General features: G+C 50.4%; 105 protein-coding genes, 1 tRNA gene and 9 pseudogenes (2 of these 115 only partly in view). 71 read left to right on the top strand and 44 right to left on the bottom strand.

All coding sequences use genetic code 11. The features are described from left to right. A protein-coding gene (gene fadE / locus C1192_RS11610; protein WP_038355528.1) for an acyl-CoA dehydrogenase FadE crosses the window boundary here: on the bottom strand, positions 1-1,110 show its 5' end (the start). The gene continues 1,335 nt to the left of window position 1, outside the view; the window shows 1,110 of its 2,445 coding nt (coding positions 1-1,110); its start codon is at positions 1,108-1,110; the stop codon falls past the left edge of the window. A 239-nt stretch (positions 1,111-1,349) separates the two neighbouring features. Here fadE and lpcA point away from each other — a divergent pair, with 239 nt between their 5' ends. Together lpcA and C1192_RS11600 are read left to right on the top strand one after the other, a co-directional pair. Continuing rightward, positions 1,350-1,928, top strand: a complete 579-nt coding sequence (gene lpcA, locus C1192_RS11605) for a D-sedoheptulose 7-phosphate isomerase (protein ID WP_000284053.1) — start codon at positions 1,350-1,352, stop codon at positions 1,926-1,928. Between the two features lie 202 nt (positions 1,929-2,130). Beyond that, positions 2,131-2,898, top strand: coding sequence for a class II glutamine amidotransferase (locus C1192_RS11600; RefSeq protein WP_001515775.1), 768 nt, complete (start codon positions 2,131-2,133; stop codon positions 2,896-2,898). Here C1192_RS11600 and dpaA read toward each other — a convergent pair. After that, positions 2,869-3,609: a peptidoglycan meso-diaminopimelic acid protein amidase gene (gene dpaA / locus C1192_RS11595; RefSeq protein ID WP_001225687.1), complete on the bottom strand. Its 741-nt coding sequence runs from the start codon at positions 3,607-3,609 to the stop codon at positions 2,869-2,871. The genes C1192_RS11600 and dpaA overlap by 30 nt on opposite strands. A 312-nt stretch (positions 3,610-3,921) precedes the next feature. On the opposite strand from dpaA, the gene C1192_RS11590 reads away from it, so the two are divergent. Further along, positions 3,922-4,674: a C40 family peptidase gene (locus C1192_RS11590; RefSeq protein WP_063266445.1), complete on the top strand. Its 753-nt coding sequence runs from the start codon at positions 3,922-3,924 to the stop codon at positions 4,672-4,674. A gap of 53 nt (positions 4,675-4,727) precedes the next feature. Here the strand turns inward: C1192_RS11590 and C1192_RS11585 are convergent. The 7 genes and pseudogenes from C1192_RS11585 to C1192_RS11550 form a co-directional block, all read right to left on the bottom strand. Beyond that, positions 4,728-6,819, bottom strand: a pseudogene (locus tag C1192_RS11585) (flagellar biosynthesis protein FlhA). Then, a pseudogene (gene flhB / locus C1192_RS11575) lies at positions 6,803-7,941 on the bottom strand (flagellar type III secretion system protein FlhB). The pseudogenes C1192_RS11585 and flhB overlap by 17 nt, the downstream one beginning before the upstream one ends. Next, a complete protein-coding gene (fliR, locus tag C1192_RS11570; RefSeq protein ID WP_038355525.1) occupies positions 7,931-8,713 on the bottom strand; it encodes a flagellar biosynthetic protein FliR in 783 nt (260 codons plus the stop codon). The pseudogene flhB and the gene fliR overlap by 11 nt, the downstream one beginning before the upstream one ends. 1 nt (position 8,714) lies before the next feature. Further along, the gene (locus tag C1192_RS11565) at positions 8,715-8,987 is read right to left on the bottom strand and encodes a flagellar biosynthetic protein FliQ (RefSeq protein WP_000958541.1); all 273 of its coding nucleotides are present in this window, start codon (positions 8,985-8,987) and stop codon (positions 8,715-8,717) included. Positions 8,988-8,989: 2 nt separating this feature from the next. Beyond that, entirely contained in the window at positions 8,990-9,742 is a 753-nt protein-coding gene (gene fliP, locus C1192_RS11560) for a flagellar type III secretion system pore protein FliP (RefSeq protein WP_038355524.1), read from the bottom strand. Next, positions 9,739-10,110 (bottom strand): FliM/FliN family flagellar motor switch protein, encoded by a 372-nt coding sequence (locus C1192_RS11555; RefSeq protein ID WP_038355523.1) that lies wholly within the window; start codon positions 10,108-10,110, stop codon positions 9,739-9,741. Before C1192_RS11555 ends, fliP begins: the two co-directional genes overlap by 4 nt. Next, entirely contained in the window at positions 10,103-10,954 is an 852-nt protein-coding gene (locus C1192_RS11550) for a FliM/FliN family flagellar motor switch protein (RefSeq protein ID WP_038355522.1), read from the bottom strand. Before C1192_RS11550 ends, C1192_RS11555 begins: the two co-directional genes overlap by 8 nt. A 911-nt stretch (positions 10,955-11,865) precedes the next feature. On the opposite strand from C1192_RS11550, the gene C1192_RS11545 reads away from it, so the two are divergent. From C1192_RS11545 to C1192_RS11510, 8 genes and pseudogenes are all read left to right on the top strand, one after another. Continuing rightward, on the top strand, positions 11,866-12,852 hold the full coding sequence (locus C1192_RS11545; protein ID WP_038355521.1) for a sigma-54 interaction domain-containing protein: 987 nt from the start codon (positions 11,866-11,868) through the stop codon (positions 12,850-12,852). A 14-nt stretch (positions 12,853-12,866) separates the two neighbouring features. Further along, positions 12,867-13,208, top strand: coding sequence for a flagellar hook-basal body complex protein FliE (gene fliE / locus C1192_RS11540; protein ID WP_038355520.1), 342 nt, complete (start codon positions 12,867-12,869; stop codon positions 13,206-13,208). A 4-nt stretch (positions 13,209-13,212) separates the two neighbouring features. Beyond that, positions 13,213-14,859 carry a flagellar basal-body MS-ring/collar protein FliF gene (gene fliF, locus C1192_RS11535; RefSeq protein ID WP_038355519.1) on the top strand — a complete coding sequence of 549 codons (1,647 nt, stop codon included), beginning with the start codon at positions 13,213-13,215 and terminating at the stop codon, positions 14,857-14,859. Next, positions 14,837-15,847 carry a flagellar motor switch protein FliG gene (locus C1192_RS11530; protein ID WP_038355518.1) on the top strand — a complete coding sequence of 337 codons (1,011 nt, stop codon included), beginning with the start codon at positions 14,837-14,839 and terminating at the stop codon, positions 15,845-15,847. Before fliF ends, C1192_RS11530 begins: the two co-directional genes overlap by 23 nt. A 3-nt stretch (positions 15,848-15,850) precedes the next feature. Next, positions 15,851-16,529, top strand: a pseudogene (gene fliH / locus C1192_RS11525) (flagellar assembly protein FliH). Further along, complete coding sequence (gene fliI / locus C1192_RS11520; protein ID WP_038355517.1) at positions 16,522-17,859, top strand: flagellar protein export ATPase FliI; 1,338 nt, start codon at positions 16,522-16,524, stop codon at positions 17,857-17,859. Before fliH ends, fliI begins: the two are co-directional and overlap by 8 nt. Before the next feature lie 2 nt (positions 17,860-17,861). After that, a pseudogene (gene fliJ, locus C1192_RS11515) lies at positions 17,862-18,296 on the top strand (flagellar export protein FliJ). 2 nt (positions 18,297-18,298) lie between these two features. After that, positions 18,299-18,703, top strand: a complete 405-nt coding sequence (locus tag C1192_RS11510; protein WP_021563996.1) for an FAD synthase family protein — start codon at positions 18,299-18,301, stop codon at positions 18,701-18,703. On the opposite strand, the gene fic is transcribed toward C1192_RS11510, so the two are convergent. The 6 genes from fic to flgA all read right to left on the bottom strand — a co-directional run bounded on the left by fic (position 18,697) and on the right by flgA (position 25,044). Beyond that, a complete protein-coding gene (fic, locus tag C1192_RS11505; protein ID WP_038355516.1) occupies positions 18,697-19,773 on the bottom strand; it encodes a protein adenylyltransferase Fic in 1,077 nt (358 codons plus the stop codon). The genes C1192_RS11510 and fic overlap by 7 nt on opposite strands. Positions 19,774-19,932: 159 nt before the next feature. Next, positions 19,933-22,398 (bottom strand): glycosyltransferase, encoded by a 2,466-nt coding sequence (locus C1192_RS11500; protein WP_038355515.1) that lies wholly within the window; start codon positions 22,396-22,398, stop codon positions 19,933-19,935. 48 nt (positions 22,399-22,446) lie between these two features. Then, on the bottom strand, positions 22,447-23,379 hold the full coding sequence (locus C1192_RS11495; RefSeq protein WP_038355514.1) for a hypothetical protein: 933 nt from the start codon (positions 23,377-23,379) through the stop codon (positions 22,447-22,449). A 127-nt stretch (positions 23,380-23,506) separates the two neighbouring features. Beyond that, complete coding sequence (locus C1192_RS11490) at positions 23,507-23,935, bottom strand: flagellar protein FlgN (RefSeq protein WP_038355513.1); 429 nt, start codon at positions 23,933-23,935, stop codon at positions 23,507-23,509. A 12-nt stretch (positions 23,936-23,947) separates the two neighbouring features. Then, positions 23,948-24,226 carry a flagellar biosynthesis anti-sigma factor FlgM gene (gene flgM / locus C1192_RS11485; protein ID WP_038355512.1) on the bottom strand — a complete coding sequence of 93 codons (279 nt, stop codon included), beginning with the start codon at positions 24,224-24,226 and terminating at the stop codon, positions 23,948-23,950. Between the two features lie 80 nt (positions 24,227-24,306). Further along, on the bottom strand, positions 24,307-25,044 hold the full coding sequence (gene flgA / locus C1192_RS11480) for a flagellar basal body P-ring formation chaperone FlgA (RefSeq protein WP_038355511.1): 738 nt from the start codon (positions 25,042-25,044) through the stop codon (positions 24,307-24,309). 81 nt (positions 25,045-25,125) lie between these two features. On the opposite strand from flgA, the gene C1192_RS11475 reads away from it, so the two are divergent. From C1192_RS11475 to C1192_RS11415, 12 genes and pseudogenes are all read left to right on the top strand, one after another. Next, entirely contained in the window at positions 25,126-25,461 is a 336-nt protein-coding gene (locus C1192_RS11475) for a flagellar basal body protein (protein ID WP_038355510.1), read from the top strand. Between the two features lie 2 nt (positions 25,462-25,463). Further along, complete coding sequence (gene flgC / locus C1192_RS11470) at positions 25,464-25,895, top strand: flagellar basal body rod protein FlgC (protein ID WP_038355509.1); 432 nt, start codon at positions 25,464-25,466, stop codon at positions 25,893-25,895. Continuing rightward, positions 25,895-26,608 (top strand): annotated as a pseudogene (locus tag C1192_RS11465) (flagellar hook capping FlgD N-terminal domain-containing protein). The gene flgC and the pseudogene C1192_RS11465 overlap by 1 nt, the downstream one beginning before the upstream one ends. 278 nt (positions 26,609-26,886) lie before the next feature. Further along, the gene (gene flgE / locus C1192_RS11455) at positions 26,887-28,089 is read left to right on the top strand and encodes a flagellar hook protein FlgE (RefSeq protein ID WP_038355508.1); all 1,203 of its coding nucleotides are present in this window, start codon (positions 26,887-26,889) and stop codon (positions 28,087-28,089) included. Beyond that, positions 28,089-28,826, top strand: coding sequence for a flagellar basal body rod protein FlgF (locus C1192_RS11450; protein WP_038355507.1), 738 nt, complete (start codon positions 28,089-28,091; stop codon positions 28,824-28,826). Before flgE ends, C1192_RS11450 begins: the two co-directional genes overlap by 1 nt. A gap of 375 nt (positions 28,827-29,201) precedes the next feature. After that, positions 29,202-29,987 (top strand): flagellar basal-body rod protein FlgG, encoded by a 786-nt coding sequence (gene flgG / locus C1192_RS11445; RefSeq protein ID WP_000990540.1) that lies wholly within the window; start codon positions 29,202-29,204, stop codon positions 29,985-29,987. An 82-nt stretch (positions 29,988-30,069) separates the two neighbouring features. After that, entirely contained in the window at positions 30,070-30,735 is a 666-nt protein-coding gene (gene flgH, locus C1192_RS11440) for a flagellar basal body L-ring protein FlgH (protein ID WP_038355506.1), read from the top strand. A 14-nt stretch (positions 30,736-30,749) separates the two neighbouring features. Further along, positions 30,750-31,850, top strand: a complete 1,101-nt coding sequence (locus tag C1192_RS11435; RefSeq protein WP_038355505.1) for a flagellar basal body P-ring protein FlgI — start codon at positions 30,750-30,752, stop codon at positions 31,848-31,850. Then, a complete protein-coding gene (locus C1192_RS11430; protein ID WP_038355504.1) occupies positions 31,850-32,149 on the top strand; it encodes a rod-binding protein in 300 nt (99 codons plus the stop codon). The genes C1192_RS11435 and C1192_RS11430 overlap by 1 nt, the downstream gene beginning before the upstream one ends. A gap of 185 nt (positions 32,150-32,334) precedes the next feature. Further along, positions 32,335-33,711: a flagellar hook-associated protein FlgK gene (gene flgK, locus C1192_RS11425; protein WP_038355503.1), complete on the top strand. Its 1,377-nt coding sequence runs from the start codon at positions 32,335-32,337 to the stop codon at positions 33,709-33,711. 14 nt (positions 33,712-33,725) lie between these two features. Beyond that, positions 33,726-34,655 (top strand): flagellar hook-associated protein FlgL, encoded by a 930-nt coding sequence (flgL, locus tag C1192_RS11420; RefSeq protein ID WP_038355502.1) that lies wholly within the window; start codon positions 33,726-33,728, stop codon positions 34,653-34,655. A gap of 16 nt (positions 34,656-34,671) precedes the next feature. Next, complete coding sequence (locus C1192_RS11415) at positions 34,672-35,649, top strand: hypothetical protein (RefSeq protein WP_038355501.1); 978 nt, start codon at positions 34,672-34,674, stop codon at positions 35,647-35,649. A gap of 58 nt (positions 35,650-35,707) precedes the next feature. Here C1192_RS11415 and C1192_RS11410 read toward each other — a convergent pair whose 3' ends face one another. Next, positions 35,708-36,562 (bottom strand): winged helix-turn-helix domain-containing protein, encoded by an 855-nt coding sequence (locus C1192_RS11410; RefSeq protein WP_038355500.1) that lies wholly within the window; start codon positions 36,560-36,562, stop codon positions 35,708-35,710. Between the two features lie 485 nt (positions 36,563-37,047). Between C1192_RS11410 and lafA the strand changes: the two genes are divergently transcribed. From lafA to C1192_RS11340, 14 genes are all read left to right on the top strand, one after another. Then, entirely contained in the window at positions 37,048-37,962 is a 915-nt protein-coding gene (gene lafA / locus C1192_RS11405; RefSeq protein ID WP_038355499.1) for a lateral flagellin LafA, read from the top strand. Between the two features lie 289 nt (positions 37,963-38,251). Next, on the top strand, positions 38,252-39,568 hold the full coding sequence (fliD, locus tag C1192_RS11400) for a flagellar filament capping protein FliD (RefSeq protein WP_038355498.1): 1,317 nt from the start codon (positions 38,252-38,254) through the stop codon (positions 39,566-39,568). Positions 39,569-39,590: 22 nt separating this feature from the next. Next, positions 39,591-39,983, top strand: a complete 393-nt coding sequence (fliS, locus tag C1192_RS11395; RefSeq protein WP_038355497.1) for a flagellar export chaperone FliS — start codon at positions 39,591-39,593, stop codon at positions 39,981-39,983. Positions 39,984-39,987: 4 nt separating this feature from the next. After that, positions 39,988-40,299: a hypothetical protein gene (locus tag C1192_RS11390; protein ID WP_038355496.1), complete on the top strand. Its 312-nt coding sequence runs from the start codon at positions 39,988-39,990 to the stop codon at positions 40,297-40,299. Further along, positions 40,296-41,354: a flagellar hook-length control protein FliK gene (locus C1192_RS11385; RefSeq protein ID WP_038355495.1), complete on the top strand. Its 1,059-nt coding sequence runs from the start codon at positions 40,296-40,298 to the stop codon at positions 41,352-41,354. The genes C1192_RS11390 and C1192_RS11385 overlap by 4 nt, the downstream gene beginning before the upstream one ends. A gap of 7 nt (positions 41,355-41,361) precedes the next feature. Next, positions 41,362-41,829, top strand: coding sequence for a flagellar basal body-associated FliL family protein (locus C1192_RS11380; protein ID WP_038355494.1), 468 nt, complete (start codon positions 41,362-41,364; stop codon positions 41,827-41,829). A 19-nt stretch (positions 41,830-41,848) separates the two neighbouring features. Next, entirely contained in the window at positions 41,849-42,565 is a 717-nt protein-coding gene (locus C1192_RS11375; RefSeq protein ID WP_038355493.1) for a FliA/WhiG family RNA polymerase sigma factor, read from the top strand. Positions 42,566-42,577: 12 nt separating this feature from the next. Continuing rightward, positions 42,578-43,441, top strand: a complete 864-nt coding sequence (motA, locus tag C1192_RS11370) for a flagellar motor stator protein MotA (RefSeq protein ID WP_038355492.1) — start codon at positions 42,578-42,580, stop codon at positions 43,439-43,441. A 2-nt stretch (positions 43,442-43,443) separates the two neighbouring features. After that, complete coding sequence (gene lafU / locus C1192_RS11365) at positions 43,444-44,349, top strand: putative lateral flagellar export/assembly protein LafU (protein WP_038355491.1); 906 nt, start codon at positions 43,444-43,446, stop codon at positions 44,347-44,349. A 135-nt stretch (positions 44,350-44,484) separates the two neighbouring features. Further along, entirely contained in the window at positions 44,485-45,540 is a 1,056-nt protein-coding gene (gene dinB, locus C1192_RS11360) for a DNA polymerase IV (RefSeq protein WP_001226159.1), read from the top strand. After that, on the top strand, positions 45,537-45,989 hold the full coding sequence (locus C1192_RS11355) for a GNAT family N-acetyltransferase (RefSeq protein WP_061090638.1): 453 nt from the start codon (positions 45,537-45,539) through the stop codon (positions 45,987-45,989). Before dinB ends, C1192_RS11355 begins: the two co-directional genes overlap by 4 nt. Positions 45,990-46,230: 241 nt before the next feature. Continuing rightward, the gene (locus C1192_RS11350; protein WP_038355490.1) at positions 46,231-47,370 is read left to right on the top strand and encodes an RNA ligase RtcB family protein; all 1,140 of its coding nucleotides are present in this window, start codon (positions 46,231-46,233) and stop codon (positions 47,368-47,370) included. Then, the gene (gene prfH / locus C1192_RS11345) at positions 47,367-47,981 is read left to right on the top strand and encodes a peptide chain release factor H (RefSeq protein ID WP_000602119.1); all 615 of its coding nucleotides are present in this window, start codon (positions 47,367-47,369) and stop codon (positions 47,979-47,981) included. The genes C1192_RS11350 and prfH overlap by 4 nt, the downstream gene beginning before the upstream one ends. 62 nt (positions 47,982-48,043) lie before the next feature. After that, entirely contained in the window at positions 48,044-48,574 is a 531-nt protein-coding gene (locus C1192_RS11340; protein ID WP_016262919.1) for a metal-dependent hydrolase, read from the top strand. A 2-nt stretch (positions 48,575-48,576) separates the two neighbouring features. Here C1192_RS11340 and C1192_RS11335 read toward each other — a convergent pair whose 3' ends face one another. Continuing rightward, complete coding sequence (locus C1192_RS11335) at positions 48,577-48,819, bottom strand: hypothetical protein (protein ID WP_038355489.1); 243 nt, start codon at positions 48,817-48,819, stop codon at positions 48,577-48,579. A 58-nt stretch (positions 48,820-48,877) separates the two neighbouring features. Further along, positions 48,878-50,335 (bottom strand): cytosol nonspecific dipeptidase, encoded by a 1,458-nt coding sequence (pepD, locus tag C1192_RS11330; protein ID WP_038355488.1) that lies wholly within the window; start codon positions 50,333-50,335, stop codon positions 48,878-48,880. Between the two features lie 260 nt (positions 50,336-50,595). Between pepD and gpt the strand changes: the two genes are divergently transcribed. The 3 genes from gpt (at position 50,596) to crl (ending at position 52,850) form a co-directional block, all read left to right on the top strand. After that, on the top strand, positions 50,596-51,054 hold the full coding sequence (gpt, locus tag C1192_RS11325; RefSeq protein WP_001291991.1) for a xanthine phosphoribosyltransferase: 459 nt from the start codon (positions 50,596-50,598) through the stop codon (positions 51,052-51,054). A gap of 92 nt (positions 51,055-51,146) precedes the next feature. Further along, on the top strand, positions 51,147-52,391 hold the full coding sequence (gene frsA, locus C1192_RS11320; RefSeq protein WP_001515787.1) for an esterase FrsA: 1,245 nt from the start codon (positions 51,147-51,149) through the stop codon (positions 52,389-52,391). Positions 52,392-52,448: 57 nt separating this feature from the next. Beyond that, on the top strand, positions 52,449-52,850 hold the full coding sequence (crl, locus tag C1192_RS11315) for a sigma factor-binding protein Crl (protein ID WP_038355487.1): 402 nt from the start codon (positions 52,449-52,451) through the stop codon (positions 52,848-52,850). A gap of 38 nt (positions 52,851-52,888) precedes the next feature. On the opposite strand, the gene phoE is transcribed toward crl, so the two are convergent. Beyond that, positions 52,889-53,944, bottom strand: coding sequence for a phosphoporin PhoE (gene phoE, locus C1192_RS11310; protein WP_038355486.1), 1,056 nt, complete (start codon positions 53,942-53,944; stop codon positions 52,889-52,891). Between the two features lie 287 nt (positions 53,945-54,231). Here phoE and proB point away from each other — a divergent pair, with 287 nt between their 5' ends. The 3 genes from proB to C1192_RS11295 all read left to right on the top strand — a co-directional run bounded on the left by proB (position 54,232) and on the right by C1192_RS11295 (position 56,791). Continuing rightward, positions 54,232-55,335: a glutamate 5-kinase gene (gene proB, locus C1192_RS11305; RefSeq protein WP_001285282.1), complete on the top strand. Its 1,104-nt coding sequence runs from the start codon at positions 54,232-54,234 to the stop codon at positions 55,333-55,335. 11 nt (positions 55,336-55,346) lie between these two features. Further along, a complete protein-coding gene (gene proA / locus C1192_RS11300) occupies positions 55,347-56,600 on the top strand; it encodes a glutamate-5-semialdehyde dehydrogenase (RefSeq protein WP_000893291.1) in 1,254 nt (417 codons plus the stop codon). Positions 56,601-56,715: 115 nt separating this feature from the next. Continuing rightward, a tRNA-Thr gene (locus tag C1192_RS11295) sits at positions 56,716-56,791 on the top strand. 1 nt (position 56,792) lies between these two features. Here C1192_RS11295 and C1192_RS25310 read toward each other — a convergent pair. Beyond that, positions 56,793-56,969 (bottom strand): annotated as a pseudogene (locus tag C1192_RS25310) (integrase); the annotation flags it as partial. Positions 56,970-57,647: 678 nt separating this feature from the next. Between C1192_RS25310 and C1192_RS11285 the strand changes: the two are divergent. Next, on the top strand, positions 57,648-58,262 hold the full coding sequence (locus C1192_RS11285) for a YagU family protein (protein ID WP_001019913.1): 615 nt from the start codon (positions 57,648-57,650) through the stop codon (positions 58,260-58,262). A 257-nt stretch (positions 58,263-58,519) separates the two neighbouring features. Here the strand turns inward: C1192_RS11285 and C1192_RS11280 are convergent, their stop codons facing one another. Then, entirely contained in the window at positions 58,520-59,212 is a 693-nt protein-coding gene (locus C1192_RS11280) for a substrate-binding domain-containing protein (RefSeq protein WP_038355485.1), read from the bottom strand. A gap of 2 nt (positions 59,213-59,214) precedes the next feature. Beyond that, positions 59,215-60,264, bottom strand: coding sequence for an ABC transporter substrate-binding protein (locus C1192_RS11275; RefSeq protein ID WP_000700644.1), 1,050 nt, complete (start codon positions 60,262-60,264; stop codon positions 59,215-59,217). 209 nt (positions 60,265-60,473) lie between these two features. On the opposite strand from C1192_RS11275, the gene C1192_RS11270 reads away from it, so the two are divergent. Both C1192_RS11270 and C1192_RS11265 read left to right on the top strand, forming a co-directional pair. After that, positions 60,474-61,541 (top strand): FecCD family ABC transporter permease, encoded by a 1,068-nt coding sequence (locus tag C1192_RS11270; RefSeq protein WP_001146466.1) that lies wholly within the window; start codon positions 60,474-60,476, stop codon positions 61,539-61,541. Further along, a complete protein-coding gene (locus C1192_RS11265; RefSeq protein WP_016248374.1) occupies positions 61,538-62,311 on the top strand; it encodes an ABC transporter ATP-binding protein in 774 nt (257 codons plus the stop codon). The genes C1192_RS11270 and C1192_RS11265 overlap by 4 nt, the downstream gene beginning before the upstream one ends. A gap of 157 nt (positions 62,312-62,468) precedes the next feature. Here the strand turns inward: C1192_RS11265 and C1192_RS11260 are convergent, their stop codons facing one another. After that, positions 62,469-63,146: a TetR/AcrR family transcriptional regulator gene (locus C1192_RS11260; protein WP_010377142.1), complete on the bottom strand. Its 678-nt coding sequence runs from the start codon at positions 63,144-63,146 to the stop codon at positions 62,469-62,471. 145 nt (positions 63,147-63,291) lie between these two features. On the opposite strand from C1192_RS11260, the gene C1192_RS11255 reads away from it, so the two are divergent. The 3 genes from C1192_RS11255 to C1192_RS11245 all read left to right on the top strand — a co-directional run bounded on the left by C1192_RS11255 (position 63,292) and on the right by C1192_RS11245 (position 66,060). Further along, positions 63,292-63,939 (top strand): O-methyltransferase, encoded by a 648-nt coding sequence (locus C1192_RS11255; RefSeq protein WP_038355484.1) that lies wholly within the window; start codon positions 63,292-63,294, stop codon positions 63,937-63,939. Positions 63,940-64,027: 88 nt separating this feature from the next. Next, positions 64,028-65,323 (top strand): prolyl oligopeptidase family serine peptidase, encoded by a 1,296-nt coding sequence (locus tag C1192_RS11250; RefSeq protein WP_038355483.1) that lies wholly within the window; start codon positions 64,028-64,030, stop codon positions 65,321-65,323. A 59-nt stretch (positions 65,324-65,382) separates the two neighbouring features. Next, entirely contained in the window at positions 65,383-66,060 is a 678-nt protein-coding gene (locus C1192_RS11245) for a tetratricopeptide repeat protein (protein WP_001515804.1), read from the top strand. A gap of 94 nt (positions 66,061-66,154) precedes the next feature. Here C1192_RS11245 and ykgO read toward each other — a convergent pair whose 3' ends face one another. The 5 genes from ykgO to C1192_RS11220 all read right to left on the bottom strand — a co-directional run bounded on the left by ykgO (position 66,155) and on the right by C1192_RS11220 (position 68,610). Beyond that, positions 66,155-66,295, bottom strand: a complete 141-nt coding sequence (ykgO, locus tag C1192_RS11240; protein WP_000866436.1) for a type B 50S ribosomal protein L36 — start codon at positions 66,293-66,295, stop codon at positions 66,155-66,157. Beyond that, positions 66,295-66,558, bottom strand: coding sequence for a type B 50S ribosomal protein L31 (locus C1192_RS11235; protein ID WP_000812360.1), 264 nt, complete (start codon positions 66,556-66,558; stop codon positions 66,295-66,297). Before C1192_RS11235 ends, ykgO begins: the two co-directional genes overlap by 1 nt. A gap of 473 nt (positions 66,559-67,031) precedes the next feature. Then, positions 67,032-67,133: a small membrane protein YkgR gene (gene ykgR, locus C1192_RS11230; RefSeq protein ID WP_000662202.1), complete on the bottom strand. Its 102-nt coding sequence runs from the start codon at positions 67,131-67,133 to the stop codon at positions 67,032-67,034. A 317-nt stretch (positions 67,134-67,450) separates the two neighbouring features. Beyond that, a complete protein-coding gene (locus C1192_RS11225; protein WP_000645741.1) occupies positions 67,451-67,702 on the bottom strand; it encodes a YdgH/BhsA/McbA family protein in 252 nt (83 codons plus the stop codon). Positions 67,703-67,827: 125 nt separating this feature from the next. Continuing rightward, positions 67,828-68,610, bottom strand: coding sequence for an SDR family oxidoreductase (locus C1192_RS11220; RefSeq protein WP_000699099.1), 783 nt, complete (start codon positions 68,608-68,610; stop codon positions 67,828-67,830). A 148-nt stretch (positions 68,611-68,758) separates the two neighbouring features. On the opposite strand from C1192_RS11220, the gene C1192_RS11215 reads away from it, so the two are divergent. Then, positions 68,759-69,652, top strand: coding sequence for a LysR family transcriptional regulator (locus tag C1192_RS11215; RefSeq protein ID WP_000910707.1), 894 nt, complete (start codon positions 68,759-68,761; stop codon positions 69,650-69,652). A 34-nt stretch (positions 69,653-69,686) separates the two neighbouring features. On the opposite strand, the gene C1192_RS11210 is transcribed toward C1192_RS11215, so the two are convergent. Next, a complete protein-coding gene (locus C1192_RS11210) occupies positions 69,687-70,676 on the bottom strand; it encodes an aldo/keto reductase (protein ID WP_038355482.1) in 990 nt (329 codons plus the stop codon). A gap of 26 nt (positions 70,677-70,702) precedes the next feature. After that, complete coding sequence (locus C1192_RS11205; protein ID WP_001195264.1) at positions 70,703-71,554, bottom strand: aldo/keto reductase; 852 nt, start codon at positions 71,552-71,554, stop codon at positions 70,703-70,705. 230 nt (positions 71,555-71,784) lie between these two features. Here C1192_RS11205 and tnpA point away from each other — a divergent pair, with 230 nt between their 5' ends. The 5 genes from tnpA to C1192_RS11180 all read left to right on the top strand — a co-directional run bounded on the left by tnpA (position 71,785) and on the right by C1192_RS11180 (position 76,590). Continuing rightward, a complete protein-coding gene (gene tnpA / locus C1192_RS11200) occupies positions 71,785-72,462 on the top strand; it encodes an IS66-like element accessory protein TnpA (RefSeq protein WP_001339397.1) in 678 nt (225 codons plus the stop codon). Then, a complete protein-coding gene (tnpB, locus tag C1192_RS11195) occupies positions 72,462-72,809 on the top strand; it encodes an IS66 family insertion sequence element accessory protein TnpB (protein ID WP_069906977.1) in 348 nt (115 codons plus the stop codon). The genes tnpA and tnpB overlap by 1 nt, the downstream gene beginning before the upstream one ends. 19 nt (positions 72,810-72,828) lie before the next feature. Continuing rightward, positions 72,829-74,400 carry an IS66-like element ISCro1 family transposase gene (locus tag C1192_RS11190; RefSeq protein ID WP_103194799.1) on the top strand — a complete coding sequence of 524 codons (1,572 nt, stop codon included), beginning with the start codon at positions 72,829-72,831 and terminating at the stop codon, positions 74,398-74,400. 111 nt (positions 74,401-74,511) lie between these two features. Next, positions 74,512-75,381, top strand: a complete 870-nt coding sequence (locus C1192_RS11185; protein WP_001515806.1) for an aldo/keto reductase — start codon at positions 74,512-74,514, stop codon at positions 75,379-75,381. Between the two features lie 162 nt (positions 75,382-75,543). After that, the gene (locus C1192_RS11180) at positions 75,544-76,590 is read left to right on the top strand and encodes an NAD(P)-dependent alcohol dehydrogenase (RefSeq protein WP_038355737.1); all 1,047 of its coding nucleotides are present in this window, start codon (positions 75,544-75,546) and stop codon (positions 76,588-76,590) included. 233 nt (positions 76,591-76,823) lie between these two features. On the opposite strand, the pseudogene C1192_RS11175 reads toward C1192_RS11180, so the two are convergent. The 7 genes and pseudogenes from C1192_RS11175 to C1192_RS11145 form a co-directional block, all read right to left on the bottom strand. Next, positions 76,824-77,887, bottom strand: a pseudogene (locus tag C1192_RS11175) (alpha/beta hydrolase). A gap of 158 nt (positions 77,888-78,045) precedes the next feature. Then, positions 78,046-78,807: a carboxymuconolactone decarboxylase family protein gene (locus tag C1192_RS11170; RefSeq protein WP_001066619.1), complete on the bottom strand. Its 762-nt coding sequence runs from the start codon at positions 78,805-78,807 to the stop codon at positions 78,046-78,048. Then, on the bottom strand, positions 78,785-79,264 hold the full coding sequence (locus C1192_RS11165; protein WP_001515808.1) for a (R)-mandelonitrile lyase: 480 nt from the start codon (positions 79,262-79,264) through the stop codon (positions 78,785-78,787). Before C1192_RS11165 ends, C1192_RS11170 begins: the two co-directional genes overlap by 23 nt. 63 nt (positions 79,265-79,327) lie before the next feature. Then, positions 79,328-80,785 (bottom strand): heavy metal sensor histidine kinase, encoded by a 1,458-nt coding sequence (locus C1192_RS11160; RefSeq protein ID WP_038355736.1) that lies wholly within the window; start codon positions 80,783-80,785, stop codon positions 79,328-79,330. Positions 80,786-80,800: 15 nt separating this feature from the next. Beyond that, the gene (locus C1192_RS11155; RefSeq protein WP_001237983.1) at positions 80,801-81,481 is read right to left on the bottom strand and encodes a heavy metal response regulator transcription factor; all 681 of its coding nucleotides are present in this window, start codon (positions 81,479-81,481) and stop codon (positions 80,801-80,803) included. A gap of 40 nt (positions 81,482-81,521) precedes the next feature. Beyond that, entirely contained in the window at positions 81,522-82,655 is a 1,134-nt protein-coding gene (locus tag C1192_RS11150; protein ID WP_072041614.1) for an alpha/beta hydrolase, read from the bottom strand. A 47-nt stretch (positions 82,656-82,702) separates the two neighbouring features. Then, positions 82,703-83,635 carry an AEC family transporter gene (locus C1192_RS11145; protein WP_000212231.1) on the bottom strand — a complete coding sequence of 311 codons (933 nt, stop codon included), beginning with the start codon at positions 83,633-83,635 and terminating at the stop codon, positions 82,703-82,705. A gap of 404 nt (positions 83,636-84,039) precedes the next feature. Between C1192_RS11145 and C1192_RS11140 the strand changes: the two genes are divergently transcribed. Next, positions 84,040-85,065, top strand: a complete 1,026-nt coding sequence (locus tag C1192_RS11140) for an alpha/beta hydrolase (protein ID WP_370567165.1) — start codon at positions 84,040-84,042, stop codon at positions 85,063-85,065. A gap of 242 nt (positions 85,066-85,307) precedes the next feature. On the opposite strand, the pseudogene rclC reads toward C1192_RS11140, so the two are convergent. From rclC to rclA, 3 genes and pseudogenes are all read right to left on the bottom strand, one after another. Then, positions 85,308-85,895 (bottom strand): annotated as a pseudogene (rclC, locus tag C1192_RS11135) (reactive chlorine resistance membrane protein RclC). Positions 85,896-85,906: 11 nt separating this feature from the next. Continuing rightward, complete coding sequence (gene rclB / locus C1192_RS11130) at positions 85,907-86,143, bottom strand: reactive chlorine resistance periplasmic protein RclB (protein WP_000475158.1); 237 nt, start codon at positions 86,141-86,143, stop codon at positions 85,907-85,909. 108 nt (positions 86,144-86,251) lie between these two features. Beyond that, positions 86,252-87,577: a reactive chlorine resistance oxidoreductase RclA gene (rclA, locus tag C1192_RS11125; protein WP_038355735.1), complete on the bottom strand. Its 1,326-nt coding sequence runs from the start codon at positions 87,575-87,577 to the stop codon at positions 86,252-86,254. Positions 87,578-87,802: 225 nt separating this feature from the next. Here rclA and rclR point away from each other — a divergent pair, with 225 nt between their 5' ends. Beyond that, a complete protein-coding gene (gene rclR, locus C1192_RS11120) occupies positions 87,803-88,666 on the top strand; it encodes a reactive chlorine-specific transcriptional regulator RclR (protein ID WP_038355734.1) in 864 nt (287 codons plus the stop codon). A gap of 168 nt (positions 88,667-88,834) precedes the next feature. Here rclR and C1192_RS11115 read toward each other — a convergent pair whose 3' ends face one another. After that, positions 88,835-90,388, bottom strand: coding sequence for an L-lactate permease (locus tag C1192_RS11115; protein WP_038355733.1), 1,554 nt, complete (start codon positions 90,386-90,388; stop codon positions 88,835-88,837). A gap of 493 nt (positions 90,389-90,881) precedes the next feature. Here C1192_RS11115 and C1192_RS11110 point away from each other — a divergent pair, with 493 nt between their 5' ends. From C1192_RS11110 to C1192_RS11090, 5 genes and pseudogenes are all read left to right on the top strand, one after another. Then, positions 90,882-91,601, top strand: coding sequence for a (Fe-S)-binding protein (locus C1192_RS11110; RefSeq protein ID WP_001102096.1), 720 nt, complete (start codon positions 90,882-90,884; stop codon positions 91,599-91,601). A gap of 10 nt (positions 91,602-91,611) precedes the next feature. Continuing rightward, the gene (locus tag C1192_RS11105) at positions 91,612-93,039 is read left to right on the top strand and encodes a LutB/LldF family L-lactate oxidation iron-sulfur protein (protein ID WP_000023937.1); all 1,428 of its coding nucleotides are present in this window, start codon (positions 91,612-91,614) and stop codon (positions 93,037-93,039) included. Further along, positions 93,032-93,727: a LutC/YkgG family protein gene (locus C1192_RS11100; protein WP_000370394.1), complete on the top strand. Its 696-nt coding sequence runs from the start codon at positions 93,032-93,034 to the stop codon at positions 93,725-93,727. Before C1192_RS11105 ends, C1192_RS11100 begins: the two co-directional genes overlap by 8 nt. Positions 93,728-94,447: 720 nt before the next feature. After that, positions 94,448-98,461, top strand: a pseudogene (locus tag C1192_RS11095) (autotransporter outer membrane beta-barrel domain-containing protein). Positions 98,462-98,602: 141 nt separating this feature from the next. Continuing rightward, positions 98,603-99,691 (top strand): EAL domain-containing protein, encoded by a 1,089-nt coding sequence (locus C1192_RS11090; protein WP_038355732.1) that lies wholly within the window; start codon positions 98,603-98,605, stop codon positions 99,689-99,691. A 41-nt stretch (positions 99,692-99,732) separates the two neighbouring features. Here C1192_RS11090 and C1192_RS11085 read toward each other — a convergent pair whose 3' ends face one another. Further along, the gene (locus C1192_RS11085) at positions 99,733-100,665 is read right to left on the bottom strand and encodes a LysR substrate-binding domain-containing protein (RefSeq protein WP_001084382.1); all 933 of its coding nucleotides are present in this window, start codon (positions 100,663-100,665) and stop codon (positions 99,733-99,735) included. A gap of 91 nt (positions 100,666-100,756) precedes the next feature. Next, the gene (locus C1192_RS11080) at positions 100,757-101,254 is read right to left on the bottom strand and encodes a DUF1097 domain-containing protein (protein WP_001515819.1); all 498 of its coding nucleotides are present in this window, start codon (positions 101,252-101,254) and stop codon (positions 100,757-100,759) included. A gap of 257 nt (positions 101,255-101,511) precedes the next feature. Here C1192_RS11080 and C1192_RS11070 point away from each other — a divergent pair, with 257 nt between their 5' ends. The 6 genes from C1192_RS11070 (at position 101,512) to C1192_RS11045 (ending at position 109,560) form a co-directional block, all read left to right on the top strand. Beyond that, complete coding sequence (locus C1192_RS11070) at positions 101,512-102,117, top strand: ankyrin repeat domain-containing protein (RefSeq protein ID WP_038355731.1); 606 nt, start codon at positions 101,512-101,514, stop codon at positions 102,115-102,117. Positions 102,118-102,156: 39 nt separating this feature from the next. Further along, positions 102,157-103,020: an oxamate carbamoyltransferase subunit AllH family protein gene (locus tag C1192_RS11065; RefSeq protein WP_038355730.1), complete on the top strand. Its 864-nt coding sequence runs from the start codon at positions 102,157-102,159 to the stop codon at positions 103,018-103,020. Then, positions 103,010-104,557, top strand: a complete 1,548-nt coding sequence (gene fdrA, locus C1192_RS11060) for an acyl-CoA synthetase FdrA (RefSeq protein WP_016248390.1) — start codon at positions 103,010-103,012, stop codon at positions 104,555-104,557. The genes C1192_RS11065 and fdrA overlap by 11 nt, the downstream gene beginning before the upstream one ends. Next, positions 104,557-105,975: a YlbE family protein gene (locus C1192_RS11055; RefSeq protein ID WP_038355729.1), complete on the top strand. Its 1,419-nt coding sequence runs from the start codon at positions 104,557-104,559 to the stop codon at positions 105,973-105,975. The genes fdrA and C1192_RS11055 overlap by 1 nt, the downstream gene beginning before the upstream one ends. Positions 105,976-107,217: 1,242 nt before the next feature. After that, a complete protein-coding gene (locus tag C1192_RS11050; RefSeq protein WP_000661655.1) occupies positions 107,218-108,168 on the top strand; it encodes a carbamate kinase family protein in 951 nt (316 codons plus the stop codon). 9 nt (positions 108,169-108,177) lie between these two features. Continuing rightward, a complete protein-coding gene (locus tag C1192_RS11045) occupies positions 108,178-109,560 on the top strand; it encodes an amidohydrolase family protein (RefSeq protein ID WP_038355728.1) in 1,383 nt (460 codons plus the stop codon). A 142-nt stretch (positions 109,561-109,702) separates the two neighbouring features. Here the strand turns inward: C1192_RS11045 and C1192_RS11040 are convergent, their stop codons facing one another. After that, entirely contained in the window at positions 109,703-109,870 is a 168-nt protein-coding gene (locus C1192_RS11040) for a hypothetical protein (protein ID WP_010377087.1), read from the bottom strand. A 411-nt stretch (positions 109,871-110,281) separates the two neighbouring features. Between C1192_RS11040 and zorA1 the strand changes: the two genes are divergently transcribed. The 3 genes in view from zorA1 to zorC are tightly spaced (at most 11 nt apart) and all read left to right on the top strand, a layout consistent with a single transcriptional unit that may run on beyond the window. Then, positions 110,282-112,837, top strand: coding sequence for a type I Zorya anti-phage system protein ZorA1 (zorA1, locus tag C1192_RS11035; RefSeq protein ID WP_038355727.1), 2,556 nt, complete (start codon positions 110,282-110,284; stop codon positions 112,835-112,837). Positions 112,838-112,848: 11 nt separating this feature from the next. After that, positions 112,849-113,586, top strand: coding sequence for a type I Zorya anti-phage system protein ZorB1 (zorB1, locus tag C1192_RS11030; protein ID WP_000483326.1), 738 nt, complete (start codon positions 112,849-112,851; stop codon positions 113,584-113,586). Then, positions 113,583-115,343, top strand: partial view of a type I Zorya anti-phage system protein ZorC gene (gene zorC / locus C1192_RS11025; protein WP_038355726.1) — the 5' portion only. It continues 27 nt past the right edge of the window; only the first 1,761 of its 1,788 coding nucleotides appear in the window; it begins with the start codon at positions 113,583-113,585; the stop codon falls past the right edge of the window. Before zorB1 ends, zorC begins: the two co-directional genes overlap by 4 nt.

Raw genomic sequence — 115,343 nt, 5'->3', positions numbered from 1 at the left:
GAGACACTCCACCAGCATCCGCCAGCCTTGCCCGGCCATTTTCGGGCCGCCGATAATGTAATCGATCGGTACGAAAACATCTTTGCCGCGTGTCGGTCCGTTCTGAAATGGCACGTTCAGCGGGAAGTGGCGACGACCAATTTCCACGCCCGGCGTGGTGGTTGGGATTAGTGCACAGGTAATACCTAAATCTTCATCACCGCCGAGCAGTTTTTCTGGATCAGAGAGCTTAAACGCCAGTCCGAGCACGGTCGCAATCGGTGCCAGCGTAATGTAGCGTTTGTTCCAGGTCAGACGCATTCCCAGCACCTGCTGACCCTGCCATTCCCCCATGCAGACAATCCCGGTATCTGGAATCGCACCCGCATCGGAACCCGCTTCCGGGCTGGTCAGTGCAAAGCAAGGGATCTCCTGACCACGCGCCAGACGTGGCAGATAGTGATTTTTCTGCTCGTCAGTACCGTAATGTTGCAGCAGTTCGCCCGGACCTAATGAGTTCGGCACGCCGACGGTAATCGCCAGGATCCCGCTCACGCCAGAGAGCTTTTGCAGCACGCGAGACTGGGCATAAGCCGAGAACTCCAGCCCGCCGTACTCTTTTTTGATGATCATCGCAAAGAAACGATGCTCTTTCAGATATGCCCACAGCTCTGGCGGCAGATCCGCCAGCTCATGCGTAATCTGGAAATCATTTGCCATCCGGCAGGCTTCTTCTACCGGACCGTCGATAAACGCTTGCTCTTCAGCAGTCAGGCGTGGTTGTGGATAGTTATGCAGCTTTTTCCAGTCCGGTTTACCCTGGAACAAGTCACCTTCCCACCAGGTGGTGCCTGCATCAATCGCTTCTTTCTCGGTGCGCGACATCGGCGGCATCACCTTACGGAAACCACGAAACACAGGCGCAGAAATCATCGATTTACGCATAGGTGCAAAGTTAAACGGCACGAGGATAATGGCCAGAGGCACCAGTACCCACGCCGACCACAGACCTGCGACGCCGAGGGCGGCTGTCCAGGCGAGCAAAAGCAGACTGCTGAAAAATAAGCTCACGCGGTGATAAAACAACGCGCCGAGCAGGACAACCGTAGAGAGAATACTCAAAATCATCATAACGAAAAGCCCCTTACTTGTAGGAGGTCTGACCACTTGTGATGATATGGTTGTAGTAGATGTAAAAATATTTAGCAATGTATTTACAATATAATTACAACAAAGCTCGCATTGTTGCTGTTTTTATCCCCACTTCAGGTCAAAAAGTCCTGGCCATTGCGCTGCCCTGGACTTCTCGCTTCTGGCGGTATCCGGTACACTGCATTTTGTCTATTTAATTTATGCTGAAGGATATCCTCATGTACCAGGATCTTATTCGTAACGAACTGAACGAAGCGGCGGAAACGCTGGCTAACTTTTTAAAAGATGACGCCAATATTCACGCCATTCAGCGCGCGGCGGTCCTGTTAGCAGACAGCTTTAAAGCCGGTGGTAAGGTGCTTTCCTGCGGCAACGGCGGCTCCCATTGCGATGCTATGCACTTTGCAGAAGAGTTGACCGGTCGTTACCGTGAAAACCGTCCGGGCTATCCGGCGATTGCCATTTCTGATGTCAGCCACATCACCTGCGTCGGTAACGATTTTGGATTTAACGATATTTTCTCCCGCTACGTTGAAGCGGTAGGTCGCGAAGGTGACGTGCTGCTGGGGATCTCCACTTCCGGTAACTCTGCAAACGTGATCAAAGCGATCGCGGCGGCGCGTGAGAAGGGGATGAAAGTGATCACCCTGACCGGTAAAGACGGCGGCAAAATGGCTGGCACAGCGGATATTGAAATTCGCGTTCCGCACTTTGGCTATGCCGACCGTATTCAGGAAATTCACATTAAAGTGATCCATATTCTAATCCAGTTAATCGAAAAAGAGATGGCTAAGTAAGTCTGGCGTAGGCCGGATAAGGCGTTTACGCCGCATCCGGCATTTGTGCGCTGATGCCTGATGCGACGCTGACGCGTCTTATCATGCCTACAAATCTGTACCCGAACTGTAGGCCGGATAAAACGTTTACGCCGCGTCCGGCCAGAAAATCCTTAAACCAATCTTCGCCGGGGGCATTTCCCTGCTGTTGTGGAGGTTACCAATGTGCGAACTGCTCGGGATGAGCGCCAACGTCCCAACCGATATCTGCTTTAGTTTCACTGGGCTTGTGCAGCGAGGTGGTGGAACCGGGCCGCATAAAGATGGCTGGGGGATCACTTTTTACGAAGGAAAAGGTTGTCGCACATTTAAAGATCCACAACCCAGCTTTAATTCCCCCATCGCCAAACTGGTTCAGGACTATCCGATAAAATCCTGCTCGGTAATCGCTCATATTCGCCAGGCGAATCGGGGCGAGGTGGCGCTGGAAAATACTCACCCGTTTACCCGTGAACTGTGGGGACGCAACTGGACGTATGCGCATAATGGGCAACTGACGGGCTATAAATCACTGGAAACCGGCAACTTTCGCCCGGTGGGCGAAACCGACAGCGAAAAAGCCTTCTGCTGGTTGTTGTATAAATTGACGCAGCGTTATCCGCGCACACCGGGCAACATGGTGGCGGTATTTAAATATATCGCCTCACTGGCGGATGAACTGCGGCAGAAGGGCGTCTTCAACATGCTGCTTTCGGACGGACGTTACGTGATGGCGTATTGTTCAACCAATCTGCACTGGATCACCCGCCGCGCGCCGTTTGGCGTGGCAACGTTGCTGGATCAGGATGTGGAAATCGACTTCAGCTCGCAGACCACACCGAATGATGTGGTCACGGTGATTGCAACTCAGCCGCTGACGGGCAATGAAACCTGGCAAAAGATTATGCCAGGCGAATGGCGCTTATTTTGCCTCGGGGAGCGTGTAGTTTGATGCCAGTTGTGGTTGCACCACTTCGTGGCTCAACGGCTTGCTGACCACGTAACGGCCATTGACGACAGAAACCGTCGGTGGCTTACGAGTCTGTTCAAAGTAGTCGTAGCCCGGCTTCAGTTGTTCCCAGAAGTCCTTAAAGTTGGAATACTTATGGCGCTTCATATTGGCGTCGGTCATGCGGAAAGGATAAATGCTCACCTGCACACTCGGCTGACCAAACACCAGTGCGCCAGTAACGAACTGGAAAATCTCATCAATACCCTGATTGGTCATCGCGTAGCAACCGATAGAAACACAATCGCCGTGAATCATCAGGTATTTCCCTTCGTAACCATGCGCGCGGTCATAGGCGTTGGGGAAACCAATATTAATTGCTTTGTAGTAACGGCTGTCTGGTTTTAATTGATTACGCTGAACGCTATAAAACCCTTCCGGACTTTTGAAATCGCCCTGACGCTGTTTGGGGCCTAACCCGCCGGAATATTTACAAATTTTGTAGCTGTCGAGTAATTGATATTGCTCGCCCATTTTGACGTAGAGATCGAGCGTGCGCTCTTCCTTGAAGATTTGGATGTAGACAGGGGATCCCATCAACTGCTGCTTATACTCTTTGCTCACTGGCGTGGTGGAACTACCGCTGCCCAGCAAACTGGCAAACGAAACGCACGGGATCAACAACATCGCAAGAATTAATGCGATTTTACGCATACTGCTTATTCCTTGATAAAACGGTTACACACGCCAGGGCGGCAAAATAGATCCCAAATCGGAATAGTCTGGATTTGGAAGGCTCACATTAGCACCAAAAGAGTTTTACGCAAGCCTGTCGGTGCTGGGTTTACAAATTTAGCATAAGGGGCGATTTTCAAAAGTCCGAAAAGCGGCTGTATAGCGGATTTATTAATTATTTCCTAAGGTTATGAAACTGCAATAGTAATATGCAAATAAGCGATTAATAATCCTATTTACCCACCCGCTCCTTTAAAATTATCACCTTCATTCAGCCAGTTTATATCCTTCATGTATTCGTTCTCTCACGGCAGATTTCTGCGCCTGGGCGTGTTTTCTTTGTCCCTTTGGCTTCCTATATTTGCCAACGCCACTCCCACATCACACACCTCCTTCAGTTACGCCGCCCGCCAGCGGATGCAAAACCGTGCGCGATTGCTAAAGCGATACCACGCGCATCTGAAAAAACAGGCCAGCTACATTGTAGAAGGGAACGCACAAAGCAGAAGGGCGCTGCGCCAGCACAACCGCGAGCAGATAAAACAGCATCCAGAATGGTTTCCTGCGCCGCTCAAGTCGAGTGACAGACGCTGGCAGGCGTTGGCAGAAAACCCCCATTTCTTAAGCAGCGACCACCTGCACAATATCACCGAAGTGGCGATTCACCGCCTGGAGCAACAGCTTGGTAAGCCTTACGTCTGGGGCGGCACGCGGCCTGATAAAGGCTTCGACTGCAGCGGGTTGGTTTTTTATGCCTACAACAAGATTCTCGAGGCGAAGCTCCCGCGCACGGCCAATGAGATGTATCACTACCATCGGGCAACGATTGTGGCGAATAACGACCTGCGCCGGGGAGATTTGCTGTTTTTCCATATCCACAGCCGCGAGATAGCCGATCATATGGGCGTGTATCTGGGCGATGGGCAATTTATCGAGTCGCCACGTACCGGCGAAACCATTCGGATAAGCCGGTTAGCCGAACCTTTCTGGCAGGACCATTTTTTAGGTGCTCGGCGGATTTTGACGGAAGAGACGATTTTGTAGGACGGATAAGGCGTTTACGCCGCATCCGGCAATTGTGCACTGGTGCCGGATGCTTACATCAACGCCCCCATAATCTTCAACTCCAGCTCATCCGGCACTTCGTTATACGACAGCACATGCAGCCCCGGCGCAAACAACCTTGCGTAGCGCGCCAGCAAAGGGCGTAACTGCGGCGGCACCAGCAGCACCGGGTCTTTCCCCGCCGCTTTCATCTGTTCCTTCACCTGCGGCATCGTACTCTGGAACTGGTTGAGCATATTCGGGTCAACCGGCACGCTGTCGAGCATCACTTTGCCGCCCTGTTGCGCCTGATTCACCACGTTGGTCAGCAGATTTTCCAGCTCATTATTCAGCGTATACACCGTCAGCTCCTGCTTGCGAACGAACGGATGGGTAATACTGCGCCGCAGCGCCAGGCGCACATCGGCCGCCAGCAGAATATGATCCTTGGTCACCGTGCTACTGGCGACCAGCACGGTGGCGATGGTGACGATATCGCGCAGGGAAACGCCTTCGGTCAACAGAGCCCGGTACACCTTCAGCAACTGGCTGTAGTTCAGCGCCGCGCTCAAATCTTCCGCCAGTCGCGGAGCCATCGACGACAGGCGGTTATGCAACTGCGTGATGTCATCATAGTTAAACAAATCAGGAATATAGCTGCGCACAATCTTGTTCACATGGGTGGCAATCACGCTGGCGCTGTCGATCACCTGATACCCCATATTCAGCGCCTTCGCTTTCTGCGCAGGCTGTATCCAGGTCACCGGCATCCCATACGCCGGGTCGTTACCCAGAACGCCATCAATCTCGCCGTAGGTTTCGCTGGAGGGCAGGGCCATCAGTTTATCCGCCGGAATATCCGCTTCATCAGCCTTAATGCCGTTGATGAAAATGGCGTACTGACTGGGCTTGAGGCGGAAGTTTTCCCGAATGCGGATCTCCGGCAATAGCACGCCGTTGCCGTCGGAAATCACCTGCCGGACGCCGCGAATCCGCTGGGTGAGCGGGTTGCCCTGCGCTTTGTCCACCAGCGCCACCAGCTTGTAGCCGAGGCTTAAACTGATGGGCTCAATCAGCGGAATGGTTTCCCAACTGACCTATTGCTCGCTGGTTTCAGTGATGGTGCGGGTCAGCGTTTCGAGGCTTTTCTCTTCCGCCTCTGCTGCCTGCGGGCGTTTGCTCATTCGCCAGCCGGTATAGCCAAGCAGGGCGCTGAACATCAGGAACGGCAGGTGCGGCATTCCCGGCACCACCGCCAGCACAAACATAATTCCGGTGGCGGTGTAGAGCACCGACGGGCTTGCCAGGAGCTGGTTACGCACGTCATGGGCGATATCGCCGTTATCGCTGACGCGGGTGACGATAATCGCCGCCGCCGTGGAGAGCAGCAGGGAAGGGATCTGCGCCACCAGCCCGTCACCGATGGTCATCAGCACATACTGCTGGAAAGCGGCATCGGCGCTCAGGTTATATTTGAAAATCCCGATACAGACACTGCCGATCAGGTTGATCGCCAGAATCATCATCCCGGCGATGGCATCGCCACGCACAAACTTCGACGCCCCGTCCATCGCGCCGTAGAAATCGGCCTCGCTGGCAACGTCTTTACGCCGGGTTTGCGCCTGTGCCTGGTTGATCAATCCGGCGTTAAGATCGGCGTCAATCGCCATCTGCTTGCCGGGCATCGCGTCCAGGGTAAAGCGGGCAGAAACCTCGGAAATACGCTCGGCTCCTTTGGTGACGACGATAAAGTTGATGATCATCAGGATGATAAACACCACAAAGCCGACGACAAAGTTGCCGCCAATCACCACCTGACCAAACGACTCAATCACCTTACCCGCCGCACCTGCGCCGAGATGCCCGTGCAGCAGCACCACGCGCGTAGAGGCGACGTTGAGCGTCAGGCGCTAAAGTGGTGATTAGCAAAATGGTCGGGAACAGGCTGAATTCCAGCGGTCTTTTTGCCGACACCGCCACCAGTAGCACCATCACCGCCAGCACAATGTTGAAGGTGAACAGAATATCCAGCAGCGCAGGCGGTAGCGGCAAAATAATCATCGCCAGAATACACAGGATCACCAGCGGCACGCCGAGATTGCCGCCGCGCAGCAGCGCGAGGAACGATTTAGTTGTTTTCGCCATCCAGTTTAAGCACCTCTTTGGGAATGGAAATATGTCTGTTCAGCGCCGGGCGCGGCTGTGCGCCGTCGCGCCAGTGTTTCATTTGCAGGACGTAGGTCAGAACGTGGGCGATGGCCCGGTAAAGCTGAAACGGAATTTGCTGGTTAACCTGGGTGGTGTAGTAAACCGAGCGCGCCAGTCGCGGAAACTCCACCACTTCCACCTGATTTTCAGCAGCGACCTGGCGAATATAGAGCGCAATTTCATCAGTGCCTTTCGCCACCACAAACGGCGCGGCGGCGCGTGACTGGTCATACTGCAACGCAACGGCGTAGTGGGTCGGGTTGGTGATCACCACGTTGGCTTTCGGCACCACTTTGCGGATTTGCCCCATCGCCAGTTGCCGTTGCAGCCGCCGCACGCGCGCTTTTACTTCAGGCTTGCCTTCCTGATTTTTGTACTCTTCTTTTAGCTCCTGTTTGGTCATCTTCAGCCCTTTGGTGAACAGAGCTTTCGCCAGCGGCACGTCGATCAGCGCAAAGAAAATAAACAGGATGACAAAGTTGCGCATCACGCTGGCGTAGAGCGATAAACCCTCATTCATCGCCAGTTTGAACGGCAGCGACTGCAGGCCGAGAAAGGCGGCAAAGTTATTGCGCAGGCTAATCCACAGCATTACCAGCACCACCACCGATTTCACCGTCATCTTCCCTGTTTCCGCCAGATGTTCACTGGAAAACAGCCGCCCAATGCCTTTTAACGGGCTGATTTTGTTGAAGTCCGGGAGGATTTTTTTCGGCAAGAACAGCCAGCCGCCAGGCACCAGCGAAGAGAGTAGCGCGGCGGCGGGCATCGGCAGCAAGGTGAGGATAAACTTGCCGAGGATCAGCAGGTGATGGCGCAGAAACTGGCCGATCACCTGTGGGTTATTAATCTCCTGCGCATACTGATGCACGCTGATAAAACTCTCGCGCACAAAATCGGCATACCACGGAAACTGCTGGAGATCACCACAAACGCCGCAAACAGGCTCGCCGCCAGCCCCATATCCTTCGAGCGCGGCAGTTGCCCCTCTTCGCGCGCTTTACGCAGCTTTTGCGCCGAGGGTTTCTCTGTTTTTTCTTCGCTGCTGCTATCCGCCATAGTGACCTTTCAGCGCGTCGAGTTGCTGCAACACAAAATTCGCCAGATGCAGATAGTGATCCGGCAGGTTGTAGAGCAGGGTGGCAAAGCAGACCAGCCCCGCCAGCATGTTGATGGGAAAGCCGAGCGAAAAAAGGTTCAGCGGCGGCGCAATGCGGTTGAGCAGGCCAAAGCAGCCCTGCACAATCAGCATGATGAAAGTGGTCGGCAGCGCCAGCAGCGATGCCGACGCCAGCACCCAGCTAAAGGCCAGCGCGATGGTGCGCAGGGTTTGCGGATGCAGTGCGTTGCCAATCGGCCAGTAGGTGAAGCCCTTGTACAACACGCTCACCAGCAGCAGATGCCCATCCATGGCAAAAAACAGCAGGATCGCGTAGACGTTGATAAGCTCCGCCAGCACAGTGGTTGATGCGCCGCTGCTCGGGTCGTTCATCACCGCCATGCTCATCCCCATATTGAACGAGAGAATTTGCCCGGCGAGTTGCAGCGCGAGAAACAGAAACTGAAACATCAGCCCGAACAACATCCCCCATAAAATTTGCTCCACCGTCAGGATCAGACTGTTGAGCGATAGCAAATCATGGGGAATGGGATGCGGGATCAGCGGCGTGATGATGATTGCCAGCGCCAGCGACAAAATAATCCGCACGCGCATGGTCAGGGCGCTGTTATCGAGCACCGGCACATAGCGCAGAAACGCCATAATGCGCACGAAGGGAAACCATAGCCCCAGCGCCAGATCCGTCAGTTGTGTAACGTCGCTTGTGCGCATCTCAATGAACCAGCAACGCGGCCTGGCTAAACAGGTGAATGCACAGATCATGCAACTGGATAATCATCCATTTGCCGCACACCCCCAGCACCACCAGCGTGACAATAAGCCTCGGCAAAAAGCTCAGGGTCTGTTCATTAATCTGCGTCACCGCCTGGAACACGCTCACCAGCAGGCCGACCAGCAGACTTGGCACCACCAGTACCGAAACCAGTAAAATCACCACTTTTATGCCGCTGGCGACAATGTCGGCGGCTACGTCTACGGTCAACATAATCAGCCCAGCCCCAGCCCGCGAATGCTGGTGGTGAGCGTGCCGATGGTCAGCGACCAGCCGTCGATCAGCACAAACAGCATCAGTTTAAACGGCAGTGAAACAATCAGCGGCGACAGCATCATCATCCCCATCGCCATCAATACGCTGGCGACAATCAGGTCGATAACCAGAAACGGGATGTAAATCATAAAGCCAATCTGGAAAGCGGTTTTCAGCTCGCTCAACACATAGGCGGGCACCACGATCGTGAGATCCTGGTCGGCGGCATTGCCCTTCGCGCCGCCGATGGTCATGATTTGCGCCATCGCTTTTTTGTCGGTTTGCGCCAGCATAAAGCGTTTCAGCGGCGTCGCGGCGGTGCTTAAGGCATCGGTCAGGGTAATCTGATCGTTTTCGAACGGCACCACCGCGTGGTCGTAAATATTGAGCCAGATAGGGCGCATCACCAGCAGGGTGAGGGAGAGCGCAATGCCAATCAGAATGCGGTTTGGCGGCGTTTGTTGCAGCCCCAGCGCCTGGCGCAGCAGCGACAGCACGATAATAAAGCGCGTAAAGCAGGTCATCATCAGCACCCTCGTCGGCAGCAAACCGACGAGGGTCATCAGAATCAGCACCTGAATTTTGACGCTGTACTCCTGAGTGTTGCCGTGAGTGACCACGTTAAGCAGCGCAATATCGCCGCCCTGGGCGATTGCCAGCGGCGCGAGCGCCAGCAGCGCCAGGCCCAGTGTCAGTTGAGTGCGGCGTTTCATGGCGCCAGTTCGTTGATGTCGCGGGTGTTGAACTCCAGCACGCGCAGGCCATACTTCTCGTTGACCACCACCACTTCCGCTTTGCCCAGCAGGATATTGTTTACTTTGATATCCAGCGGCTCCCCGGCGAGTTTATCCAGCTCAATCACCGTGTCGTCGTCGATGTTAAGCAGGTCGGCTAACATGATTTCCACCGACGATACTTCCAGCGTTAAGGTCACCGGAATGCGTTTCAGCAGCGTCATCGAGTCGGAAAAGCGATCTTCCTGGCGGGTGACCCGCGTTGCGGCGTCGGCGGATTTCACGACAGGCGCAACGTCATCCGTCAGGCCAAAATCCTCAGCTAAAATATCTTCTTGCTTACTCATGGCTATTCTCATTTTTGCCTGCCAGCTCCGACAAAAACAGTTTGTCTTTGTCTTCCACAATCAGGGCACTAAATAATTCAGATTGCCCAATCGCCACCGGGAATGTTTCTCCCAGAGAAATGGGTAAAATATCCCCGGCTTTTATCTGCGAGAGAGCCGCAACATTCATCGACAGCTCGGCAATTTTGACGTTCAGGGTCAGCGGCAGGGAGCGGATGATTTCTTTAATCAATGCCGGTTTATTAACGGATTTCGCCACCTGCTGCGGTTTACTGTGCTCGCTGTGGCGAATCAGATTTAAAATAAAATCGGTGTGGGCGTCGTCGAGCAAAATACGAAAACTGCTCTCTTCATCGCCCGCCAGGGTGAAGGTTAATTGGTACGTCCAGTGGGTAATTACCGTGCTGCTGTCCAGTTTTAATTTCAGCGCAATACCGGAGGTTTGCAGATTAAATATCAGTGTGCAGATATCCAGCGCGAGTCGGTTTTTTAATCGCGTTTCGGTTTTAGTCGGTAGCCCGTGATGGGGTTTCGTCTCTTTGAGAGATGACTCCAGACCATAAAAATTGCCCAACAGCATTAACAATAAGGAGCGATCAATATCAAACGCCAGATGCCCGACCTGGGAAACCATCAGCTCAGCGTTTTTATTTATAATATCCATTTCGCAGCCAATCTTTTTTAAGGTGATATTGCTGCGATGCTTTTTAAGAAAGTAGCTGCCAAGATGTGAATCAATCACGTCAAAATTCCCTGTAAACAGGGTCGGCAGGCGATGGTAGGGGCGTCCGAGCCGATTACCTTCTAATTTAAAGATGCCTGGCGTTTTACTGTACTTCAGCATGGCTTACTTTCTCTGCTGTAATGGTAAGGGCGTTTTTGTGCACGCAATTCCGGCAGTGACACAGGGTGAGGTATTAAATAGAGGGGGCGTGAAAGGGGCAAATTATTAATAGGATGAAAAAATAATTAAATTATTAATAGGTGAGATATCAGGCATCGTCATAAAACATTGCACGAACTGTAGGCCTGATAAGACGCGTCAGCGTCGTATCAGGCGTCGGCGCACAACTGCCGGATGCGGCGTAACCGCCTTATCCGGCCTACCGTTCAGGTGCAGGCTGTAGGCCTGATAAGACGCGCAGCGTCGCATCAGGCGTCGGTGCACAATTGCCGGATGCGGCGTAACCGCCTTATCCGGCCTACCGTTCGGGCGCGGGCTTGTAGGCCTGATAAGACGCGTAGCGTCGCATCAGGCATCGGTGCACAATTGCCGGATGCGGCGTAACCGCCTTATCCGGCCTACCGTTCGGGCGCGGGCTTGTAGGCCTGATAAGACGCGTCAGCGTCGTATCAGGCGTCGGTGCACAACTGCCGGATGCGGCGTAAACGCCTTATCCGGTCTACCGTTCGGGCGCGGGCTTGTAGGCCTGATAAGACGCGTAGCGTCGCATCAGGCGTCGGCGCACAATTGCCGGATGCGGCGTAACCGCCTTATCCGGTCTACCGTTCGGGCGCGGGCTTGTAGGCCTGATAAGACGCGTCAGCGTCGCATCAGGCGTCGGCGCACAACTGCCGGATGCGACGTAACCGCCTTATCCGGCCTACCGTTCGGGTGCAGGCATGGTGTTACATGTAACTCATTGTTGATCAACAAATAATATTTTTATTATCGTTTAATTCGAACTTGTTAATCCCGCCGGTGATACGCTTCAGAACATCCTGTTTTCTGTCGCTACTTATATCGTTCACCCTATGTCTGAACTTATTGCAACTGCCGCTTCCAACATTAACGCTTTTACACTGGCAAAGCGTGTCGCCGCCTTTAACGTGCCGGTGCTCATTCAGGGCGAAACCGGCGCGGGCAAAGAATGCGTGGCGAAATATATTCACACCGTAGCCTTTGGTGAAAATGAAAACGCGCCCTATATCGGCGTGAATTGCGCGGCGATCCCGGAAAATATGCTGGAATCCACCTTATTTGGCTACGACAAAGGCGCATTTACCGGCGCAATTGCCAGCATGCCAGGAAAAATGGAACTGGCGAATAACGGCACCTTATTACTCGATGAAATTGGTGAAATGCCGCTGGCGCTACAGGCCAAAATATTACGCGTATTACAGGAACAACAGGTTGAGCGATTAGGCAGCAACCGACAAATTAAACTCAATTTTCGCCTGATTGCCTGCACCAATAAAAACCTTGAACAGGAAGTGGCTGCCGGACGTTTTCGTGAAGATCTCTATTACCGTCTGGCGGTCATTCCTATTACCATGCCGCCGCTACGTGAACGTCTGAACGATATTATTCCGCTGGCAGAGTCATTTATTAAAAAATACGCCACGGTACTGGTGAAAAATATCACCCTGTCGGAGTCCACCCGCCGCGCGCTGCTGAATTACCGCTGGCCCGGTAACGTTCGTCAACTGGAAAACGCCATTCAGCGGGGAATGATTTTAAATCGCGACGGCGTGATTTTCCCGGACGCACTAGGTCTGCCAGAAACAGACGTAACCGAAAATACAGAACTGCAATGGCCTGTTCAGCCCACCGTCCACATTGCCGAAACCCGCGATTTAGGCCAGCACGGACGTAGCGCGCAATATCAATATATCGCTGACCTGATGCGTAAATATCAGGGCAACCGCAGCAAGATTGCCGACCTGTTAGGTATTACCCCGCGCGCACTGCGCTATCGACTGGCCTCTATGCGTAAGCACGGTATCGAAGTTTTCTCCTGACCCGGAAGTTAAAAATGAGCATTACTAATATCAACAGCACCATGCAGGCGCAAATCATGCAGGACGTGCAGCGGATGCAGGCCAACGCCCAGGCACCGGTGCTGCCCGCCATGACCTTCAGTTCCACCGACCCGGACGTATCGTTTAACCGCATTATGTCCGGTGCGCTCGGTCATGTTGACCAGTTCCAGCAGGTGGCGGAGCAGCAGCAAACGGCTGTCGACACGGGCAAAAGTGATGACCTCGCAGGGGCGATGATCGCCAGCCAGCAGGCGTCGCTCTCTTTTTCCGCGCTGGTGCAGGTGCGCAACAAAATCGCCACCGGATTTAACGATCTGATGAGTATGTCGATCTAACACTATGAATGAACTGATCAAAAAGTTGACCCAGGCGTTTCCGGCGTTTCGACTGCGTCTTGCAGATAACAAACGCTGGGCGTTGATGGCGGGCGTGGGGCTTGCCGTTGCGGTGACGGCGATTATTGTCAGCGTGCTGTGGACCGGTAATCGCGGCTACGTCTCGCTCTACGGACGTCAGGAAAATCTGCCCGTGTCGCAGATTGTCACCGTGCTGGACGGCGAAAAGCTCAGCTACCGCATCGACCCGCAGAGCGGGCAGATTCTGGTGCCGGAAGATGAACTGTCGAAAACGCGCATGACCCTTGCCGCCAAAGGCGTGCAGGCGATATTGCCCAGCGGCTACGAGCTGATGGACAAAGACGAAGTGCTCGGCAGCAGCCAGTTCGTGCAGAACGTGCGCTACAAACGCAGTCTCGAAGGGGAACTGGCACAGAGCATTATGTCGCTGGATGCGGTGGAGAGCGCGCGGGTGCATCTGGCGCTCAACGAAGAAAGCTCGTTTGTGGTCAGCGATGAGCCGCAAAACAGCGCCTCGGTGGTGGTGCGCCTGCACTACGGCGCGAAGCTGAATATGGACCAGGTGAACGCCATCGTGCATCTGGTGTCCGGCAGCATTCCGGGGCTGCACGCCAGCAAAGTTAGCGTCGTCGATCAGGCGGGAAATCTGCTGACCGACGGCATTGGTGCAGGCGAGGCGGTCTCTGCTGCCACCCGTAAACGCGATCAGATCCTCAAAGACATTCAGGACAAAACCCGCGCCAGCGTGGCGAATGTGCTGGATTCGCTGGTCGGTAGCGGGAATTACCGCGTCAGCGTGATGCCGGCTCTCGATCTCAGCACCATCGACGAAACCCAGGAACACTACGGCGACGCGCCGAAAATCAACCGCGAAGAGAGCGTGCTGGACAGCGACGCCAATCAGGTAGCGATGGGCGTGCCCGGTTCGCTCAGCAACCGTCCGCCGATTGCGGCGAATCAGATGACCAACGGCGCGGAAGAAAATCGCTCGCCGGAAGCGTTATCCAAACACAGCGAAAGCAAGCGCGATTACTCTTACGACCGCAGCGTCCAGCATATCCAGCATCCCGGCTTTGCGGTGAAACGCCTTAAGGTGGCGGTGGTGCTCAATCAAAACGCCCCGGCGCTGAAAAACTGGAAGCTGGAGCAGACCACGCAGCTTACCGCGTTGCTGAACAATGCCGCCGGTATTGACGCGCAACGTGGGGATAACCTGACGCTTTCACTGCTCAACTTTGTCCCGCAGGCGGTGCCGGTCGAACCAGTGATCCCGCTGTGGAAAGATGACAGCGTGCTGGCCTGGGGGCGTCTGATTGGCTGCGGTCTGCTGGCGCTGTTGTTGCTGTTCTTCGTGGTGCGCCCGTTGATGAAACGCCTGACGGCGGTGCGAGCACCGGTTATCACACCAGAACCGGAAGCCGTCAGCGAACCGTGGATCGCCACGCCGGAAGAAGAACGCAAAAACGTCGACCTGCCGTCGCTGCCCGGTGATGACAGCCTGCCTCCGCAGAGTTCCGGCCTCGAAGTGAAACTCGAGTTCCTGCAAAAACTGGCCATGAGCGACACCGATCGCGTTGCCGAAGTTCTCAGACAATGGATTACCAGCAATGAGCGAATTGACAATAAATAAGAGCAACAGCTACCTGGAGCAGGCGGCGATCCTGCTGCTGTGTCTGGGCGAAGAGGCGGCGGCGACGGTGATGCAAAAGCTTAGCCGCGAAGAAGTGGTGCGCCTGAGCGAAAACATGGCGCGGCTTTCTGGCGTTAAAACCAGCATGGCGCGCAAAGTGATCAATAACTTCTTTGATGAGTTCCGCGAACAGAGCGGGATCAACGGTGCATCACGAGCCATGTTGCAGGGCATTCTTAACAAAGCGCTTGGCACCGAGATTGCCAGCAGCGTGATCAACGGTATCTATGGCGATGAGATCCGCTCGCGGATGGCGCGCCTGCAATGGGTGGAACCGCGCCAGTTGGCGATGCTGATCTCCGAAGAACATCTGCAATTGCAGGCGGTGTTCCTCGCATTTCTGACGCCGGAAATCTCGGCAGCGGTGCTTTCATATCTCAACGAATCGGTGCAAAACGAAATTCTCTACCGGGTGGCGAAACTCAACGACGTCAACCGCGACGTGGTGGATGAACTGGACCGCCTGATCGAACGCGGTCTGTCGGTACTTTCGGAGCACGGCTCGAAGGTGAAAGGTATTAAACAGGCGGCGGATATCGTCAACCGCTTCCAGGGCAACCAGCAGGTGATCCTCGACCAGATGCGCGAGCGTGACGAAAACGTGCTGGAGCAGCTCCAGGATGAGATGTACGACTTCTTTATCCTCAGCCGCCAGAACGAAGAGGTGCGCCGACGTCTGCTCGATGAAGTGCCGATGGAGGACTGGGCGGTGGCGCTGAAAGGCACCGAAGCCCTGCTGCGTCGCTCAATTTACGCGGTAATGCCAAAACGTCAGGTGCAGCAACTGGAAGCGATCACCGCACGTCTGGGGCCGGTGCCGGTCAGCCGTATCGAACAGATCCGTCGCGAAATCATGGGCATTGCCCGTGAACTGGAAGAGGCTGGAGAGTTTCAGCTACAGCTCTTTGCGGAACAGACGGCGGAGTAACCCATGACCATTGAAACACTGCGCGGGCGCTATCGTCTGCACCGTTTCCCGCCGCGCCAGCATTAGCGCCGCCGATTACCAGCGCCAGTTGATGGACGGTTTTCAGGAAGGGCTGCAAAAAGGGTTTGCGCAGGGAATGACCGAAGGCCAGGAGCAGGGCTTTAGCGAAGGTCATCAGCAAGGTTTTGCCGAGGGGCGACGCCAGGGCTACACCGAAGGCAGCCTTGCGGGGCAGCAGGAAGGGCGCAAACAGTTTGTGGAGGCGGCGCAGCCGCTGGAAGCCATCAGCGGTAAAGTGAACGACTTCCTCGCCCATATCGAACGTAAACAGCGGGAAGATTTGCTGCAACTGGTGGAAAAAGTCACCCGCCAGGTGATCCGCTGTGAACTGGCGCTGCAACCCACGCAGTTGCTGGCGCTGGTGGAAGAGGCGCTGGCGGCCTTCCCGGCAATGCCGGAAACATTACAGGTGATGCTGAGCACGGAAGAGTTTAACCGCCTGCGCGACGCGGTGCCGGAAAAGGTCAGCGAATGGGGGCTGATGCCTTCGCCGGATCTGCCGCCGGGGGAATGCCGGGTGATCACCGATAAATCCGAACTGGATATCGGCTGCGAACACCGCCTGGAACAGTGCATGACGGCGCTGCAAGAAACACTCACGCCGGAGTCGCAAAGTGAGTGATTTTTCCGCTTTCGATAACGCCCTGCGCTCGCTGGAATCGATTCCATTAGCCCGCGTCGCCGGGAGGCTGGTGCGCCTTAACGGCATCCTGCTGGAGAGCGTCGGCTGCCCGCTAATGACCGGGCAATTGTGCCGCATCGAAAGCGCCAATCACACGCTTATCGACGCGCAGGCCGTGGGCTTTAATCGCGACATCACCTACTTAATGCCGTTTAAACAGCCGGTCGGCCTGATGGCGGGCGCGCGCGTCTTCCCGGAAGAAAAAGCTCACGATATTTTGATTGGCGAAAGCTGGTTAGGCCGCGTGGTGAATGGCCTCGGTGAGCCGCTGGATGGCAAAGGCCGCCTGAACGGCAACGATCTTCTGCCACCGCTGCCGCCGTCGGTCAATCCCTTAACCCGCCGTTCGGTGGACGAACCGTTAGACGTGGGCGTGAAAGCGATCAACGGCCTGCTGACCATTGGCAAAGGCCAGCGCGTCGGGCTGATGGCGGGCAGCGGCGTCGGGAAAAGCGTACTGCTGGGAATGATCACCCGCCAGACCAAAGCCGACATTGTGGTGGTGGGGTTGATTGGCGAGCGTGGGCGCGAAGTGAAAGAGTTTATCGACCACTCACTGGGCGCGGACGGGCTGGCAAAGTCGATCGTTGTTGTCGCGCCCGCCGATGAATCGCCGTTGATGCGCCTGAAAGCCACCGAACTGTGCCATTCCATCGCCGCCTGGTTTCGCGACCGTGGGCATCACGTTTTACTGCTGGTGGATTCCCTGACCCGCTACGCGATGGCACAGCGGGAAATTGCGCTCTCCCTCGGTGAACCGCCTGCCACCAAAGGCTATCCGCCGTCGGCATTCGGCATGATCCCAAAACTGGTCGAAAGCGCAGGCAACAGCGAAAGTGCAGGATCGATGACCGCCATCTACACCGTGCTGGCGGAAGGCGACGATCAGCAAGATCCGATTGTCGACTGCGCCCGCGCGGTGCTGGACGGGCATATCGTATTAACCCGCAAGCTGGCGGAAGCGGGGCATTATCCGGCCATTGATATCGGCCAGTCGATCAGCCGCTGCATGAACCAGGTCACCCGCCCGGAACATCAGCAATCCGCCCGTGCGTTAAAGCAAAACTACGCTGCGTATATGGAGATCAAACCGCTGATCCCGCTCGGCGGCTACGTGCAAGGCGCGGACGCCAGCGTCGATAAAGCGGTGAAAATGTTCCCGGCTATCGAGCGATTTTTGCGTCAGGAGATGCGCGAACCTGCCTCTCTTGAACTGGTGCAAAGCCGCCTGCAAATTCTCTTTCCTGGTGTCAAAAAGGCAGAACAGTAACTATGCGACAAATTATCGACACCCTCGCGCAGTTGCAGCGCCTGCGGGATAAATCGGTCAAAGACAAAACCGTCGAGCTGGCAAAGCAAAAACAGATTTGCGCGGGCTATGACAATAATATCAAGGCGTTAGACTACCTGGTCGAGAAAACCTCTGCGGGCGCGGCGGCGTCGGTGGAATCGCTGAAAAACGTCAGCGGCTACAAAGGTACTTTGCGTAAGGTAATCGCCTAGCAGGAACAGGAAAAAACGCTGGCTAACATCAAAGCCACGCGAATGCAGAAAAACCTGACGGCGGCGGCCTGCGAAGAGAAAGTGGTAGCCCTGACGCTGGACGACAAACGCCGCGAGCAACAAGAAAGCGCCACCGCGAAAGCGCAAAAAGCGGTGGACGATATTGCGGTGCAGTGCTGGCTACGGCACAAATTAGCGGAGTAGCCATGAAAACGGTCATCACCTTCGGCACCTTCGATGTGTTTCATGTCGGTCATCTGCGCCTTTTACAACGCGCCCGCACGCTGGGCGAAAGGCTGCTGGTCGGCGTATCGTCCGACGCCTTGAATATCGCCAAAAAGGGCAGGGCGCCGGTTTACCATCAGGATGACCGCATGGCGATCATCGCCGGGCTGGCGTGCGTGGATGGCGTATTTCTGGAGGAATCGCTGGAGCAAAAAGCAGAGTATTTGCGGGGGTACAGTGCGGATATTTTGGTGATGGGCGACGACTGGGCCGGGAAGTTTGATAGCTTTGCGTATATTTGTGAGGTGGTGTATTTCCCCCGCACGCCGTCGGTGTCGACGACGGGGATCATTGAGGTGATTAGGGGTAAATCAGCCACCTACTGATTTAATTCCCGCAGCAGTCTGGTATTGAGAAACAGTTTTTCCCGGCCCACGCTCATCTCCTCCAGTACGCCCGCTTCCGTCAATTGCTTAAGATAAGATGATGCAGTTTGTCGTTTGGCTATGTTACGTTCGACAAGGTTTTCGATCCGGCAGTAGGGCTGGGCAAAAAGCGTCTGCACTAGCTCATGGCTGTAGATTTTTGGCAGCTTCTCGCGGACATATTCCGTTGTTTCAGCAATCAATTGTCGAACAACTGATATCTTTGTGGTCGTCCATCGGGCCGTGTTTTCAACCGCCGCCAGTATAAATAAAATCCACGACTCCCAATCTCCTTCTTCTGTCACTCTGCGCAGATGGGTGTAATAAGCCGTGCGATTTTCGAGAATGTAACGCGACAGATACAGAATCGGCAGTGAGAGTAATTCAGACTGGATCAGATACAAGATATTCAGAATACGGCCCGTTCGTCCGTTACCGTCCGGGAAGGGATGGATGCATTCAAACTGATAGTGCGCAATGGCCATTTTTACCAGCGGATCTAAATCATCATCGCCATGAATAAACCGTTCCCAGTTCGCCAGTAAGTTGCGGATAGTATCTTCACCAACAGGTGGCGTGTAGACGACGTTATTGTCCTGATCGCGTAAGACGGTCCCCGGTGTTTTACGGATATCAGTTTGCACCGCGCGCAACTTTGTGCAAATCGCGATAGCAGTGTTAGTGCAAAGCGGCCAGGCCTCAAGATGAGTAAAACCATCATTCAGGGCAGAGCGATAGCGCAACGCCTCCTTGGTCGCCGGATCGGCACCTTCTGCACGATCGGCATACTGAAACAGTTGATCGCTGGTGGTTACGATGTTTTCAATACGCGAAGAGTCCTTTGCTTCCAGCATCGGGAGAAGGTTGATAAGCAGCCCCTGATCAGGAAGCAACTCACCCGCCGTTTTCAGCTCTGCAATGGCAGCCCGCGCACTGATACAGGCTTTCAGAACGCTACGTGTTTCTATGCATTCTAAATCTGGAGGCAAACCGGGCAGATCGTTGTAGGGGATTTCTGGGTTCCATTTCATATGTTTAAAAAATCGCGTTTTATCGACATATCGTCATCATATGCCGATACCATAAACATGTCACTGCAATATGTTTAAAAAAATGCGTTTTTTCGACATAATGCCAAAACATGTCGATGGCATAAACGTATTCAAACGACATGTTTAAAAAATCGTATTTTATCGACATATCCCTGACGGTTTCCTGGCCTCTGGCGCCTCCACAATCACCATCGCCGCCCGTTCTCCCGCTTTGCCATCCATAAACGCGTCGCAATAGTGATGGCGAATCTCCGTAAGCCGCGCCTGCACCGCGCCCCAGTCAAACGCCTCTGACAACAAGTAACGCAGTTCTGTCATATCATGAGCCACCGGCAATATTTTACGGATTTGCTGGTCGGCGCTTTCCGGCGTGGAATGGCTTTTCTCGCCATCGAGCAAATCATTCATGCCCGGAAAGTCGAGCAGGATCACCCGCTTATCAACGTGGATAGCATCGAAAATAAAGCCGCTGTTATCGGTGAGCACGTAATCGGCCTTTGCCAACAGTGCCAGCGTGTGGCGGGCAGAGTTGGTGCGCTGTTTTAAATGCCTGCACGCCAGTGCCAGCGACGCCGCTTCTTCCGGGCGCGAGCAGGTGCCGTGGTGCAGTTTGCAAATCAAATTCACATCGCCACTTAAGCGCCCCAATTTTTCAGCCCAGTGGGGCAGGGAGCTTAATGCGCCAAACGTTGGGGCGTAGAGCAGCGTAGGTTTACGAAAATCGGGTTGGATATTTTCCGGCAACGTGCGGTCGAACGTGCCGTTATGCCAGGCGTCGAAGCGCGGGTTGCCAACCACTTTTGCATTGCCGAAATGTTCCAGCGCCCGCTGGCTGTAGTGGCTGTAACACAAAATGCGCTGATAAAAACCGTTCCAGTCGGCGTGATTCCAGGTTTCTTTGGCTAAGCCGTACATAGCGCGGACGTTCACCGCTGCCAGGCCATTGAGCGCGGGCGTGTGGTAGGGGCTGACCAGGCATTTCACTCGCTGACCGTGTGCCTGCATTTCAGACAAGCGCATACCTTTAAGCTGCGGATCGTCGATGTTTTTTAGCGTCTTCAGCATTTCATCAAAAAACGGTTTAAACACGCGGTCGTTGATCACCAGCGTGCAACTCTGCCCCAGCGCCTGCAGGGCAGTGATGATTGGGCGGTAGAGCGCGTAGTGGAAGGAGGTTTCCATAAAAAAGCCAATGGTGTCGGCAATGGGTAACGCGGATGGCTTTGTGGCTACGGGCAATTTATTGAAATAGTGACTAATGTTATCAGTCACTTTTTGCTCGATATCACTAAAGCCCGGTCGCTGATAACAAATACTCGGATAACAGGCCAGCCATTTGTCGGCGCGTAGCAGCGGCTGCCAGCAGGCTTCCAGCGAGTGCTCATCGTTGCTCATCTGCTGCGCCAGTTGCGGGTAGTAACGGCTGTTCACCAGATAAGCACACACTTTGCGGCAGTCCCGCGCGTGTACCAGCCCAGGCAAACTTTTTAGCATCGTTCCTTGCGAAATCTCACCGCCAAGGATCATCACCTGCCAGGGGATTTTCCCAAGGCTCCCGAGCAGGGTGTTCAGCACCTGAATATGTTTCTCCTGCTTGAGAATAACCGCGTCATCTTCCAGCAGCAGGTAGTTTTGCCAGCCATGCTGTTGCGCCAGGCGCAGCGCCTGCAAGTGTGACTGAAAGCGGCCCCGTTGACCGTTTTCATCTTCACAGGCGGCAAGACGGGTGATCTTCGAGGGCGGAATATGCAGCAGTGCCAGTTCTTCATGGATCTGCTGTATGCGATCCGGGCGTTTATCCAGATTCAGCAGAACGATCTGATCGACAGCCTTATGGTTGATCGCCTGATGATGAGTGGCGTTATGCAGACTCATATAAGCATTGCGTAACAGCGGATCGCTGATGATATCCGTAAGCAACGCGTTTACCGGCGTGCTGGCTGCGAGAATAAAGTCTTTATCAAAGGTGTTGTGGCTGTGCGAGATACACAGAATGGTGCGCTCGCCGGGCAGTTGTAGCGGGTTTACGCTGAAGTTGTTGGTGAAACTTTTCTCTTCGCCTAAATTGCAATCATCGTTGTAACGGTGCTTTTTCAGGTAGTTACGGTGATAGCAAAAGGTGCCGTTGAGGATGTTATGTGGGCCAAAGCTGCGGCTTTTGAAAATGCGGTTGATATGGCTGTACCAGATAGGGATTTGGTCGGAGCCGGAGATGAGCGCCCGATGTTTTTGCATCATGGCGATAGTCCAGGAGATTTTATCTGTCGGGTAGTAGTCGTCATCGTCCATGCAGAGGATGTATTCGCCGTTCGCCAGTGCGTTGAGCATGTTACGTTTTTTGCCCAGCGGCAGTTTTTCCGGGTGATGGATGTAGCGAATGTTGAAGGCGTCCGGCTTACTATTGGTCAGGCGGTCAATGATGTGTTGATGGCTTTGCGGGGAGTCGTCGAGGATGACCAGTTCGCGGCGGTCTGCCGGGTAATCCTGATAGCGGTACATGTAAATCAGGTACGGCAGAAATGCGCCACGGTTCCAGGTTGGCGTAACGACGCTGACAAACGGTTTTTCGCGGTGAGTGGCGAGCGTTTTGATGATGGTTTGCATGATATGTTTACAAAGTAGATAAGGCCGGGAAAAACCGGCCTGAAAGCGTTAGCAAGGTAGCAGTGAAAACGCATAAAGCAGCGGATCTGCACAACATTCAGCCTGAATTTGTTGGCGAATCAGCAGCGCATTTTCGCTGGCTCGCCAGCGTTCAAATACCGCGAAGAGGGCGAAGATATCCTCCTGCCGCAACGGTGAACCATCCAGCGTCCACAAACTGATTAACGTGCGGATGAGATAAAAATCGCACACCAGCGGGAAATAATCCGCCCCGTCAGCCTGGCCAATCGCATCGTGGTAAACCCGGTAGATCAGGTAATTACGCAAAATCCAGGGCGAAGCTGTGAAATATTGCTGACAGGTGGTTTGCCACTGCGCCTGTAACTGCTGTTGCAACAGAGCTTCGCTGTTGGCGTCATGCAACGTCAGCAAAGTCACCTGCAACGGCAGCGAGGCTTTGCGCGGGCTTTCCGGTAGAATCGACCAGTCAAAAGCAAAATTACCGAGCAGCGTCACCAGTTGGCGCGCGATGTGTGGCACTGATGGTAGCCGGGCAAATTGTGCCTGCAACGTGCCTTTTTGCGCATGGTCGGCCAGCGCCTGCGGCAGCGTCGTCAAACGGGCAAGCGTGTCGCCGTCTCTGCCTGGCATTTTACTGGCGCGGGAGAGCAGGAGTCCGACGGCATACAGTGAAAGCTCTGGTGTTAAATCGGCCAGCGCAAGGGTGCTTAAAATTACCTGGTTTACTATCGCATCACGCGCGGATAGCTCCGCGGCACTTTCTTCCACAGAGCGGTAGGTGAGCTGTAATTCAAAGGCGCTGGAGTCGTTGAGCACCGCTTCACAACTGGCAATATCGGTTAATGCCAGACTCTGGCGAATCTCATTCTTCCAGACCTTACGGACGTATAAAGGCGAAGCGGGATGGCACGCCAAAAAATTGCGTACATACTCCGGTTCATAACATTCAATAAAACTCATAGGTGGCTTCCAGTCTTTATTACTTTGCAGGATATGCAATAAGCGTGCCGGGAATTTTTTTATTCAAAAACAGAGGATTGGGGATCTGGCGGAAAATCCGTTTCCGCAATGGGGGAAGGTATTGCCGTTATCCCTGATAGAGAAAATCCGCTTCGCTACCTAAAAAAGCCTGAATAAATTCATACTGGCGAATTAACAGCTCGCCGTTTTTATCGTTATAGCTTTTACAGCGTTCCGCCTTTTGCTCAAGGCGTTGCCACAACTGCTGTGCAGCCGCTTTTTGAACCGCCGGAAGCCAGGCAAAAACCTGCGCCAGACCGTCACTATTGACGCTGACACCCAGCAGTTGCAGCAGGCAGTGCCGCTGATGGCTATGGCTGTGTAACTGCTCATAGTGATGGGTTATCTCATCGTTTACCGCCAGCAACTCTTCGCTGGCGCGGCGAATCATGCAGATCCGCTGACGCTGAAGCAGTTCGCGCAGGCAATCATACCGCGCGTCGTCGTCGCGAATGCCCTGCAGCAGCGCTTTTACCTGTTGTAACCGGATACTCACTTCATCGGCCTCTTAGTTCTGGAAAAAACTCAGCATGTCGCTGGCTAACTGTTCGGTGTCCACTTGCAGGCTGCCGGAGGCCAGCATCGCCTGCATTTGCGCCACTTTGTCGCTGTCGATATCGCTTTCGTTCTGGTCGTTCAGCGTTTGCTGGGCAGACTGCAATCCCGCCTGGGTAATGTCGTCGGCGTTTAGCGTCGTGGTGGTGGTTGCCGTGCTTTTGCGCGACTGGCTGGAGCCAGCAGACGTTGCTGTCGGGCGATTGCCTGGCATCGTCGGGGAGATTTTCATCGTAACCTCGTCTTGGTATTTGGGTGGGTTACTCTGGTAGAGCGGTTAACAGGCGGCAAAACTTTAATCGCCTGCGCAAATTACTCCGCACTTACCGTCGTCACCACACCGCTTTCCGCCACCCTCGCGCTGATGACCCGCTGGCTGTTGGCATTGCGCACTTTCACCATCTCGCCCTTACGGCCATTTTTCAGCGCCACGCCGGGCATTGAGGCGGTGATCCCCGCGCTCTGGTAAACAATCATCACCGGCTGATCGCGCCCGACCAGCACTGGAGAAACCAGCTCTTCTTTGGTGAGCGGTTTACCCGGTTGCAGCGCGTGCTTACTGCTTAAACCAATTGCGTCATTGAGCTCCATCAACACATCCCGCCGCTGGGCGCTGACGTTGTAGGGCTTCAACTCCACATCATTTGCCGTAAGCGGCGTGTCGCGGGCAATCACTGACTTTGCCATCACCACCGGCACCCGCACATCCGGGCGTACCGCCACGTTCATCTGCCAGTTTTGTGGGCAACTGACGGTGAAGTTCATCCGGTTGAGGGCGATGTCTGCAGGCGAAGTCAGTGTGACGCCAGGTGTCGTAGCACAGGACGTGGCGGTCGCAATCTGCGAGGGAATGTAGACGTTAAAGGTGTAGCGATAGTCATGCCACTGCCGCTGTTGCGCCAGTGATTCAATCTGCTGGCTGGCGGCGTTCAGTACCTGAGCGTTGACTTGTTCCCGCGCGCTATGTTGCACGGGATGGACGGCGGCGTAGCCCGGTAAGGCCAGCGCCAGGAGGAAGAACATCTTTCGCCCGCAAAATTGAAAACTCATAAACCCTTTCTCTTCAGTCACTTAAAAAATGGCACGGCGATTGCTTAGCGTATGCGGATTGAAGCAGGAGTGACGCAAGAAATGGGGATCAATTTTCAACAAGCATTGGGAGTGCATCCGCAGGCAGTGAAGTTACGTCTTGAGAGGACCGAGCTACTGACTGCGAATCTGGCGAATGTCGATACGCCAAATTTCAAGGCTAAAGATATTGATTTTGCCAGGGAGATGCAACGGGCAAATAACGCGGCGGTGGATGTCCAGTACCGCGTACCGATGCAGCCGTCGGAAGATGGCAACACCGTGGAACTGAACAGCGAACAGGCGCGGTTTTCACAAAATAGTATGGATTATCAAAGCAGTCTGACCTTTCTGAATCTGCAAATCAGCGGCATCAGAGAGGCCATTGAAGGGAAATAAGCATGTCTTTTACTGATATCTATCAGATTTCTGGCTCAGCGATGACGGCGCAAACGCTGCGTCTGAATACCGTTGCCAGTAACCTGGCGAATGCCAATGCACCCGCCAGCAGCGAGGCGCAGGCGTATAAAGCGCGTAGCCCGGTGTTTGCCGCGGTGTATCACCACAGTTTGTTGGCGGGAACGCATCGCCACGCGATCGACGGTGCGAGCGTACAGGTGCAGGACGTGCTGCAAACCGGCGGGGCGGTGAAACACTATGAGCCGCATTCGCCGCTGGCCGACGCCAACGGTGATGTCTGGTATCCCGACGTCAACGTGGTGGAACAGATGGCGGACATGATGTCGGCCTCGCGCGATTTTGAAACCAACGTCGATGTGCTCAACAACGTGAAAAGTATGCAGCAAAGCCTGCTGAAACTGGGAGAAGCCTGATGAATACCCTGGCGCTGAATGCGCAATCGCCGCAGCCGACCGCCACGGCGGAAAACAACACCGTGGCGGCCAGCGATACGCAAAGCAGCAGCGATAGCTCGCCCGTCGATACTTTCCTGACGCTGTTTGTCGCGGAGATCCAAAACTAGGACCCGACTGACCCGACCGACGCTACCGAATATATCGACCAGCTTTCGTCGATGGCGCAGGTGGCGATGATGGAAGAGATGAGCGTGCAGGCCAACACCAACGCGGTGCTGATGAGCAACATTCAGGTGATGGCGCTCGGCAACCTGGTGGGCGACGACATTATGGTGCAGACCACCGCCTTGCAGGTGAGCGACCAGACCATTAACGGCCGCGCGACGCTGGACGACGCCTGTACTACCGCCGATCTCCACTTTACCGATGCCGCAGGCGATGACTACACCGTCTCGCTGATCCCGGAGGGCTGTTCTTCCGTGGGGCCAGGGCAGGTCGATTTCTCGGTAAATCCCGCCGATTACGGCATTCCGCCGGGTGATTACGACGTCTCAGTGGTGACCAACACCGGGGAAGAAGAGGTGCCGATTGAAGTCTCCGGCGAAGTGGAAGATGTGCGCATCCCGCTCGACGGTAGCTCTCCGGTGCTCAACGTTGCAGGCGTGGGCGAAGTGCCATTCACCATGATTAGCCAGTTTGGCGTACCCGATACCGACAGTGATGTAGCGTGATGACCGGTGCCAAATTGCCTGATGCGCTTCGCTTATCAGGCCTACATGAAACTGCAATGTATTGAATCTGCATGGTTTTGTAGGCCGGATAAGGCGTCCACGCCGCATCCGGCGTTAGGTGCAAGATGCCTGATGCGACGCGTGCGCGTCTTATCAGGCCTACGAGTCCACGCATATTTTTATGTTTGCACCCATATGTAGGCCGGATAAGGCGTTCACGCCGCATCCGGCAAAACAACGGGCACGCTGTCAAAAATTTGAATTAACAGGAAGAAACAATGAGTTATGAAATTGCCGCAACGGGGCTGAATGCCGTTAACGAACAGCTCGACGGGATCAGTAACAACATCGCCAATGCCGGAACGGTGGGCTATAAGTCGATGACCACCCAGTTTTCAGCCATGTATGCCGGAAGCCAGGCAATGGGCGTCAGCGTGGCGGGTACGGCGCAGAGTATTTCGCGCGGTGGTTCGCTGGTCTCCACCGGTAACGCGCTGGATCTGGCGATTAACGACGACGGCTTTTTTGTTACCTGCGACAGCGCGGGCAATATCTCTTATACCCGTGGCGGCTCGTTTGAAACCGACAAAAACGGCTATATCGTTAACGCCTCGGGTGATTACTTGCAGGGCTATCCGGTCGATGACAGCGGCACCCTGCAAACCGGCACGGTCACCGATATCCAGATAAAAACCGGCAATATTCCGGCGCAGGCCAGCAGCAGCCTGACTTTTACCGCCAACTTCAACGCCAGCGACGCGGCTATCGATCGCACCACCGTACCGTTCGACCCGGCCAACAGCAGCTCGTATACCGACAGCTACACCACCACGGTGTATGACTCATTGGGTAACGAACACTCGGTATGCCAGTACTTCACCAAAACCAGCGATAACACCTGGGAAGTGCAGTATACCTTCGATGGTCAGCAGCAGACTGGCGTTCCGGCGACGACATTAACCTTCGACCCGAATACCGGGAAACTAACCTCGCCCACCACGCCGCAGACGATTGAGTTTCAGACCGATGCCGCCGCCCCCATCGATTTAACCGTCAATTACTCCACCTGTACGCAATACGGCTCTGACTTCTCGGTCACCACCAATTCCGCCAACGGCTACGCCTCCGCAACGCAAAACGGTGTGCAGGTCGATGATGATGGCAAAGTTTACGCCACCTACAGCAACGGCGAGCGCATGTTGCAGGGTCAGGTGGTGCTGGCAACCTTCCCGAATGAAAACGGTCTGGAGGCGGTGAGCGGCACCGCGTGGGTACAAACCGGGGAATCGGGTACGCCGCTGATTGGCGTTCCTGGTTCCGGCACCTGCGGCACGCTGTCGTCGGGCGTGCTCGAAAGCTCCAACGTCGATATCACCAGCGAACTGGTCAACCTGATGACCGCCCAGCGTAACTACCAGGCCAACACCAAAGTTATCGCCACCAGCACGCAGCTCGATGACGCGCTGTTCCAGGCAATGTAATGGATCGCTTGATTTATACCGCCCTGAGCGGGGCTTCCCAGACTTTGTACGAGCAACAAATTAGCGCCAACAACCTGGCGAACGTCAACACCAACGGTTTTCGTGCCGACATGGCGATGGCGACCAACGACAAGGTGAAAGGCGGCGGCTTCGACACGCGCTATATGGCGCAGGAAGGGGCCAGCGGCGTGAACGACAGTACGGGTGTGGCGGAGAAGACCGAACGCCCGCTGGACGTGGCGATTCAGGGCGCGGGTTACATTGCGGTGCAGGATAAAAACGGCAACGAAGTCTATACCCGCAACGGCAACATCCAGCAGGACGACCAGGGGCAACTGACCATCGACGGCAATCTGGTGCTGGGAGATAACGGGCCGATCATTCTGCCGCCGAACGCCATCGCCTCGTTTGGCAGCGACGGTACGCTCTCGGTGACGCCCGATGACGGCGATGTGACCGCGACGATGGATATCGACCGCCTGAAGCTGGTGGATATTCCGGTCGCTGACCTGGCGAAAAACGGCGAAGGGATGCTGGTGACTGCCGATGGCGTTCTGGCTCAGCGCGATGAAAACATCAAAGTCAGCGGCGGTTTTCTGGAGGGCAGCAACGTCTCGGCGGTGAGCGAGATGATGTCGTCTATCGCCATGAACCGTCAGTTTGAAGCGCAGATCAAGATGATGAAAACCGCAGAAGATATCAGCGACGCGGGCAACCGCTTATTGCGCGGCTCGTAACCGCACATCGTAGGCCGGATAAGGCGTTCACGCCGCATCCGGCAATTATGCGCGGTGCCTGATGCGACGCTTTGCGTCTTATCAGGCCTAAAAGCCTGTGCCCAAACCGTAGGCCGGATAAGGCGTTACGCCGCATCCGGCAATTATGCGCGGTGCCTGATGCGACGCTTTGCGTCTTATCAGGCCTAAAAGCCTGTGCCCAAACCGTAGGCCGGATAAGGCGTCACGCCGCATCCGGCAATTATGCGGCGGTGCCTGATGCGACGCTTTGCGTCTTATCAGGCCTACAAGCCTGTGCCCAAACCGTAGGCCGGATAAGGCGTTCACGCCGCATCCGGCAATCGGCGGCAGAAAAACAACACGGAATTTACCACCATGAACGCAGCATTATGGATCAGCAAAACCGGCCTCTCGGCGCAGGATGCTGAAATGAGCGCGATTGCCAACAACATCGCCAACGTTAACACCACCGGCTTCAAGCGTGACCGGGTGATGTTTCAGGATCTGTTCTACCAGACCCAGGAAGCGCCGGGCGCGATGCTCGACCAGAACAACATCATGCCGACCGGGCTGCAATTCGGTAGCGGCGTGCGCATTGTCGGCACCCAGAAAACCTTCACCGAAGGCAACGTCGAAACCACCGACAACGCGATGAATGTCGCCATTATGGGGCAGGGATTTTTGCAAGTGCAAAAGGCCAACGGCGATATCGCCTATACCCGCGATGGCAACTTGCAGGTGAACGCCGACGGCGTGCTGACCAATTCGCAGGGCTTGCCGTTGCAGCCAGAAATCGACGTCCCGGCGGGGGCGACCAACGTCGCTTTTGGTGAGGACGGTACGGTGACGGCGATCTTACCCGGCGACAGCGATGTGACTGAGTTAGGGCAACTGACACTGGTGAACTTCGCCAACCCCGCAGGGCTTTCCGCCGAAGGTGACAACCTGTATCTGGAAACCGCCGCCAGCGGTCAGCCGACCGAGGGCGTGCCGGGCGAAGATGGGCTTGGCACCTTGCAGGACAACGCGCTGGAAGGCTCGAACGTGGATATCGTCAACGAAATGGTGGCGATGATTACGGTGCAACGCGCTTACGAGATGAACGCCAAAATGGTCTCGGCGGCGGACGATATGCTGCAGTACATCAGCCAGACGTTGTAAGGCGAAATGTCGGATGCGACGCTGACGCGTCTTATCCGACCTACCAGGGCTCATAACTCTTTGTATTTTAAACAGGCAGAACGTGAAAAATTATCTCTGGCTGGTGGCGCTGCTTCCCCTGCTTAGCGGGTGTGAATCGCAGGCCATTCTGGTCAAAAAAGACGACGCATACTTTGCACCACCGAAAACCGAAGCGCCGCTCCCGGCTGACGGGCGTGCCGGAGGCGTGTTTGAAACGGGCTACAACTGGTCGCTCACCGCCGATCGGCGGGCTTATCGCGTGGGCGATATTCTGACGGTGATCCTCGAAGAATCTACCCAGTCGAGCAAACAGGCGAAAACCAACTTCGGCAAAAACAACACCGTTGATATTGGTGCGCCGACGATTTTTGGTCACACCAAAGATAAGCTTTCCGGCTCCATCGACGCCAATCGCGACTTTGACGGCAGCGCCACTTCCCAGCAGCAGAACAGCCTGCGCGGAGAGATCACCGTTTCTGTCCATGCGGTGCAGCCCAACGGTATTCTGGAAATTCGCGGCGAGAAATGGCTCACCCTCAACCAGGGTGATGAGTACATCCGTTTAAGCGGCCTGGTGCGCGCCGACGACATCCAGAACGACAACTCGGTTTCCTCCCAGCGGATTGCCGACGCTCGCATCTCCTATGCCGGACGCGGCGCGTTAAGCGACGCCAACGCCGCAGGCTGGCTGACGCGGCTGTTTAACCATCCTCTGTTCCCGATTTAATGCCGGAGAGTGCAATGCAAAACTGGATCAAGACCGTGGTTCTCGCCATAAGCCTGGCGCTGCCCGGCGTGGCGCTGGCGCAATCGCTGGAGTCGCTGGTCAACGTACAGGGCGTGCGTGAAAACCAACTGGTCGGCTACAGCCTGGTGGTCGGCCTCGACGGCACCGGTGATAAAAACCAGGTCAAATTCACCAACCAGACCATCACCAATATGCTGCGCCAGTTTGGCGTGCAACTGCCGAATAAAATCGACCCGAAGGTGAAAAACGTCGCGGCGGTGGCGGTGAGCGCCACGCTGCCGCCGATGTACTCGCGCGGGCAGACCATTGATGTCACCGTTTCGTCGATTGGTGATGCGAAAAGTATTCGTGGCGGCACCTTGCTGCTGACCCAATTGCACGGCGCGGATGGCGAAGTTTATGCCCTGGCGCAGGGCAGCGTGGTGGTGGGCGGGATGAACGCCACCGGAGCCAGCGGCTCGAGCGTGACGGTTAACACACCAACCGCCGGGTTAATTCCCAACGGCGCGACGGTAGAACGCGAGATCCCCAGCGATTTTCAGATGGGCGACACCATCACCCTCAACCTGAAACGTCCGTCGTTTAAAGACGCCAATAATATTGCGGCGGCGATCAACGCCTCGTTTGGCGGCATCGCCACCGCGCAGAGTTCCACCAACGTTACCGTGCGCGCGCCCACCAGCCCCGGCGCGCGGGTGGCGTTTATGTCGCAACTGGACGATGTGCAAGTACAGGCGGAGAAAGTCCGCGCCCGCGTGGTGTTTAACTCACGTACCGGCACGGTGGTGATGGGCGATGGCATCGCGCTGCATGCGGCGGCGGTGTCGCACGGTAGTTTGACCGTCTCGATTAACGAAACCAGCAACGTCAGCCAGCCGAACGCCCTTGCTGGCGGGCGCACGGCGGTCACGCCGCAAAGCAATATCGCGGTGAATCATGCGCGTCCGGGCGTAGTCAGTTTGCCGGAGTCCAGCAGCCTGAAAACGCTGGTCAATGCGTTGAACAGCTTAGGCGCAACGCCGGACGATATTATGTCGATTTTGCAGGCGCTGCATGAAGCGGGCGCGCTGGATGCCGACCTGGAGGTGATCTGATGAAAGTGAACGCCAGCGGCGGGATTGACGGCAGCGACGCATTAATGGGGCCGAAGGTTCAGGCCAATGACATCAAGCAGGCCGCGGAACAGTTTGAGGCGATCTTTTTACGCAACATGCTGAAAGAGATGCGAAAAACCAATGAGCTTTTCGATTCGAAAGATAACCCGTTTAACAGCGATTCGGTGCGCATGATGCAGGGGTTTTATGATGATGAGTTGTGTAACATGCTGGCGCAGCAGCACGGGATTGGCATTGCGGCGATGATTGTGAAGCAGTTGTCACCAAAGCATAAATGAGGCTCCGGCGTTTGGTGCCTGATGCGCCGCTGTCGCGTCTTATCAGGCCTACGAGTCCGCACATATTTTTATGTTTGCGCCCGTATGTAGGCCGCATCCGGCGTTTGGCACCTGGTTTACGGAACTTAAGAATCCCCATCTTCACGCCGCTTTTAACCGGCACGATTTACCGGTAAGGACCCAACATGGACATGATCAACATCGGCTACAGCGGCGCATCAACGGCGCAGGTGGAGCTGAACGTCACGGCGCAAAACACCGCTAACGCCATGACCACGGGCTATACCCGCCAGGTGGCGGAGATCAGCACCATCGGCGCCAGCGGTGGTTCGTCGAACAGCGCCGGTAACGGCGTGCAGGTCGACAGCATTCGCCGCGTCTCTAACCAGTATCAGGTGAATCAGGTGTGGTATGCCGCCAGCGATTACGGCTATTACAGCACCCAGCAAGGGTATCTTAGTCAACTGGAAGCGGTACTGAGCGACGATAACAGCAGCCTGAGCGGCGGTTTCGACAACCTCTTCGCCGCCCTTAATGAAGCGACCACCAGCCCTGATGATTCCGCCCTGCGCGAGCAGGTGATCAGCGAAGCCGGGGCGCTGTCGTTACGTATCGATAACACGCTGGATTACATCGACTCGCAAAGCACGGAAATCATCAGCCAGCAGCAGGCGATGGTGTCGCAAATCAATACGCTCACCAGCGGCATCGCCAGCTATAACCAGCAAATCGCCCAGGCCGAAGCCAACGGTGATAACGCCTCCGCGCTGTACGACGCTCGCGATCAGATGGTGGAAGAACTCAGCGGAATGATGGATGTGCAGGTCAATATCGACGACCAGGGCAACTACAACGTCACCCTGCAAAACGGTCAGCCGCTGGTGAGCGGGCAGCAAAGCTCAACCATCGCGCTGGAAACCAACGCCGATGGCACTCCGACCATGTCGCTGACTTTTGCCGGAACTACCTCGACGATGACCACCGACACTGGCGGTTCATTAGGCGCACTGTTTGATTATCAAAACGATGTGCTGACGCCGCTGACCGACACCATCAACAGCATGGCGTCGCAGTTTGCCGATGCGGTCAACAACCAACTGGCGCAGGGCTACGATCTCAACGGTAACCCCGGTGAGCCGCTGTTTATTTATGACGCCAGCAACGCTGATGGCCCTCTGACCGTTAACCCGGATATCACCGCTGATGAGCTGGCGTTCTCCAGTTCGCCGGACGAAAGCGGTAACAGCGACAACCTGCAGGCGCTGATCAATATCTCTACTGAACCGCTGGAAATCGACAATCTTGGCAGCGTGACGGTCGGGCAGGCGTGCTCGTCAATCATCAGCAATATCGGCATCTACAGTCAGCAAAACCAGACGGAAGTCGATGCCGCGTCTAATGTCTATTCCGCAGCGCAAAATCAGCAGAGCAGCGTCAGCGGCGTCAGCATGGACGAAGAAGCGGTGAATCTGATCACTTATCAACAAATTTATGAAGCCAATCTGAAAGTCATTTCCGCCGGCGCCGAGATTTTCGATTCGGTGCTGGAAATGTGCAGCTAAGCGGGAGCGTGAGAATGCGAGTAACCACCCAACAAACCTACGTCTCGATGACGCAAAGCTTTAATAATCTCTCCGGCGACCTGGCGCATGTGGTCGAGCAGATGGCAACCGGCAAGCAGATTTTGCAGCCGTCGGACGACCCCATCGCCGCCACGCGCATCACCCAGTTGAACCGCCAGCAGTCGGCTATTGAGCAGTATCAGAGCAATATCGACTCCGCGTCGGCGGGGTTAAGCCAGCAGGAGTCGATTCTCGATGGCGTCAACAACAGCCTGCTGGCGGTGCGCGACGACCTGCTGGAAGCGGCGAATGGCACCAATACCGCCGATTCGCTCGCAAGTCTCGGGCAGGATATTAAGTCACTCACCGAATCAATGGTCGCGGCGCTGAACTACCAGGACGAAGACGGGCACTACGTGTTTGGCGGCACTATCAACGATCAGCCGCCGATCGTGGCGGTAGATGATGATAGCGATGGCGTCACCGACAGCTACAGTTATCAGGGCAACAGCGATCACCGCCAGACTACCGTGTCAAACGGCGTGGACGTGGATACCAACGTGGCGGCGAGCGATTTCTTCGGCAGCAACTTAGACGTGCTTAACACGCTTAATTCCCTGTCGCAGGAGCTGCAAAACCCGGACGTTGACCCGGCAGATCCGCAGGTGCAGAGCGATATTCAGAACGCCGTTGATGTAGTGGACACCGCCTCGGACGACCTCAACGCCTCGATTGCTTCACTTGGTGAGACGCAGAACACCATGTCGATGTTGAGCGATGCGCAGACCGATATCTCCACCTCCAACGATCAGTTGATTGGCTCTTTACAGGATCTCGATTACGGCCCGGCGTCGATCACCTTTACCGGACTGGAAGTGGCAATGGAAGCTACCCTCAAGACTTACTCGAAAGTGAGTGAGTTGAATTTGTTCAGCGTTCTCTAACTCTTTCAGGAACAGTATGCAGGTCGGACTTACATCTTCATCACTCGCCACCGGCGGCGCGCATAGCGCTGCGGTATCGTCGTCAACCGTTGCGCCCACTCAGGCGGTGCGACAAAAGCTCCCGGCGACGGCGAGTGAATATCCGGCTTCGCCGCTGATTACCACTCGCCCGCAGCGTTACAGCGTACAGCTTAATGACCAGCTCACCACGTTGCAGCAGGCGGATCATTATCTCGGGCAACTGGAGCAGCAGTTGCTCGATTATCGTCATAGCCAGCGTAAGGGTGGGCAGGCGCCGAGTTCAGCGCTGATGCAGATGCTGGACAAACGCACTACTCTTTCTGGCGGTGCGGTGGACCGCCAGTTGCAGCCGGTGTTACAGGGGGCTGCGCGGGTGGCCTTTCACTCGCCGGATCTGGCGAATCTCGTGCACAATCCCACGCCGGGAACGCGGATGTTCAGCGTCTCTGACGGGCGGCAGACCCAGCTTGCGGCGGTGATGCTGTCTGAGGATGACAACACCGGGCAGTATCAGACGCGGCTGACCAACGCTTTGCGCCGCGTGGGCGTGCAGATGCATCAGCAGGCAGACGGCATCAGTTTTTCCGCCACCGAAAAACAGTGGCCTCATATTGAACGCACCTTAAGCGTGCGCGCCGATGGCGATAAGTCGGCGTTTATTCTGCTGAAAACCTTTGCCGAACCCTCTGAGGCCGAGCGTTTAACGCAAAGTTTGCAACAGGGCGGGGCGGGGATTTCTCACATATTAGAAAACATTAACCAGCAGCGCGCCCAGATGGCGGTGCAGCAAGAAAAAGCGCGGCAGTTGATCGACGGCATGTCGCGCTTCCCGCAAACAGAAAATGCGGTGCAGGCGTCGGAGAATCTCGGCGGCGTGCTCGACAGCGCCAATCATAACTATCAGGTTTTATTGCAGGCGGTGAACGGCCAGGCGCGAATTTCCAGCCAGACGGTGAGGAATTTATTGGGGTAATTATCGGTAGGCCGGATAAGACGCCTTTAGCGTCGCATCCGGCATATATTGGTACTCATCAGCACTTCTGCACAGTATTTAATAACTTCTCTAAATTCTGATACATCGCGCTACTAATATCGCTATTCTGCCAGCTTTCCACATTAAAGGTTAATTGCCAGCTTCCGTTGCACTGGTTACGCAGAACGATATCACTCTCCAGTCGGTCACGAACATATTTATAATAAGTTGTCATGGTCATATTGTGCGCTGACAATAAATTATCTAATTTTTCTTTTCCTGGAGTGAGAGTTTGTGAAAGTAATGGCGCAGTATTAGTCCCCCCATCAGTGCTAAGATGAAATATCTTTATTCGCGGACTATTGACCGTTTCTTTAATCAGTTGCGGCGTATCAGGCATATTTTTATCGTAGCTATAACCTACGGTTGAGCCAACGGCGATGGCAACAGTTAACATTGTCAGCCCCAGCACATAATTACGTTTTTTACGGGCGGGGAGTAATGGTGTGGCGGGTAATGTTTTTTCGTCACGAACAGGTGAAACAACTTCCTGCGGTTCAACTGCAATATTCAATGTTTCAGCCGATGCTGATGCAGGTAAGGAAATATATTCTTTATTACACAGATAACCTTTCTTCGGAATGGTTTTAATAATGTTCTGTTGTTTACCATCATCGTCAATAGCAACACGTAAGGCGTGGATCGCCGTAGGCAGGCTGTTGCCGCCAACAATGCGGTTTTTCCACACTTCGGCACATAAATAAGATCGCGATAAAACCGTCTCGGCATTTTTTGCTAATGTTTCCAGCAAAATAAAATGGTATTCGCCAAGACGACGCATTTCACCCGTTTCACAATGAATTAAGGCATTAAGCGACGGGTCCATCCGCCAGTTGTTGATAATAATACTCATAGTTGAGTTTACCTTAGCAAGGGATAAATGTTTCCTGATAGTACGCTGCATTAAGCAGGGTCTTATACATCCTTGAGAAGATGATTTTACTGCGTGATAATTAATATTTAATGGTAATAGGATTATTCTTAATCTCTATATGGCGTGAGAATGTAACGAAATGACTGGCGAGTCACAATAGTAAAATGTGTGTTATTTGCAACGCAATGTAAATATTAGCATCAGTTCGTTGGGTAATAATCAATTTTTCTGCTGATAATCTGAGTGATAACAATCAGTTGACGATGACATGTTTTGTCACCTGGCCATGTGGCATATATTGCTAATAATCTTTTAATCTGAATTTAGATTCTGCTTTTTTTAGCTAAAAGTGGCATTCGATAAAATGGACTGAAAAATTTTTTATGGTCATTTTAAGTTTGCTCATGGGATGTCGTTTTTACAGGGTATCGAAACGAACACGATTAATCCCAAGGAGCAGTATCATGTTATCTATGAATACCAATAACGCCTCAATGGCCGCCGTTAACGCAATTAGCAAAAGTAGTTCTTCTCTTTCTACTTCTATGGAACGCCTGGCGACCGGTAACCGTATTAACTCTTCAGCAGATGATGCCGCGGGCAAACAGATTGCTAACCGTTTGACGGCACAGTCCAGCGGTATGGGCGTTGCGCTGAGCAACATTAACGATGCGACGGCGATGCTGCAAACCGCAGATAGCATGTTTGATGAAATGTCTGATGTGCTGGGTCGTATGAAAGATCTCTCCACCCAGGCGGCGAACGGCACTTACAGCGACGACGACCTGCAGGCGATGCAGGATGAATACGACGAACTGGGTCAGCAGATGTCTGACATGCTGCAAAATACTACTTATGGCGGCACCAACCTGTTCGGTGTTTCCGGCACCAGCAACACCGGCACTGACGGCCTGTTCCAGAGTGCGGTGACTTTCCAGGTAGGCGCGGAGTCTTCCGACACCATGACCGTGAACATTTCAAGCCAACTGAACACGCTGGTGACGGATCTTTCTGCTATCAGCAACTCCTTTAGCGCAGATCAGGCAGACACCACGGGTACTGCGGGCGTTTCTGGCGGTACTGAGCTGACTGCGTCTGGCTCGGCCAACCAGATGATCACCAGCATTTCTACCGCGATGGATGACGTTTCGCAGATCCAGTCCAAGCTGGGCGCGTCTATCAACCGTCTTAACGACACCGCCAACAACCTGACCAGCATGCAGGACAACACCGAAGTGGCGATCGGTAACATTATGGATACCGACTACGCGACGGAAGCGTCCAACATGACCAAACAGCAGGTGCTGATGCAAACCGGCATCACCATGCTGAAACAGTCCAACAGCATGTCCAGCATGGTTTCCAGCCTGCTGCAGTAATGGCGGATTGCCGGATGCGGCGTAAACGCCTTATCCGGCCTACAAAGTATTGCAAATTCAATATATTGCAGAAACCTTGTAGGCCTGATAAGCGCAGCGCATCAGGCAATGTTGCGTTTGTCATCAGTCTCAACACCGCCTGCGGGCGGTGTTGTCCTTTCTGCGGCAGGCACTCTTCCGCCAGACCGGAAATGGTCTTTCCGCCTGTTTTTCAATTAATTGATTATTCACATAAAAATTATTGGCACGCCTTTTGCCAATAATCTGACATCGTAATCCGGAGTCATCAATGATTAACCCAAGAACCATTGCGCAAGAAATCGCGTATGCCGATGTTGCCACTCAGGCAGCAAATTTGCAGGAGAAGCAGAGCGAGCTGGATGCTGAAAGCAGCGGCCTGGACTCGCTCAGCTCGGCGTTGAGCGATTTTCAGAGTGCTGTCGATGCGCTGAACAGCGATACCGACGGCCCGGTGACTTTTGCTGCTTCCAGCAGTAATGACTCCGCCACCGTTTCCGCCAATTCCCAGGCGCAGGGCGGAAGCTACTCGTTTTATGTCGAGCAACTGGCACAGGGGCAGCAGACCACGTTCAGTATGGGCGACGACGCCTTTTCCGCCACCGGCACTTTTGAACTGACGATGGGCGACAGCAGCATGGATATTGATCTGTCGGCGGCGGATCAGAACGGTGATGGCGATGGTTTTATCGATGCCAGTGAGCTGGTGAATGCGATTAACGACTCCGATGACAATCCCGGCGTTTCGGCGGCACTGGTAAAAACCGACGGCACCACCACCATTATGCTCACCTCCGAAAGCACCGGAGCACAGAGCGCGTTCTCGGTGAGCGTGACCGGGCATGACGCCAGCAACGATAGCGCCAGCGCGCCCGTTGCTACGGATGTTTCCTCCGCCCAGGACGCGATTATTCATCTCGGCAGCGCCACGGGGCCGGCGATCACCAACAGCAGCAATACATTTGATGATGTGATCCCCGGCGTCACCATGACGTTCACCGAAGTCAGCGATTCTGACAGCGATCTCTCCACCTTTAACATCAGCGAAGATTCCAGCGCCAGCCAGGAGAAAGTACAGACCTTTGTTGATGCCTATAACACTTTGATCGATACGGTTGATTCGCTGACCACCCACGGTGATGACAGCAGCAGCGCCGGGGTCTTTGCGGGTGATGCAGGACTCAGTTCACTGGCGAACCAGCTCGATGACATCGCCCATGCCAGTTACAACGGCGTGTCGATTGTGGATTATGGCATCACCCTCGATTCTCACGGTCACTTGCAGATCGACTCCGACCAGTTCAACGACGAAATGGCGAAAAACCCGGACGGTCTGACGTCAATTTTCGTCGGTGACAACAGCATGGTGGCGCAGATGGACGACCTGATTAACACCTATACGGACTCCAGCAACGGCATCATCACTCTGCGCCAGCAGAACATTGACGATCAGATGAGCAAAATTCAGGACGAAAGCGATCAGCTTACCGATACCTATAACGCCAACTACGACCGTTATCTTGAGGAGTACACCAACACACTGGTTGAGGTGTACACCATGAAAGCCAGCATGGCGGCATTCGCGTAACTCACAAGGAATATCCCTAAAGATGTACGAAGTACAGGATGGCTATTCGCAATATAAAGAGATTGACCTTGCGGCTCGCACTGCTGCGGCGTCACCTCTCGAACTGGTACTGGTGCTGTTTTCTGGCCTGATGGATGAGCTGGAACGCGCCAAAAGCCACATTGAAGGGCGACGTTTCGAGAAGAAAGCCCAGAGCATCAACAAATGCATCGATATTCTCAATGCGCTCACCAGTTCGCTGGAGTTTGAAACCGGCGGCGAGCTGGTGGTGAATCTTTCGCGTCTGTATGACCACTGTGTTTATCGTTTGTATGAGGCCAGCGGCGAACTGTCGGCAGAGAAAATCGATGAAGTGATGCTGATTTTAAGCAACCTGCGCGAAGGCTGGGAAGGGCTTTCGGGCAAGCTGGGTTAACGCAATGGAAAAAGAACGCAGGCAACTTTTCGCGCTGGTTACGGCGATGAACGAAGCACTGGATAAACAGCGCTGGCGACGCCTTCCGGTGCTGCATCAGCAGTTGATGCGCCAGTTTCATGTCTATGAAGAGGCTGAAACTGACGCTGCACAATTGCGTGTGGTGAAAGCGCAACTTCATGCCGCGTTTAGCGTATTGATTGCCCGACGCGAGCAGAGAACTGAAGTGCTGAAAGCACGCATGGAGAGACACCAGCAACATCAGGAAGGCGTGCTGGCCTACTCAATTGTTAATTTACTTTCGGAGAAGCCATGAATCCGGCATTGCTTGCCACGCTCGGAACGCTTGCGCAAACCGCCGCGCTGAAAACGGACATTTTGCCGCCGGTGAGCGGTGAAAACGTACCTGCTTTTACCCTGCCGAAAATGGCGGTGGCCGCGGTGGCGGAGCGCGTTCATAGCGCTAAATCCCCCCAGCAACAGGCGACGCGCCCGCAGGAGAACGATCCGGCAGCGATGCAGGCGCTAATGGCGCTGTTACTGCCGCAACCTGCCGCGCCGCATCAGGACACGCCGCAGCCGCGAAACGTGGCGACATCTCCGGTTATCCGGCAACTGACGAAAGCGGCGGCGCAAAACACACCGCAACACCCGATGCAGCAGGAACTCACGTCGTTACCACCGCAATTACAGGAGCTGGTCAGCCAGTTGCCGCAGGCAAAGCCTGAACAGCAGGCCAGACTGGCAACTTACGGCAGTGAAGATTTACGCGCCATTGCGCCGGTGCAACAGCGCACGCCCGCTAAACCAGAACGCGCGAAGCCTGAGCCGACCCGTGTGACCACGCGTCCTCCAGTAGAGCGTAAAAGCGATAAAGCAGCAGAAACAGAACCCGTCATTTCGCGCGTTGTGTTGCCAGTTAAAACGCCGGAACGGGTCAGCGATCATCAGGAGATTGCCACTAAACCTGTCACCCTCTCGATGGACGAGCTGGGCGAAAAATTGACGACGCTTTTGAAAGATCAGATCCATTTCCAGCTCAACAAACAGCAGCAGATCTCGACAATCCGCCTTGATCCACCGTCGCTTGGCAAGCTCGAGATCGCTGTGCAACTGGATAGCGGCAAACTGACGGTGCATATCGGCGCTAACCAAAGTGAGGTTTGTCGCGCGTTGCAGCAGTTTAGCGACGATCTTCGCCAGCATCTGACGGCGCAAAATTTTATGGAGGTGAACGTGCAGGTCTCCTCCGAAGGGCAGTCGCAGCAGCAGCAACAGTCGGGCCATCAGCAGGAGGAGGTGAGTGCCGCCTTACAGCTTGATGATGAGCCTCAATTTCAACAAAACGAATCCGTTTTGATCAAAGTGTAAAGGCAAGATGAAGAGAATTGTGGTGGCAGGCGTGGTCAGTGCCGTTCTGGCGTTGGTGGTAGGAGCCGGGGCAGGGTGGGGAGTCTGGCATCATTATGCCGGAAAAGGAAAACCGACTGCCGTAGCGCGGATGGAATCGGTGGAAACGATGGATGAAAGCAAAAGCGTGTTTGTGACGTTGCCGGAAACCATTGTCACTCTGCATGACAACAACGGCGCGGATCATTATTTGTCGGCGGAATTAGTCATGGTGGTCGCCAGTGATAAAGAGGCCGAAAAAATAAAACATCAGGAGCCGCTGTATCAAAGCATTGCGGTTGAGTGCCTGACGGAAATGAAATTTGAAGATTTGCGTGGCATGAAAATATCGGCCATCCGCAAACTGATTTCTGATGCGCTAAAGAAAGATCTTCAGCGTCGCAAAATGAGCACACCGTATAAGGATTTGCTGGTGAAAAAAGTGGTCTTCCAGTAATCACCAGACGGATATAAACATGCTACAGGACGTATTCGAGTCAGAAGAATTTACTGCCGCGCCGCTATTAACCCCGCAGCAGGAGAGCCACTATTTACAGGCCTATTTACCGCTGGTGCGCAAAGTGGTGCGGCAACTCGCGCCGCAGTGCAACTGCATTATTGACCGCCAGGATATGGAACAAACGGCGTTAATGGGGCTGCTTAATGCCATTCGTCGCTACGGGCTGCCTGATGAAGGTTTTGCAGGTTATGCCGTGCATCGAATTCGCGGCGCGATCCTTGATGAGCTGCGTGCGCTCGACTGGCGACCGCGGCAGTTGCGGCAGAAATATCATCAGATGAAAGACCTGATTCGTGAGACGCGTAAAAAACTGGGGCACGAACCAGAGTGGCAGGAACTGGTCCGCGAGGGTATTTCTCATGAAGATTATCTCGAATATCTTCAACTGGAAGGTGCGGAAACCCTCGCCAGTCTGGATGAATTGCTTGGCGTTGAAGGCCACAGTATCCCGCTTGCCGGAAGAGAGCTGGAAGAACAAATCATTACCCAGCAAATGCTGCAACACGCGCTTTCACAATTGAGTGAAAAAGAGCAACTGATCCTCTCTATGTATTACCAGCATGAGATGAATCTCAAAGAGATCGCGCTGGTATTAGGACTGACCGAAGCCAGAATTTGTCAATTGAATAAACAGATCGCGCAGAAAATTCGTGATTTTGTCTATCCGAATTAAAGTGAAAAAATTATGCAAAAAATAGTAGGTTTATTGGTGGTGCTCGGCTGCGTATTTGGCGGGTACTTTGAAGCGGGCGGGCAATTAATTGCTATCTGGCAACCTGCAGAGATAGTTATTATTTTAGGTGCCGGTTTTGGGGCGATGATTATTGGCAACCCAAAACATGTGCTGAAAGAAATCGCCCATCAAATCAAAGGCGTGATCAGTAAAAAACAGCTCGGGCCGGAGTTTCAGCGTCAGCTATTAATGTGCCTGTATGAATTGCTCGAAATGGTGCAAAACGGCGGCCTGCGCATGCTGGATCAGCACATTGAGCAGCCGGAAGAGAGCACTGTTTTCCAGAAATACCCGCTGGTGTTAACCCAGAAGCGGCTGGTGACCTTTATTGCCGATAACTTTCGCCTGATGGCGATGGGCAAAATTGACGCCCATGAACTGGAAGGCATCCTCGATCAGGAACTGGACACCGCCGAAGAGTCGCTGCTAACGCCGTCGCGTTCGCTGCAACGTACCGCCGAAGCGATGCCAGGGTTTGGCATTTGTGCGGCGGTGTTGGGCATCATCATCACCATGCAGTCGATTGATGGATCTATCGCCCTGATTGGCCTGAAAGTAGCGGCGGCGCTGGTGGGGACGTTTTTAGGCGTATTTATCTGTTATTGCCTGATGGACCCGCTCGCCAACGCCATGGAACAACAGGCGCGGGCGGAACATTCTCTGCTGGAGTGTGTGCGTACCGTGCTGGTAGCCCAGGCGGGCGGTAAACCGACCCTGCTGGCGGTAGATGCGGGACGTAAGTTGCTGCATCTGGCATCCAAGCCGACCTTCGCTAACCTCGACGCGTGGGTGAATGCGATGCTGGAGCAAGATTAAGCATGAGAAAGACGGGCAACCGCCGCGAGCGCGGGGCAAAAACGACCATCGTCCGGCGGCAGATCAAAAAGAACCATGCCGGGCATCACGGCGGGGCGTGGAAAGTGGCCTTTGCCGACTTTACTCTGGCAATGATGGCGCTGTTTATGACGCTGTGGATTGTCAACAGCGTCAGTAAATCTGAGCGGGAAAGCATTATCGCCGCGCTGCACGGGCAGTCGATTTTCAATGGCGGTGGATTGTCGCCGTTAAATAAAATTAGCCCGACCCACCCGCCGAAACCCGCTACCGTGGCGGTGCCGGAAGAGACGGAGAAAAAAGTGCGCGATGTGAACGAGAAAACGGCGCTGCTTAAGAAGAAATCCGCCACCGAGCTTGGCGAACTGGCGACCGATATCAACATCATCGCCCGCGATGCGCATATGGAAGCGAATCTGGAGATGGAAATTGTCCCGCAGGGATTGCGCGTGCTGATTAAAGACGACCAGAACCGCAATATGTTTGAACGCGGCAGCGCGAAGATTATGCCGTTCTTTAAAACCCTGCTGGTGGAGCTCGCGCCGGTGTTCGACTCGCTCGATAACAAAATTATTATTACCGGGCATACCGATGCGATGGCCTATAAAAACAATATCTACAACAACTGGAACCTTTCGGGCGACCGCGCGCTTTCGGCTCGTCGCGTGCTGGAAGAAGCCGGAATGCCAGAAGATAAAGTGATGCAGGTGAGTGCGATGGCTGACCAGATGTTGCTGGATACCAAAAATCCGCAAAGCGCGGGTAACCGACGTATTGAGATTATGGTGCTGACCAAAAGCGCGTCCGATACGCTGTATCAATATTTTGGCCAGCATGGCGACAAAGTGGTGCAGCCGTTGGTACAAAAGCTGGATAAACAGCACGGGTAGCAAAAACTACCTCTTGTAGTCTGGACAAGACGTGCCAGCGTCGCATCCGGCGATAAGGGGGCAGATTGCTGAATCTTTACGCATTTCTCAAACCCTGAAAACACTGTATACTTTACCAGTGTTGAGAGGTGAGCAATGCGTAAAATCATTCATGTGGATATGGACTGTTTTTTCGCAGCGGTGGAGATGCGCGACAATCCCGCCCTGCGCGATATCCCTATTGCTATTGGCGGCAGCCGCGAACGTCGGGGGGTGATCAGCACCGCTAATTATCCCGCGCGTAAATTTGGTGTACGCAGTGCAATGCCGACCGGTATGGCGCTCAAATTATGCCCACATCTTACGCTGCTTCCGGGGCGCTTTGACGCTTACAAAGAAGCCTCGAATCATATCCGCGAAATCTTCTCGCGCTACACTTCGCGCATTGAACCGCTGTCGCTGGATGAAGCCTATCTTGACGTCACCGACAGCGTACATTGCCACGGTTCTGCGACCCTCATTGCCCAGGAAATCCGCCAGACGATTTTTAACGAGTTGCAACTGACGGCGTCTGCGGGCGTCGCGCCGGTAAAGTTTCTCGCTAAAATCGCTTCTGACATGAATAAACCCAACGGTCAGTTTGTGATTACTCCGGCTGACGTTCCGGCATTTCTGCAAACCCTGCCGCTGGCGAAAATTCCCGGTGTCGGCAAAGTGTCGGCGGCAAAACTGGAAGCGATGGGGCTGCGAACCTGCGGCGATGTGCAAAAGTATGATCTGGTGATGTTGCTCAAACGTTTTGGCAAATTTGGCCACATTTTATGGGAGCGTAGTCAGGGCATCGATGAGCGCGATGTTAACAGCGAACGTCTGCGCAAATCCGTCGGCGTGGAACGCACGATGGCGGAAGATATTCATCACTGGTCTGAATGTGAAGCGATCATTGAGCGGCTATACCCGGAGCTGGAACGCCGTCTGGCGAAGGTAAAACCAGATTTGCTGATTGCTCGTCAGGGGGTGAAGTTAAAGTTCGACGATTTTCAGCAAACCACTCAGGAACATGTCTGGCCGCGATTGAATAAAGCTGACCTAATCGCCACCGCGCGTAAAACCTGGGATGAACGCCGCAGCGGGCGCGGTGTGCGGCTGGTGGGCTTGCATGTGACGTTGCTGGATCCGCAAATGGAAAGACAACTGGTGTTGGGGTTATGAATAACATATCAATAAGAGACTATCGGCCCGGAGATTTTCAGCACATATGCGCTATTTTCCTTAGAGCGGTTACGATGACGGCTAGCCAACATTATTCTCCGCAGCAAATTGCCGCTTGGGCGCAGATTGATGAAACACGCTGGAAGAAAAAAATCGCGCAATCACAAGTGCGGGTTGCGGTCATTGATGAGCAACCAGTCGGATTTATTACGCTAATTGACCGCTATATCGACTTATTATTTGTTGACCCGAAATACACCCGCCGCGGTGTCGCCAGCGCCTTGTTAAAACCATCGATTAAGTCTGAATCCGAACTTACAGTAAATGCCAGCATAACGGCAAAACCCTTTTTTGAACGTTATGGTTTTCAGGTAGTTAAGCAGCAGAACGTTGAATGCCGGGGAGAGTGGTTGACTAATTTTTATATGCGTTATCAGCAGCCAGATTAATTCCAGCTTGCAATGTAAATATTGCCTGCCTAGTATGTGCGCGTTTTCTTATTCCACAAACTGCAAGGAGGTCAATCATGACAAATTCTTTATCAATGACGCTTTGCAGACCTTTCCAGGATTAATTCTTTTTTTTGCCCTGGATTCGTCTGCCATTTTCTGATTTTTTAATTGTTACTCTTAATAATTTGAGTCGCAGCTCATGCAACTTGAAGTATGATGAGTATAAATGGAATGGTACATGGGCAAATATATTCGTCCTTTATCCGATGCGGTATTTACCATCGCATCCGATGACCTGTGGATCGAGAGTTCAGCGATCCAACAATTACACACCACAGCAAAACTTCCCGATATGCAACGCGTAGTAGGGATGCCAGATTTACACCCCGGACGCGGCTACCCGATTGGCGCAGCCTTCTTCTCCGTTGGGCGTTTTTACCCGGCGCTGGTCGGCAATGATATCGGTTGCGGCATGGCGCTATGGCAAACAGATATCCTTGCCCGCAAATACAATGCCGATAAGTTTGAAAAGCGATTGTCTGCTCTGGATGATGTTGCCGAAGAAAGCTGGCTGGAGGAAAACCTGCCGTCAGCGTTTGCACAGCATCCGTGGCGCAGCTCGCTGGGTTCCATCGGCGGCGGCAATCACTTCGCTGAACTGCAACAGATTGATCAAATCATCAACGCTGAGTTGTTTGCACTGGCTGGTATGGATGCGCGGTATTTGCAACTGCTGGTTCATAGCGGCTCGCGTGGTTTGGGGCAGTCTATTTTACAGCGACATATTGCCTCGTTTTCTCATCATGGCTTGCCAGAAGTCTGTGACGACGCGCTACGTTATATCGCGGAGCATGACGATGCGTTGGCGTTTGCGCGTATGAATCGCCAGATGATTGCTTTGCGCATGATGCAGCAGGTGAAGGCGACGGGAAGTCTGGTTCTGGATGTGGCACATAACTTTATTACCGCGAGTCAAATTGGCGATCAACAAGGCTGGTTACATCGTAAAGGGGCAACGCCAGATGATAGCGGTCTGGTGGTTATCCCCGGCTCACGCGGTGATTTCTCGTGGCTGGTTCAGCCTGTCATTTGTGAAGAAACATTACATTCGCTGGCGCATGGGGCAGGACGCAAATGGGGACGTACCGAGTGTAAAGGGCGTCTGGCGGCGAAATACACCGTGACGCAACTCTCGCGTACTGAACTTGGCAGCCGGGTAATTTGCCGCGATAAACAACTCATCTTCGAAGAAGCGCCGCAGGCCTATAAATCAGCAGAAAGCGTGGTGCAATGCCTGGTACAGGCCGGTTTAGTTAATCCAGTCGCGCGGTTGCGTCCGGTACTGACGCTCAAAAACAGTGGAGGGAAAAAAGGATGATCTTGTTGCAACTCTCCTCTGCCCAGGGGCCAGAAGAATGCTGTCTTGCCGTCAAAAAGGCGCTGGACAGGCTGATTAAAGAAGCTACCCAACAGCGCGTCGCGGTAACGGTGCTGGAAACAGAAACGGGGCGCTACTCTGACACGCTGCGTTCGGCGCTGGTCTCTTTGGATGGCGATAATGCATGGGCATTAAGTGAACGCTGGTGTGGTACGATTCAGTGGATTTGCCCAAGCCCGTATCGACCTCATCATGGACGTAAAAACTGGTTTCTGGGCATTGGGCGTTTTACCGCTGATGAGCAGGAACAATCAGATGCGATCCGTTATGAGACGTTGCGCTCGTCGGGGCCGGGCGGTCAACATGTCAATAAAACCGACTCGGCGGTGCGCGCCACGCATCTGGCAAGTGGGATTTGTGTGAAGGTACAATCGGAACGTAGCCAGCATGCTAACAGACGGCTGGCGCGATTGCTGATTGCCTGGAAGCTGGAACAACAGCAACAGGAAAATAGCGCGGCGCTGAAATCGCAGCGGCGAATGTTCCATCATCAGATTGAACGTGGTAACCCGCGACGGACGTTTACAGGGATGGCTTTTATCGCTGTGTAATTCAGGAACATGTCCCGCCGTTTTCTCCGTGAAAGCAGCGGGTGAAAACGAAAGGAATCATCATGTTTATCGGTCATCTTCCGGCTGGATATTTAATAAATTGTACTTTAGTAAAACGCTTGCCGCTGATTGCTCGTCATGCGCGGAGAGTGATGGTTATTGGCTTAGTCGGGGCAGTTGTACCCGATTTTGATCTCTTCTGGTGCTATCTGATTGATAGCGGGCAACGTCATCATCATCTTTACCCGTCTCATTGGCCATTGCTATGGTTCACACTTTTGGCTGCGACGCTACTCTGGGCTGGCGTCGCGAAGAATAAACTTCCGCCGTGGTTGGGGGTGATATTTTGCCTGAATGGTATTGTGCATTTATTACTTGATACGCTGGTTGGGGATATCTGGTGGCTAATGCCTTTCGTTAATAAACCGTTTGCGCTATTTCATATTACGGCGGTACATCAGCCGTGGTGGCTAAATTTTTTATTACACTGGTCGTTTTTACTGGAGTTGATATTGGTAACGGCGGCTATTGCTGTGTGGTGCAAGCGTAATGTCAAAATGATGATTGTAAAACGCGTGAAAAAATTGTTCTGACGTCAGGCTGCGTAACATATTTCCTTGGGAAATTCTCTCGTGGTTAAATATGTTCTTCTGACTTTGCCCCAGGCTCTGAGCATAAAAAAACTCTGCTTTTCACCTTCAAGCTCTTTCACGGATTTCAGCGCGAAATTTTCTTTGGTGATCAAAAATACCCCCCATGAAATATGGTCGCAGCTATACAAATATGCGACTTTTTCATGGGTTTCATAATGCTTTGTTATTTCAATGTAAATCGCCATACAATTCTGCCCTTCATCCTTGAACAGTCCACGCCCGCAGGCGTGGACGTTATCGTTATTACTTCACAGGAATTTCTTTCAGCAGTTCAGTCAGCAGTGTCCAGTAATGACCAACGCTTTCGATATGAACTTGCTCATCCGGAGAGTGTGGACCAGTGATGGTTGGCCCGATAGAAACCATGTCCATTTCCGGATACGGTTTTTTGAACAGACCACATTCCAGGCCCGCGTGGATAATCTGGATGTTCGGCGTCTTGTTGAACAGACGCTGATAGGTTTCCCGTACCAGATGCATCACCGGAGAGTTAGCGTCCGGCTGCCAGCCAGGATATGCGCTTTTCGCTTCGGTCTTCGCGCCTGCCAGTTTACCCAGTGAATCCAGCATGCTCACCACGTAGTCTTTACCGCTGTCGATCAGTGAACGGATCAGACAGTGAATTTCTACGTTGTTGTCGGTCATGGTCACCACACCGACGTTCAGTGAGGTTTCAACCACGCCTTTTGCCACGTCGGAGTTACGAATAACGCCGTTCGGGGTGGCGTTCAACAGGCGAATAAAGGTATCGCGAGATTTAGCAATTAGTGCAGCTTTATCGTTCGCTACAGAGTCCAGCAACAATGCCAGGTTTTTCTCTTTCTCTGCCAGCTCGTTTTTCAGGATATCCTGATAGGTATTCACCAGAGATTTCAGTGCATCGACTTTATCGGCTGCAACAGCGATGGTCGCAAAGGCTTCACGCGGAATGGCGTTACGCAGTGTGCCACCGTTGAAATCGATAAGGCGCAGATCCAGCTCTTCTGCATGACCTGCCAGGAAGCGTACCAACAGTTTGTTGGCATTACCCAGGCCAACGTGGATTTCACCGCCGGAGTGGCCGCCTTTCAGACCTTTTAAGGTTAACTTAAAGGTTTCAAAGCCAGCCGGAACCGCTTCACGATCCAAATGCAGGTTAGAGGTGAAGTCGATACCACCCGCACAACCCATATAGATTTCACCTTCTTCTTCAGAGTCGGTGTTAATCAGAATGTCAGCCTGTAACCAGTTGCTCTGTAAGCCGAATGCGCCATCCATACCGGCTTCTTCGGTCATGGTCAGCAGCACTTCCAGCGGACCATGAACCACGTTGTCATCGGCAAGAACCGCCAGCGCAGAGGCCATACCAATACCGTTATCCGCGCCCAGCGTTGTGCCGCGTGCTTTAACCCATTCGCCATCAATATAAGGCTGGATAGGATCTTTAGTGAAGTCGTGCACGGTGTCGTTGTTTTTCTGTGGCACCATATCGAGGTGAGCCTGCAGGACGACCGGTTTACGGTTTTCCATACCTGCAGTGGCAGGTTTACGAATCAGGATATTCCCCACCTGATCGCGTTCGACATGGAAACCTTTCTCTTTTGCCCAACCTACAATGTATTCAGCAAGCTGCTCTTCGTGGTAGGACGGGTGAGGAATAGAACAGATTTTGGCAAAAATATCCCACAGCGGCTGTGGAGATAATTGAGACAGTTCAGACACGTTAAGTCTCCTTGTCGATCACCCGCAAAACAGTATTGCAGGTCACAGGGTTAGCAGAAAATGTTGTCAGCACAAGTCAGGCTTGCGAGATATGTTTGAGAATACCACTTTATCCAGCGACAGGTAGTAGCAGTGCGCAAAAAGACGCGGACTTATGTGAAATACTGGTTTTTAGTGCGTCAGATCTCTATAATCTCGCGCAACCTATTTTCCCCTCGAACACTTTTTAAGCCGTAGATAAACAGGCTGGGACACTTCACATGAGCGAAAAATACATCGTCACCTGGGACATGTTGCAGATTCATGCACGTAAACTGGCAAGCCGCCTGATGCCTTCAGAACAATGGAAAGGCATTATTGCCGTTAGCCGTGGCGGTCTGGTGCCCGGAGCCTTACTGGCGCGTGAACTGGGTATTCGTCATGTCGATACCGTATGTATTTCCAGCTACGATCACGACAACCAGCGTGAACTGAAAGTACTGAAACGCGCAGAAGGCGATGGTGAAGGCTTCATCGTCATTGATGACCTGGTAGATACCGGCGGTACTGCGGTGGCAATCCGTGAAATGTATCCAAAAGCGCACTTTGTCACCATCTTCGCTAAACCGGCTGGTCGTCCGCTGGTTGATGATTATGTTGTTGATATCCCGCAAAATACCTGGATTGAGCAGCCGTGGGATATGGGCGTGGTGTTCGTTCCGCCTATCTCTGGTCGCTAATCTTTTCAACGCCTGGCTTTGCCGGGCGTTGTTCTTTTTGACGTCAGGCAGGTTACAATAGCTTCCAGTAAGTATTCCTGGAGGCTGCATCCATGACACAGGCTAACCTGAGCGAAACCCTGTTCAAACCCCGCTTTAAACACCCTGAAACCTCGACGCTAGTCCGCCGTTTTAACCGCGGTGCGCAACCGTCGGTGCAGTCGGCCCTCGATGGCAAAAATATTCCTCACTGGTATCGCATGATTAACCGCCTGATGTGGATCTGGCGTGGCGTTGATCCGCGTGAAATCCTCGATGTCCAGGCGCGTATTGTGATGAGCGATGCCGAACGCACCGACAATGATTTATACGATACGGTGATTGGCTACCGCGGTGGCAACTGGATTTATGAGTGGGCCACCCAGGCAATGCTGTGGCAACAGAAAGCCTGTGCGGAAGAAGACCCGCAAGTCAGCGGGCGTCACTGGCTGCACGCTGCTACGTTGTACAATATTGCCGCCTATCCACACTTGAAGGGCGATGATCTGGCTGAACAGGTACAGGCGTTGTCAAATCGCGCGTATGAAGAAGCGGCGCAACGTCTGCCTGGCACCATGCGGCAGATGGAGTTTACTGTGCCGGGCGGCGCGCCCATCATTGGCTTTTTGCATATGCCAAAAGGCGATGGCCCATTCCCGACAGTATTAATGTGTGGTGGTTTGGATGCGATGCAAACAGACTATTACTCCCTTTATGAGCGCTATTTTGCACCGCGCGGCATTGCGATGCTGACTATTGATATGCCTTCGGTCGGTTTTTCCTCAAAATGGAAACTCACCCAGGATTCCAGCTTGCTGCACCAACATGTTTTAAAGGCGTTGCCAAACGTGCCGTGGGTGGATCACACACGCGTCGCAGCCTTTGGTTTCCGTTTTGGTGCTAACGTTGCCGTGCGCCTCGCATACCTTGAATCGCCGCGTCTGAAAGCCGTTGCCTGTCTTGGGCCGGTGGTTCACACCTTGTTGAGTGATTTTAAGTGCCAGCAACAGGTGCCGGAAATGTATCTTGACGTACTGGCCAGCCGTTTGGGGATGCATGATGCTTCCGACGAAGCGTTGCGCGTGGAGCTGAATCGCTATTCATTAAAAGTGCAAGGATTGTTGGGACGTCGTTGCCCAACGCCAATGTTATCAGGTTACTGGAAGAACGATCCGTTCAGCCCGGAAGAGGATTCCCGCTTAATCACTTCGTCATCTGCCGACGGTAAATTGTTAGAAATTCCATTTAATCCGGTGTATCGGAATTTTGACAAAGCGCTTCAGGAAATCACCGACTGGATCGAAAAACGATTGTGTTAAAAATTTGCTAAATTTTGTCAATTTGGTAAAACAGTTGCATCACAACAGGAGATCGCAATGACGTTACCGAGTGGACACCCGAAAAGCAGATTGATCAAAAAATTTACCGCACTTGGCCCGTATATTCGTGAAGGTAAGTGCGAAGATAATCGATTCTTTTTCGATTGTCTGGCTGTATGCGTCAACGTGAAACCCGCGCCGGAAGTGCGTGAGTTTTGGGGCTGGTGGATGGAACTGGAAGCGCAGGAGTCCCGTTTTACCTACAGTTATCAGTTCGGTCTGTTTGATAAAGCAGGTGACTGGACGAGTGTTCCGGTAAACGATGCAGAAGTGGTTGAGCGACTGGAGCATACTTTGCGTGAGTTTCATGAAAAGCTGCGTGAACTGCTGACGACGCTGAATTTTAAGCTGGAACCGGCGGATGATTTTCGCGATGAACCGGTGAAGTTAACGGTGTGAGTGAAATGTGCCGGATGCCTCGCATCCGGCAATATTAATTAAAACTGATACGTCATCCCAACCGCGACAATATCATCATTATTGATATTCAACTTATTATCGCTACCCAGTTGGTTGATTTTATAATCAACAAATGCTGACATGTTTTTGTTAAAATAATACGTGGCACCAACATCAATATAATTGACCAGATCCTCATCACCGATGCCTTCAATATCTTTCCCTTTTGATAATACGTAACCCAGGGATGGACGCAGACCAAAGTCGAACTGGTATTGTGCGACTGCTTCAAAGTTTTGCGTCTTATTGGCAAAGCCGCCAGAAATTGGCGTCATGTTACGCGTTTCAGAATAGAAGGTTGCCAGGTAAATATTATTAGCATCGTATTTAAGACCCGTAGCCCACGCTTCTGCGCGTTTACCCGTGCCACGGCTTTGCTGATTCTGCTCGTTGGTACGATCAGAGTTGGTATAGGCACCGCTGATAGCGAAATCACTGCCGCCAAAGTCATATGTCAGTGACGTACCGAAGCCATCGCCGTTCTGCTTTTTAACATCGCGGTTTTCGTTTTTTCCTTGATATTGCAAGGTCAGGTTCAGGCCATCAATAACGCCGAAGAAGTCGGTGTTACGATAAGTCGCCAGGCCGCTGGCGCGTTTAGTCATAAAGTTGTCGGTCTGGGCGGAGGAGTCGCCACCGAATTCCGGGAACATATCTGTCCAGGCTTCAACGTCATACAATGCGCCAAGGTTACGACCATAATCGAATGAACCTAAATCTTTATATTTCAATCCGGCAAAGGCGAGACGCGTTTTTTGCTGTGCGGTATCACTCTCCGCTTTATTTCCGGCAAACTCCGCTTCCCAACGACCATAACCGGTCAGTTGATCGTTAATTTGTGTTTCGCCTTTAAAACCAAAACGGATATAACTCTGATCGCCATCTTTACTCTCATTATCACTGATATAATGCATGGCTTTTACTTTGCCATAGACATCCAGTTTATTACCGTCTTTATTATATACTTCTGCAGCTTGTACGGATGCAGATGCCACAATGCCCATCACCACTAATGCCAGAGTGCTCTTTTTCATTTTCATTCCTGATTTTAATTAACGCACAAATATTCAGCGGGAGAGTCCCGTTGAAAACAGGAAAGTTTTTAACCTGAGATTGTTAAAGATATATTACAGATTAATAATATTCTTAAAATGTGGTAATTTATTAAATCTGTAATAAAAGCGTAAACAACGGCTGCTACGCTTGCTGATCCCGCGCAACAAAACGCCATGCTTTGCTCGCAGATGGTTGGCAACCGGCGACAGTCCTGCTAAAACGTTCGTTTGATATCATTTTTCCTAACATTGAATGGCAGAGAATCATGAGTGACAGCCAGACGCTGGTGGTAAAACTCGGCACCAGTGTGCTAACAGGCGGATCGCGCCGCCTGAACCGTGCCCATATTGTTGAACTTGTTCGCCAGTGCGCGCAGCTACATGCCGCCGGGCATCGGATTGTAATTGTGACGTCGGGCGCGATTGCCGCCGGACGTGAGCACCTGGGCTACCCGGAACTGCCAGCGACTATCGCCTCGAAACAACTCCTGGCGGCGGTAGGGCAGAGCCGACTGATTCAATTGTGGGAACAACTGTTTTCAATTTACGGTATTCACGTCGGGCAGATGCTGCTGACGCGTGCAGATATGGAAGATCGTGAACGCTTCCTGAACGCCCGCGATACCCTGCGTGCGTTGCTCGACAACAACATCGTTCCGGTAATTAATGAGAATGATGCTGTCGCTACGGCAGAGATTAAAGTTGGCGACAACGATAATCTCTCGGCGTTAGCGGCAATTCTGGCCGGTGCCGATAAACTGCTGCTGCTGACCGATCAAAAAGGTTTGTATACCGCAGACCCGCGCAGTAATCCTCAGGCGGAACTGATTAAAGATGTTTACGGTATTGATGATGCGCTGCGCGCGATTGCCGGTGACAGCGTTTCAGGCCTTGGAACCGGCGGCATGGGCACCAAGTTGCAGGCGGCTGACGTAGCCTGTCGTGCGGGTATCGATACCATTATTGCCGCGGGTAGCAAGCCAGGCGTCATTGGCGACGTGATGGAAGGTATCCCGGTTGGTACGTTGTTCCATGCCCAGGCTACTCCGCTTGAAAACCGCAAACGCTGGATTTTTGGCGCGCCGCCAGCGGGTGAAATTACTGTAGATGAAGGGGCGACCGCCGCTATTCTTGAACGCGGCAGTTCCCTGTTGCCGAAAGGCATTAAAAGCGTGAGTGGCAACTTCTCCCGCGGTGAAGTCATCCGCATTTGCAACCTCGAAGGTCGCGATATTGCTCACGGCGTTAGCCGCTATAACAGCGATGCATTGCGCCGTATTGCCGGACACCACTCGCAAGAAATTGATGCAATACTGGGATATGAATACGGCCCGGTTGCCGTTCACCGTGATGACATGATTACCCGTTAAGGAGCAGGCCGATGCTGGAACAAATGGGCATTGCTGCGAAGCAAGCCTCGTATAAATTAGCGCAACTCTCCAGCCGCGAAAAAAATCGTGTGCTGGAAAAGATCGCTGATGAGCTGGAAGCACAGAGCGAAAGCATCCTCGATGCTAACGCCCAGGATGTTGCTGACGCGCGTGCCAATGGCCTTAGCGAAGCGATGCTTGACCGTCTGGCGTTAACGCCCGCGCGCCTGAAAGGCATTGCCGACGATGTGCGGCAGGTGTGTAATCTTGCCGATCCGGTAGGGCAGGTGATTGATGGAGGTGTGCTGGACAGCGGCCTGCGTCTGGAGCGTCGCCGCGTGCCGCTGGGTGTTATAGGTGTAATTTATGAAGCGCGTCCGAACGTGACAGTTGATGTCGCTTCGCTGTGTCTGAAAACCGGTAACGCGGTGATCCTGCGCGGCGGCAAAGAAACCTGTCGCACTAACGCTGCAACGGTAGCGGTGATTCAGGACGCCCTGAAATCCTGCGGTTTACCGGCAGGCGCAGTGCAGGCGATTGATAATCCGGATCGCGCACTGGTGAGTGAAATGCTGCGCATGGATAAATACATCGACATGTTGATCCCGCGTGGTGGTGCTGGTTTGCATAAGCTGTGCCGCGAGCAGTCGACAATTCCGGTGATCACTGGCGGCATTGGCGTCTGCCATATTTACGTTGATGAAAGTGCTGACATTTCTGCAGCCCTGAAAGTGATCGTCAACGCGAAAACCCAGCGTCCGAGTACCTGCAATACGGTAGAAACGTTGCTGGTGAATAAAAACATCGCTGATAACTTCCTGCCTGCGTTAAGCAAGCAAATGGCGGAAAGCGGCGTGACGTTACACGCCGATGCTGCGGCACTGGCGCAGTTGCAGGCAGGATCTGCGAAAGTGGTGGCTGTTAAGGCGGAAGAGTATGACGATGAATTCCTGTCGTTAGATTTGAACGTCAAAATCGTCAGCGATCTTGACGACGCCATCGCCCATATTCGTGAACACGGGACGCAACACTCCGATGCGATCCTGACGCGTGATATGCGCAATGCCCAGCGTTTTGTCAATGAAGTGGACTCCTCTGCTGTTTACGTTAACGCGTCTACACGTTTCACCGACGGCGGCCAGTTTGGTCTTGGCGCAGAAGTGGCGGTAAGCACGCAAAAACTCCACGCACGCGGACCAATGGGGCTGGAAGCACTGACCACCTACAAGTGGATCGGTATTGGTGATTACACCGTTCGTGCGTAAATAAAACCGGGTGATGCAAAAGTAGCCATTTGATTCACAAGGCCATTGACGCATCGCCCGGTTAGTTTTAACCTTGTCCACCGTGATTCACGTTCGTGAACATGTCCTTTTCAGGGCCGATATAGCTCAGTTGGTAGAGCAGCGCATTCGTAATGCGAAGGTCGTAGGTTCGACTCCTATTATCGGCACCATTTAAATCAATAAATTATCTTGCTTTAAGTAAACCACGTTCTCCTCTTGTGCCGTATTTGTGTCATTGCGGCTTATAATTGCGTCGATTTTGCTCGCGTGTCCGGTGAGATGCCTGGCTGAAAGGTGAGCATATCGACGAACCATTTCGATAGACTCCCAGCCTCCCATTTCCTGCAACGAAGTCTGTTATCAATACAAATTCAACAATCAGCCTTTGTGCTTCATGAGACTCCATCCAGCGGAGCCGTTTATTCTTCGGCTGAGACACTTTTATTATTCGTGCACTATCCGGCATCCCGGCTCAGTAACAAGGATACTCGGAAAAATGCACGTCATGCATGGGGCTGATGGTTCATAATTCACCAATACTGCTTATAAAAATCACAACAAAACCGCAGCAATACCATTTTTACCACCTGCGGCAGGTTGGTGACCTTTCAGTGGTATGTGTGTTGAATGGTTAGCAATTCTTATTAATTTGCCTGTCTGTTTAAATATTAGCAGTCAGATAAAATATAACCAGAAAAGATTAACTATTGTAGTTTGTAACAGTCGGATAAGTGATAAGTTGCTGTTATTTTGAATTATTTTTACTGTCTGTGTAATTTTTAGACTTTGCATAAAAAAAGCCCACCGTTGAGGTGGGCAAAAGGAATGATTAATTATCTCTGAGAGAAACATCATACTCTCTTTATTATATTTAACATGAAAATGTGGAGAAATTATGGAACATACGTTAACAGGTTATTAAATAACCTGTTATAAATACAAAACAATACAGTTCTTTACATTCTCATTATTTTTATGAATACTCCTAAAGAGGTGCTTTAACGTAATGAAATAAACAGGGTAAGTATGAATATATTTGAGCAAACTCCACCAAACCGTAGACGTTATGGTCTTGCTGCATTTATCGGGCTGATTGCTGGCGTTGTTTCAGCATTTGTTAAGTGGGGGGCAGAAGTCCCATTGCCGCCACGTAGTCCGATTGATATGTTTAATGCAGCGTGTGGTCCGGAATCATTAATCAGGGCGGCAGGACAAATTGATTGCTCCCGTAACTTTCTTAATCCTCCGTATATTTTTCTTCGGGATTGGTTGGGACTGACAGATCCAAATTCGGCGGTTTATACCTTCGCCGGGCATGTCTTTAACTGGGTTGGTGTAACGCACATAATCTTTTCGATAGTTTTTGCTGTTGGTTATTGCGTAGTAGCCGAAGTATTTCCCAAAATTAAACTTTGGCAGGGCTTGCTTGCAGGCGCTTTAGCACAACTTTTTGTTCATATGATTTCATTCCCTCTAATGGGACTTACACCACCTCTTTTTGATCTTCCGTGGTATGAGAATGTCTCTGAAATTTTTGGACATTTAGTATGGTTCTGGTCTATTGAAATTATTCGTAGAGATTTACGAAACAGAATTACTCACGAGCCTGATCCTGAGATCCCTTTAGGTTCAAACAGATAACGAATTGAATGATAAAAATGGCGCAGATATAGCGCCATTTTTATAGATCAAAGCCGTGGCTTTATTCTTCTTTTCATACGTCTACATCGCCATTTACTTTCTCCTGGACTATGCAGGTATCAATACGCATACTGGGTAAAACTGAGATTCATAAAGTTTCACATATTTTGGGACAGGGTGTGGAAATGCAGTTATGATGAATTAACTGATTTATTTATATAATGGTATTTATAGTTTGTAATGCGAAGAGTGTAGGCTCAACGTGATGACATAAACCCATGTTGCTCAAGTATCGACCTGGCATCTGGCGAAACTAAAAAGTTGCAAAGTGGCCTGGCTTTCTCGGTCAGACAGGCAAATCCATAGATAGCAATCGGATTATAAGGTTCAGGTATTTCTATAACTTTTACTGATTCAATTGATTGTAAGCCGGGAGCGTAACTGGCATAACCTATGAACAAATCGGTATAATCATTTTCAATTAGCCACTGCGCGGCTATCACATTTTTTGGAAGAGCTAATGAATTTCTTCCCCCCACCAATGCAACCGCTCGTTGTCTTATTTTTACTCCAACACTACCCATATTTTCAAAAAACTGGTGAGTGTAATCACCAGCGGGATCACATCCCGCGGTTGATGTCCCGATTCGCAACGTTTCCCTGTTTAATAAAGAATACCAATCGTCATTTTCATTAAGTTTATTCGCCCGAACATACAGGCACAAACGATTATAGGCAAAAGGTTTAATACACAAGGCATGTCCTGTGGCCATTAACATTTGCGGATGAGCCATATTCGCTGATGCAAAAAGATCACATCTCTCACCCGCTTCAATACGTTCCCTCAATATACCGGCTGGACCAAAGTCACAATGAACATTATCATCCTGAAATCCCAATATAAGTGATTTCCATACCTGGCGTAAACTACCCGCAGCAAGTACACGCATTATTATTCACCTTGATAATTAGTACGGTAAAACTTTCTATACCAGTCATTGGCTATTTTATGCATATCGATATCATTGAATTTTTCAGGATACAGTTTTTTCGCCATCCACAACTCTCCAATACCCATAGCCTCGGGCATCGGATAACCCCATGCTTTTGCATACTCTGGCATCAAATAAACACGATGATTTTTGACAGCATCTATTACCTGCCATTGCGGATTTGACCGTATTTCATTCACCACGCCAGGGTAGCGATTTTGCACAAAAATTACCTGAGGATTCCATGCAATTACTTGTTCCATTGAGACTTGTTTGAACCCTTTAATGGTGGACGCGGCGACGTTTACTGCACCGGCATGTTTCATCATTAATCCTGTGTATTTTCCGGAACCATACGTTGTCAATTCTGGATTAGCCATATAGGCACGAATACGCTTTTCTTCGGGTAGATTCTGCAGCCGCTCACTCACAATATTACGACCATTTTCAGTGGCCTTGATTAACGCTTTAGCCTCTTCAGGCTTATTGATGATATTGCCTATCAGCATAATCCCTTCATATAGCCCTTTTACGTAAGCCTGTTCTTCATCAGCCATTGTTGGATTAAGTTTATTCTTCTCTCCCTCGTCATCGTGCCGCAAAGAAATTGCTACTGCTGGAATTCCAAGGCTACTGATTTTGTCGATCATTTCTTGCGGCGCATAATTGGTGACAAAAACGACCTGTGGATGCAAGGCCACCAATTTTTCAGCATCGACATGGGTTAAATCTCCTAATGATGCCTTGCTGACTAATTCTGGTGCAAGACGTGCATAATTGCTGCCAAGTTGCTGTTTCCAGTTTGACATAACACCCACGATTTTATCGGTGGCATTCATCTGCACTAAAAGATTCAAAGTTTGATGTTGAAGTACAACAATACGATCAACTTTGTCGGGTACTTTCACCTCACGACCAATCTGATCGGTGAAAGTTCGTTCAGCTTGCGTAGTAAATGATAAAGAAAGCAAAAAAATCATTAATAAAAACAACTTATTATTTATTTTCATATTCCATCACACTAAAAATCGGTATATAAATGGTTATATATCGAAATGGTAACACCAGTCAGGCGCTGGGAAAAGTGATTCGGGGATATTTTTGATGTGGTTATATGAAGAGAATGTGATTTTTATTTGTTCAGCAGAAACTTTCAATTCAGTTATCTGTAACCCCAAAGACGTATTGCCAGAATAGCAGAGATAAAGGAGTCGTTACGTTGCCGTACCTCATCTATTCACAATCACCTGATGCGATAGAGTATCAGTACCACCAACTTGTCCGTAAACGAATTATATTGATTTCAATAATAACACTGGCGACACTTTTCTCACTATTTCTGGATATTATTCTGGGTTCTTCCAGTTTGTCAGTCAGTGAGTTATGGCACGCATTAGTGCATCCATTTAGCTCTGATACCAGCATCCAGGTCATTGTTTGGGAAATCCGATTACCCTACGCCTTAATGGCTTTGCTGGTTGGCATGGCTTTGGGACTCGCGGGCGCAGAAATGCAGACGATCCTCAACAATCCATTAGCCAGTCCCTTTACACTTGGGGTTTCCTCTGCGGCGGCATTTGGTGCAGCTCTGGCTATTGTCCTGGGGATCGGTATTCCTGGTATATCGGCAACATGGTTTGTTCCAGCAAACGCTTTTATATTTTCTCTTCTGTCAGCTTTATTACTCGATAGCATGTCTCGTTGGCTAAGAATAGCAACTTCGGGAGTGATTCTTCTGGGTATCGCATTGGTATTCACATTCAATGCACTTGTGGCAATGATGCAGTTTATTGCGGATGAGGATACTCTCCAGGGACTGGTATTCTGGACAATGGGCAGTCTGGCTCGTGCATCCTGGAGCAGACTGGGCGTTTTATTAGGCGTGTTTATCATTGTTTTTCTATGGTCATTTTCTCGCTCATGGCAACTTACAGCATTGCGCATGGGAGAAGAGAGGGCTATGGGGTTTGGTATCAATGCTTATCAACTGCGTCTTTCTTCCCTGTTACGTATAAGTTTACTTGCTGCATTGTCGGTAGCCTTCGTTGGTCCGATTGGTTTTATTGGTCTTGTCTCTCCGCATATTTCCCGAATGCTATTTGGTGAGGAACATCGTTTTTATCTGACGGGAAGCACATTAACTGGAGGTCTGGTGCTCTCTCTGGCTTCAATTGCCTCGAAAAGTATTATTCCTGGTGTCATTATCCCGATTGGTATTGTCACATCACTTGTTGGTGTTCCATTATTTATTAGTATTATTCTGCGTTATCGCAGGAGTTTGTTATGAAAGGCCTTTCACTGTATAAATTAAACGCGGGTTATCAGAAAAAAAACGTAATATGTGATCTTAGTTTATCTGAACTTCCTCGCGGAAAAATAACCATCATTCTGGGGCCAAATGGTTGTGGAAAGTCGACGTTGCTACGTGCCCTGGCGGGGCTGAATAAGGTTAGCGGTAATATATTTCTTGATGGGGTCAACCTTATGCAGATGCCATTTTCAGCCCGTGCCGACAGTACAATATTTCTACCACAGTTCTTACCGCATGACGTGCATTTGAATGTGCTGGAATCTATTTTTGTTGCTCTGCGTGCTTCAAAGATAGGGAGCATAGATGAAAAAACACAATCAATAGCTATTCTCAGACAACTAGGAATAGAACATCTGGCCTTTTGTTATCTGGATCAATTATCCGGAGGTCAGCGGCAACTGGTTGGGCTGGCACAATCATTGGCCCGAAATCCATCTATATTACTACTGGATGAGCCACTGAGTGCATTGGACTTAAACCACCAGTTTCATGTTATGGATTTAGTCAGAAGCGAGACAAGGAGTCGCAATATAGTCACAGTTATGGTAGTTCATGATATAAATATCGCATTACGATACGGTGATTATGTCGTCATGCTAAAAAAAGGTAAACTTATTGCCAGCGGAAATCCAGAAGAGGTCATTACGCCAGAGAATCTGGCTAGTGTATATCATATTCGTGGACGGATAGAGCATTGTTCTCAGGGCTTGTTACAACTTATTGTCGATGGTGTTATTCCGGATTAGCAACGCGTATTAAATATTTTTCATCCTGCGCCTTCCGGCGCTTTTCGACACTTTCATCAGTCAGATTGAGTAAGCCGGTTTCATCTTTGATGGCAAGATTATTTGTATAAAGTATGAGTGCTACCTAGTAATTTGCATAAAAAACGTCCATCAAATGCTATGGATGAGCAGGCTCAGTTTTGATCCCTTGTATAACGGTTTCGATACGCTCTTTTATTTCCTCAAGTTGCTGCTGACGACCTTCAGGTGTTAGTGTCTGATCTTCATTAACGTCCAAAACCCATCGACGAGGAATTAATGCGCCAAAAACAATATCCATTAGCATCCCCGCGCAATTACCCGTGTTTTTAACAGCAATACGCCCTTGAGCTTGTTGAATATCCAGCCATTCTATTAACAGTTCTCTTGAATGAAGCGTTTTAGTGGCATATAAATAGTCTGAAAGCTCTGGAAAAAGAATTGATTCACGTGTCATTAATTTTAAGAGTGCTTCTCTCTCTTTAGCTTCTTCCTGACTTATATCTAATCGGAATATGCGAAACAGAGTTTCATTAATAGGAAGCATCTCGTTTTCCGGTCTTGGAAGATCGAGGAACAGGGTTTTATATTCTTTAATTACTTCAGAAAAAATTTCCTTTTTATTACTGAATACTTCATAAATTGTTCTTTTTGATACTTTTGCCCGACGAGCAATTTCTGTGGTTGAGGTTTGGGCAAAACCAAGCTCAATGAAGGCACTATACGCACCAATAACTATTGCTTTCTTACGCTCATCAAGTCCCGCACTTTTGGGTCTTCCCCGTCGCACCGGTGTACTCACTTCGCTCTTGTTCATCAAAGACATTTACTCCTGTATTTATTTTTGGTACTTGACCAGTACCAAAAATGGTATCACTATACCAACAACATAAGCAATGATCATAACATGGTGTATGAAAACAACTAGGTAACATCACTTCATAAAATACAGGTCCTTATTTATGAGTCGATTAAATAATAGCATCAGCCCCATTCGTGATCCCCAGGTTATACGTGTTCTGGAACGCATGAATAATGAACGTAAACATCCCCCGCAGGAGATGTTTCGCGAAGCTCCTGTACTTGATCCTGAAAAATTTTCCGGTTATGGCTTTTCCATAGCCCCAGAGCAGGGGGAACTTATCTACTTACTGTGCCGGGCAATGAAAGCCACTCGTGTTGTGGACTTTGCAACTTCTGTAGGTATGTCAGCACTCTATTTTGCCGCTGCGATGAAAGATAATGGTGGCGGACTGGTGATTGGTTCTGAAATGGTTCGGGAAAAGGCTGAAGTCGCGTCCCGAAATCTGGCAGAGGCTGGTCTTACGTCTTTTGTTGATATTCGTGTCGGTGATGCGAGAGAAACGCTGAAAGATCTCGGTGGTCCTGTCGATTTTATTCTTATTGATGGTTTCCCTCTTGCTGATGCCCCAAGTCTTGCTCGTCAGGTTACTGAGATTGTTGCGCCGCAGCTACGAGTGGGAGGATATATATTAAATGATAACGCAGAACCAGATTTTTTATCTTATGTTCGTGATCCACAGAATGGTTTTATTTCTATAACATTACCGATAAAACGAGGTACAGAGTTAGCACTGAAGATAAGTTAAATATAAGTACGAATGATAAAGTTGAAAAATCATAGTCCTTGTTCATACTGATACTCATCTACTTTTTATCAGAAGTAAAGGGGCATTTATGCCGACGCGCAGAGAGTTTTTAATTAAAAGTGTTGCGGGTGCTTTAATTGTTTCAATGCCTCGCATTGTATTTGCAAACACAAATAACAAAGCAATAAATGCTACAGCTATTACACAAGTTTTTGGTGACGGAGTTCGACTTATTGCGATCGCTGTAGAATTTGAAAAACCTATAAACAAGGAAGAACTTTCAACAATAGAGTTTAGTGTAAAAAATTATCACATCAATAAAACATTTGTCAGCCAGTCAACAGCTTTGGTTGAAGCAAAATCAGGTAAGTACGCGATACTTGAACTGGAACACAGCAAACCACAAAATGAATGGCAAGAAACTATAACGGACCCAACAATACAAAAAGCAGCGCCCAAACAAGGGCAAGGTAAACCTACCTGGGTTGCAGGAGAAAAACTAAACCAAACAATTAAATATAAAGATGCTTCTGCTGTTGTCGTCACACAAAATACCACACTGGAAACTAACGCCGTTTCAAATCTGGTAGTGGATAGTTTTAGACAAGATGAATATAAAGATAAAGAAAGCGGGAAAATACTAAAATATAATTTCTTTATTCCTGAAGAACAAAATAAACCATTACCACTGGTTCTTTTTATGCATGATGCAGGGGCTACCAGTGCACAAGTTACAACGACTCTGTTTCAGGGGTTAGGCGCAGTAATTTGGACAGAACCTGAAGAGCAAATGAAACGCCCCTGTTATGTTTTAGCTCCTCAATATAATGAAATCATTGCTGATGATGACTGGCGTACCTCAACATTGCTTGATACAACAATAAATCTTGTTCAGTATTTGGTAAAAGAATATAAAATAGATCCTGAGCGTATTTATGTTACTGGTCAGTCAGGGGGATGTATGCTGGCCATCGCCATGAATATTAAATATCCTGATTTTTTCACAGCAAGTTACCTGGTTGCAGGAAAGTGGGATGCGGAACAGGTTGCTCCAATAGCTAAAAACAAATTATGGTTTATGGCCTCAGAGGATGATTCAGGAGCTTTTCCCAGCTTCAACGCGATTACTGAACGTCTTGAGCAATTTGACGGAAAGGTTTCTCGCGCGGCATGGAATGGCCAGTGGGAGCCTGAGCAATATCGATTTGCTGCCGACACTTTGTTTGAAGAACAAACTAATATCCGTTATACCGTTTTTATAAAAGACAGTGTATTTGATGAATACTCTTCGCGAGAAGGGGCAAGTGGGCATCGTAACACATGGCGTATTGCTTACAGCATAGAACCTATTCGCGAATGGTTATTTAACCAACGTAAACAATAAAAAATAGACCAGACTGTCATCAGGTAACGTGTTGGCAGTCATTTTTGCCGAGAGACAGAATGAAGACATTATTATTTGTAATTCTATTTTTTTCTGCATCTGTATATGCAGATACGGCATCAAAAATGAATTTTGACGAAATACTTACACGCTCTGCTCAAGGAGATGCAGAAGCACAAGCCAGATTGGGGGAAGCATACCTAAATGGAAACTACAATCAAACGGTGAATTACGCTCAGTCTTTTAAATGGTTGACGAAATCAGCAGCCAGCGGAAATCCCCGAGCGAAACTGGATTTAGGGATTTTATATCTTAATGGGTATGGCGTACCGTTTGATTATGCCAAAGCCTTAAGCCTTTTTGAGCAAGCTGACTTAGCGGGAGAAATGAAAGCTGCACGTTATCTTGGGATTATTTATGAAAGAGGATTAGGCGTTTCTCAGGACTATAAAAAAGCAGCGGAATATTATAAGAACGGCGATAAACATAATGATATTACGGCGCAGTATCGTCTGGCGAAACTTTATGAGCAAGGTTATGGTGTAGAACGCGATTACCAAAAAGCGATAAACCTTTATCTTAAACATATCAACAGAATGGATCATATCACTGCCCCCAGTTTTGTGGCTTTAGGTGATATTTATTCACTGGGATTGGGCGTCGAGAAAAATCCCCAACTGGCTGAAAAGTGGTATCAAAAAGCGATTGATGCAGCTAATACACAGCGTCAGCAGTAGGTGAGTTAATGCTGGCGTACTGAATACACCAGCATTAATCAGGCATGATTATGCGACCAGCCAGACAAGTATTGTTGAACCTTCGAACTCAGAGTTAACGCTTTTTCTTGCGCCCCTGAACAGCCTTAAAACGGGGATTAGATTTACAAATGACATATAGCCGTCCTTTTCGCTTCACAATCTGACAGTCTGGGTGGCGTTCTTTTGCTGTGCGCAGAGAGTTAAGGACTTTCATCATGCCCCCTTTTTCGTGCTAACAAAACGACCAAAACGCTGGGTAAATCGCGCCACATTTCCTTCTGATGAAACGGATCTCAGTTTCCCGGTATAGAACGGGTGTGATTTTGAAGAGACATCAATCGTTACATACGGATACGTTACGCCATCCAGTTCAATCTCACGGTCTGTTTTGATAGTGGAGCCAATTTTAAAGTACTCATCAGCACTGGTGTCGTGGAACACCACGGTACGATATTCAGGATGGATATTTTGTTTCATTACTTCTTCCTGTTACGTTATAACATAACAATAAAGATACATTCTCGTCCAGATAATTTCAACAAAATCCTATGACCACCTGGATATGCGGGATTCCTGCAGCTAACCGAACGTGCCGGAAGTGAGAGATGTTGTTGGCTATCGTTGGTAACGGCACTATTCAGCAGCCGAACTGCTGATTTACGACACGACCCGCGGAGCAGTATGAAAGCATTTGAGAATGTGGGTAAGCTCTGCTTTACCGGCTGATTATTTATCACACAGCCAAAGTAGCAATTTAGTGAACCAACATGCGCATTGGGTAACTAAAATGCTGACTCAATGCGCAATCTCTTTCAGTGCGGCACAAATACGTTTTTTTTAATCTTCCCTTTGAAACAGTACAAATACCTCTCCCACAGGCATAGCTATTATGAAGGAGGTAGAAGATACATATATTAAATATCACCTAAGGGAATTGTTTTTTGATGTAATTAATAGAAGTGGAGGAATAAATAGGCATATTCTACAATTGCAACAAAAACAACAATATTAATCAGTTTATTACTGATTTCCTGTATCTTATTCTCTTTCATTGGTATTTCCTCGCTTTAAAAAGAGCGCACCTCATAAGCGCCTTGTATATAGATAGCGAGTTTGGTCAACCAATTTTTTGAGGTGTATCACAAATTTGAAAAGATGTATTACATCAATTATTACTAATCGCACAAAAGTGATCCATATTCGACACCTGAAATTGGCCCTGAGGATTACTCTGCTCTTCTTGTAAGATCCCAGCGTAATTGTGCTATTCACATTTAGAGAGCACCGTATTTACAGCCCGCAGAGGCTGTATTTTCGCCGTAAGGGCAAGTCATGGAATCGATGCTCATGATAAACAGTCAGTTACTATTTACTTATAGATTTCAGCAACACCATGCAGTTTGTTATTCCCAGTCGTAGACAGGATTTTGAACGACGTTGCTCCTTGCTCATCAGCTTTACGAGAAAGCGCATTTGATACCTCATCAAGCGTCAGGGCATTACTGACTGAAACTACACCAATCTTTTCTTTGCCATCTGCATGACGAATCTCCTCAGCAGCAGATGCGGTATTTACCGAAATGAATCCCATGAATAATGCAGTAATTAGTAGTGCTTTCATATCTGATACCTGTTTTGAACGATATATTTGGAAGTTGACGAATATCAGGAGGAGCCTCCTCCTTCTTGATATGTAAATATACAGTTCTAAACTGTCATAAGACTGACTGTCATATGACAACGTTGTCAGATTTTTGAATTTTTTGAATACAGATTCAGGTCGTTAATAATGCATTCCGGTTCTTCAGTAAGGGGCATATTGTTTATATCGAAAACCCCATCATTTTTTTGTGGATTATCACTTTGCAACTCTGCAAACAGAGGGGTGAGATCCTGCTGTGCTTCTCCTCGCTCTGCGACCAGTTCGAACGTTTTATTTTTTGCTGCATCGTTGCTCAGAGCAGTTACCAGAACCTGGGCGATTTGTTCCCGGGAGATAACACCATCTTCCGGTGTTCCCGCATGGCGTCTATCCCCCTGAAGCATAACGATTCTGTGCTCATCATCATTGTTGTAATCAAACCAGCCGGGTCTGACGATAGTGTAGGTATGCCCACTGGCTCTGACCAGGCGTTCAGCTCGTCTTTTCCAGTCATGAACTTCAGTACGTTGATTCCAGCTACTGAGGCGCTCAGTAACGCCAATTGTTGTCATCAGGGCGATGCGAACAGGTGTAGCCATGAATCTTCGCAAAATGTTACGTACACCGCCGTAATCTATCGCTCTGGCACCAATACGTCCCTGACCATCGGAGCCAAGTGTAAAAATGATGGCATCAATATCTTTCGGTAAATCGGTGAGTGTTTCAGGTATTGAAACATCGCCATAGAAAATATCTGTTCCACGAGGGAGTAATTTGATTTTCCGCCGATTCCTGACCAGAGCCACGGGCTGATGGCCCATTGCAATAGCAGTATTCACAACATGAATGCCAATGCTTCCTGTCGCTCCTGCAACGAGTATTTTCATGATAAACCTTCTGATAATTCAGCCTTATTTTCGATACAGCCAGAATATCAATTATCATTATTGTCAATAATGGGGCTAAAATGATTGTGTCTATGAACACCCTTCATGAGTGCGTTTTGAAGGGAATGCTTCTACAAGGAAATCGCCAATGCTCAAAGAAAACTTCAACGAATTGCAAATATTTCTTGTGGTGGCAAGGGAGCGAAGTTTTACCAAAGCCGCGGGCAAACTCGGTGTTTCTCAGTCTGCTCTCAGCCATGCGATAAAGGCGCTGGAGGAGAGGCTAAATATCCGCCTCTTAACCCGAACTACCCGCAGCGTGGCTCCCACGGAAGCAGGGGAGAGAATAATTGCCTGTCTTGAGCCTCGTATTGACGAGCTTGAACAGGAGCTGGAATCACTTATTCAACTGAACGGCACGCCCTCCGGGAATATTCGTTTATCTGCCGGGGAACATGCTGCGCGTAGTCTGGTCTGGCCGAAGCTAAAACCGTTCCTCAGGGAGTATCCCGAAATCAATGTTGAACTGGTGGTAGATAACGGTTTTGTCGATATTGTTGAAGGCCGCTTTGATGCCGGGATCCGTCTGGGTGAAAGTGTGGATAAAGATATGATTGCCGTGAAGATTGGACCGGATATGCGGATGGCCGTGGTGGGAGCACCGGCGTATTTTGCGGCTAATTCCTTACCAGAAACGCCTCACGATCTACAAAATCATCAGTGTATCAATATGCGTTTGCCAACTGCCGGTGGAATTTATCACTGGGAGTTTGAGCGAGAAGGCAAACCGTTACGGGTCAGAGTTGATGGGCAACTGACGTTTAATCTGCTGCCAGAAAGAATTGATGCAGCATTATCAGGATTTGGTATCGCCTGTGTTCCCGAAAACTCGGTTCAGGATTATGTAAAGTCAGGCGAACTTATTCAGGTTTTACAGGAGTGGTGTCCTTCTTTCCCTGGATATTATCTTTACTATCCCAGCCGTAAGCAGCACCCGCCTGCTTTTGCGCTGTTGATCGATGCACTTCGCTACTCGGAATAACGGGTCCGCATTTTGCTGTGGACCCGTTTGGGCATCAACGACCTACGCGTGCCTGGTGCTCAGGCGAGTAACGTTCACCGACGATTTTAATTGTTTCCAGTGCCTGGGTTATCTGCTGTGTATCTTTCTGCGAAAGAATAATGTCGACAGCGCCCAGGTTTTCTTCCAGCCGGTGCAGTTTAGTGGTGCCCGGGATGGGAACAATCCACGGTTTTTGTGCTAACAGCCAGGCCAGTGCAATTTGGGCAGACGTTACCCCTTTCTCTGCAGCCAGCTCACCCAACAACGTGACCAGTTTTTCATTGGCTTCAATGGATTGTGCAGCGAAACGCGGTACGGTGCTGCGGTAATCATCCTTACTAAAAGTTGTCCCTGGTTTAATTGACCCCGTCAGAAAACCTTTACCTAATGGGCTGAATGGCACAAAACCAATTCCCAGCTCCTCCAGCAACGGCAGAATTTCCTGCTCAGGCTCACGCCACCACATGGAATATTCGCTTTGCAGGGCGGTGACAGGTTGTACTGCATGTGCACGACGAATGGTTTGCGCACCCGCTTCGGACAGACCGAAATGTTTGACTTTACCTTCTGCGATAAGGTCTTTCACCGTTCCAGCAACGTCTTCAATCGGGACATCTGGATCGACACGGTGTTGATACAACAGGTCAATAACATCTGTCTTCAGACGGCGTAATGATCCTTCAACGGCTTCACGGATATGTTCCGGGCGGCTGTTTAAAATCTGCTGCTTATTATCATCACCGAAGGTAAAGCCAAATTTAGTGGCAATCACCACGCGGTCACGAAACGGTTTTAAGGCTTCGCCAACAACTTCTTCATTCAGATACGGACCATACACTTCGGCGGTATCGAAGAAGGTAACGCCACGTTCAACGGCAGCGCGAATGAGTTCGATAGCCTGACGGGTATTTGTTGCCGGACCGTAGCCGTAGCTCAAGCCCATACAACCGAGTCCAAGGGCGGAGACTTCGAGTCCGGATTTACCCAGATAACGTTTTTGCATTGAATGAATACCTCTTTTATCGCGGCTTAAACATCAAGTTTGCGGCCAGTCAGCCATTCCACCATTGCGGGATCGCGGTGAGAGAAGAACGCGCTGGTTGCAGTATCAAGGGCAGTAATCTGCAGCATATCTTCAGGACTGAGTTCAAAATCAAGAATGTTAATGTTTTCTTCCATGCGTTCTTTTCGTACTGATTTCGCCAGCGAAACGATGCCTCGTTGGTAGATCCAGCGCAAAACAACCTGACCCACGCTTTTGCCGTATTTCTTGCCTATTGCCGCCAATACAGGATGCTGGAACAGACCATTTTTACCTTCCGCAAACGGTGCCCAGGCTTCTGGCTGAATACCACGACTTTGCATCCACGGAACGGCCTGTAATTGCTGGTTGAAGGGGTTAACTTCAATCTGGTTCACCGCCGGAACGACTTTATTAAAGGCGATAAGGTCAGCCAGTCGGTCAGGGTGGAAGTTACTGACGCCAATAGCGCGGATCTTGCCTGCCTGTTGCAGTTCTTCCATGGCGCGCCAGGCACCGTGGACATCGCCGTATGGCTGGTGAATCAAATACAGGTCAACGTAATCAAGTTGCAGTCGATTCAGTGAGCGTTCGAACTGGGCTTTGGCACCTTCGTAATTCGTATCCTGCAACCAGAGTTTAGTGGTGACAAAGAGTTCGTTACGCGCAATACCACTTTGTTTTAGCGCATTCCCAACCTGGGTTTCATTCTGATATGAAGCGGCGGTATCAATCAGGCGATAACCGGTGTCAATAGCGTCAATAACCGCTCTTTCGCATTCGGCGGCATCTGTCATCTGAAATACACCAAAACCCAGCAAGGGCATTTCAATACCGTTGTTCAGTTTTACAGTTTGCATGGTGTTACCTCCCGTTATAGTTCACGGGAAGCATAACGTAAAGGGAGTGATGAGATTAGACGGAAGGATTTGTCAGGGGCTATGAACAAAATTCATTAATCCGCCAGAATGCAGATTTGAGTGGCCTCGTAACCAGGTGGGTCTATTTTATTAATGAATTATCTGCATAAGTGAAATGTAACCGGCTCATTTAAACCGTCTGGTCTGTTTCCTCCGGCTCTACAAAAATAATGTCCATCATTTTTAATGGACACTATCGTATGAAACACCGGACCTGGATCACTGAAGCTTTACGTCTTCACTTTGAAGAACATTTACCCCGGGTTGTGGCCGGGCGTCGCCTGGGTGTACCAAAATCAACAGTTTGTAGTATGTTCGTGCGCTTTCGGAGAGCTGGCCTTTCGTGGCCTTTGCCCGCAGGCATGTCGGAGCAGGAACTTGATGCCTGCCTTTACGGACAATTTTCCACGGTACCAGTCGTACGTCCTGAAAGCACCGTTATATCCGAAGCCCCCGTGGTAAAAAAACGTCCCCGGCGGCCCAACTTCCCTTATGAGTTTAAAATCGCCTTAGTGGAGCAGTCACTGCAGCCCGGAGCCTGTGTGGCGCAGATCGCCCGGGAAAACGGAATCAACGATAACCTGCTCTTCAACTGGCGCCATCAATACCGGAAAGGTGGCCTGCTGCCTTCCGGAAAAAATATGCCGGCACTGCTTCCCGTGACGTTAACGCCGGAGCCGGATAATAAAATCCCGGCCCCCGCACAGGAACCAGAGCAGATAAATACACCGTCCGACAGTCTGTGTTGTGAGCTGGTTCTGCCGGCCGGAACTCTCAGGCTTAAAGGTAAACTGACGCCGGCGTTATTACAGACACTTATCCGCGAAATAAAAGGGAGCAGCCACTGATGATATCTCTCCCTGCCGGTTCGCGTATCTGGCTGGTTGCAGGTATCACCGACATGCGAAATGGCTTTAACGGCCTGGCATCAAAAGTTCAGAACGTCCTGAAGGATGACCCGTTCTCCGGACACCTGTTCATCTTCCGCGGACGCCGGGGTGACCAGATAAAAGTGTTGTGGGCTGACAGTGACGGACTGTGCCTCTTCACCAAACGCCTGGAGCGGGGCCGCTTCGTCTGGCCAGTCACCCGTGACGGCAAGGTGCACCTTACTCCGGCTCAGTTATCCATGCTTCCTGAAGGTATCAACTGGAAGCACCCGAAACGAACGGAACGCGCTGGAATCCGCATATAACCCGTTGTAAAGTGAGGATATGGACACCTCACTTGCTCATGAGAACGCCCGCCTGCGGGCACTGTTGCAGACGCAACAGGACACCATCCGCCAGATGGCTGAATACAACCGCCTGCTCTCACAGCGGGTGGCGGCTTATGCTTCCGAAATCAACCGGCTGAAGGCGCTGGTTGCGAAACTGCAACGTATGCAGTTCGGTAAAAGCTCAGAAAAACTTCGTGCAAAAACCGAACGGCAGATACAGGAAGCTCAGGAGCGAATCAGCGCACTTCAGGAAGAAATGGCGGAAACGCTGGGTGAGCAATATGACCCGGTACTGCCATCCGCCCTGCGCCAGTCTTCAGCCCGTAAACCGTTACCGGCCTCACTTCCCCGTGAAACCCGGGTTATCCGGCCGGAAGAGGAATGCTGTCCTGCCTGTGGTGGTGAACTCAGTTCTCTGGGATGTGATGTGTCAGAGCAACTGGAGCTTATCAGCAGCGCCTTTAAGGTTATCGAAACACAACGTCCGAAACTGGCCTGTTGCCGGTGCGACCATATCGTGCAGGCACCAGTACCTTCAAAACCCATTGCACGCAGTTATGCCGGAGCGGGGCTTCTGGCCCATGTTGTCACCGGGAAATATGCAGACCATCTGCCGTTATACCGCCAGTCAGAAATATACCGTCGTCAGGGAGTGGAGCTGAGCCGTGCCACACTGGGGCGCTGGACCGGTGCCGTTGCTGAACTGCTGGAGCCGCTGTATGACGTCCTGCGCCAGTATGTGCTGATGCCCGGTAAAGTCCATGCCGATGATATCCCCGTCCCGGTCCAGGAGCCGGGCAGCGGTAAAACCCGGACAGCCCGGCTGTGGGTCTACGTCCGTGATGACCGCAACGCCGGTTCACAGATGCCCCCGGCGGTCTGGTTCGCGTACAGTCCGGACCGGAAAGGTATCCATCCACAAAATCACCTGGCCGGTTACAGCGGTGTGCTTCAGGCCGATGCTTACGGTGGTTACCGGGTGTTATACGAATCCGGCAGAATAACGGAAGCCGCGTGTATGGCTCATGCCCGGAGAAAAATCCACGATGTGCATGCAAGAGCGCCCACCGACATCACCACGGAAGCCCTGCAGCGTATCGGTGAACTGTATGCTATCGAGGCAGAGGTCCGGGGCTGTTCAGCAGAACAGCGTCTGGCGGCAAGAAAAGCCAGAGGCGCGCCACTGATGCAGTCACTGTATGACTGGATACAGCAACAGATGAAAACACTGTCGCGTCACTCAGATACGGCAAAAGCGTTCGCATACCTGCTGAAACAGTGGGATGCACTGAACGTGTACTGCAGTAATGGCTGGGTGGAAATCGACAACAACATCGCAGAGAACGCCTTACGGGGAGTGGCCGTAGGCCGGAAAAACTGGATGTTCGCGGGTTCCGACAGCGGTGGTGAACATGCGGCGGTGTTGTACTCGCTGATCGGCACATGCCGTCTGAACAATGTGGAGCCAGAAAAGTGGCTGCGTTACGTCATTGAACATATCCAGGACTGGCCGGCAAACCGGGTACGCGATCTGTTGCCCTGGAAAGTTGATCTGAGCTCTCAGTAAATATCAATACGGTTCTGACGAGCCGCTTACAGTGAAATCACAATTAGCATACTAATCGGGAGTTGTATTTTAACTTAGAATAATGATCCATACGTGATGGAGGTGCTTACCGTGGAATTTTCTGTATTAAGCAACAATCTTAAAATGCCGATGGTCGGTTTTGGGGTTTTTCAGGTTACCGATAAAGAAGAGTGTAAACAGTCGGTGTTGAGTGCTATCCGGACAGGTTATCGTCTTATCGATACTGCTGCGGTATACGGTAATGAAGATGCTGTCGGTGAAGCGGTTCGTGAGGCCATTTCGGAAGGTCTTTGTACCCGAGAGGAATTATTTATTACCTCAAAACTTTGGGTACAGGACATGGTCGATCGCGATACAGCAAAAGCAGGAATTGAAGCATCGTTAAAAAAATCGGGCCTTGAATACTTTGATCTCTATTTATTGCACCAGGCAATGCGCGATTATTTCAGTGCGTGGCGCGCCCTGGAAGAGGCTTATGATGAGGGGAAACTGAAAGCGATTGGTGTTTCCAACTTCTATCCTCATGTATTAGCAAATTTTTGTGAAACTGTCAGAGTAAAACCAATGGTAAACCAGGTGGAACTGCATCCCTATTTTGCTCAACCTGAGGCGCTGGCAACGATGAAGTACTATAATGTGCAGCCTGAAGCCTGGGCTCCATTAGGCGGTGGAAGACATAAGCCATTTGAAAACAAAATGCTTCAGAGTATTGCAAATACTCACCAGAAATCGATTTCTCAGGTAATCCTGCGCTGGAATATTCAACGAGGCGTAGTTGTTATACCGAAATCGACTCATCAACACCGTATTGAGGAAAATTTCGCCATCTGGGATTTTTCCCTGACAGATGAAGAAATGGAACAAATTAGTTCACTCGATTTAGGCTATGTTGGCGAATCCGTAAAACATTTTAATCCTGAGTTTGTTCGTGGTTGTCTTGGCGTAAAAATACATGACTGATTTTAGTATTTGTTGAGCTATATCATTTGGATGAGGATGTTTTATCTGAGCGTACAGGCTTTATTTTATAAAGTAGTCACATTCAGACAATATGGCTTTTAGCCAGTGCTTTAAGGATATGATCCTTAAATTATTAATCATTTCACAATGAAGAGGCACGTTATGAAAACTATTGGTTATGCTGCACTCTCTGCCGACGCAAAGCTGGTTCCTTATCATTTTAAACGTCGTGAGTTACGTGACAATGATATTGCCATTGAAATTCTTTATTGTGGCGTTTGTCACTCAGATTTACATACAGTTAATGGCGACTGGGGGCCTCAACCTTATCCGTTAATTCCGGGGCACGAAATTGTTGGTGTCGTGAGATCAGTGGGGCAGGGGGTTAAAAAATATCAGGTAGGTGATCATGTTGCCGTTGGCTGTATGGTCGATAGCTGTATGCACTGCGACCAGTGTGAGCAGGGCGAAGAGCAGTATTGCCGCCACGGGATGACGCCAACTTATGGTGCTAAGGATCGGATTAGCGGCGAAATCACTCAGGGAGGCTACTCCAAACATATTGTGGTACGTGAGGAATTTGTCCTGCGGATCCCTGAAAATATGGATTTAGCGAAAACCGCGCCGATTCTCTGTGCAGGTATCACCACGTTCTCACCATTACGTACCTGGAATGTTGGCCCTGGCAGCCGTGTTGGCGTTATTGGGTTAGGCGGATTAGGCCATATGGCGGTAAAACTGGCCGTTGCGATGGGGGCTGACGTTACTGTGATTAGCCGGACGAAAAGCAAAGAGGATGAGGCAAAATCGCTCGGTGCAAAAGGCATTCTCCCGTCTTCAGACCCCGAGGCATTACAAAGCTCAGCCTACGCATTCGATTTGATTATCGATACAGTTCCCGTTAAACACGACCTGAATATCTACACCCCATTACTAGATATTGATGGTTCATTAGTTATTGTTGGCCAGGTTGGTCCTGTGGAAGAACCTTCAACGATCCCTCTGATTATGGGGCGTCGCCGTGTTGCAGGTTCACTCATCGGTGGTATTGCAGAAACACAGGAAGCGCTGGATTTCTGCGCGAAGCATAATGTCTATCCCGAATGTGAAATGATCAATATTGATCAGATAAACGATGCTTTTGCCCGCCTTGCAAAAGGGGATATGGCGCATCGTTTTGTCATTGACATGGCTTCACTGAATGGCTGAGTAACGGAGTAATTCAGAGCAGCGATTCTTTATATTTACCAATAAATCACAAAATTGAACCGCTGCTCTGGTGAAACTCCTTTTACGCGCAACAACGATGAATGCCATCAAATCATGAAGATTCTTTCGTGCCTCTCATTGCGGAAAGGAAAGAGTATCAGTTTGTATCCTGATGTGACGGAATATGGGAAGTCCCAACATAAAGGGAGCGCGAGTCAGCCCCCTTTGCTTAATTAATCAAGTTTTTTGTCATGAATGAATTTACTGACCAAATCAGCGATTTGCACATTATTCAGGTCAGAGAACGGGAAGTGGGTATTACCTTTTATCCCTACTTCAGGCAGATGCGTCACCGTCACATCCCCACCATGCTTGTTAACCACGTCACGCCACGTACGCGCCATTGCCAGGCGTACTCGCCAACTGTCCTGCGCGGGCATGGCTACAGGCTTATCCGGTATGTTATCGCCGTAAATAATCAGAATCGGGATTTTAGTCAGCGCCATAAACTGCTCCATTGGCACTGGTTCACCCTTCAGCGTGTCGAACGCACTTGGCATAGGGGGGGGAGTTCTTTTTCCGGGAACACAAAGCCACTTCCTGGCTCGAAGGCGACAATGGCTTTTACCTTGTTGTTTTTTATCGCGGTATACCAGCCTGGACCACCACCCTGAGAGTGAGTGAAGAGGATTGCCGGACCTGATTTATCTACTACGGCAGACATCGCATCAGAGATGACATTGACATCAAACGGCCCTGTATTCGGGGTCATCTGGCGGAAATACTGATTCAGTGCCTCTTTGTCGTGGGAAAACTGGACGCCTTTAAAATACGCTGGCCACACGCCAACACGGAACTGGTTAAACCACATCTGCTCATCGGGTTTTGGTGTAACCGTACTTTCTACAGTGGTACGTCCGGCATCACCCCGACGCGGCTGATCGACAATATACGTGGAGAATCCGCGACGCAGGAATATGTTCTGGAATCCTTCACGACCATCCGGCGTACTTTCCCAGGTACGGGAAGATTGACCTGCGCCGTGTAGCATAACGATGGGATATTTATGCGGATTCTCCGGGATTTGGTAGAACACTGACGCATGATCGCCATGATAAGTTTGCCCCGCCGAGTCCAGCGGCTTTTTCGCATCAAATGTTCCTGGCGCGGTGATGATGGTGCCCCCGGCAGAAAAGCTTCCTTGTTCCTGAATGACCAATGGTTCGGCAGAGACCGACTGCGCCGCCAGACCTCCTGCCATCATGCAGATAGCCAGCGTTTTTAAGACAGTTTTCAAGATTACATCCTCTGTTATGGTTGCCGTTCAATCATATCTGAGTTACCAGCGTTAATTATTTTGCCCCCTTGATTGCCTTTATTTGGCAGATTCATGAATGCGGATGATGAATCACATATGTTCTCTGATCAGGGGGCCAGTCTGCATGGCGACCTTCTCTATTTGCTTTCAATCGCTTTTTGCAGTGCCTCTTCAGCTCTTGTGGCCGCATCATGGTCACCATGTTCACGCAGAACCTGTGCCAACTGCCGTAACTGCGCTGCTGTCAGGCCAACTCTCATGCTTGCTCGCGTATGTGACAACAATTGGGCTTCAACGCCTGGCGTGGCTGCTAATGCGCCAACTGTTGCCAGTTCACGGCTTTGCCAGTCGAGGTTATCGCGGGCGAAAATGTCCCCGAACAGATGCGTTTGCAGGAATTGATTTATCGTGGGCGCAAAATCAAACAGTGGCCCCTGGACAGGCGCTCCTGCGATTTTAGTCTGGTTTGCGATACCGACACGGCGAAGCTCATCCCCGACGGGAACCGGGGCGATTGGCTCTTTACCTTCAATGTCTTCGATGCCACGTTGTTTACGTGCTTCGACGACTTTCATCAGCTCATTCAGAGCATTCAGGCTGCGGGGGAATCCGGTATAGGCATAGAGCTGGATGAGAATTTCTTTAGCTTCGTTTATCGTGAGTCCTGCATCAAGTCCCTGATTAAGTGCTGCATTCAGCTTATCCATCTGACTGCTGGCCATTGAGGCAGCAATCAACGGGATGGCCTGCTGGCGAGCTGAAAGCGTATCTGAAACCGTGTATTCATGATTCATTTTGGTAGCTCCTTTATTGATGAGCGCAGCATTTGCGGTAAGCGCAAAACCAAAGGTTAGCAGTACCGCTGCCGTTAATATCTTAATGGGCGTGGTATTGTTCATCTGTCACTAACTCCTTCCAGTTAACGCTTTTGCCATCCACCACGCCGGTTATTGCCAGATGTGTCATCGCGCTACCGGGGGCTGCACCATGCCAGTGTTTGACGCCCGCCGGGCAAGAGACAACATCGCCAGCACGGATCACCTGTACCGGCTGGCCTTCTTGTTGGGTGAGCCCAACACCAGCGGTCACAATCAGCCGCTGACCAGCCGGATGAGTATGCCAGGCGGAGCGAGCGCCTGGTTCAAAGGTGACATAAGCCGCGGAAACACGGATGTCGTTGTCTGCGTTGAACAGCGGATCAACCCGGACACGACCGGTAAAGTTCTCCGCTGATCCGTACACCGCATTCTGGCTTCCGGCGGGAGCAATATGGACAGCGGAATTTTGCTCCACTGCCCAGGATGAAGCGGTGAAGAGTGGCAGTAGTAACCCGAGATAACGTAACTGTCTGATCATGCAAAGCGTCCTTATCTACGATGATGGAGGGGATGCAATGATTCTAATCAGCGTGACATGTCGTCAGGCTGACGCCTCCCTGACAATTTTGTCAGTTAACGCTGCACCAGACTCAGTGCCTGAAGGCGAATTGCCCGCTGTTTTATTTGCTTGCATCGCAAAGGTGAGGCCAAATGTATTGATGCCACCTTCACTACGGGCAAAGGCATCTCCCCGGTGCATAATAGCGACGGCGCGCACAATCGACAGACCCAACCCATGATGGGCATCACTTCTTGCCCGGGAGGTGTCGATGCGATAAAACCGCTCAAAAAGCCGGTGTAAGTGCTCAGGTGCTATCGGATCGCCCGGATTGGAAACTTCAACACAGGCCTGATTATCTCTTTCGCTTAACCGCACGGTAATCGTGCTATTAGAGGGGGAATGTCTTGCGCTATTTTCCAGTAAATTGGCCAGTGAGCGGTGGAACAGCCGCCGATCGATAAGCGCAGTGACATCGCCTTCAACATCCAGCGAAAGCTGTTTTTCTGTAAAAGAAGGCTCGACATATTCTGCTGTCTTAAGGGGTTCTTCTCGCAAGGAGACTTGTTTAAGCTGAGACGCATGTTCCCCCGCGTGGGCATGAGACAGGAACAGCATGTCATTGACAATAGACGTCATACGTTCAAGCTCTTCCAGATTCGAGCCCAATAATTCTTCCAGTTCTTCATAAGATCGTCGGCGTGATAGCCCCAGTTGCGTTTGGCCAATCAGGTTAGTCAGCGGCGTGCGAAGTTCATGAGCAACATCAGCATTAAAACTTTCAAGTTGCCGCCAGGCGATTTCCTGGCGCTCCAGCACGCCATTAAATGATGAGGCCAGTTGCTGCAACTCTTCGGGGAAGGCTCTGGCATCCAGTCGCTGACTATGATCCCCTGGTGCGAGATGTTGCGCCTGCTTACTGAGCATTCCCACCGGACGCAGGCCAATCTTTGAAACAACGTAGCCCAGCAGGGCGACGATCGCTACGCCCAGAGCAGTAATGATCAACAGTGTCCGCGTAAAGGCATTGAGCGTGCCCATGTACGGCGTGGAGTCAATGGCGACCACATAACGTAACTCAGGTCTTTCACCGTTTGCCGGGATCGTTTTCACTAACAGAAACAGCGAGCATGCGCCCTCTGATGCGCCGGGTACTTTATTAAATCCCTCCCGCAAAGAAGACCACTGAACTCCCACTGGCGGTATTCCTCCCACGCTGAAACGCGGGTTATCGCTGACTATCCAGTAGCGCACGCGCTCACCTTCGGAATTGGCTAATACGGTGAATTTATTGGCAAGCGTGGACCAACCGTCGGCTGAGGTTCGAGCGGTGATCCACGGACTCATCAATGATTCCCTGAACAACAGTTCGTTGTGCATCTGTTTTTGTAAGGAATCATGCAAAGAGCTTCTGAGCAGGATGCCAATAACGGAAACAATCAGCAGCGCGGATAAGGCAAACATCAGCGCCAGGTGGACAGAGATGGAACGCTTGAGCATGCTTATCCCCTTTATTTACTCAGGCCGGACTTCGAGGACATACCCCATGCCGCGAACGGTATGAAGCAACTTAACGTCGAATGGGGCATCAACTTTGGCGCGTAAACGTTTAATAGCGACTTCAACCACATTGGCATCACTATCAAAATTCATGTCCCAGACTTGTTCGGCAATCATCATCTTTGACAGGATCTCCCCTTGATGGCGAGCGAGCAAACTCAACAGGGAAAACTCTTTCGCGGTTAGTTCCAGTCTCGTTCCTCCGCGAAATACCCTGCGCGCCAGTAAGTCGAGATGCAGATCCTGAATATGAAGCTGAGTGATGTCTGCGCCATCCGTAGGGCGGCGACGCACCAACGCCTGAATACGCGCCACCAATTCAATGAGTGAAAAGGGCTTAGGGAGATAATCATCTGCTCCCAGACGCAGCCCTTTGACGCGTTCGTCGACCGATCCCCGTGCTGACAGCATCAGCACGGGGGTCTGTTTCCTGGTCCGGACGCCTTCCAGCACCTGATAACCATCCATTCCGGGTAGCATCACATCAAGAATTATCGCGTCGTAGTCTAATTCCAGCGCATAATGAAGCCCTTCAGCGCCATTGGCAGAAATATCAACGATGAACCCTGATTCTTTTAATGCACGGCTGATATATGTCGAGGTTTTCTCTTCATCTTCTATAAGTAAAAGGCGCATAATATTTATCCCGCTCCATTAATGATTTTAGGGCACTGGTTTATTTATCGAGTCCTTTATCGTGTAACCACGATGCCATTATCCCGGCAATCTCCTGATTATTCTTTTCCGCCATCAGGAAATGAGAATTGCCTTTGATGCCAATATCAGGGAGATGGACAAGGGTAGCATCTCCACCGTGACGGTTGATGGTCATAACAAATTGCTTTGCCATTTCATATTCACTTCTCCATTTATCCGGGCCAACGGCCGTATCCGGTTTTTCAGCAATAAAATCGCCATAATAAATAACGATTGGGATCCGCGTGAGTTTGAGAAACTCGTTCATGGGAACTCCCATCGCGGAAGCGCTCAAGGGGGCAAATGTGGTTTTCACCGGGGATGGCATCTCATTTTTCGGGAAGATAAATGGTGTTCCACCTGGCTCATAAGCAACAATAGCTTTTACATTGTCGGTATAAAAGGGGGTTCTCCAGCCAATAGTGCCGCCCATCGAGTGAGTGATTAAAATACCCTGGCCAATTTTTTCAAATAACTGAGCAAGTGTTTTCGCATTCAGCTCATTATCAAGTTCTCCTGAGTAGGGATTCCAGGAACGCTGGAATGCTTCAATACTTTCAGGATTGTCAGGAAACTGCGAATTTTTAAATACGCCCTGTTCATTGCCAACACGAGACAACAGAAAAAATGTCTTGTCGGCATACATAGGATTGCCCGCCCAGGGATTTTTACCCGTATCATCTTTGGTTGATAAACCGGCTTCACCCATACGGGGTTGGTCAACGAGATAAACACTATAGTTTTTTTTCAGGAAAATATTCTGGAATCCATCGCGTCCATCTGGTGTACTTTCCCATGTTCTTTTGGTTTGTGCCCCGCCATGCTGGAAGACCAGAGGATATTTATGTGTATTTACCGGAATTTGGTAGAAGACGTAAGCATGATCGCCATAAGCTGTCTGACCATCAGGAGACAGAAAATTTTGTTCTGAAAATGTGCCTGAATGTTTTACCGTTGTACCACCTACAGTAAAGCTTCCTTGGGTTTGTAATACAATATGCGGTTCTGCACTTTGGCTCTGAATGTTGTGCATTGCGCAACCAGAAACAGAAAATATCAGTCCGGACAACAAAACATTACCGACCGTTTTTTTGAAGGAAGTTTTATGGCTCATATATTATCTCTGATATTTTATTATGGCTTCAAATAGTGCTCCAGGTATTATCCAATACCTGTCATCATTGCTACGAGAGGCATCGTAATAAGTGACACCAGTGTGGTTAACGTTGCACCTTTAAGAGCTAACGGATAAACTTTTTTATTTAACATCTGAGCTAATAAGGGAGTTCCGGCACCAGCCGGCGTCGCTACCGCAGCCAGCAGGACACCCAGTAATAGCCCATTTGTAATGAATAACTTCATTATTAATATAATGACAAGCGGAATAATGACCATTTTAAAAAAAGTGAATACCCATACTTTTACATCCTTAAAAACAGATTTCCATTCGATGTCTAACAGGAATGAGCCAATCAGTAGCATTGAAACCGGGCCAGTTATTGCGCCCAGCATTTTGATTGGTTGTGCAATGACGTAAGGAATGTGTATATTTGAAATATATAAAATCAAAGCAAGGATACAGGCAATAATCCCTGGGTTGATGACGTTTAACATATTTCTCAAGCTAAGCGCTTCAGCATTTCCACTCTGGTCTTTCATGCAGTAATAGCCATATGAAAAGAATAATAAGTTATATGGGAGTAAAAACACAGTGATATAAATCATGGCCTCAGCGCCATACAATGAATATATCATTGGGATCCCCATCATAGAAATATTGGTAAATGTTGTCATAACAGTAACCACACCATGATATTCTCTTTCATATCGTAAAACTCTTGCCAGTATACGGCTGCAAATAATCAGTAAAATAAGCGCAGTAAATGCAGATGCAAGCACGATGGAAAGTTCTTTTCCGGAAATATGTGGTTGGTCAGTGGTTATCCCGGAAACTATAATGGCTGGCATCGCAAAGTTAAAAACAAGAGATGTGAGTTGGGGAGTGTTTCCTGGTGTAATGACTCCCACTTTACGAGCTATAACGCCAACGCCAATAAGAAGAAAGAAAATGATAAGTTGCTCAAGTGTCGCCATATTAATATCCTTGCTATGGTATATATAATAATTATTAACCCGGAAGCTGTGAATTTTATTTGTTGAACTGTTATAAGTGACTTATTTTATACGGGGTATATCACAACCGCTTAAGTCAGGTTGAGTATAGCAACATATTTATGTGCATTTGAGAGAGCTTTACCGATAGGGTTAATCAGCCTGATTCATAAATCAGGTCAGGGAAAGGGTCTGCGTTCTCTCATTTCAACCACCGACAACAGAAAACGCGATTGTCAGGGGCGTTTCCTGACAAAAATGTTATTTAGCGGTCATGATGCTGACAGTTTTTTCTCTCTACCCTGTGTCTGAATGTTCCATCTCGCTTGCCTTATGAACACGCATTTTTATCGGGAGAAACCATGAAATTGACTCTTTTAAGTGCAATGCTGATGACGGCGGTAGTCGGTATCACCTCTGCCAATGCAGCAGATTACAAAAAGAACCCATTTACTCTCGTTTATGACGGGGCTATCACCGAGAATGTCGCAGGTAAGGTCAATATCCATCCGGTGAAATATGATCTCCATGGCATTCAAATTGCAGCAAATGTGTATACACCGGCTAACTATGATCCTGCGAAAAAATATCCGGCAATCGTGGTGGCTCACCCTAATGGTGGCGTAAAAGAGCAGGTTGCCGGGTTATATGCCCAACGCCTGGCAGAACACGGATATATTACCATCGCCGCCGATGCTGCTTATCAGGGGGCCAGCGGAGGTCTGCCGCGTAACGTAGACAAGCCCGCAAATCGTATTGAAGATATCCACGGCATGGCTGACTTCATCAGCCAGTATCCCGGTGTTGATAGCACCCGTATTGGCTTGCTGGGGATTTGTGGAGGAGGCGGCTATTCACTTGTTGCCGCTGAGACGGATAAACGCTTCAAATCGATTGCCACCATTAGCATGTTTAATTCAGGTCTTGTGCGGCGTAATGGTTTTCAGAATTCACAGTTGGATACTATCCAGCAGCGGCTCCAGCAGGCTTCTGACGCACGAGCTCAGGAAGCAGCCGGAGGTGAAGTGCTTTACTCCGGTGATGCCAACCTGACTGATGAACAGATCGCTAAATTGCCATTTGCTTTGTACCGACAGGGCTACGAGTATTATTGGAAAACGCACGCACATCCAAATTCAACGTTTAAATACACCACAAGCAGTTTGCTGGATCTGATGAGCTTTGACGTGACAGACCATATCGATCTCATCAATCAACCACTGCTGATGATTGCCGGTACAAAAGCGGATACGTTGTACATGACTGAAGATGCATTCGCTAAAGCCACAGGTACGAAAAACAAAGAACTCTTCCTGATCGATGGCGCTACCCATATTGAGACCTATTGGGTGCCTGAATACGTTGACCAGGCGACGCAAAAATTAGACGTTTTCTTTGATAAGAATATTTAATTAACCTCCGATGCTCTCCAGCAGGCTGGGGAGCATTCGCGCACTCTTCGTCGCTGGGAATAAGGACACAGGTACTGAATTTTCCAATACAGGCTAATGTGAATAATGTCGATGCTTTATATCAGGAAGTTTATATACTCAACAAAGAAACATTGAGCATCAAAAAGCGTCAGCCTCGCCTGTACAAAGAGAAGACTGACGCCTGAATAATGAGAAACAAATTCTGTTCTGATTATAAGAATTTAAACTTTAAAATCTGAACATGATTCATGACTTCGTTGGTTGAGGATATCCCGTGCTGAATCGGCCATTATCATGACTGCGCCAGCCAGCATCAGGGTATCCTTCAACACCAGACGACCGGCACCGGATAAATAAGGAAAACCATGATGAGCATCCCCCAGTGCGGGCACCTAGGCTTCAGGTGTGGTGATTAAAAATGAGAGTGTTACCAGAGGTGTGGCAAATGACATCAGTCCTCCCAATAAACCCAACCACCGGTTAACAGGGTTAGCCAAAACCAGTAGCGCAATCATCACCTCCACGACGCCAAGGCCATTGGAAAAACCATAGGTATTATTGGTAATTTGCCATGCCCGGGCTTCTGGCTTGTATTCGCCTTCGTGAGTCAGATACTGTTTATAGTCTTCCGGATGTTCATAGAAGAACGACATTAACGGACTGTTCGCGACGAATGGTGTAATGCTGTCTGCCTCGTAAGGGACAAACTTTAATAACCCAATCCACATAAAAACAATCGCAATGCTCAGTCGAATCAATGTCAGGCCAACTTTATCCCCCCGACTTAACAGGTGCAGGTATTTTTCCATTGTAAACATCCTTATTTATACAATACTGCCGTTGCGGTTGAGTTATTATCAATTCGCATTGAGGTGACTTTCCATGATGAAGCATCGTATTTTCTGGCAATATCGGCAATGGCATCCTCCAGAACTGTTGGTGAGGCTGATATTGACGAGACGCTGACATGTTTCAGAACTATTTTGTCATCTGCATTGGTGGAAAAAGCCATAACGCCAGATAATAGCGTTGCAAATAAAACAGTTTTTTTAAACATATAAAATACCATCAATGAAGTGATTAAGAAGTTATAGAATAAGCAAAAGCTAATAAAATGCTTTTCTCTGAGACGCCAGAATATTTGTCCTGGCGTCTGATTTTTGGGTTATTTGACTAATGAAAATAGATCATTGAGCGATTCGCTCATCGACGGGTGAGTAAAAATCTGATCGCGTAATACGCTATAAGGCAGTCCGGCATCCATCACCATTTTCACTATATTGATCATCTCGTGGGAATCAACACACAGCAGTGATGCCCCTAATATGCGTTGGGTTTTATTATCGACAATCGCTTTTAATACCCCACGGGTATCGTTCATCACTCTGGCGCGCGGAATTGCTGTTACAGGTAATGTTGCCACCTGAATATCCGCGCCGCTTTCCCTGGCCTGCTCTTCCGTTATACCAACCCGGGACAGCGGTGGAGTCATGAATACGGAATAAGGCACATTTTTCCGATCGTCTGTGCTACGTTTGCCTTCTCCCAGTAACTCATCGCGCACGATGCGGAAGTCATCCAGTGAAATATAGGTAAACTGTAGCCCGCAGGTAACATCTCCCATCGCCCAAATATTGTCCGCTGTGGTATGTAATTGCTTGTCAACGACAATTGCTCCGCGCTCGTTTACCGCGACACCGGCATTTCCTGGCTTTAACGAAGCAGTAGCCGGTTGACGGCCGGAAGCTATTAACAATGCATTCACCGCCAGTTGGGCGTGCCCGGTATGCACTTGCACTTTATTTTCATCGTGGCTGATTCGCTCCACATGGGCATTGAGGATAATATCGACGCCCTGTTCGCGTAAAATAGTCGCGATATTATCAGCAATATCCCGATCCTCACGAGGCAAAAACAGAGGCGCGGCTTCGAAAATAGTAACCTTACTGCCAAAATTGGCGAACATAGAGGCGAACTCAACGCCAATATATCCCCCGCCCAAAATACCTAAATGCTCGGGTAATTCCTTCAGATTCAGTAATCCGGTACTGTCATAGACGCCAGGCGTTGTGGTTATTCCAAGAATTGGCGGAATCACGGTTTGCGCACCGGTATTAATAAAAATTTTCTCGCCACTAATCTCCAGATTTCCCTCAGGTCGATGAATGCGCAGAATATGGTTATCGATAAACTCCGCTTGTCCGTCGATCACGTCGATATTGGTCATATCTGCAAGATTATGGAAATTCTTATCGCGTAATAAACTGACGACCTCATCTTTACGCTGCATGGCACTGGCAAAATCTACGTGCTGTTGTGCATCATGAACCAACGTCTTGGTCGGGATGCAGCCGATATTAATACAAGTCCCGCCATACATTGCGTTCGATTGTTCGATGAGGGCCACACGCCAACCCGCTTTAGCCAGCGTGACGGCTAATGTTTTTCCTGCCTTACCAAAACCAATAATAACTGCCTGATATTTATTCATGATAATTTCCTGTCGAAACGTATTCATTTGACATAATGACTATAGACGTAAAGGCAAAAATAATATTTCTTCACAACGCTTAAAATTTTGTCTTATCGTCTTGTGTTTATTGTTTTTTAATCAGGGTCACAATATGACGATGATGATTAACTAGTTGATGATATTAGATTAATGCTTATATAAGATTGCTGCTGTCTGTAATCAATAACTACTCAGGAGTCTGATATGGATGCCCTTAGCCGTTTGTTGATGCTTAACGCTCCACAAGGAACGATCGATAAAAATTGCGAGTTAGGAAGCGACTGGCAGCTTCCACATGGCGCAGGAGAACTGTCGGTTATTCGTTGGCATGCGCTAACACAAGGTGCGGCGAAACTGGAAATACCGACGGGGCAGACCTTTACGTTACGCTCAGGGAGTGTGGTTCTGTTACCACACAATTCAGCGCATCGCCTGAGTCACGTCGAAAATGAATCGACCTGTATTGTCTGCGGCACTCTTCGACTGCAACGTTCGGCGCGTTATTTTTTAACCTCTTTGCCGGAAGTGCTGGTTTTGGCACCGGAAAGCGACAGTGTGAAATTTCACTGGCTGAGGGAAGCGATTCCTTTTTTACAACAGGAATCCAGATCGGCAATGCCGGGAGCGGATGCACTGTGTAGCCAGGTCTGCGCGACACTATTTACACTCGCGGTACGTGAATGGATTGCACAGGCTAATACAGAGAAAAACATTCTCAGTTTGCTACTGCATCCGCGTCTTGGTGCGGTGATCCAGCAAATGCTGGAAATGCCCGGACACGCCTGGACCGTCGAATCACTGGCCAGCATCGCTCACATGTCCAGGGCAAGTTTTGCCCAACTTTTCCGTGATGTTTCCGGAACTACGCCACTGGCTGTATTAACAAAGTTACGCCTACAAATAGCGGCCCAGATGTTTTCCCGGGAAACGCTCCCTGTTGTGGTGATTGCTGAGTCGGTAGGCTATGCCAGTGAATCATCTTTTCACAAGGCTTTTGTCCGCGAGTTTGCTTGTACTCCGGGAGAATATCGGGAAAGAGTCAGACAACTTCAGGAGGTTATCTTGTAAGCTAAGTATGAATAAGATTACCGGGCATAAAAATAGAGTCTGTCATACTTAGCGTAGTGGAGGAAAACAGCAGGATGTTCTGGAGGATATAAAGAACATCCTGGCATTCTGGAGATAAGATTTCTGTTACTTAGCCTTTATTTGTGTTCTGACAAATATAAAAGCATATTATCGCATAAACCAGAAATAAAAGAGGCCAACTTTTAAGCCAAGTATCGCGATGTAGGCACAGCAATATTTCATGGTGCCAGACATTATTTGATTAGCCTGTCCTTCCATTTTCGTGGCTGAAACGGCAATGGCGATACTTTGTGGCGAAATCATTTTTCCTCCCGTTGCACCGGAGGTATTTGCCGCCGCCAGCCAGTTGGGATCGATATGTAACTTACTGGCTACAATAGTTTGCAGTTTGCCAAACAAAATATTCGAGTTAGTGTCGCTACCAGTGACGAAAGTACCCAGAGCACCAATGACCGGGGCGAGGAAGACATATGAACTTCCTGTGAGGTCGACAATTGACTGTGCCAGCGTAGAAATAATGCCGCTGAGATCCATAACTGTTGCCATAGCGACAATAGCCATAATTGCAATAATAGAATTTTTAAGTTGGAGTACGGTTTTGACAAAAACTTCCAGCATACCGCGTGCTGAAGCCCCCTGAATAAAACCGCCGAGAATAGTCGCAAAGATAATCAGCATTCCTGGCGTCGTGAGCCATTCGATTTTTAACACCAATGTTCCACCATCGACCAGTGAAAAATGCAGTGCTGAAGCTAACTGAGATGCTGCCGCCTTTATCGTTGGGAATAACGGTGAGCACAGCAGAATAAAGATAAAAATGAACAGGTAAATAGAGCCGACCCGAAACAGCACCTTTACTGAGCGTGGTGCCATTTCACAGGTATGGCTGGCTTCAATACGCCACTCGGGATCTACGTATCTTTTGCGTAAACGGCTGGCAATTGCGACAGTGAAAAGGCTAACCAGGCTGCCAGCAAAAGCGGGTAATTCGGCACCGAGATGTATGGCAACAAAATACTGCGGAACAAGTGTCGCAATGCCACATAGCAGCGTGATAAGGAATACGCCGCGAATTGCTTTCACACCGCCGCCAATAATACCAATAATGACAAAGGGCAGCAGGAGATTAAAAATCGCCAATTGCAGAATAATTGTGCCACCTAAGGTGTAAACCGACAGGTTAACCTGTTCGGCCAGAATCGAAACCGGAATACCCACTGCCCCAAACGCTGTAGGTACGGTATTAGCAACCAGTGAAGCAATTGCGGCTTTCAGTGGGTTGAATCCCAGCGCGATGAGGATACCGATAGGGATTGCGACCGCTGTACCGTAACCGGCGGCAGCTTCAAGAAAACCACCAAAACACCACGAAATAAGGAGTACCTGGATACGCTTATCTTCGCTAATACTGGCGAGAATATCGCGGAGAATATCCAGCGCTTTGGTTGCCTGCATCACGTTATAACTGAATATCGCGCCGAGGATCACAATCACTATCGGCCATAACCCTTTGAGTGCGCCATAACTCACGGAGGCTTTAAGATTTTGTACTGGCATGTCCCAGAACAGGACAGATAAAACAGCAGTGAATGCCAGTGATATCAGAACTGAATAATGAATAGGCATCTTCAGTTTCAGAATCAGAAATACCATAAGGAGCAAAGGTGAGAGTGCTATAGCAAACATTAAATATCCGTGCATTTCTATTTCCAACTATATTGCTTGACCTTGTTTATATATTTTTCCGAAGAAGGCTATCTCATTGTAAAAATAAAAAATGCAAACTGAATCGCTTCAGTAAAATAAAATTATGGCTGTTGATGATTGTATGTTTATTGTTGATTACTCGACGTATAAAACAATGAATGTATATTTTCACAGCTCCAAAATGAGTAGCTCAAAATAGGTATGGGAGTTCATGGCTATGAACTTTATGGCCTTCTTAAATCAAATTCATGATCCCGTGTTGATAGTGTGTGTCATTATAAAAATGTGAGCGATGCCGAAAGAAATAAAATTAGTTATTGCATCCCGGAATTGAATGACGGATTATCTGTTTTGTCATACAAATGAGTTTGAAATTGTATTTTGCTACCTGATTAAAAAAGAGCCCCTATTTTTGTTGATGATTGATAACCCATAAGGGGTGGTTGCCATCGGGCATAAACAGAAATGAAGTAATGGAGTATTGGTTGTGAATGTAAATTTCTTTGTTACCTGTATTGGTGATGCACTGAAATCAAGGATGGCACGAGACTCCGTGTTGCTACTGGAAAAACTCGGCTGTCACGTCAATTTCCCGGAGAAACAGGGATGCTGCGGTCAGCCAGCGATCAATAGTGGTTATATCAAAGAAGCGATTCCAGGGATGAAAAATCTGATCGCCGCACTGGAGGAAAACGACGATCCCATTATTTCTCCTGCCGGTTCCTGCACCTATGCCGTAAAAAGTTACCCGACCTATCTGGCTGAGGAGCCTGAATGGGCATTACGTGCCGAAAAGGTCGCTGCGCGTATGCAGGATCTCACCTCTTTTATTGTTAATAAATTAGGGGTAGTTGATGTAGGAGCCAGCTTGCAAGGGAGGGCAGTGTATCACCCGTCTTGCAGTCTGGCCCGTAAGTTGGGGGTGAAGGATGAGCCACTTACGCTCCTGAAAAATGTGCGCGGGCTGGAGTTGTTGCCCTTTGCCGAACAGGACACCTGCTGCGGATTTGGCGGCACATTCTCGGTCAAAATGGCCGAAATATCCGGCGAGATGGTGAAAGAAAAGGTTTCACATCTGATGGAGGTTCGTCCTGAGTATCTCATTGGTGCTGACGTGAGTTGCCTGCTGAACATTAGTGGGCGGTTACAACGGGAAGGGCAGAAAGTCAAAGTGATGCATATTGCTGAAGTGCTGATGAGTCGCTGAGGATATAAAGATGTCGATCAAAACCAGTAATACAGAATTTAAAACACGCATCCGTCAGCAAATTGAAGATCCGATCATGCGCAAAGCGGTGGCAAACGCGCAGCAGCGTATTGGTGCAAATCGGCAAAAAATGGTTGATGAATTAGGGCACTGGGAGGAGTGGCGTGATCGTGCCGCCCAGATTCGTGATCATGTTCTGAGTAATCTTGACGCTTATCTGTACCAGCTCTCAGAAAAAGTGACGCAAAACGGCGGCCACGTCTATTTCGCAAAAACCAAAGAAGACGCTACCCGCTATATTTTACAGGTTGCCCAACGTAAAAACGCGCGGAAGGTGGTGAAGTCCAAATCAATGGTGACCGAAGAGATTGGTGTCAACCATGTGTTGCAGGATGCGGGCATTCAGGTGATTGAAACTGATTTGGGTGAATATATTCTCCAGTTGGATCAAGATCCGCCATCTCATGTAGTGGTTCCGGCTATCCATAAAGATCGCCACCAGATCCGCCGGGTGCTACATGAATGCCTGGGCTATGACGGCCCGGAAACGCCTGAAGCAATGACCTTATTCATCCGGCAAAAAATCCGCGAAGATTTCCTCAGTGCTGAAATCGGTATTACCGGCTGTAATTTCGCGGTGGCAGAGACGGGTTCGGTATGCCTGGTGACCAATGAAGGCAATGCGCGGATGTGTACCACGTTACCTAAAACGCACATTGCGGTAATGGGGATGGAGCGTATTGCCCCCACTTTTGCCGAGGTTGATGTATTGATTACCATGCTGGCGCGCAGTGCTGTTGGCGCGCGTTTGACGGGATACAACACCTGGCTGACAGGGCCGCGCGAAGCCGGACACGTTGATGGCCCTGAAGAGTTTCATCTGGTTATTGTCGACAACGGGCGCTCTGAGGTGCTGGCCTCTGAATTTCGGGATGTGCTGCGTTGTATTCGCTGCGGGGCCTGTATGAATACTTGTCCGGCATATCGCCATATTGGTGGCCACGGATATGGTTCTATTTACCCAGGGCCAATCGGCGCAGTGATTTCGCCACTGCTTGGCGGCTATAAAGATTTTAAAGATCTCCCCTACGCCTGTTCTTTATGTACAGCCTGTGACAGCGTTTGTCCGGTACGTATTCCTCTGTCGAAACTGATTTTGCGTCATCGTCGGGTGATGGCTGAAAAAGGGATCACAGCAAAAGCAGAGCAACGAGCGATAAAAATGTTCGCTTATGCCAATAGTCATCCGGGATTGTGGAAAGTCGGAATGATGGCAGGCGCTCATGCGGCGAGCTGGTTTATCAATGGCGGCAAAACACCGCTCAGGATTGGCGCGATTAGTGACTGGATGGAAGCACGCGATCTTCCTGAAGCTGACGGCGAGAGTTTCCGTAGCTGGTTTAAGAAACATCAGGCGCAGGAGAAAAAGAATGGATAATCGTAGCGAATTTTTGAACAACATTGCTCAGGCTCTGGGGCGCCCGTTGCGACTCGAACCGCAAGCAGAAGATGTGCCGCTTAACAACTATGCTAACGAGCGGCTTACTGAACTTAATCAGCAGCAGCGCTGTGATGCGTTCATCCAGTTTGCCAGCGATGTCATGTTGACGCGTTGTGAACTGACCAGCGAGGCGCAGGCTGCAGAAGCCGCATTACGCCTGTGTAAAGAGTTGGGAGATCAGTCTGTTGTGATTAGCGGTGACTCGCGACTGGAGGAACTGGGGATCAGCGAACGTTTACAGCAGGAATGTAATGCCATTGTTTGGGACCCGGCGAAAGGTGTAGAGAATATCTCTCAGGCGGAGCAGGCGAAAGTTGGCGTTGTGTATGCTGAATATGGCTTAACAGAGTCGGGAGGCGTGGTACTTTTTTCCGCTGCCGAGCGCGGGCGTTCGTTGAGCCTGCTACCGGAGTCCTCTATTTTTATTCTGCGTAAAAGCACCATCTTGCCGCGAGTGGCACAACTTGCAGAAAAATTGCATCAGAAAGCGCAGGCCGGTGAACGTATGCCATCCTGCATTAACATCATCAGTGGCCCCAGTTCAACAGCGGACATTGAGCTTATCAAAGTCGTTGGAGTTCATGGCCCGGTGAAAGCGGTATACCTGATTATTGAGGATTGCTGAGAGAAATATTGATAGCCATTCTGGTAATGCCATCCAGAATGGCACTGTCATATTGAGTGGGGTAACCGCCTTATCCGGGCGCGTATACACCAGAATGATGAAAAAACAGGCAGTTAAAATACCTGTTCATTTGTGTTTTGCATGGTGGATAAAAATAAACCGATCGTCGATTGTTTGTGTCATTATAGTTTTACGCTGTAAAGATTTAGTGTAAAAATTCACGCTTATATTTTTACTGTATCTATATGTTTTCCTCGTAATTGCAGTCAATTCCCGCTGAAATTTTTTCTTTTATTAGTAAGGTCTTATATTTAAGCTGAAAGGATTCAGTCTTAAAGCAATATATTATTTTTAATAAGACAAGTCTTATATTTGTATACTCAATTAGTATTAGCGATTTTTCTTATATTAATACAGGGTCTATGGACTTTGCTGTAGGCTATATTTTGAGTTGATCTGGATTCACAGATACATATAATGCGCCTGTGTTCAAAACTGGAAGTTAATGTAAGGATGATGTTGCAGTTGTTAATTTGGAAGACGTATCCAGTGGAGAGTTAGCCCTATATTACCCTCTGAACTGTATGCCTGAATTATACAGTTTTCGATATTATGCAGTCTTTTTGAATTTTTATATCTCTCATGAATCTGGGGGCGGCATTTAATTCCCATCGATGTGTGAGAGACTGGTTTTGTTTGGATGCATTGCTGGAGAGTCTCATGAATAAAATATATCGGCTAAAGTGGAACAGGTCTCGTAACTGTTGGAGCGTTTGTTCTGAACTGGGAAGTAGAATAAAAGGAAAGAAGGCAAAGGCCGTTTTAATTAGCGCGATAAGTTTATATTCATCTCTGGCGTTCTCCGATGATGTCATCGTGAATAAGGATGAGACTGTTGATTTTGGCAAAGAGAACCAGAGCATAAATTACCGTATTACAGTAACCGACAATGCTAATCTGGTAATCAATGCGACAGACTCTTCTCGTCCACGTCTGACTCTCGCTTCTGGTGGTGGACTGGATATCACCGGAGGGAAAGTGCATATCAATGGCTCGCTTAACTTTTTGTTAAAAGGGACGGGATTTCTGAACGTCGCCAATGCCGGCAGTGAGTTATATGCTGATGATTTATATGAGTCTTACTCTAATATTACCCACGATAGAGGCTATTTTAACGTCTCCAACGGCGGCAAAGTTCATGTTAAGGGCACCAGCCGTCTGACCTATTTGCAGGGAAATGTCAGTGGTGAAGGTAGCCAGGTAAATTCCAAAACCTTCTTTATGGGCGTTTACGGCAGTTACGGTGGTAATCAGTACCTGTCAGTTAATAACGGCGGTGAAGTTAATGCCAGTGAGCAAATTAGCCTGGGCTATTATGATCAAAATTCCGATACAACACTTGCCGTTTCAGAAGGTGGTAAAATCTCTGCACCGAAAATTAGTTTAAGTACCAACTCTGAGTTAGCGTTAGGTGCGCAGGAAGGGAATGAGGCAAAGGCAGCAGGGATTATTGATGCTGACAGAATTGAGTTTGTGTGGGCAAAGACATCTGAGAAGAAAATCACCTTAAACCACACGGATAAAAACGCGACTATTTCCGCGGATATTGTCAGTGGTAGCGAAGGTCTGGGCTATATCAATGCGCTCAATGGCACGACTTACTTAACTGGTGATAACTCTGCATTTAGCGGCAAAGTAACGATTGAAAAAAATGGGGCTTTGGGGATCACCCAAAATATAGGTACTGCAGATATCACCAACCGCGGGAAATTACATCTGAAGACTGACGATAGCATGACCTTTGCCAATAAAATCTCTGGCAACGGTACAATAAGTATCGACAGTGGGACGGTGGCGTTGACCGGCAATAATTATGCATTTAACGGGTATATTGATGTCGCTTCTGGTGCTGTTGCGGTTATTTCTGAAGACAAGAACATCGGCCGTGCGGATCTGGATGTTGATGGCAAACTGCAAATCAATGCCAATAAAGATTGGGTATTTGATAATGATCTTCAAGGTAAAGGCATTGTTGAAATAAATATGGGGAATCACGAATTCTCCTTCGATGAGTTTGCTTATACAAACTGGTTCCAGGGGGCACTGGCGTTCCAGAACACGACATTTAACCTGGAAAAGAATGCTGAGTTTCTGCAGAGAGGCGGGATCACTGCGGGTCAGGGAAGCCAGATAACGGTGGGTAATGGCGCTCACTCCATTAGCACTCTGGGATTCTCCGGCGGAACCGTTGATTTTGGTGCCCTGGCAGCAGGTGCACAGATGACAGAAGGAACCGTCAACGTTAGCAAAACACTGGATCTGCGTGGCGAGGGAATTATTCAGGTTACTGATCGTAACGTTGTAAGCTCCGTCTCTCGTGATATTGACTCTGCGTTATCGCTCACTGAAGTCGATGACGGTAACAGCACAATTCAGTTGGTTAATGCGCAAGGTGCGGAGGTGCTGGGGGATGCGGGCAACCTGCAACTGTAGGATAACAATGGGCAAATCCTCTCCAACAGCGCCCAACGTGATATTCAGCAAAATGGGAAAAAAGCCGCCGTTGGCACTTATGACTATCGTCTGACGAGTGGGGTAAATAATGACGGCCTGTATATCGGCTATGGCCTGACGCAGCTTGATTTGCAGGCTACCGACAGCGATGCCCTGGTGCTGAGTGCCAACGGTAAAAGCGAGAATGCCGCCGATCTCAGCGCAAAAATTACCGGTAATGGTGACCTGGCATTCAGCAGCCAGAAAGGCCAGACCGTATCGCTTTCTAACAAAGACAACGACTATACCGGTGTTACCGATCTGCGTAGCGGGACGCTTTTATTAAATAACGATAACGTGTTGGGTAATACCCAGGAACTGCGTCTGGCGGCAGAAACTGAAATGGATATGAATGGTCACAGCCAGACCGTGGGTACGCTCAATGGTAGCGCCGATTCGCTGTTGAACTTAAACGGCGGGACTCTGACTCTTGCCAACGGGGGCACTGCAACCGGTTCATTAACGGGGAGTGGGGAGCTGAATATTCAGGGCGGCACGCTGGATATCGCGGGCGATAACAGCAGTCTGACGGCGAACATGAATATTGCTAACTCCGCTCATGTCCTGGTAAGCCACGCGCAGGGATTGGGTAGCGCAAACGTTGAGAACAACGGTACTCTGGTGTTGAATAATAGCGCTGAAAAAAGAGCGGCTGTGCCTGTGAATTACACCCTGGGCGGTAATTTGACCAACAACGGCACGCTGATGACCGGGATGTCAGGACAGCAAGCGGGCAATGCGTTAGTGGTGAAGGGGAACTACCACGGTAATAACGGTCAACTGGTTATGAATACGGTACTGAATGGCGATGATTCAGTGACTGATAAACTGGTTGTTGAGGGCGATACCAGCGGCACGACCTCCGTTACGGTGAATAACGCTGGTGGTACAGGCGCTAAAACTCTTAACGGTATCGAACTTATCCATGTAGATGGTAAGTCTGAGGGGGCGTTTGTTCAGGCGGGGCGTATCGTTGCGGGCGCGTATGACTACACTCTCGCACGTGGCCAGGGGGCAAACAGCGGTAACTGGTATCTGACCAGCGGTGGTGATTCCGCTGAACCGCAACCGGAGCCAGAGCCGATGCCGAATCCGGAGCCTAATCCGACTCCGACTCCGACTCCGACTCCGACTCCGACTCCGACTCCGACTCCGACTCCAGAGCCTGCGCCAGGTCCGGATCTGAGTGTGGATAATGACCTGCGACCGGAGGCGGGCAGCTACATTGCGAACCTTGCAGCAGCGAATACCATGTTCACCACGCGTCTGCATGAACGTCTGGGGAATACATACTATACCGATATGGTAACTGGCGAGCAGAAACAAACCACCATGTGGATGCGTCATGAAGGTGGTCACAATAAATGGCGCGATGGCAGCGGCCAACTGAAAACCCAGGGCAATCGCTATGTTCTGCAACTGGGAGGCGATATCGCACAGTGGAGCCAAAACGATAACGACCGCTGGCATGTGGGGATCATGGCAGGTTATGGCAACAGCGACAGCAAAACGATCTCCTCGCGCACCGGTTATCGTTCAAAAGCGAGTGTGAACGGATATAGCACCGGCCTGTATGCCACCTGGTATGCCGATGACGAATCGCATAACGGAGCGTATCTCGACAGTTGGGCGCAGTACAGTTGGTTTGATAACACAGTGAAAGGTGATGATTTACAGAGCGAATCTTATAAATCAAAAGGGTTTACCGCTTCACTGGAGGCTGGATACAAGCACAAATTAGCTGAATTTAATGGCAGCCAGGGAACGCGTAATGAATGGTATGTTCAGCCGCAAGCTCAGGTAACCTGGATGGGAGTAAAAGCCGATAAGCACCGCGAAAGCAACGGTACTTTCGTTCATAGCAGTGGTGACGGCAACATTCAGACCCGACTTGGCGTAAAAACCTGGCTGAAGAGCCACCATAAAATGGATGATGGTAAATCCCGCGAGTTCCAGCCGTTTGTCGAAGTGAACTGGCTGCATAACAGTAAGGATTTCAGTACTCGTATGGATGGCGTGTCAGTCACTCAGGATGGAGCCCGGAACATTGCCGAGATAAAAACCGGGGTGGAAGGACAGCTAAATGCCCATCTGAATGTCTGGGGAAATGTGGGCGTTCAAGTTGCCGATAAGGGATATAATGACACCTCTGCAATGGTTGGTGTTAAGTGGCAATTCTGAACTGAATAATGAGTAAAAGGAGAGAGAGCCGAATGGGAGATAATTCGGCTCTCTGTATCATTTTCTTGCAGTCAGCTTTTACTGCCCGAGAGAAGACAAGCAGATTTAGCTGGCGCACAAGATTTAATCAAGGTGTGTTCAATGGCTTCGCATGATTTGAGTGTTTTTTTGGAAGAGTTCGGGGCAACGGTTAATTTGACGTTGCCTGGTATTGTGTCCGAAAAAGAACGGCTTTTACTGAAGCTGCTAATGGAGGGGATGTCGGTTACAGAAATCTCACAGTACAGAAATCGTAGTGCAAAGACAATTTCACATCAAAAGAAGCAACTGTATGAGAAATTAGGCATCCAGAGCGATATTACCTTCTGGCGAGATATCTTTTTCCAATATCATCCACAGGTTACGACGGGGGCAGGAAATAAAAATAATTTTTATATTCCTGACAACCGTTGTCACCATATTGTCACACCTGAGGCAATCAGTCTGGCGCTGGAAAACCATGAATTCAAACCGTGGATCCAACCTGTTTTCTGCGCACAGACAGGGGTACTGACTGGCTGTGAAGTGCTGGTTCGCTGGGAGCATCCGCAAACGGGAATTATTCCTCCGGATCAGTTTATTCCTCTGGCGGAATCATCCGGCTTGATTGTGATAATCACCCGTCAGTTGATGAAACAAACCGCGGATATTCTGGCACCAGTAAAACATTTGCTGCCGGATAATTTCCATATTGGTATTAACGTGTCCGCGGGTTGTTTCCTGGCATCCGGGTTTGAAAAGGAGTGTCTGAACCTGGTTAAGAAATTAGGCAACGATAAAATCAAACTGGTTCTCGAGTTGACGGAACGTAACCCAATTCCGGTAACGCCAGAAGCCAGAGCGATTTTTGACAGCCTGCATCGCCATAACATCACATTTGCTCTGGACGATTTTGGTACTGGTTATGCGACCTATCGTTACTTGCAGGCGTTCCCGGTCGATTTTATTAAGATCGATAAGTCGTTTGTGCAAATGGCCAGTGTGGACGAAATCTCCGGCCATATTGTGGATAATATTGTCGAACTGGCACGTAAGCCTGGTCTTAATATTGTGGCGGAAGGGGGTGAAACTCAGGAGCAGGCGGATTTAATGATCGGCAAAGGCGTTCACTTTTTGCAGGGCTATTTGTTCTCCCCGCCAGTACCGGGTGATAAATTTATCTCTGAATGGGTAATGAAAGCGGGTGGTTGATATAAGCCGCAGTTCAGAGTGCATCGGGAGAGTGCCGGGTATTAATTCTCCCGATGCAGTAAATCCTGATAGATCCTTGTTAATATGCCATTTGGCGCAAATTGTTTTTTAATCCACTGCGTCACCTGACCCGTTGCGGAGTGCTGGGTTGCCAGTAACATGCGCGAATCCTGGCGCGGGTTATGAATTTGGCGGGTAACCAGCAGTGATTGCGCCATCGCTTCGCGAACCATGTAATCCGGCAAAAAACCAATCCCTTCGCCCAGAATCTGGCACTGACATTTGGTGTTGAAATCTGGCACCAGAATCGATTCCTGACCGTGTAGCAACCAGCCCACTTTTTTATTAATCGTATGTGCGGTGTCTTCCACCATGATATTGGGATAGAGACGTAACTGACTTTCAGCGATTGGCTCCGGCATGAAGGCTAACGGATGAGCCGGGGCGATGGCAAAGGCCCAGCGAATCGCACCAATCTCGGTGTAATCAATACCGCCACCGTCCAGTAGCGTATCGGGCGCGCCAATGGCGATATTCGCCTGGTTATTGATAATCGCGTCCCAGACACCGTTATACACTTCGGTGGTGACGGTAATCTGGCAGGTGGGAAATTGCTTTTTCAGTACCTGCAATAAGCGTGCGGTGTGTTTGGGTGTATAAAGTAGCTGATTAATACAAATGCGTACCCGCGCTTCTATGCCTTGCGAAATAGTATCGATACTGCGTTTAATAGCGTGAAAATCATTCAGCAGGTCGGTGGCCTTGCGGAAAAAATAGCGCCCGGATTCCGTTAGCTCAATGCTGCGGGTGTTGCGGGTAAACAGCACCACATCTAACCCCGTTTCCATTCGCTTGATGGTGTAGCTAATGGCGGAAGTCGTTAAACCCAACTCTTCTGCGGCTTTACTGAAGCTGCCAAAACGTGCAGCGGTGGTAAACGCCAGCAGATTTTCTTCGGTAAAAATTGAGTTCATTAAACCATTCCCGCCATTTTCTAATATGAATTTCTCCAGCCATGACTGTAGAGGTATCTATTAAAGATAGATAATCATTTTTGAATAACTTTTAACACCCGCCGCTTTTGGTTGTCGCTTCGCTTAATTTTTGTCCGCTATATTCTGAAATTATCCCCACGCAATTACCCGCCAGAAAACCCAGTAGCGTTACTGTCCAGTTCATCCCGCTGGCAAAAAACAGCGTCATGCCAAGAAATCCACCGGGAATGAATGACAGTAACCAGAAACGCCCTTGCCAGACCACCACCGCCGAGAAGGGAATGGTGGTAATCACGCTTGCCCAGAATCCGGAAAGCCCACTCACAGAGGCCAGCCAGCCGGAAGCCAGTGCAGCGAAAAATGCCCACACCATCCCGGAATAATTGACTGCCAGACTCTTGATAAACCCCGATTTACCGCCGCCTGCGGCATAAAAACTGCAAAAGGCGACGAAGCCTGTTGTTCCTAATAAATCCCATCCTTGAGAAAGCCCGACATGTGAAGACACTAACTGCCAAAGCCCTGCACAAATACCGACGGTAATACCCGTTGCAGTGAGTCCGTTCATCTTGTTCTCCTCTGGTTAGACGTGGACGGAAGCTGTTAATACATATGCAGACTATAGAGAAATAAAACCTGATTGAGTGAAAGGGTATGGGGAGAAAAAGATAAATATTGCACTGGCGCACACTGCTAAAAGATTGTTGAGCATCATTCAACAAAAAGACGGAATACAGCGAATTAAATTTAAGCGGGTTCTTTTGGTTGAGTTTCGTTGCTATTCTCAATTCATCGAAAACAGCCACAAAAACCAGGGGAATGTGAATGAGTATAAAAAATCTACCTGCCGACTATTTATTGGCTGCCCTACAAGGTGATATCGATAAATTAAAAACCTGCCTTGCGCTGGGTGTCGATATTAATACCTGCGATCGCCAGGGGAAAACGGCAATTACGCTGGCAAGTTTATATCAGCAATATGCATGTGTGCAGGCGTTAATTGATTCCGGTGCAGATATTAACAAACAAGATCATACCTGCTTAAATCCTTTTTTAATGAGTTGCCTGAACGATGATTTAACGCTACTACGAATTATTTTACCGGCTAAACCCGATCTTAATTGCGTCACCCGTTTTGGCGGTGTCGGCCTGACGCCAGCCTGTGAAAAAGGCCATTTAAGTATTGTGAAAGAGCTTTTGACGCATACGGATATTAACGTCAACCAGACCAATCATGTTGGCTGGACGCCGCTACTGGAAGCGATTGTGCTTAATGATGGCGGGATTAAACAACAGGCGATTGTCCAGTTATTACTGGAACACGGTGCCAGCCCGCATCTGACAGATAAATATGGCAAAACACCGCTGGAACTGGCGCGGGAACGCGGTTTTGAAGAGATTGCGCAGTTGCTGATTGCCGCAGGCGCATAAACCGGGAGGCTTGCTATCGACACACCAGAAAGACGGTGTGTGTGGGCGCTAACTGCGGATGCGGATTTTCTGGCGCAGCGGGGAGAAGGTCAGGTTGAACAGGTCTTTGCCAGAGCGGTAAACATTGCACTCCCGGCTCACCAACAGTTGCTGACGCTACTTTGTGAAGAGTACGACAATGCGCCAAACAGTTGTCGGTTGGCACTCACTCACTTTGATGGTCTGTTCCGTCATGGCGATAAGGTTCAGTTTGACGATCACGGGGTTACGGTTGGTCAACATATTCATATAGATAAGCGTTGTTGCCAGCGTTGGCTGTCTCCAGTACTGCAATTGACCACTGAGAATTTCCACTTTATCGCCTGGCAACAGTGGCACGACATTATTCATCAGCATCTGGGGGAAAATGAAACCCTGTTTAATTATTGCGGTGATAATCCGTTTTATCAGGCGTTAAATAAAGAGTTACAGATTAAAAGACGTCGTGTAATTCAGGCATTAAGCGATAAACAAAATATCGCATCAGCGGTCGCTAACATGATGGGGTTAGGGATTGGTCTGACACCTTCAGCCGATGATTATTTAACAGGTCTGGCGCTTGTTTTATTTATTTCCGGACATCCGACAGAAAAATACAAAGGGGAATTTTATCGCGGCCTGCAATGCGGCAGAAATAACACTACGTTATTAAGTGCCATAACGTTAGAAGCGGCATTGCAACAACGTTGTCGGGAAAATATTCATTATTTTATTTACGACATTATTTATAGCGTCCCTGGGAACTCAACTCAGGCAATAGAAAAGATTAAACATATTGGCTCCAGTTCCGGCTGCGACATGCTGTATGGCATGGCCGATGGTTGTGCGCTGAGTCAAACCTACGGAGGGAATTATGTCAGTTAAAATAGTCATTAAACCGAATACCTATTTTGATTCTGTCTCGCTGATGTCCATCTCCACGCGCGCAAATAAACTCGACGGCGTCGAGCAGGCATTTGTGGCGATGGCGACCGAAATGAACAAAGGCGTGTTGAAAAATTTAGGGCTGCTGACGCCGGAGCTGGAACAGGCCAAAAACGGCGACCTGATGATTGTCATCAACGGCAAACCAGACGCAGACAACGAGCAGTTGCTGGCGGAGATTGAAGAACTGTTCAACAGCAAAGCGCAAAGCGGCTCGCATGAGGCGCGTTACGCCACCCTTGCCAGCGCCAAAAAGCATATCCCGGAAAGTAACCTGGCAGTGATTTCTGTCAATGGCCTGTTTGCCGCGCGCGAAGCGCGTCAGGCGCTGCAAAACGACCTCAACGTGATGCTGTTCTCCGATAACGTCTCAATTGAAGATGAACTGGCGCTCAAGCAACTCGCTCACGAAAAAGGGCTGCTGATGATGGGGCCGGACTGCGGCACGGCGATTATCAACGGCGCGGCGCTCTGTTTTGGTAACGCCGTGCGTCGCGGCAACATCGGTATTGTTGGTGCATCCGGCACCGGCAGCCAGGAACTGAGCGTCCGTATCCATGAATTTGGCGGCGGCGTTTCGCAACTGATCGGCACCGGTGGGCGCGACCTGAGCGAGAAAATTGGCGGTCTGATGATGCTCGATGCCATCGGAATGCTGGAAAACGATCCGCAAACTGAAATCATCGCGCTGATCTCCAAACCGCCTGCGCCTGCGGTGGCTCGCAAAGTGCTGGAACGTGCGCGCGCCTGCCGCAAGCCGGTGGTGGTTTGCTTCCTCGGTCGTGGTGAAACACCAGTGGATGAGCAGGGGCTACAGTTTGCCCGCGGCAGCAAAGAGGCGGCGCTGAAAGCGGTAATGCTCTCCGGCGTGAAACAAGAACATCTCGACCTGCATACCTTGAACCAGCCGTTGATTGCTGATGTCCGTGCGCGTCTGCAACCACAACAGAAATACATTCGTGGACTGTTCTGCGGCGGCACGCTGTGTGACGAAACCATGTTCGCGGTGATGGAAAAACATGGCGATGTTTATAGCAACATCCAGCCCGATCCGGAATTCCGCCTGCAAGATATCAACCGCAGCATCAAACACACCTTCCTCGACTTTGGCGATGACGACTTCACCAACGGCAAGCCGCACCCGATGATTGACCCGACCAACCGTATCAGCCGCTTGATCGAAGAAGCGCGCGATCCAGAAGTGGCGGTGATCGTGATGGATTTCGTGCTCGGATTTGGATCGCATGAAGATCCGGTCGGCTCCACCCTCGATGCGATCAAAGAAGCGAAAGCGATCGCCGCAGCCGAAGGCCGTGAGTTGATCATTCTCGCCTATGTACTGGGCACCGATCTTGATACGCCATCGTTAGCACAACAGAGCCAGATGCTGCTTGATGCCGGGGTAATTCTGGCCAGCAGCAGCACCAATACCGGATTGCTGGCGCGTGAATTTATCTGCAAAGGGGAGGAAGCCTGATGAGCCAGTCACTGTTTAGCCAACCGTTGAACGTTATTAACGTCGGCATCGCCATGTTTAGCGATGATCTGAAAAAGCAGCATGTAGAAGTGACCCAGCTCGACTGGACGCCGCCGGGGCAGGGCAATATGCAGGTGGTACAGGCGCTGGACAACATTGCTGATTCGCCGCTGGCGGACAAAATCGCTGCCGCTAACCAGCAGGCGCTGGAGCGCATTACCCAGTCGCATCCGGTACTGATTGGTTTTGATCAGGCGATTAACGTGGTGCCGGGCATGACGGCGAAAACCATTCTTCACGCCGGGCCGCCGGTTACCTGGGAAAAAATGTGCGGCGCGATGAAAGGTGCGGTCACCGGGGCGCTGGTGTTTGAAGGGCTGGCGAAAGATCTCGATGAGGCGGCTGAACTGGCGGCTTCCGGGGAGATCACTTTCTCGCCGTGCCACGAACACGACTGTGTGGGATCGATGGCGGGCGTTACCTCTGCCTCGATGTTTATGCACATCGTGAAAAACAAAACCTACGGCAACATCGCTTACACCAACATGAGCGAGCAGATGGCGAAGATTTTGCGTATGGGCGCTAACGACCAGAGCGTGATTGACCGCCTCAACTGGATGCGCGATGTGCAGGGGCCAATGCTGCGCGACGCGATGAAAATTATCGGTGAGATCGATCTGCGCTTAATGCTGGCGCAAGCGCTGCATATGGGCGATGAGTGTCATAACCGCAATAACGCCGGGACGACTCTGCTGATTCAGGCGCTGACGCCGGGGATTATTCAGGCAGGCTATTCCGTCGAACAACAGCGCGAAGTGTTTGAGTTTGTCGCCAGCAGCGATTATTTCTCCGGCCCGACGTGGATGGCAATGTGTAAAGCGGCGATGGATGCGGCGCACGGCATTGAATACAGCACCGTAGTGACCACGATGGCGCGTAACGGCGTCGAGTTCGGCCTGCGGGTCAGCGGATTACCGGGGCAATGGTTTACCGGCCCGGCGCAGCAGGTCATCGGGCCGATGTTTGCCGGTTATAAGCCGGAAGATTCGGGGCTGGATATTGGAGACAGTGCTATTACCGAAACTTATGGCATTGGTGGATTTGCTATGGCGACCGCACCTGCAATCGTCGCGCTGGTGGGCGGCACGGTGGAAGAGGCTATCGATTTCTCCCGTCAGATGCGTGAAATCACCCTCGGTGAAAACCCTAACGTCACCATTCCGCTGCTGGGTTTTATGGGCGTGCCATCGGCTATCGACATCACCCGTGTGGGTTGCAGCGGCATTCTGCCGGTGATCAACACCGCCATCGCTCATAAAGATGCAGGCGTCGGCATGATTGGCGCGGGCATTGTGCATCCACCATTCGCCTGCTTCGAGAAAGCCATTCTTGGCTGGTGCGAACGTTACGGCGTTTGACTTACATGTTTATGCCGGATGCGGCGAGAACGCCTTATCCGGCCTACGAATGGTGCAAGAATCTGTAGGCCTGATAAGACGCGCGAGCGTCGCATCAGGCATTTGTCACCATTGCCGGATGCGGCGAGAACGCCTTATCCGGCCTACGAATGGTGCAAGAATCTGTAGGCCTGATAAGACGCGCGAGCATCGCATCAGGCATTTGTCACCATTGCCGGATGCGGCGAGAACGCCTTATCCGGCCTACGAATGGTGCAAGAATCAGTAGGCCTGATAAGACGCGCGAGCGTCGCATCAGGCATTTGTCACCATTGCCGGATGCGGCGAGAACGCCTTATCCGGCCTGCGAATGGCGCAAGAATCAGTAGGCCTGATAAGACGCGCGAGCGTCGCATCAGGCATTTGTCACCATTGCCGAATGCGGCGAGAACGCCTTATCCGGCCTACGAATGGTGCAAGAATCTGTAGGCCTGATAAGACGCGCGAGCATCGCATCAGGCATTTGTCACCATTGCCGGATGCGGCGAGAACGCCTTATCCGGCCTACGAATGGTGCAAGAATCAGTAGGCCTGATAAGACGCGCGAGCGTCGCATCAGGCATTTGTCACCATTGCCGAATGCGGCGAGAACGCCTTATCCGGCCTACGAGTGGCGCAAGAATCAGTAGGCCTGATAAGACGCGCGAGCGTCGCATCAGGCATTTGTCACCATTGCCGGATGCGGCGAGAACGCCTTATCCGGCCTGCGAATGGTGCAAGAATCTGTAGGCCTGATAAGACGCGCGAGCGTCGCATCAGGCATTTTTCACCATTGCCGGATGCGGCGAGAACGCCTTATCCGGCCTACGAATGGTGCAAGAATCTGTAGGCCTGATAAGACGCGCGAGCGTCGCATCAGGCATTTGTCACCATTGCCGGATGCGGCAAGAACGCCTTATCCGGCCTGCGAATGGTGCAAGAATCTGTAGGCCCGATAAGACGCGCGAGCGTCGCATCAGGCATTTGTCACCATTGCCGGATGCGGCGAGAACGCCTTATCCGGCCTGCGAATGGGGCAAGAATCAGTAGGCCTGATAAGACGCGCGAGCGTCGCATCAGGCATTTGTCACCATTGCCGGATGTGGCGAGAACGCCTTATCCGGCCTGCGAATGGTGCAAGAATTGTAGGCCTGATAAGCGTAGCGCATCAGGCAGTCTGGCGTTGGTCATAACCCCATCATCCTCTGTAGCGGACATAACAACATGAAAGAACTTGTGGTCGTTGCCATTGGTGGCAACAGCATTATCAAAGATAACGCCAGCCAGTCGATTGAGCATCAGGCGGAGGCGGTGAAAGCCGTCGCCGATACGGTGCTGGAAATGCTGGCTTCCGATTACGACATTGTGCTGACCCACGGCAATGGGCCGCAGGTCGGTCTGGATTTACGCCGCGCGGAGATTGCCCATGAGCGAGAAGGGCTGCCCCTAACGCCGCTGGCGAACTGTGTGGCAGATACGCAAGGCGGCATTGGCTACCTGATCCAACAGGCGCTGAATAACCGGCTTGCCCGCCACGGCGAGAAAAAAGCCGTCACCGTGGTGACTCAGGTGGAAGTGGATAAAAACGATCCGGGTTTTGCTCATCCCACCAAACCTATTGGCGCATTCTTCAGTGAAACCCAGCGTGACGCATTACAAAAGGCAAACCCTGACTGGCGTTTTGTAGAAGATGCCGGACGGGGCTATCGCCGCGTTGTCGCCTCGCCGGAACCGAAACGTATTGTCGAAGCACCTGCTATTAAAGCGCTGATCCAACAGGGCTTTGTGGTGATTGGTGCGGGCGGCGGCGGCATTCCGGTGGTACGCAGCGAAGCGGGGGATTACCAAAGCGTGGACGCGGTTATCGACAAAGATCTCTCTACCGCGCTACTGGCGCGTGAAATTCACGCCGACATTCTGGTGATCACCACCGGTGTGGAAAAAGTGTGTATCCACTTTGGCAAACCGCAGCAGCAGGCGCTGGATCGCGTAGATATTGCCACTATGACCCGTTATATGCAGGAAGGGCATTTCCCGCCCGGCAGCATGTTGCCAAAAATCATCGCCAGCCTGACGTTCCTGGAACAGGGCGGCAAAGAAGTGATTATCACCACGCCGGAATGCCTGCCCGCGGCGCTGCGCGGTGAAACGGGCACTCATATTATTAAAACGTAAGGACGTAAGATGAAAGAAAGCAATAGCCGCCGTGAGTTTCTGAGCCAGAGCGGTAAGATGGTCACCGCCGCCGCGCTGTTTGGTACCTCTGTGCCGCTTGCCCATGCGGCAGCCTCTGACACAATCCACTGCGAAGCGAACAACACCATGAAAATCACTGACCCGCATTACTATCTCGACAACGTGCTGCTGGAAAACGGTTTTGACTACGAAAACGGCGTGGCGGTGCAGACCCGCACGGCGCGCCAGACCGTGGAGATTCAGGACGGCAAAATTGTTGCGCTGCGCGAGAACAAGCAGCATCCGGACGCCACGCTGCCGCACTATGACGCTGGCGGTAAGTTGATGTTGCCCACCACCCGCGACATGCATATTCATCTCGACAAAACCTTTTACGGCGGGCCGTGGCGTTCACTCAATCGCCCGGCAGGCACCACCATCCAGGACATGATCAAGCTCGAGCAGAAAATGCTGCCGGAGCTGCAACCGTACACTCAGGAGCGGGCGGAAAAACTGATCGATTTATTGCAGTCGAAAGGCACCACCATTGCCCGCAGCCACTGCAATATCGAACCGGTTTCCGGCCTGAAAAATCTGCAAAATTTGCAGGTGGTGCTGGCGCGACGTCAGGCGGACTTCGAGTGTGAAATTGTCGCCTTCCCGCAGCACGGTTTGCTGCTGTCGAAATCGGAACCCTTAATGCGCGAAGCGATGCAGGCAGGCGCGCATTACGTCGGCGGCCTGGACCCGACCAATGTTGATGGTGCGATGGAAAAATCTCTCGACACCATGTTCCAGATTGCGCTGGACTATGACAAAGGCGTCGATATTCACCTGCACGAAACCACTCCGGCGGGCGTGGCGGCCATCAATTATATGGTTGAAACGGTAGAGAAAACGCCGCAACTAAAAGGCAAGCTGACCATCAGCCACGCCTTTGCGCTGGCCATGCTCAACGAGCAACAGGTAGATGAACTGGCGCACCGGATGGCGGCGCAGCAAATTTCTATCGCCTCGACGGTGCCGATTGGCACGTTGCATATGCCGCTCAAGCAGCTACACGACAAGGGCGTAAAAGTGATGACCGGCACCGACAGCGTTATTGATCACTGGTCGCCTTACGGCCTGGGCGACATGCTGGAGAAAGCCAATTTGTACGCGCAGCTTTATATTCGCCCTAACGAACAAAACCTGTCCCGTTCGCTGTTTTTAGCCACTGGTGACGTTTTGCCGCTGAATGAAAAAGGCGAGCGCGTCTGGCCAAAAGCGCAGGATGACGCCAGTTTTGTGCTGGTGGATGCCTCCTGTTCCGCCGAGGCGGTGGCGCGTATCTCGCCGCGCACGGCGACGTTCCATAAAGGACAACTGGTATGGGGGAGTGTGACAGGGTGATGTGCATTTGACGCGTTTGTAACGGCGAGCAGTAACCCCGGGGATGGGGGCGCCTGAATATGGCTTTGTTGGCTTTGATTCTCCTGAACATGAGAAATAGTGTGTGGTTCCACTAACCACACAGCAAATCTTACGAGTCGCCTTAAGCATTCGGCAACGCATAACACTTCACTGGTTTACCATCTTTCATTTCCATCAACATGCGGCTGGTCTGTAACGGCTTATCCAGCATATTTTGCTGGAATTGGCCGAACGCCTGACGGGCGTCCTTAATTGCGACTTTTGCGGCATTAAGCGATTGTTGTGCCATTTTCGCAAAATGACTTTATTGGCGTTGGTGGTATTCGTTTTTGTCGGCGTTCAGTAGCAGAGCAACCAGCGTTTCATCGCCCTTAATGTCAATCTCACTCATTTAATTGTCTCGTTGAATAGTGACTGGACGTTATTAGAAGCCGCGCACTCCATGAAAAAGTTTCATCCGTAAGCCCGGCGGCAAAAAATAAAATCCACAATCTTTGTGTCATAAAGCATAAATTCTGTGAATTATTTCCATCAAGCGATTTAAATTTCTTACGCATGTGTTTGATCAATGTTTTTATGAGATATATAACGTTTTATAGATGTAAAAATCGAGACTTTTCCTATAATGAGCGGGCGGTTTTTTTTCTTGCTGGTGATGTTCTGCCCTGCAAATTTCTTTTCCTTCACTCAAGGTATTTAGATGTTTTCGCTGACTTCGTTCCTCGACACGTTAACCTCTGTTAATCCAGAAAATGTGCCGATTTATGTCGCTATTGTGGTTGGGGTTTTGTTGTTGGGTTTCATTGTCCGTTACGCTATTCCTTCATTTAGGGTTTCAGCACGCTTTAAACAAAAAGCGAAAGTAATTCGGCTACTTGGCAATGAAAAACCGGCACAACAACTCGAAAAATTAGACGCGTTATTCTCTGATAAATTTTTTGCGCACCCCTGGAGTGAATTTAAAGAGTCTCTACATCGCCAGTTTGAGTTTGATGAAAACAGCGGGCAAAAAAAAATTAGCGCCATCCGCTCAACGGCTCCGTCGTCAGCATGGTTTACGGAACCGTTATTAGTCGAAATTCCTCTCTATACAGAAGCGTTTAAACATCTCCCTGGCATCCTGACCGGAATTGGGATTATCGGCACCTTTTCGGGGCTGATGATTGGTTTGCACCATTTTGACCCCAGCACGCCAGAGCAGGTCAGCGCCAGTGTCGCTAACCTTTTACGCGACGTTCTGTATGCGTTTTTAGGTTCGGCATTTGCTATTACGTTCTCTATTCTGGTCACCATGTTTGAAAAATGGCGACTGGCGCAATGTTATAAAAATCTTGAACTCCTTACCGCCAGCATTGACCAGCTTTTTGAAGGCGGCGTCGGTGAAGATTACCTTTCGCAACTTCTTTCCAGTACTAAAGAAAACACCACCCATGCGAGGCAACTTAAGGATGGTCTGGTCACTGACCTGCGTGAAATGCTGCAAAACCTGGTAGATAGCCAGATGCGGGAAAATCAAAAGCTGGCAGAGACATTATCAACGACATATCGCGAGTCAGGCCAACAGTTTGCTGAACAGGTCAGTGGCGCTATTGAAACCAGTCTGAAAAATCCGCTGGATAAAATTGCTGGTGTGGTGCAAACCGCTTCCGGCGATCAGAGCCATCGTGTGCAGTCGATGCTGGAGAACGTCCTGACTGCCTTTATGAGCAAAATGGATAACACCTTTGGTCAGCAGTTCACCACCATGCAGGAGATGATGGGGCGTTCTGTGGAAGCCATTCAGTCGATGCAAAGCGGTTTTTCTACGTTGTTGCAGGATATGCGTCAGGCCGGGGATGACTCACGTCAGGGCAGCGCGCAACTGATCTCTCAACTGTTAAGCGAAATGAAAAGCGGTCAGCAGGAGATGCAGGCAGGGATGAATGAGATGCTGCGTAGTTTGCAGGAGTCCGTTGCCCGTATTGGCGCAGAAGGTGAGGGGGCGGGCGAACGGATGGCACAACAACTGGAAAAAATCTTTGCCGACAGTGAAGCGCGTGAAAAAGCGATGGCGGAACAGATGCGCGCTTTTATTGAGGCTATCCAGTCCAGTGTTCAGCAAGGGCAAAATGAAACCATGGAAAAAATGGCGGCTTCTGTGGATACGCTTGGCAGTCATATGGCAACGCTTTTCGCACAACTGGAAAATGGCCAGCAGCAACTTAATCAGCAGCAAAATCAGGCGCAAAATCTGCTGATAGGCAATATGAGCAAAGGGGTGGAAGCGCTGACGCAAAACCTGGCGGGCGTATTCAGCCAACTGGAGTCCGGGCAAAAACAGATGAGCCAGACTCAGGAACAAGGGCAACGCGTGCTGCATGAAGAGACTCAGCAGCTCCTGGCACGTAGCGAAGCGCGTGAGCAGGCGGCGGCCGAGCAACAACAACAGTTTATGACGTCGTTACAGCAAACCATGCATTCCAGCCAGGATGCCCTGCGAGAGAAAATGACCAGCGGTATTGATCAATTGGGTAGCCAACTTGGCAGCCTGTTTGGACAACTGGAAGAAGGTCAGAAGTCGCTCAGTCAGCAACAGCAATCAGCGCAGAGTGCGTTGCAACAGGAAGCGCAGCGAATCATTGGTCAGCTTGAAAGTCAGGTTGAGTCGCTGATGCAGATGCTACGTGAACAGCAATCAGCCTCTGGCGAGTTGCTGCAACGGATGGCGCAAAACACCACGCGCCATCTGGAAGAGATACAAACAGGAGCCGACAAAATGCGCGTGGCCGCCGACCGCTTTGAAGCCGCGGGCGATCGCGTTGCCGAGGCTAATCAATTGACCGCCGAGGTGCTGAATAGCACGCAACAGGCAGGGCGCACGCTTTCCGGTGCCAGCGCGGAGTTGGGGGCATTGATTGCTGATTATCGTAATACCCGTGAAGTCGTGGTGAATGCCATAACCGCACTCGAAACGCTGATTAACCGTAGCCATGATGAACAATCATCCCGCAGCCGTTTTGTTGACGATCTGAAGGCGTATTCCGAACGCCTGCAACAATATAACCGCGAGGCTCAGGAGTTCCTGCATAACATTGCCGAGGTGATGGGAACCAGTTTTGAATCCTTTACGACCGGGGTGGAAAACGGCCTGAATCGTTCACTACAGGAGATGGATACGCAACTGACTAAAGCGGCAGGAGCCTTAAGTTCTTCGGTTGAGATTATCGGTGAAAGCGTGGATACGCTGGAAACGGTACTCCGTCATCGTCGCGCGTAAGGAACAGGCTGATGTTTAACCGGGTATTTAATGGCAGGCAACGGCGCAGCGATGAAGCGGAAAAACCCTTCTGGATCTCCTATGCAGATCTGATGACTGCCATGATGGTGTTGTTTCTGGTGGTGATGGTGGCGTCGCTTAGCTCTGTTACGCAGCGAATTCAGCAGGCGGAAGCCGGGGAGAAATCGCGCGGGCATGATATCGCTCGCCTGTGTGAAAAACTTGAACTTCAGGCAAAAAATCTCAACAAGACGATTCAGGTTGACTGCCATGATAACCGTATCAGCTTTGGTGAAGCAGGGCGTTTTGAGCACAATCGCTTCGCGCTTAACGCCGAAGGATTACAGGCGCTACAGGATGTGGTGCCGTTAGTGCTGGAGGCGGCAAATAGCGATGAAGGCAAAAAATGGTTTAAGCAAATTGTTATAGAAGGTTTTACGGATACCGATGGTTCTTATCTCTATAACTTGCATCTTTCGTTGCAACGCTCGGAGTGGGTGATGTGCAGTTTGCTGGATAGCAGAAGCGCGCTACAGCAAAAAATAACCCCGGAACAGCAAGTCCAGATCCGCAAATTATTTCTGGCGGGTGGGGTTTCGTTCAACAATGCGAAAGAGAGCAAAGAGGCCAGCCGTCGCGTAGAACTGCGGATGCAATTCTTTGGCCTGAAAGACAAAAAGCACGATGAAAGCATGGATGTTGTTCCAGGCATTAGCCAGGAAACCTGTCAGCTAGGAATCATGCAATGACTTCCGCTATTGAAAAACTGAAAACCCGCTTACTTCCCTACAGAGAGCAGAACGCGCAGCCGACGGTAAGTCACGCTTTTAACTATCTTCAGCGCGTTATCGCGCAACTTGAGAGAAAGGTAGATGCTCGCGCGGTGAAGATGGTTCCCCCTCTGGAGAAACGCCGACAGGCCATTGCCCGACTGCGTGCGGGGGAGATGCCAAAGCCCTTCGAATGGAAGATGATTTTTTTTGGCCTCAATGATGTAGCAGAAGGCGATCTGTTTGAAATTGCATTGATGGATGATGCAACAAACTTTGCGAGAATTATCGCTGAAATTGAACAAAAAATTGCGCAGCGGCGGTTAACGCGGCGGGAATGGCTGGCGTTATGTACCAGCTACTTTGGTCATGCCAGCGATACGCCAGAAAAGAATCCGCAGTGGCTGCAGCTACGCACGCAGATTGCCCACGGTTTTCAACAACTTAAGGAGAGCGCGCCGCGTCAGATGTCCTGGATGTCGGTCATTGACACCTATAGCGATATTTTTACCGATAATGCAGGGTTTCTTCTCGGACAACAGCTCGGGCGAGGAGAAATAACGGATATTTCGGTGCTGGAGAAAGTTGCGCAAATTCCGCAAACCAGTTGGTTATGGCGCAAAATTGTTAACCACCTGATCAATGAGATTTTTCGCCAGAATGACGATGATTTTCAGCAGAAAATTAATTCGCTTATCGCGTTAAGCCGCCAGCTTACGCGGTTTAAAGATAATATTCTGGCAGCCACTTTGACCCGTTATTATCAGTCGGCTTTTAAACATCAAACACATTTCGAACTCAAGCAATTGGCCCTGGAATATTGGGGAAATCCGCAGTTAACCAGTCGTAATAAAAGCTGGCAGGTTCACGTTGAAAATCCCGTATTACTGATGGTGCAAGGGTGGTTCGCCAAAGACGACCTGAAACTGTTCTTTGAGTTGCTGAAAGGCAATCGGGATGTTGACCATGCGCGCCTGTTCTACTGGCTACGTTTTGCCAATCAGATGAGCTATACGCGCATTGTGCTGGGCGAAGAGGCGCTGCGATCCAAAGATGCCGATTATGTTGAGTTCAGGGCGAAAAACGCAGGGCGATTAAGCCGCCTGCAAGGCTCTGGTTCACGCGATAACAATGCCATGATTATGCGCATTGGCGATTATCTGTTTGTCGAATTTTCGAAAGTGGGGGCGATGTATGCCTACCATATGGGGAATGCGCCCTTTAATCCGGAAACCGGCATTCTTGATATTGATTATGATCTGAAAGATAAGCGGAATAACCGGCGCAAAGTCCGGTTGCGTTTACCGCATTTGTCGCCGGTATTTCGCTACTCACTCAACCGAATTGAAGGTTGGATGAGCCGATATGACGAAGAACTTCGTAAGTTGGGTATTGATTACGTTGCGGAAGATGTAAATCAGCCCTCTGTCACTTTGGATGCCTCCCGCTTCAATGCGTCAAAGACCGTGAGTCGGCCAGAGCCTGCATCGTTGCCTGAACATGAAGTCAGTGATGCAAAGTCAGACCGGGAAGAGCAAATCAACATCATCGCCTCAGCGTTAAAAGCCAAAAAAGAGCTACCTGGCCGGGAACAGCAAATCCGGGAGGTTATTCGTTCGGTCGATTGTAAAGTGATGGATAAACGAGGGCTGGGGGGCGCAATCCACATTCAGTTCAATGAGCCTGACCATGAAGCGGCGCAAAAATTACTCAGCCTCGGGTTTAAACCGGTGCTG

Source organism: Escherichia marmotae (assembly GCF_002900365.1).
Lineage (GTDB): Bacteria > Pseudomonadota > Gammaproteobacteria > Enterobacterales > Enterobacteriaceae > Escherichia > Escherichia marmotae.
This window is presented reverse-complemented; position numbering and strand designations above follow the sequence as displayed.

What these genes read in the sequence shown, in the direction of transcription:
- lpcA (WP_000284053.1), top strand. Translation starts at nt 1,350, where the DNA reads ATGTACCAGGATCTTATTCGTAACGAACTGAACGAAGCGGCGGAAACG.
- C1192_RS11600 (WP_001515775.1), top strand. Translation starts at nt 2,131, where the DNA reads ATGTGCGAACTGCTCGGGATGAGCGCCAACGTCCCAACCGATATCTGC.
- dpaA (WP_001225687.1), bottom strand. Translation starts at nt 3,609, where the DNA reads ATGCGTAAAATCGCATTAATTCTTGCGATGTTGTTGATCCCGTGCGTT.
- C1192_RS11590 (WP_063266445.1), top strand. Translation starts at nt 3,922, where the DNA reads ATGTATTCGTTCTCTCACGGCAGATTTCTGCGCCTGGGCGTGTTTTCT.
- fliR (WP_038355525.1), bottom strand. Translation starts at nt 8,713, where the DNA reads ATGCGCACAAGCGACGTTACACAACTGACGGATCTGGCGCTGGGGCTA.
- C1192_RS11565 (WP_000958541.1), bottom strand. Translation starts at nt 8,987, where the DNA reads ATGTTGACCGTAGACGTAGCCGCCGACATTGTCGCCAGCGGCATAAAA.
- fliP (WP_038355524.1), bottom strand. Translation starts at nt 9,742, where the DNA reads ATGAAACGCCGCACTCAACTGACACTGGGCCTGGCGCTGCTGGCGCTC.
- C1192_RS11555 (WP_038355523.1), bottom strand. Translation starts at nt 10,110, where the DNA reads ATGAGTAAGCAAGAAGATATTTTAGCTGAGGATTTTGGCCTGACGGAT.
- C1192_RS11550 (WP_038355522.1), bottom strand. Translation starts at nt 10,954, where the DNA reads ATGCTGAAGTACAGTAAAACGCCAGGCATCTTTAAATTAGAAGGTAAT.
- C1192_RS11545 (WP_038355521.1), top strand. Translation starts at nt 11,866, where the DNA reads ATGTCTGAACTTATTGCAACTGCCGCTTCCAACATTAACGCTTTTACA.
- fliE (WP_038355520.1), top strand. Translation starts at nt 12,867, where the DNA reads ATGAGCATTACTAATATCAACAGCACCATGCAGGCGCAAATCATGCAG.
- fliF (WP_038355519.1), top strand. Translation starts at nt 13,213, where the DNA reads ATGAATGAACTGATCAAAAAGTTGACCCAGGCGTTTCCGGCGTTTCGA.
- C1192_RS11530 (WP_038355518.1), top strand. Translation starts at nt 14,837, where the DNA reads ATGAGCGAATTGACAATAAATAAGAGCAACAGCTACCTGGAGCAGGCG.
- C1192_RS11510 (WP_021563996.1), top strand. Translation starts at nt 18,299, where the DNA reads ATGAAAACGGTCATCACCTTCGGCACCTTCGATGTGTTTCATGTCGGT.
- fic (WP_038355516.1), bottom strand. Translation starts at nt 19,773, where the DNA reads ATGAAATGGAACCCAGAAATCCCCTACAACGATCTGCCCGGTTTGCCT.
- C1192_RS11500 (WP_038355515.1), bottom strand. Translation starts at nt 22,398, where the DNA reads ATGCAAACCATCATCAAAACGCTCGCCACTCACCGCGAAAAACCGTTT.
- C1192_RS11495 (WP_038355514.1), bottom strand. Translation starts at nt 23,379, where the DNA reads ATGAGTTTTATTGAATGTTATGAACCGGAGTATGTACGCAATTTTTTG.
- flgM (WP_038355512.1), bottom strand. Translation starts at nt 24,226, where the DNA reads ATGAAAATCTCCCCGACGATGCCAGGCAATCGCCCGACAGCAACGTCT.
- flgA (WP_038355511.1), bottom strand. Translation starts at nt 25,044, where the DNA reads ATGAGTTTTCAATTTTGCGGGCGAAAGATGTTCTTCCTCCTGGCGCTG.
- C1192_RS11475 (WP_038355510.1), top strand. Translation starts at nt 25,126, where the DNA reads ATGGGGATCAATTTTCAACAAGCATTGGGAGTGCATCCGCAGGCAGTG.
- flgC (WP_038355509.1), top strand. Translation starts at nt 25,464, where the DNA reads ATGTCTTTTACTGATATCTATCAGATTTCTGGCTCAGCGATGACGGCG.
- flgE (WP_038355508.1), top strand. Translation starts at nt 26,887, where the DNA reads ATGAGTTATGAAATTGCCGCAACGGGGCTGAATGCCGTTAACGAACAG.
- C1192_RS11450 (WP_038355507.1), top strand. Translation starts at nt 28,089, where the DNA reads ATGGATCGCTTGATTTATACCGCCCTGAGCGGGGCTTCCCAGACTTTG.
- flgG (WP_000990540.1), top strand. Translation starts at nt 29,202, where the DNA reads ATGAACGCAGCATTATGGATCAGCAAAACCGGCCTCTCGGCGCAGGAT.
- C1192_RS11435 (WP_038355505.1), top strand. Translation starts at nt 30,750, where the DNA reads ATGCAAAACTGGATCAAGACCGTGGTTCTCGCCATAAGCCTGGCGCTG.
- C1192_RS11430 (WP_038355504.1), top strand. Translation starts at nt 31,850, where the DNA reads ATGAAAGTGAACGCCAGCGGCGGGATTGACGGCAGCGACGCATTAATG.
- flgK (WP_038355503.1), top strand. Translation starts at nt 32,335, where the DNA reads ATGGACATGATCAACATCGGCTACAGCGGCGCATCAACGGCGCAGGTG.
- flgL (WP_038355502.1), top strand. Translation starts at nt 33,726, where the DNA reads ATGCGAGTAACCACCCAACAAACCTACGTCTCGATGACGCAAAGCTTT.
- C1192_RS11415 (WP_038355501.1), top strand. Translation starts at nt 34,672, where the DNA reads ATGCAGGTCGGACTTACATCTTCATCACTCGCCACCGGCGGCGCGCAT.
- C1192_RS11410 (WP_038355500.1), bottom strand. Translation starts at nt 36,562, where the DNA reads ATGAGTATTATTATCAACAACTGGCGGATGGACCCGTCGCTTAATGCC.
- lafA (WP_038355499.1), top strand. Translation starts at nt 37,048, where the DNA reads ATGTTATCTATGAATACCAATAACGCCTCAATGGCCGCCGTTAACGCA.
- fliD (WP_038355498.1), top strand. Translation starts at nt 38,252, where the DNA reads ATGATTAACCCAAGAACCATTGCGCAAGAAATCGCGTATGCCGATGTT.
- fliS (WP_038355497.1), top strand. Translation starts at nt 39,591, where the DNA reads ATGTACGAAGTACAGGATGGCTATTCGCAATATAAAGAGATTGACCTT.
- C1192_RS11390 (WP_038355496.1), top strand. Translation starts at nt 39,988, where the DNA reads ATGGAAAAAGAACGCAGGCAACTTTTCGCGCTGGTTACGGCGATGAAC.
- C1192_RS11385 (WP_038355495.1), top strand. Translation starts at nt 40,296, where the DNA reads ATGAATCCGGCATTGCTTGCCACGCTCGGAACGCTTGCGCAAACCGCC.
- C1192_RS11380 (WP_038355494.1), top strand. Translation starts at nt 41,362, where the DNA reads ATGAAGAGAATTGTGGTGGCAGGCGTGGTCAGTGCCGTTCTGGCGTTG.
- C1192_RS11375 (WP_038355493.1), top strand. Translation starts at nt 41,849, where the DNA reads ATGCTACAGGACGTATTCGAGTCAGAAGAATTTACTGCCGCGCCGCTA.
- motA (WP_038355492.1), top strand. Translation starts at nt 42,578, where the DNA reads ATGCAAAAAATAGTAGGTTTATTGGTGGTGCTCGGCTGCGTATTTGGC.
- lafU (WP_038355491.1), top strand. Translation starts at nt 43,444, where the DNA reads ATGAGAAAGACGGGCAACCGCCGCGAGCGCGGGGCAAAAACGACCATC.
- dinB (WP_001226159.1), top strand. Translation starts at nt 44,485, where the DNA reads ATGCGTAAAATCATTCATGTGGATATGGACTGTTTTTTCGCAGCGGTG.
- C1192_RS11355 (WP_061090638.1), top strand. Translation starts at nt 45,537, where the DNA reads ATGAATAACATATCAATAAGAGACTATCGGCCCGGAGATTTTCAGCAC.
- C1192_RS11350 (WP_038355490.1), top strand. Translation starts at nt 46,231, where the DNA reads ATGGGCAAATATATTCGTCCTTTATCCGATGCGGTATTTACCATCGCA.
- prfH (WP_000602119.1), top strand. Translation starts at nt 47,367, where the DNA reads ATGATCTTGTTGCAACTCTCCTCTGCCCAGGGGCCAGAAGAATGCTGT.
- C1192_RS11340 (WP_016262919.1), top strand. Translation starts at nt 48,044, where the DNA reads ATGTTTATCGGTCATCTTCCGGCTGGATATTTAATAAATTGTACTTTA.
- C1192_RS11335 (WP_038355489.1), bottom strand. Translation starts at nt 48,819, where the DNA reads ATGGCGATTTACATTGAAATAACAAAGCATTATGAAACCCATGAAAAA.
- gpt (WP_001291991.1), top strand. Translation starts at nt 50,596, where the DNA reads ATGAGCGAAAAATACATCGTCACCTGGGACATGTTGCAGATTCATGCA.
- frsA (WP_001515787.1), top strand. Translation starts at nt 51,147, where the DNA reads ATGACACAGGCTAACCTGAGCGAAACCCTGTTCAAACCCCGCTTTAAA.
- crl (WP_038355487.1), top strand. Translation starts at nt 52,449, where the DNA reads ATGACGTTACCGAGTGGACACCCGAAAAGCAGATTGATCAAAAAATTT.
- phoE (WP_038355486.1), bottom strand. Translation starts at nt 53,944, where the DNA reads ATGAAAAAGAGCACTCTGGCATTAGTGGTGATGGGCATTGTGGCATCT.
- proB (WP_001285282.1), top strand. Translation starts at nt 54,232, where the DNA reads ATGAGTGACAGCCAGACGCTGGTGGTAAAACTCGGCACCAGTGTGCTA.
- proA (WP_000893291.1), top strand. Translation starts at nt 55,347, where the DNA reads ATGCTGGAACAAATGGGCATTGCTGCGAAGCAAGCCTCGTATAAATTA.
- C1192_RS11285 (WP_001019913.1), top strand. Translation starts at nt 57,648, where the DNA reads ATGAATATATTTGAGCAAACTCCACCAAACCGTAGACGTTATGGTCTT.
- C1192_RS11280 (WP_038355485.1), bottom strand. Translation starts at nt 59,212, where the DNA reads ATGCGTGTACTTGCTGCGGGTAGTTTACGCCAGGTATGGAAATCACTT.
- C1192_RS11275 (WP_000700644.1), bottom strand. Translation starts at nt 60,264, where the DNA reads ATGAAAATAAATAATAAGTTGTTTTTATTAATGATTTTTTTGCTTTCT.
- C1192_RS11265 (WP_016248374.1), top strand. Translation starts at nt 61,538, where the DNA reads ATGAAAGGCCTTTCACTGTATAAATTAAACGCGGGTTATCAGAAAAAA.
- C1192_RS11260 (WP_010377142.1), bottom strand. Translation starts at nt 63,146, where the DNA reads ATGAACAAGAGCGAAGTGAGTACACCGGTGCGACGGGGAAGACCCAAA.
- C1192_RS11255 (WP_038355484.1), top strand. Translation starts at nt 63,292, where the DNA reads ATGAGTCGATTAAATAATAGCATCAGCCCCATTCGTGATCCCCAGGTT.
- C1192_RS11250 (WP_038355483.1), top strand. Translation starts at nt 64,028, where the DNA reads ATGCCGACGCGCAGAGAGTTTTTAATTAAAAGTGTTGCGGGTGCTTTA.
- C1192_RS11245 (WP_001515804.1), top strand. Translation starts at nt 65,383, where the DNA reads ATGAAGACATTATTATTTGTAATTCTATTTTTTTCTGCATCTGTATAT.
- ykgO (WP_000866436.1), bottom strand. Translation starts at nt 66,295, where the DNA reads ATGAAAGTCCTTAACTCTCTGCGCACAGCAAAAGAACGCCACCCAGAC.
- C1192_RS11235 (WP_000812360.1), bottom strand. Translation starts at nt 66,558, where the DNA reads ATGAAACAAAATATCCATCCTGAATATCGTACCGTGGTGTTCCACGAC.
- ykgR (WP_000662202.1), bottom strand. Translation starts at nt 67,133, where the DNA reads ATGAAAGAGAATAAGATACAGGAAATCAGTAATAAACTGATTAATATT.
- C1192_RS11225 (WP_000645741.1), bottom strand. Translation starts at nt 67,702, where the DNA reads ATGAAAGCACTACTAATTACTGCATTATTCATGGGATTCATTTCGGTA.
- C1192_RS11220 (WP_000699099.1), bottom strand. Translation starts at nt 68,610, where the DNA reads ATGAAAATACTCGTTGCAGGAGCGACAGGAAGCATTGGCATTCATGTT.
- C1192_RS11215 (WP_000910707.1), top strand. Translation starts at nt 68,759, where the DNA reads ATGCTCAAAGAAAACTTCAACGAATTGCAAATATTTCTTGTGGTGGCA.
- C1192_RS11210 (WP_038355482.1), bottom strand. Translation starts at nt 70,676, where the DNA reads ATGCAAAAACGTTATCTGGGTAAATCCGGACTCGAAGTCTCCGCCCTT.
- C1192_RS11205 (WP_001195264.1), bottom strand. Translation starts at nt 71,554, where the DNA reads ATGCAAACTGTAAAACTGAACAACGGTATTGAAATGCCCTTGCTGGGT.
- tnpA (WP_001339397.1), top strand. Translation starts at nt 71,785, where the DNA reads ATGTCCATCATTTTTAATGGACACTATCGTATGAAACACCGGACCTGG.
- tnpB (WP_069906977.1), top strand. Translation starts at nt 72,462, where the DNA reads ATGATATCTCTCCCTGCCGGTTCGCGTATCTGGCTGGTTGCAGGTATC.
- C1192_RS11190 (WP_103194799.1), top strand. Translation starts at nt 72,829, where the DNA reads ATGGACACCTCACTTGCTCATGAGAACGCCCGCCTGCGGGCACTGTTG.
- C1192_RS11180 (WP_038355737.1), top strand. Translation starts at nt 75,544, where the DNA reads ATGAAAACTATTGGTTATGCTGCACTCTCTGCCGACGCAAAGCTGGTT.
- C1192_RS11170 (WP_001066619.1), bottom strand. Translation starts at nt 78,807, where the DNA reads ATGAACAATACCACGCCCATTAAGATATTAACGGCAGCGGTACTGCTA.
- C1192_RS11165 (WP_001515808.1), bottom strand. Translation starts at nt 79,264, where the DNA reads ATGATCAGACAGTTACGTTATCTCGGGTTACTACTGCCACTCTTCACC.
- C1192_RS11160 (WP_038355736.1), bottom strand. Translation starts at nt 80,785, where the DNA reads ATGCTCAAGCGTTCCATCTCTGTCCACCTGGCGCTGATGTTTGCCTTA.
- C1192_RS11155 (WP_001237983.1), bottom strand. Translation starts at nt 81,481, where the DNA reads ATGCGCCTTTTACTTATAGAAGATGAAGAGAAAACCTCGACATATATC.
- C1192_RS11150 (WP_072041614.1), bottom strand. Translation starts at nt 82,655, where the DNA reads ATGAGCCATAAAACTTCCTTCAAAAAAACGGTCGGTAATGTTTTGTTG.
- C1192_RS11145 (WP_000212231.1), bottom strand. Translation starts at nt 83,635, where the DNA reads ATGGCGACACTTGAGCAACTTATCATTTTCTTTCTTCTTATTGGCGTT.
- C1192_RS11140 (WP_370567165.1), top strand. Translation starts at nt 84,040, where the DNA reads ATGCTGATGACGGCGGTAGTCGGTATCACCTCTGCCAATGCAGCAGAT.
- rclB (WP_000475158.1), bottom strand. Translation starts at nt 86,143, where the DNA reads ATGTTTAAAAAAACTGTTTTATTTGCAACGCTATTATCTGGCGTTATG.
- rclA (WP_038355735.1), bottom strand. Translation starts at nt 87,577, where the DNA reads ATGAATAAATATCAGGCAGTTATTATTGGTTTTGGTAAGGCAGGAAAA.
- rclR (WP_038355734.1), top strand. Translation starts at nt 87,803, where the DNA reads ATGGATGCCCTTAGCCGTTTGTTGATGCTTAACGCTCCACAAGGAACG.
- C1192_RS11115 (WP_038355733.1), bottom strand. Translation starts at nt 90,388, where the DNA reads ATGCACGGATATTTAATGTTTGCTATAGCACTCTCACCTTTGCTCCTT.
- C1192_RS11105 (WP_000023937.1), top strand. Translation starts at nt 91,612, where the DNA reads ATGTCGATCAAAACCAGTAATACAGAATTTAAAACACGCATCCGTCAG.
- C1192_RS11100 (WP_000370394.1), top strand. Translation starts at nt 93,032, where the DNA reads ATGGATAATCGTAGCGAATTTTTGAACAACATTGCTCAGGCTCTGGGG.
- C1192_RS11090 (WP_038355732.1), top strand. Translation starts at nt 98,603, where the DNA reads ATGGCTTCGCATGATTTGAGTGTTTTTTTGGAAGAGTTCGGGGCAACG.
- C1192_RS11085 (WP_001084382.1), bottom strand. Translation starts at nt 100,665, where the DNA reads ATGAACTCAATTTTTACCGAAGAAAATCTGCTGGCGTTTACCACCGCT.
- C1192_RS11080 (WP_001515819.1), bottom strand. Translation starts at nt 101,254, where the DNA reads ATGAACGGACTCACTGCAACGGGTATTACCGTCGGTATTTGTGCAGGG.
- C1192_RS11070 (WP_038355731.1), top strand. Translation starts at nt 101,512, where the DNA reads ATGAGTATAAAAAATCTACCTGCCGACTATTTATTGGCTGCCCTACAA.
- fdrA (WP_016248390.1), top strand. Translation starts at nt 103,010, where the DNA reads ATGTCAGTTAAAATAGTCATTAAACCGAATACCTATTTTGATTCTGTC.
- C1192_RS11055 (WP_038355729.1), top strand. Translation starts at nt 104,557, where the DNA reads ATGAGCCAGTCACTGTTTAGCCAACCGTTGAACGTTATTAACGTCGGC.
- C1192_RS11050 (WP_000661655.1), top strand. Translation starts at nt 107,218, where the DNA reads ATGAAAGAACTTGTGGTCGTTGCCATTGGTGGCAACAGCATTATCAAA.
- C1192_RS11045 (WP_038355728.1), top strand. Translation starts at nt 108,178, where the DNA reads ATGAAAGAAAGCAATAGCCGCCGTGAGTTTCTGAGCCAGAGCGGTAAG.
- C1192_RS11040 (WP_010377087.1), bottom strand. Translation starts at nt 109,870, where the DNA reads ATGGCACAACAATCGCTTAATGCCGCAAAAGTCGCAATTAAGGACGCC.
- zorA1 (WP_038355727.1), top strand. Translation starts at nt 110,282, where the DNA reads ATGTTTTCGCTGACTTCGTTCCTCGACACGTTAACCTCTGTTAATCCA.
- zorB1 (WP_000483326.1), top strand. Translation starts at nt 112,849, where the DNA reads ATGTTTAACCGGGTATTTAATGGCAGGCAACGGCGCAGCGATGAAGCG.